Raw genomic sequence first — 115343 nt, forward strand, 5'->3', positions numbered from 1 at the left:
CTGTTATTCGGTGAAGTCGGTATCGATGTTTTTGCCGGTCCCACAGAGTCTGCCATTATTGCCGATCACAGCGCCGATCCTATGACTATCGCGGTCGATCTGGTATCTCAGGCCGAACACGGTTATGACTCGCCGGTATGGTTGTTTACCACCAGCCGCGAAATCGGTGAAAAAGTGGCTGAGCTGATGCCCCTCGTTGCAGCGGATATGCCGAACCAGGAAGTCGTACAATCCGCCTGGGATGACCACGGTGAGATTATCTTCTGCGATAGTCGCGAGGAATGTGCATCCGTAAGTGATGACTATGCTTCAGAGCACCTGCAGGTACTGACGGAAGATACTGACTGGTGGCGCGACAACCTGAAAAACTACGGATCATTATTCCTCGGAGAAGGTGCGACAGTCACCCATGGAGATAAGTGTTCCGGTACCAACCATATTCTGCCAACCAAAAAAGTCGCCCGTTACAGCGGCGGGTTGAATGTGCATAAGTTCCTCAAGATCCTCACTTATCAGGAGATCAGTGAAGAGGCTAACCTGGAATTCAGTGCCGTTGGATCACGTATTTCCCGGGTAGAGGGAATGGAAGGTCACGCCCGTGCCTGTGACTGGCGTCTGCGTAAATACTTCCCGGATACCCAATGGGACTTCCATGTGTATGACCAAACCAGATATGACCAGAAACGTTACGACTGAGGAATGACCCGATGAAGCAATTTACTAAGTCATTCACCCAGCAAGAATCGATTCCGGAAGCCGGTATAAAGGCAGCCAATGATGTGATGCGCACCGGACGTCTGCATCGCTATAACACCCTCCCGGATGAGAAAAGCGAAACAGACCTGTTAGAAATAGAATTTGCTGAATACATGGGCCTGCCTTACGCCCTCGCCTGTTCGTCAGGAGGCTACGCGTTGCACATCGCAATGCGGGCTGCCGGTGTTGAAGCCGGAGATAAAGTACTCTGTAACGCCTTTACTCTGGCGCCGGTTCCCGGCGCTATCCACAACAGTGGTGCGGTGCCGGTCTTAATAGACGTCGCCGATGATTACTGTATCGATCTTGACGATCTGGAGGCAAAGGCTGCAGCCAGTGGCGCGCGCTATTTTATGCTCTCGCATATGCGGGGGCATGTAGCCGATATGGATCGTATTATGGCGATCTGCGAAAAGTATAATCTGTTCCTGATCGAAGATTGTGCCCATACCATGGGCGCCAGCTGGAACGGTATAAAAAGCGGTACCTTTGGTGATATCGCCTGTTTCAGTACTCAAACCTATAAGCATATCAACTCAGGAGAAGGCGGCTTTCTGACCACCCGCCATGCTGAGGTGATGGCCCGGGCCATTATGCACTCCGGCTCATACATGCTGTTTGAACGGCACTTTGCCGCACCACCCAAAGAGGTGTTTGAGCAGATCCGTTTTGAAACCCCTAACTACAGCGGCCGGATGGACAATCTTCGGGCAGCTATCCTGCGGCCCCAGTTAGCCGATCTGGATACCCAGTGCCAGCGCTGGAATACCCGCTACCGGATTCTTGAACAACAATTTAACAACTGCCCGGCGATTCACATTCCTAGCCGGCCTGCAAAAGAGCAATTTGTCGCCAGCTCTATTCAGTTCTCACTACCCGGCTTCAGCACCGAGCAGATTCTGCAGGTTGTTGCACAATGCAATGAACAGGGTGTGGTACTGAAATGGTTTGGTGACAGCGAGCCCAAAGATTACACCAGCCGTTACGATAGCTGGCATTATATCGAGGCGATGCCGCAACTACCTCAGACCGAGAAGATTCTGTCTAAGCTGTTGGATATGCGGATTCCGCTCACCTTCAGCGAAGCAGATTGTCAGTTACTGGGGGAGATCATCTGTAAAGTAACAGAGTCACTTAAGTAACTCTGAATACTCAAAACAGCGACTGGCGCTTTTGCTAGAACTAGCCTCCGGAACTGTTGTTAAAACTAGCCTCAGGCGCTTTAAACCAGTGCAGGAGGTTTTTTTCTGTTAAGCGAATGGCAGCATTTGAACGATCACTTTTACGACTCATCACATACCATGTGAGAGGTAGCGATTTGCGGGTCAGCGGCACGGCACTCACCAATCCCTGATTCAGAGCGCGGCTTAACGCCCAGCGGGATAAAATACTGACACCCAGATTTACCCCGATCATTTCAACAATGGCATCGGTCATTTCTACTAACTGCATATGCCGGGGCCTGACACCTGCGGGCCGGATAAACTGCTCGTATTCAAATCCGGGTAAAGCATCCAGGCTATAGGTCAGATAGTCCTGATCTGCCAGATCGTCAGCTTCAATATAAGCTTTCTTCGCTAGCGGATGTTCCGGATGAGTCACCAACACCAACTCATCCTGAAACAGTTTTTTCCCCTCCAACGCACTGTTAGTTATAAGTCCCGGAGAGATCAGCAGATCCGTTGCGCCTGATAGCAGAGCTGTCTGAGCATCCCGGGTTGCAGCGGCGATAAAATCCAGTTGAAGCTTTTCACGCTGATTGTTAACTGAGCTTAGAAAGCCTGGCACCCAATGGTAAGCGCTATAGGAAGACACACCGATCCTGACCAGATAACTTGCGTTAGCAGCAACTCGTTCAAAATCCTGCTCCGCCCGTTCCAGCTCAGGCAATACTGTTTGAGCCGTTTCTAACAACGCCTGACCCGCTGGCGTTACCCGCAGCCGACGCCCATCCCGCTCAAAGATGGCGCTACCCAGTCTTCGTTCAGCTTCGGCCAGCCGGTGACTCAGCGCTGACTGAGTCACACCTATCACTTCAGCCGCATGACCAAGACTGCCAAACCGGGCAATCGCATCAAGCAGTTGCCAGTGCTTTATATCTAATCTCATACATGAACAACTCTAATCATAAATACGTATTATTCATTAATAATATCATCATAAAGCAACTATTATTCAGCCCACTTCAGAAACAGCTTGGCTATTCACAAACAGCCACGAATATCTGAGTAATTTATTAGTAGTGCCTTAATTTTATTAGCAGTGCCTTAATAGAGAGGTTCAGACAACGATGGGTGGATTGATGGTACTGGGAGCCGCAGTTGGTTTTGGCCTGAGCCCGATGCTGGCACAACTGTTGTTGCAACAGGGTTTTACACCCGAAGTAATCGCATTGTTCCGGTTTGCGATCCCCCTGCTGATCATGCTGCCCTTCCTGCGCAGACTAAACCTGTCTGACGCAGAGTCCCTACGCACCATAGCGATAGGCGCGCTAATGGGTTGCGGTATGCTGATTCATCTCTACAGCTATGACTGGTTACCGGCCGCTCTGGTGATACAGATTTACTATACCTATCCGCTCTTTGCTATGGGCCTGGGTTGGGCGCTGTTCCGACAACCGGCGACCCAGAACCGGCTGATTGCTGCGGGCCTGATCGTTATCGCAGTCTCTATTATGCTGGACCCGTCAGATCTGGGAGAGCAACCGCTGTGGGTCCTGCCTCTCAGTTTTATGGCTCCTGTCTCATATGCCCTGTTACTGAACTACTTTGCCAAGCCAGTACGGGCAATGCCCAGCAGCCAACGAATGGGCGCTTGCGCTGTCGGACATCTGCTAGTGCTTATTCCTATTATCCTCTGGCAGGCCCAGATGCAGATAGCTATAGATACACCTATGCAGATACTGCCAACATCCTCAGAACAGACAACGCTGATTATTGCACTGGGACTACTCGCAGCGACGTTGCCCCAGTATCTGTTTGCCCGGGGTAGCTTATCCACCGGTATCGAACGGCTGACCACTATCGGTTCACTGGAGATTATCTTTGCTCTGTTTTTTGGCGTGGTGTTTCTGAATAATGAGATCGGTCGGCTGGATATAATCGCCGCGGGTTTAATTGTGATGGCCGGACTCATTCGACTGGAAACCCGCCAGATAAGCCCTGTTGCTCCGGCTATTTCTGAGTCTGAAGTCAGTCACTAAAGCAAACACCCGCATGTACCGGGATTTACAGATAGACATACTACAGAATTACATCTATATACATTATTTGCGTATCACTTTAGTATGTTAACTATGATAAAACGACCCCGACATATCGCCTCGGACCGGGTGATGCGTTTTCTACGCTCATCGCTGAGTCCGCTACTTACCCGCCCCTGGTTGGATCGCCTGATTCTGTGGGTGCTTGAACACTGGTTTTTCCCGCTGTCGCGACTCTGGGCTTCTGCCCGTGCAGCCGAAGGCTCGGTAGATACCTTCTGTATCGAAGCGGACTTCGCGCCCTCGCCTAAGCAATGTCAAAAAGCTAAACGGGTATTGGCTAACTTTGAGCATGCCCGGGTTAAAAATCTGATGACCGAGCAGATCTGGCAGGAGTATCTGTTTGGCGATAGCAATGTGACAGAACAACGATTGTTAATTGCAGAAGAGATGCGTCTCGATACCCGCACCGAATACCTGATGATGCGGAAGCAGTTCACCCCGTTTCGCAAGATGATTAAACAATCAATTTCGCTGCGACCTCCAACACCCGAAGCCACGCAGGAACGCTACCCGGACCAGGCCGTCTTTGACGCTGCTTTTGCCCTGCCTGAGCAATTTCCTGTGATTGAAGAGTCACGCTCCATTCCTGTTCCCAGTGGCCGGGATTACTGGATACGCTTCAAATCACCCTCTGCAGACATGGACGATCTGGCCTATGCCCGGGTGCACGAACCGGTCGGGGTAGAAAACCCACCGACACTTATTTTCGGCCATGGTATTTTTGTTGAATTTGATCACTTCCACAATTTGATTGATGAAGTTCACGCCTTAACCAGTATGGGAATCCGTGTGGTTCGTCCGGAAGCTCCATGGCATGGCCGCCGGGTAATTCCCGGACACTTTGGTGGTGAACGATTACTGTCCACCGCACCGGTCGGCATGATCGAATTTTTAGCAGCTCAAACCCAAGAGTGGGCGGTATTAGTGGACTGGTGTCGTTGCACCAGTAGCGGCCCGGTTGCCATTGGCGGCAGTAGCCTGGGAGCACAAACCGCTAAATCAATCGCCGTGAGAGCTAAGGTTTGGCCAAAGCACTTACAACCCGATGCCCTGTTTATGGTAACTCATTGTACTCATATTGCTGAAGCCGCATTGGACGGCGCTCTGTCTGACCTCTGGCACCTTTCTGATGCCCTACGGGATCAGGGATGGAATAAAGAACTGGCGCGGGAATGGTTGAATAAACTGGACCCGGAAGATACGCCGGTCATGCCTCCCGAACAGATTGTCAGTGTGATGGGCTCAGAAGATACCGTCACCCCCTTTGCTTCCGGTCAGGCCCATATGGACAGCTGGCAAGTACCAACCCAGAACCGTTTTGTCTATCAAAGGGGACACTTCACTATACCGCTGGGGCTTATCCGCGATCAGCAGGGGTTATGGCGATTGCGGGCCATTTTCAGTCAGATTGAGCAACAAACCAAGAAGCAACAAGCGAATCAGCCAGTAGATATAAACCTGCTAAGTAACAGGCCAGGGAATCCGCCATGTTCAACGATTCAATAAGCCTGCCCTTCTGGTTATTCCTGTTACTGGCAACCCTGGCAGGGCTGGGGCTGTATCACTATTTTTTATCGCCCTGGTTCAAGCGCTTTTATCGCAGACGCACCCTCAATACATCACACATTCTGGATGACAAACTCAGCCACGGGTTAAGCCCGCAAGCCAGCAATCGTCGTAGTCTCTGGATTGATAAACTGCTCAGCGATCCGGAAGTGATCGCCGCCATTAATGAAGAGATTAATGACCAGACCGATGACGATATAGGTGCAGGTAAAAATGATGCCAGCGCCGTGCATAAAAAAGCTGCCGAATACGCTGAAGAACTGGTGCCATCATTTAATGTGTTGCTGTATTTCCGACTGGGCTATTGGTTAGCACGGGGGTTCCTACGTTTTCTGTACTGGGTCAAAGTGGGTTATAACGCTGAAAAGCAGTATGACAATATCGATCCGAACAGCTGCATCGTGATTGTTTCCAATCATCGTTCTAATTTTGATCCTTTCTTTCTCATCTATCTGGCCTCACGCAGGGCAGCGATCTCTTACTCTGCCGGCGAATGGGCCCGGGGCTTTCCGTTCCAACAACTGCTTCATGCTATCGGTTTTTACATTATCCGTCGCGACAGTGGCAGTACTTTGTACCGTAAAATGCTGGAGCGCTACGTTTCGCTGGCGGTGAGTAACTGTATCCCTCAAGGGTTATTTATCGAAGGCGGATTAAGTCGTGACGGTAAAATGCAGCCGTTAAAGTTGGGTATGCTTAACTATGTAACCAAGGCGATGGGGCGAGGCGACTGCAAAGATATTGTCTTTATCCCCACCGCCCTGAACTACGATAAAATCCCTGAGGACAAAACCCTGCTTGCTCACCAGGAACAGGGCTTCAAGCAGAAGGGTCGGTTCTACTCAATCCTTTCATTCGGCAAATTTCTGTTGCAGCTAGTACCCCACATACTGCCCCACCAGCACAAGCCGTTCGGTTATGCCTGCGTAAACTACGGTGATCCGATCTCTCTGCAGCAATGGCAGCAACAACAAGGCATCGACCTGAACCAGTGCGATAGTGAACAACGTAAACAAGCGATCGGACAGCTAGGCGAAGATATAGCGCAGCAGATAGAGCAACACCTACCAATCTTGCCGGTATCCCTGCTCTCGGCAATTTGTCTCAATAACCTGGATCAGCCGATCTCGGAACTGGATATTAAAGTGCAGGGCAACGAGCTATTTATTAAGTTGCGCCAACAGGGGCGCTACATGCTGATACCTAAAAAGGATGAGGATTATGCCCTTGAACAGGCGCTGTATACCTTGTCTAAACGCGGCATGATTATCGAGATAGAAGAAGGACTTTTCCAGGCTGACAGCCAACATCGGGCGATGTTTGAGTATTATCGAAACTCTTTAGGAGAGCTATAGGCTCTTTAGGTGAGCTATAGGCACTTTAGGTGAGCTATAGGCATTTGAGCTGAGTTATATGTATTTGAGATGAGCTATAGATCTTCACCGGATGAGTTATATAGAGTCACAATATCCTAAGCATAGCCACTCTTAATGTCGGCAAAACCACTGAACCGGAACCACTCCGGAAAGGTTTTCAGCAGCGTTGAAGAACCTTTGATATTCAACTTACCGCTGGACTCAGCTTCAGTCAGCTTAATATCACCCAACCACAACATCACCATGGTTCTCAGGTCACTGTGAAACTTAATATCAGGATCAAAACCCGGATCATCAACACAGAGATCGATCTCACCACCTTCGGCCAGTAGCCACCAGTTGCCATAGGTTTTATCCAGCCCTTTAAAACTAAAATGCATTACCGTTCGTCCGCCGGGTAACGCCTGACAATTAATCGTTCTGCGCATATCCCACATCAGAAGCTCGACACTCAGATCATCATCGGACATCTGGCTGCGCACCCAGCGCGCGCCCCATTCACCCAACCCCATCACTATCGGTTCCAGCTCCCGGCCGGCCTGAGTCAGATGATACTCCCGGCTCTTATTGTCATCCGAATGTTTCAACTCAACTAAACCTCGCTGTTGCAGAACATTCAATCGCTGCGACAACATCGTAGGGGAGATAAGTGGCAAACCCCGTTTAAAGTCGTTATAGCGATGACTGCCACAGAGCAACTCCCGCACCAGTAACAAGGTCCAGCGCTCACCAAGCGCTTCACAGGCTTTAGCTATCGGACAAAACTGACCATAGGATTTCATGCTCGACACTCCCTCTGTAAGCCTGTTACTACAGTTTTCGTAGTTTAAGCTACGTTTTCCGGACTAAAGAAACTATAGACCCTCTGCTTAACTTGAGACATCGCACGAGCAAAAAGAAGGATGTCATCATGAACAATTCCAAAACCTATAACGGCAGCTGCTTTTGCGGGGCCGTAACATTTACCCTTAAACACGACCCCGCGCTGATGGCCTACTGCCATTGCGAATCCTGCCGTCACTGGTCGGCAGGCCCGGTCAACGCTTTCACGCTTTGGCCACCGGAAGCCGTCACTATTACTCAAGGGAGTGATCAGATCGGTAGCTTTAACAAAACGCCCGAGACTATTCGTAAGTGGTGCAAAAGCTGTGGCGGGCACTTGTTTATCGAACACCCGGCGATGGGGCTTATCGATGTACCCGCGTCGGTCATTCCCGAATTTAATTTCCAGCCAGCCCTGCATGTGAACTATCAGGAAACCGTACTACGAATGCGGGATGGCCTGCCAAAGATGAAAGATCTGCCGCAAGAAGCCGGAGGGTCCGGTCTGCAAATCGACGAGTAAAAGTGCACTGTCACGAGGAGATACTGTTATGAACACCAAAATAGCGATTAGTCAAAAGCCACCCGCACTACTGGATCTGGAAACATCGATCAGCCGGGCTGTGGATACTATTCATGAAGTCGCTCAGGCAGGCGCGCAACTTGTCGTGTTTCCGGAAGCGTTCCTGCCGGGCTACCCCACCTGGATCTGGCGTCTAAAACCCGGCGGCGATATGGGGCTGGGTAATACTATCCACAGCCAGTTACGCAACAATGCGGTTGATATCGAGAACGGCGGGCTTGAACCAATCTGTAGTGCCGCAGCAGAGCACAATATTGTGGTCGTCATAGGCATGAATGAGATCGACTCAACGTATAGCGGCTCTACTTTGTTTAATACGGTAGTCGTGATCAGTAACGACGGTACTATTCTGAATCGTCATCGTAAGCTGATGCCTACCAATCCTGAACGTATGGTATGGGGCTTTGGTGATGGCAGCGGTCTGCAGGTAGTCGATACACCGGTGGGTCGGATCGGTTGCCTGATCTGCTGGGAAAGCTATATGCCCCTGGCTCGCTACGCTCTCTTTTCACAAGATATCGATATCTATGTAGCTCCGACGTGGGACAGCGGTGATACCTGGGTGGCATCGATGAACCATATCGCCCGCGAAGGCGGCTGCTGGGTACTCAGCACTGCAACAGCGCTGCAAGGCAAAGATATCCCTGAATCGTTTCCAGAGCGGGATCAATTATTCCAGCCTGATGAGTGGATCAATCCTGGCGGGGCCGTCGTGATAAAACCCTTCGGCGGCGTAACTGCCGGACCACTGAATAATGAAAAAGGGGTTCTCTATGCGGATATCGATATCGCAGCGGTACGCGACGCCCGCAAGGCGCTAGATGTTGCCGGTCATTACAATCGCCCCGATATATTCCATCTGGAGATAGACCGTCGAGTCATGCCGCCGAGCAGGTTTATTGATGATTAAGAACCCAGGACTGTATAAAAACATACAGCAGAATAAGAAATCTACTTTCCCACTACATATCGAATAAATAAGCCTTGCTAACGTTGAACATAACTACAATGTTAGCGAGGCTTTCCTTATACGAAAACTAGCCAATTAAAATAACTCGGCACTTTATGATCAAAAAATACTTCTTTCAATCCTGAAAGCAGACATACTCATAAATTTTGGGTTCGGCAGCTATGTGCCAAATCCGGACTTTTAGTGTTCGCTAATATAGCACCGCACCTGCCAACACAAAGTTCCAATAGCGGACGCTGAATGTTTACCTATCAGAGCTTCAGTTTGCGGCTCCTGTCGACCTAATGCTGATTTCCATCTGGCCTGCCAGGGAAATTGTCGCAACTTCAAGTTCACCTATACTCAGACGCCCGATCAGAGGCTATCTGGGCTTTAGTCTGCGACTGGAGTCGACACATACCAGGCATTAACGAACCTCAACCTTTGGGAGTTGTCTTGGTTGACAGCAGGGTTGGGGGATGACCTAGAAGCCTGTATGTGAATCGAGAGGAGAAGAACAATGGCACAGCTTCAGGCTCAAGTAGTGGGCGTCTGCGGTTAAATCCGTTTCGCATCACAAAAGCAAATTCCTATCCCTATCCCTCGAAAGCGGACTACACTTTCCAGATACGGGCCCTGTTCTTCGGGCAGGGATGATAGGAAGGTTGTTTTGCGACGGTTCGTACAATTGGTGTACCGACAGCCCCCTGAATATCGGTATAGCATGACATTCCGGGCCAGAAGACGCTGTCATGATATGGGGTTGAGCAATGTCTATTTCCGTTCTTCCTGCGCTTGACGCGTCCAAAAAAGCGGTAGGGATATTCGTTGTCGGTCTGATTGCGTTTGTGATCGGTTATTGGGTGAACAGGAACTACTTTTCCGACGCCACGCCGGTCCAGCCCATTGAATTCAGCCACAGGATCCATGCAGGGGAGAATCAGATACCCTGCATGTACTGTCATCTGTACGCGAGGTCATCGAGAGTTGCCGGAGTCCCCAGTGTGCACAAGTGTATAAACTGCCATAAGGTGATCGCCACTGGCCGTGCGGAGATAAATAAGCTATTTAATTACTGGAACGAAAAAAAACCTATTCCCTGGATAAAGGTTCATGACCTTCCTGACTTCGTCTATTTTTCGCACAAGCGACATGTGAGGGGAGGCGTACAGTGCCAGACGTGTCACGGCCCTGTTGAAGAGATGAACAGAGTAACGCGGCTGGCTTCTTTGCAGATGGGATGGTGCCTGGAATGCCATCGTGCAAAAAAGGTCGAAAACGGTCGTGATTGCTGGACCTGCCACAAGTAATACATTCAGTGTTACAGCCGTGTTTTTGATGTGTGTGATTGCCGAATTAGGGTGATGTGATGCTCAATCTGAACCGCAGAGACTTCTTCAAGCTGATCGGCGCCGGCAGTATCGGCACTGGCGCCGGTTTTCTTTTGGGTGAAAGCATGAAAAACCCGGTTGAGCTACTGATCCCCTACCTCATTCCACCTGAAGATATCGTTCCCGGTGTTGCCACTTGGTATAACACGGTCTGCAACCAATGCGGCGCAGGCTGTGGTGTGATGGTCAAGGTCATGGAGGGACGGGCGAAGAAGATTGAAGGCAACCCCGCCCACCCGGTCAATCAGGGCAAGCTCTGCCCTCTGGGTCAGGCGGGCCTGCAGGTGCTCTATAACCCTGATCGCTTGAGGAACCCCTTGAAACGAACCGGTGAGCGGGGGAGCGGGAAGTTTCAGGAGATACCCTGGGAAGAGGCACTCACCACCCTGGCAGACCGTGTGGGTGGCCTCAGCGGCCCGGGTGCGTCGGACAGGGTTCATTTGCTGAGTGGTCGGGCAGGAGGTCACCTGGATGAGCTGTTCTCTCGCTTTATGGATCAGCTGGGCAGTCGCAGTTACCTCCAGTATGAATTTGCTCATCCGCACAATCTCTATCTGGCGAACAAGCTCCTGTTCGATGAGGAGCGACTGCCCTATTACGATATAAAGAACACCCAGTATCTGCTGTCTTTTGGTGCCGACTATCTGACGTCCTGGCTATCGCCGGTACATCATGGCCTGAGCTACGGACACATGCGCCAGGGACGTCCCGGGCGGCGGGGAAAATTTGTTCAAGTCGAGCCCCGTCTCTCCCTGACCGGTGCCAATGCGGATGAATGGGTACCGGCCAAGCCTGGAACCGAAGGGCTTCTAGCCCTGGGCATCGCACACCTGATGGTCAGAAACGGTCATTATGAAGGGGACGATCAGGATAAATGGTCCAGGGCTTTGGACGAATACACGCCGGAGCGGGTATCCCGTCAGACAGGCGTTGATGCCCAGAGGCTTGCCAGCATCGCCGAAGAGTTTGCCCGCAGCCGTCCCAGTCTGGCCATTGGCGGCGGCACCGCCGCCAATCATACCAATGGCGTCTCCAACCTTGTTGCCTTCAATAGCCTGAACTATCTGGCAGGCAATCTGCAAAAGCCAGGCGGCATCCTATTTAATCCGCCCTCTGATTCGCCCAGCCTCCTTTCGGCCTCACCCCACAAGTCGCAAGCACCTTATGCCCGCCTGCTGGCGTTGATGGAGCGTCTATCAAAAACGAAGGACTCGCTCCTGCTGCTCCACCATTGCAACCCGTTGTTCAATTTGCCCGACACTGTCGAGATCAAGGCCGCCTTTCAGAATGCCGGAATGATCGTCAGCCTCACCAATTTCATGGATGAGTCCACGATGATGGCCGACCTGGTATTACCCACCCACAGCTATCTGGAGAGCTGGGGGGACGATGTGCCTGAACCCGGCGTCGGCTTCCCGGTGGCGGCAATATCCCAGCCGGTGGTAGCGCCCCTCTACGACACCCGCGCAGCAGGGGATATCCTGCTGTTGCTGGCTGACAAAATCGGCGGTGATGTCAGGAATGCCCTGCCCTGGAGCAACATGGAAGCGTACCTGAAGAGCGCCTGGAAAAGGATCTATGTCGAAAAAGGAGCGGTCATCGAGAGCAGCACCTTTGAGTCGTTCTGGAAAGCCGTTTTGCAGGCGGGCGTGTGGGGAGAAACCGGGTCGAAGGACGCACCCGGGGTCCGGATTTCCGGTAAGCACCTGCTCTCCCAACTGGCATACGAGGCACCACGATTTGCGGGCGATCAGGAGGCCTATCCCTATATCCTGCATCCCTTTGTGAGCCAGGCCTTCCATGACGGGCGCGGGGCCAATCTGCCCTGGATGCAGGAACTACCGGACCCGACAACCAGCGTGGTTTACGGTTCCTGGGTGGAGCTGAATCCCAGGACGGCGATGCATTTGGGGATAAGGGAAGGCGATCTGCTCTGGGTCGAGTCACCCACCGGCAAGATCAAGGTGCCGGCCTACCTGTATCCGGCGATCATGCCTGGCGTGGTGGCGATGCCTATCGGCCAGGGGCACAGCGCCTACGGCCAGTATGCCAAGGGGCGAGGAGCCAACCCCATCCAGATCCTCGCGCCCCTGACGGATGTAAAATCCGGTGCCCTGGCCTGGGCCGCGACCCGGGTCAGAATCACCAAGACAGGAGAGCGGGTGGAAATCCTTAAGACTGATGGTACCCCCCGAGAGTTGGGGAGAAATATCACCGGCAAGCGGATAACGATGATACCGATCGACGCTTCACCAGGGGAATTAGCAAGCAATCGTGTTACGGGACCCAACAAGGGGTAGACCTGATATGAGTTTTAAGGAGGTTTGGCAATGAGCGATTCCGATTCCATCAAAGAAAAATGGAAGAAATACCGAAACCCAGGATATCAGGATAAGTTCGACTATAGCTGGGGCATGGTGATTGACCTGGACCGATGCACGGGTTGCGAGGCCTGCGTCACGGCTTGCCAGGCCGAGAACAACCTTCCCATCGTTGGCGAAGAGGGTTTTAGATCAGGCCGGGAAATCAAATGGATCAGGATAGAGCGGTATTGGGATGGGGAGTATCCTGATATTAAGCTGCGATTCATTCCCATGCTGTGCCAACACTGTGACAACGCCCCCTGTGAACCGGTTTGCCCCGTCTATGCTACCTACCACAATCAGGATGGTCTCAACGTCCAGGTCTATAATCGTTGTATCGGCACACGTTCCTGCGCCGCTTATTGTCCCTATGACGCCAGGTCTTTCAACTGGTTTAGTTTCACCTGGGATAAGCCGCTGGACGAACAGCTTAACCCGGACGTTACTGTCCGGGAAAAGGGGGTTATGGAAAAATGCACCTTTTGTATCCAGCGAATCAGGCAGGCCAAGGACACGGCCAAAGACCAGAACAGGCGCGTTCGGGATGGTGAGGTCCAGCCGGCCTGTGTCCAGAGCTGTCCCACCCAGGCCCTGGTCTTCGGCGACCGCAACGACCCCGACAGCGCGGTATCCAAATTGGCGCAGAATCCACGGGGGTACCAAGTCCTGAAGGAGTTGAACACCAATCCGTCAATCATTTATCTGAAGAACCTCTAATTAAAAAAAGTGCGGGGAGATGCGTCAATTAAAGAAACCAACCTATGCCCAAGTCAATGACGACATCGTCAGGACTTTGGTGGAAACGGGACCGAGATACTATTTAGCCCTGGGAACAGCCCTGTTGGTGAGTATCGTCTTGTTTTTTTTACCCTGGTACTATCAGTTAAGGACCGGCGTCGGGCTTGCCGGTATGAACCAGCCAAACGTCTGGGGTTCCTATCTGGCCAACTTTGTCTTCTGGATCGGCTTGAGTCATTCCGGCACCCTGCTGTCGGCGGTGCTGCATATCACCCAGAGCCCATGGCGCAAGGCGATCTACCGGAGTGCCGAAGCGATGACGCTGTTTGCTCTGATCATCGCATCGCTCTGTCTTTTTGTGCACCTGGGACGATCCTGGTTTCTCCACTGGGCGCTTCCCTATCCCAACCAGATGGAGCTCTGGCCAAACTTTCGTTCGCCTCTGCTGTTCGATGTGATGGCCATCACCGCCTATCTGACCGGCAGCTCGGTTTTCCTGTATGTCGGGGCGATACCTGATTTTGCCGCGGTCAGGGACCGGGTCTGCGGCTGGCGAAAGAATCTGTATACGCTCCTATCTCTGGGTTGGCGGGGGACCGATATGGAGTGGCATCGTTTGGGCGTCGCCTACACTTTTCTCGCCGTTTTGATCATTCCGTTGGCAGTCTCCGTACATAGCGTGGTCTCCTGGGATTTTGCCATGTCAATCGTGCCAGGACTCCACCACACGGTCTTTGCCCCCTATTTCGTGGTTGGTGCCATCTACTCCGGAACCGCCGGGATCGTCACTATGATGTTCCTGCTGCGCAAATACTTCTCCCTGGAAAGCTATATCACCACAACGCACTTCAATAATCTGGGCAAACTACTGCTGCTGCTTTCGCTGCTCTGGGCCTATATCAACATGCTGGAGATTTTTACCGGCTGGTACAGTGGCAGTTCGGCTCAGATAGAGACGCTTAACTATAAACTCTTCGGCTATTACGCACCGCTGTTCTGGGGCATGGTTCTGTTCTGCGCCATCATCCCCCTGGCGTTGATAGTGAAGAAGGTCAGAACCTCCCTGATAACGATGCTGATCATATCCGTGCTCATCAATATCGGTATGTATATTGAGCGGTTGCTGATTCTGACGACCTCTCTGTCACGCAAGTACCTGCCAGACTACTGGGGCATCTACACGCCGACTCTGGTAGAGATTTCGATTTTTATCGGTTCTGTGGCACTGTTCATTTGTTTTTTCCTGGTGTTTGTCAAAATCGTGCCCAGCGTTTCCATGTATGAAGTCAAGGAAACTCTGGATACACCGGACAGGAGACGTTAGATGGCAGCGGAGCTATTGGGTCTTTTTTCCCATGCAGACCAGGCGCTGAAGGCGGCCGGGGGGCTTAGGGACACCGGTTTCCAGGAGATCAGCCTGATGTCCCCGACCCCTCTTCACGGTGTCGAGCAGGTACTCGGCAGGAAAACCTCGGCTATCAAACGGTTCACCTTTTTCGGCATGCTTACCGGCTTACTGGCTGGTTTTCTGCTTGCCGCGGGCACTGCGACTCTCTATTTGTTGCCCACCGGGGGCAGGCCGATTATCCCCATTCCTCCATATCTGGTGATCAGTTATGAGGTCGGTATTCTTTTCGCTGTGCTGGCCACCCTGTTCGGTTTCCTGGTCAGTGCCAGGCTGCCGGCCTTGAGAGAGAGGCACTATACCCCTGAAACCCATATAGACCGGTTCGGCATTCTGGTCACCTGTAGTTCGGAACAGGACGCCGAACGGGCTCGCACGATTATTTTGGCGGCCGGTGCCGAAGAGATCAGGCAGTTGGAGTACTTAGGAAAAAAATCACATGAGCAATAACCTCGGCCTGAAGTGGCTCTTGATCATGCTGACCGTATTCGGCATTCCGGATACGGGGTGGGGATTGCCCTGGGATAAGGATATGTTTAATCAGCCCTCGATAAAGCCCCAGGAAACCGACGTGAGTGTCCCCCTCTCTTCAGTTCCCGTGGCGGGAGAAGCGTCCTTGCCGGTGCCGCAGACGATAGGGGAACTGGTCGCTGCAAGGATCGCGGCATCAGCGCTGGTTAATCCGGTCGCTGTGACCTCAGGCTCCCTGGCGGAAGGCAAGTTCTTTTACCAAACCTATTGCCAGGTATGCCATGGACAGGGAGGGCGCGGTGACGGGCCGGTCGGGAAAAAGTTTGTTCCGCCGCCCATGGACCTGACCCTGACTTATGTACAGAGCCAGCCGGATGGACAACTGTTTTACACCATCACCCACGGTAGTGTGGTGATGCCTTACTATCGGGATGCCATGAGCGTGGAGGAGCGCTGGCACCTGGTCAACTATCTCAAGGGGGCACTTATCCAACCATGAACGGTACAGAGGACACCGAGTACAGATCGACTGGCGGCGTACACCACCTTGGCGCACTTCATCTTAGAGTAGCGGCCGTGTTGGCTGGTCTTTTCCTGATCGGTTTGGCAGCGTTCGTTTTTGCCCCTGGCAAGGGTTCGGATGGAGCAGGCTGGGGAATATTTACCATTAACCTGCTCTTCCTTATGGGGGTGACGCAGGCCGGCGTTGCGTTCGCGGCTATCATGCGCCTTGCCAAAGCGGAATGGAGCAAGGTGTTCTATCGACTTGCCGAAGCTACGACCCTCGCCTTCCTGCCGTTTGCCATTGCTGGCTTCCTGGCGATCTACGGATTTGGTAGGGAAGACCTTTTTTACTGGCTGTCATCTTCAGCCCCCCATCATCCCTGGCTCAGTGCGCCCTTGCTGCTATCACGCAATCTAGGCGCACTCCTGGTCTTCTATGGTGTCAGCACGCTCTATTTCCTTCTGGCACGGCTGCCCGATCTTCACAATCAAGCCACTGAGATAGATCCATACGGGAACAACTGGCTTTGTCAAAAGCTTCGGTCCTTTCATATCGGCAGGGATCCCATGCGTCTGCAGCGTTATCTTTATGGCCTCTCGCCCGTTGTTCTGATTGCTTTTGTGGTTGCCAATACCTTGATCGCCTGGGACTTCGGCATGATGATCGTACCTCACTGGCACAGCACCGCCTTGCCGATTTTTTACTGGGTTGAAAACCTTTATGCTGGCATGGCTCTGCTCGTTATCCTGGCTGCGCTGCTCTCCTTGAAGATTCAGGGAGGCTTCGTTATCGATAGGTCGGCGATAGTTCCCTCTCTGAAAAGCATGGGTATCATGCTGACCGGATTCACCCTGTTGTGGCTCTATATCTTCTGGTCCCAGTTTTTCGTAATCTGGTTCGGTGACCTACCTCATGAAACCCAGCCCCTTTGGCAGCAAATGTATGGGCATTATTCGCTTTTGTTCTGGATCATGATGTCATGCGCCTTCTTCATTCCCTTCGGGACGCTTATCTTCGCCAGGTTTAAAACCTCTTTACGCGCTATGGTCAGCATCGCGCTAATCATCAATGCAGGTATCTGGCTCAACAAATATTTACTGGTGATGCCTGTGTTATCAACGCGGCACTGGCCTTTCACCTCTTTGGAGGAGTTCGCATTGACAGTGGGTTTGCTATCAGGATTTCTATGTGCTCTGCTGTTTATTTTCAGAGCCTTTCCCATAGTTGCACAAAGGGAACAGGACAAAATTCGCTAAGACCTACACCACATTCAATTGAGTGTACCTGCCGAGCCGAAGTGAGGACCTATCGCGGATAAGTGAAATAAAGGCAGGAAGTCACAAGCAAAATCTCCAATTTCGTATAGGCATCACCGAAGAAGAACTCTTGGAATCGAACCATCCCAACATCCATCGCCAGACGTGGACAGGCAATGAAGAGGGTTTACCTTTAACCGACAGCTGAGTTACGAAACCGACGAAGTTATCAACCTGGAAAAAAGCTGGTTAAGGCCAACTGAACACCTCGCGAGAAGCGGGCATTACTTTTGTTTTGGACAAGAAAGGAGTACCGAACAATCCCCCAAGTGGAACTATTTGTCGGTATAAAACGTCTGCCGAAACTTGACCGACAGTTTCTGATCGGAGCCCTCAGGGCTAACTTGCACTGAGAAATCAAGCATCTCCTGATTTTGTACACTCAGTTCGCCCAGATAATAGATGGCGTTGGATTCCTGCACTTCCCGCATTTTAATTTTACGCACTTGTCCGATCAGATTTCGTACTTCACTGGTCACCACCGCCCGGAGAGGTTGCACAGAGGTCCCCATGATTTTTTTCTGTACAACGATATTCATGAGTGCCCGATGGCGACTGCGCTTGATGCTATAGGTCTCAGTTACTTTTGGATCCAGCATATCGGTCTGGAAGACGTTGTAGTGCACCACATAATCACCAAAATCCTGCTTTCTTTCGGCCTGAACCACAAATGGCACAACGGTCAACAGAATAAGCAGGTATTTCAGAAAGATATGACCCCGGCGCATGAGCTTCTCCTTTCCTTTTCGGTGGTAGCACTCTAAGCATAGTCTTTAGATAATTGGCTTTCAACGCCCAACAAGGTCCTTACAAAACCAGACCCAGGGACTAGCATGTCCCTCGAAATCATCATCCAAGTATCGTCAGCGGTTTATTAATGGGGGGTCATCTACGCCCATCTCCCCCTCTTCTAACCCTACTCAGCAAGCAAGTCCCTAGGAAAGTTTATGACTAAAAAAAAATCCGGGGGTGGATTACCTACGTCTTAATGCTTTTGGAAGGACCCGTTCTCATTATCTGAATACACTTAAGCTTGAGTTTACTGATAATGTCCGCTTTCGGCCAAAGCAGCCTTTCAAGGAGCAATCCAAACTACCGCGACTATATTCACATGAGAGACCGCTTCGTGGCGTTTGCAGTCCTCATGCAACCAATGTTCAGCGTCCGCTTTCAGAAATAAAACGTAGACTTAAAACCCATGACTCTTTCAATTTAACCTTTGTCAGGGTCGCTACTGACTATGCCTCCCTTTCTGCTGCTTCGAGCGTCTGACTGATTAGCGCATTTATCGTCATCGGACCCACGCCTCCGGGCACCGGTGTCAGAGCAGCAACACGATCTTCCAGCCCGGTCTTTTCAATATCACCGATTCCGCCCGGATGATAACCCGCATCGACGACCACAGCATCATCTTTGATCCAGTCCGCTTTAATCAACTCTGGCTGGCCTACGGCACCGACCACTATATCAGCCCGACTAATCTGCTCAGCCAGATCAACGGTACGGGAATGACAGATAGTCACTGTTGCATTGGCATTGAGCAGCATCGCCGCCATTGGCTTACCCAGGATTGGGCTGCGACCAACAACAACCGCGTGTTTGCCTGATAGTTCAATATCGTAGTGTTTCAACAGAGTCATGATGCCTGCCGGTGTCGCCGAACCAAATGCCTGCTCCCCCATCGCCATCAAACCAAAGCCCTGAGTCGTTACTCCATCGACATCTTTTTTAATCGCAATGGCATCAAAACAGGCCCGTTCATTTATCTGTTCCGGTACCGGATGCTGCAACAAAATACCGCACACCTGCGGATCATTATTTAGGTTATCGATAACATCCAGAAGTTCTGCTGTGGTTGTAGACTGAGGCATATCAACTCGTAAGGAGCCCATACCCACACGGCCACAATCATTCACCTTCATCTGCACATAGGTCGCTGATGCCGGATCAGTTCCTACCAGTATTGTTGCTAAGACAGGCTTAATACCACCGCCGGCTAGCAACTTATCCACTGCCATATGCAATTGTCGCTCACGGCTTAGCGCCAAAGCCTTACCATCCAGAATCAGTGCAGACATCGATTGAACCTCGGTATTGTTTAAAATATCCAGCCGGATACCCATTGCGTGGGGGGGCCGGCTGATGCAGAACTTTTTATAGCTGATAAGCGTTTATCTGGGACCTGTATACATGCTGATATCAGTACCTTTCTCAGCACTTAATTTTCTCCATTGCCGGATCGTAGAAAGAACGCAGTGACGGGGTTACTTTATAACGCTCGCACTCCACTTCGATCTCAAATGAGGTGTTATCCAGCCACTCTTTAGTAACACCCGCACTATGCTCAACGTATCCCATCGCAATGGTTGCCCCCATCGTATGAGCAAACATACCGGCAGTGGTACGCCCGACAATTTTGCCATCGGCCCAGATCGGTTCTTCGTGATAGCACAGCGGTTCAGCATCTTCGAACAGGAAAGCGACAAAGCGTTTCTGCAACGGCCCGGCCTCTTTCTGAGCCAATAAAGCCTCTTTACCGATAAAGCCACCCTCTTTATTAAAGTCAGACGCAAAACCAAGCCCGGCTTCCAGTGCGCTATCCGCATCAGTAATATCGTGCCCCCAGTGACGGTAGCACTTCTCCATTCGCAGAGAGTTCATCGTGTGATAGCCGTATGGACGGATACCAAACTCTGCACCGGCTTCGGTGATTGCGTCATAGACACTTGCCGCGTATTCGGTCGGGATATACAGCTCCCAGCCCAGTTCACCCACATAAGTAATACGGGATGCACGCACAATCGCATAGTGCATCTCTATCTCACGGGAGCTGGCAAACGGGAACGCTTCATTAGACAGATCATCGCGGGTCAGCTTGCTCAGCGTGGCACGTGAGTTAGGTCCCATCACCGTAATAACGGCATAAGCCGAGGTCATATCGGTGAAGAACACCATCGCATCATCTGGCTTGTTGCGACGTAACCAGTCCATATCACGGTTCTGACATGCCACACCAGATACCACTAGATAGCGATCCTGAGCCAGACGGGTGACAGTAACATCCGCCTCTATACCACCCCGTTCGTTAAGCCACTGGGTATACACCATCTTACCCACAGGCACTGCAACATTATTAGAACAGATACGGTTCAGGTAACGCTCGGCATCCGGCCCTTCAACCTGATACTTAGAGAAAGAGCTCTGATCGATCACGCCGACAGAGTTACGAACGGCGTCGTGTTCCTCTTTGTTGTTATCGAACCAGTTCTGGCGCCCAAATGAATATTCGTACTCAGGTGCTTGTCCTTCTTTGGCAAACCAATTCGCCCGCTCCCAGCCACTTTCAGTGCCAAATACCGCCCCCTGAGCTTTCAGTTGATCATGCAGTACTGAGCGGCGTACGCCACGGGAAGTTTTAAACTGCTTGAACGGGTAGTGCGTTTCATACAGCAGACCCAGAGTTTCAGTGGTACGTTCCTGCAGATAAGCCTGGGTACCCTGAAATGGCATATTCCGACGAATATCCACATCCCAAAGATCTTGCGGTGCATGACCTTTCTTAATCCACTCCGCCAGCATTTTTCCAGCACCACCGGCGGACTGAATACCTACCGAGTTAAAACCCGCCGCAACAAAATAGTTACGTAGTTCAGGGGCTTCGCCCAGATGATAGCGATCATCCGGGGTAAAGGATTCAGGGCCATTGAAGAATACCTGCAAACCGGTTTCCATCAGTTTTGGCACCCGGTGCATCGCCGCTTCCAGATATGGCTCAAGGTGATCAAAATCATCCGGTAGCTGATCGAAGAAGAAGTCCTCCGGTATACCGTCCATGCCCCATGGCTTAGCACCCGGTTCAAACATACCTACCAGTAACTTTCCGGCATCTTCTTTGTAGTAGCAGTAACCGTCCATATCCCGCAACGTCGGCAGCCCTGACTGCAGGTCCGGCATGTTTTCAGTTACTACATAGAAGTGTTCGGCACCATGCAAAGGCACGTTTACGCCGGCTTTCTTACCAAATTCACGGGCCCACATGCCGGAACAGTTCACAACGTATTCAGCATCGATATCTCCCTGTTCAGTAATCACGCCCGCCGCTTTACCGTCACGAATTTTCATATCAAGCACTTTCACGCCTTCAATGATTTTTGCACCGCCCATCCGGGCACCTTTTGCCAGGGCCTGGGTGACATCAACCGGACTGGCCATACCGTCCATCGGCAGATGAATTGCGCCGCAGATATCATCGATATTGAGCAGCGGCCATAACTCTTTTGCCTGATCAGGTTCAATCACGTTGCAGGGGAAGCCGGCAACCTTCGCCATGGAAGCTCCGCGCTTAATTTCAGACAGACGTTCCTTGTTGGTCGCGATAGTCAACGAGCCGTTTCGGACAAAACCTGTCGCCTGCCCGGTTTCAGCCTCTAGCTGGTCGTACAAGGTGGCACTGTAATTGGCCAGCATCGACATATTGTAAGTAGCGCGCAGCGTCGGCACCAAACCCGCCGCATGCCAGGTAGTACCGCAGGTTAGTTGACGGCGTTCCAACAACACGACATCGGTAAAACCGAGTTTTGTAAGGTGATATGCAACACTGCAACCAATTACGCCGCCACCAACGATAACAACCTGTGCCGAAGCAGGTAGTGTTTTAGTCATTATTATTCTCCTCACCCCCGCAAACGGGCATGTGTTTTTATGCTTATAGCCTGTGACATTTAATTAAAAACAACCGTCTGATTACCATGTACCAGAACCCGGTCTTCCAGGTGAGCCCGAAGACCACGGGCAAGCACTGTTTTCTCGACGTCTTTACCCAGGCGCACCAGGTCTTCTACTTTGTCACTGTGGCTGACCCGGACAACATCCTGATCAATGATAGGCCCTTCATCCAGCTGTTCAGTCACATAGTGACAGGTCGCACCGATCAGTTTTACACCACGACGGGACGCCTGATGGTAAGGTCGGGCACCGATGAAAGATGGTAGGAAACTGTGGTGAATGTTGATCACTTTATGACGCAGTTTTTCACACAGGGCCTGTGGCAGAATTTGCATATAACGGGCCAGCACTACACAGTCAGCCTGATACTCGTCTACCAGTTCTTCTACTTTGGCAAAGCCCGGGGTCTTGTCATCTTTATCGATGACGACATGATGAAAGGGAATACCGTACCACTCCACCAGCCCACGCATATCTTCATGGTTAGAGATAACGCAGGGAATTTCACAATGCAGGTCACCGCTCTTCCAGCGATCCAGCAGATCAGACATACAATGACTACCTTTACTGGCCATCAGTACAACGCGCTTGGGCTGATCGGTATCCTCGATTCGAAGATTCAGATTCAGTTCCTGCTTCAGCTGCGCAAACTTTTGCTCAAGCTCTGCAGGTCCGATAAGTAACGAGTCAGCCTGAACTTCCAGACGTGAAAAGAACCATTTACTCTCCACATCAGAGTGATGCGAAGCTTCACTGATCCAGCCGCCATTCGAGGCGATAATTTCACCCACCCGGGTAACAATGCCCACTTGGTCAGGACAGTCCAGCACAATACGGTAAGTTCGGTTAGTCATCAGAGTCGGTCTCCGGTTGTAGGCTACTCGAAGTATTCTGCAGGCAGCCCGGATAGTTTTATGTCCTTAGCTCAGCTGAGCATCCAGTTCAGGGACAGCATCAAACAGGTCTGCATACAGGCCATAATCAGCAACACCGAAAATTGGCGCTTCTTCATCTTTATTGATGGCAACAATCACCTTGGAATCTTTCATACCAGCCAGGTGCTGGATCGCACCGGAGATGCCAACAGCGATATAGAGGTCCGGCGCGACAATCTTACCTGTCTGTCCTACCTGCATATCATTAGCTACAAAGCCGGCATCAACCGCAGCACGGGAAGCACCAACCGCAGCGCCAATTTTGTCAGCGACCTTTTCCAGCAAGCTAAAGTTATCTCCATTCTGCATCCCCCGTCCGCCGGAAATAATAGTCCGGGCAGCGGTCAGTTCAGGACGATCAGACTGGCTGACCTCTTCACTAATAAAGCGGGACAGACCTGAATCAGTGATCGGCGCCAGTGCTGTAATCGTGGCATCCCCCCCCTCCGTTGCAGCGGCCTCAAACGCAGTACCCCGTACTGTTATCACCTGAACAGAATCACAACTCTGCACCGTCGCAAGTGCATTACCCGCATACACCGGTCGGATGAACGTATGACTATCAACAATTGTCGTTATCTCTGAAATTTGCGCGACATCCAGTAGGGCGGCAACACCAGGCAACAAGTTTTTACCCTGAGTCGTGGCAGGCGCCAGAAGGTGAGTAACGGACTCTTCCTTCACCAAAGCGGCAAGCATCGGTACCAGATTTTCAGGCAACTGATAAGCCAGGGCCTCGCAATCTGCCACCAGAACCTGTGCGATACCCGCTATAGTTGATGCCTGTTCAGCAACGTCACTACAGGCCTGACCGGCCACCAGAATATTAACGGCGGTTCCGGTTTTCTCTGCTAGCTGCAGAGCGGCTGATACCGCATGATGGGTCGCGGCTTTAAGTTGCTGATTATCATGTTCAGCGATTACCAGAATAGTCATGACAGTACTCCCGCTTCAGTTTTCAGTTTTTCTACCAGCTCGGTCACACTTGCAACCATCTGACCAGCAGCGCGGGCTGGCGGACTATTAACTTCCAGGGTACTTAAACGCGGAGCAACATCCACACCCAGCTCTTCCGGGGTGACTTTATCCAGCGGTTTACGTTTAGCCTTCATAATATTCGGCAGAGAAGCATAACGGGGCTCATTCAGACGCAGATCGGTAGTAATAACCGCCGGTAATTTAAGAGCCACTTTTTGCAGGCCACCATCAACTTCACGGGTCACCAGAATTTCATCTGCTTCGATCTGAACCTCAGAGGCAAAAGTACCTTGTGGCATTCCCGCCAGCGCTGCCAACATCTGACCAGTCTGGTTATTGTCGCCATCGATAGACTGTTTACCCATAATTACTAATCCGACCGCCTCCTTAGCCGCAACCGCGTTCAGTAGTTTTGCTACCGCCAATGGCTGGAGATCTTCGTCAGTTACGATCTGAATAGCCCGATCAGCACCTAACGCCAGCGCCGTACGCAGTTGTTCCTGGCAGGCACTATCACCGGCACTGACAACGATTACTTCAGATGCACTACCCGCTTCTTTCAGGCGAATTGCTTCCTCTATTGCAATTTCACAGAACGGATTAATCGCCATCTTTACGTTAGCCAGCTCTATTCCAGAGTGATCTGCTTTAACACGCACCTGCACATTGGCATCAACCACTCGTTTTACCGCAACCAGTATTTTCATAAATAACCCATTAATATTGGAAATAAGCAGACTTACATTCTATTTTTTCACTTTTAATGAAATTCTTTAAGACATTTTCATTTATATGATTAAACCACTTCGCAATTATTGTCAACGATTTAAATTTAATAGAGTTGTTTTCAGATAAAGGAATGATGACGCCGTCGTCAGTACTATCCTTAATACGATCCTTAGCACTACCCGATAGAATCCACGGCAGGACAGACACTGCGGTTGACTAAGTTATGTCTGACCGGAAAACATGACTGCCTATTTAAATGTGCAGCAACACCGACCTGACTTCATTCAGAAGCTTTTTGTCCCGGGCTACTTACCCCGGGACGTCGTTACTCGAAGCTTACTAATACAAGCGCTAGTCTTGCAGGATGACGTAATATTTTTGGCAGGTTTCAATCACCTCCCAATAACCATCAAAACCGTAGGGCAACATAAAAGAATCACCCGTTTTGTAACGCTTCTGCCCCCCTTTAGCGTCACTGATAATCAGGTCACCACTGATGATGTAACAGAACTCTCGTCTTTCGGATACAGCTTTCCACTTACCCGGTTCACTTTGCCACATTCCGGCAATCAGACGTCCCTGCTCCCCTTCCACGTAAGTAGCAATCGCCTGTTCAGGATCACCTTTTAGTAACCGCTCGGGAGGCGTTACAAACTTTTCCATTGGTATCGGTTGCTCATCAAAGCTAACCACCTGATCGATATATACAGCTTTCATTGAATGTCCTCCTGAAGATTAGCGTTTCTCATCGCGGGCAAAATAGTAGTGATACAACGCGCGCTGCCCGATACGTCGAAAGGGAGCAAAAGGGAATTTAGGCAACTGAGTAGACAGTACCGGCAGATCATGGCCTGCGGTAATACCTGCCACCTTTTCCGCCAAACGCATCCCCGCCTGTACAGCAAAAGAAACACCGCTACCGCCATACCCCAGGGCATATAGAACTGAGCCATCATCTTCCGCCTGACTAATATGGGGAATATCATCAAAAGTGACACACACCCAACCGCCCCACTGATAATCGAAACTGAGATTACCAAGCGCACTAAACTTGCTTCGCAAGGCGCGCAACAGGTTTTCATTATGTACAGGGTTACAGGCATCGGCGCCGGTAATGGCACTACGGCCACCGATAAGGATCCGGTTACCCGGCAACTTACGGTAATAAAAACGCAGGGTTCGGGTATCAGTAATCACATCGGAGCTGACAAAGTTTGTCGCTTGTAACTCTTTAGCATTCAGCGGCCGAGTAACAATGACATTTGATAGAACCGGAAAAGTCCGACTTTTCAACTTAGGATGTAAGCCCGGCGCGGTATAACCATTCGTCGCTACTATTACTTTCTTAGCCTTCACTACGCCACCTGGCGTCAACAGAAGATGCCGGTCACCCTCACGCAGCCATTGCTGAACCGGACTTGATGTATGAATTTTCACACCGGCAGCCCGGGCCATACGATGATAGCCATAAGCCAGCTTTAACGGGTGCACACCAAAGCCATGACGAAAACGCATCGCACCATGGGCTTCATCACTATTGAAGTGTTGTTGGCGTAACTCATCAGCACTGAGAATATCCACCTCATAGTCAAAGTTCTGCTTGAGGAAGCGCGCCTCAGATTCAATCACTTGCATCATTCGCGGTCGGTGAGCGACCCAGAGATGGCCATCATCCTGTTGATCACAATCGATATTGTGGTCCTGAATCAATCCACGAACCCGGGCGAGTCCATCATATATCTCATTAAACATGCCCCGGGCAGTTGGCTCACCGTAGCGTTTAATCATTTTTTGGTAGGACAACCGACCGCCCGCCTTCAGGGCAAAGCCGCCATTTCGGCCACTACAGCCCCAGCCGGTAGCATTGGCTTCCAGCACGATGGCTTCAATTCCCTGTTCAGCGGCCAGGTGATAGGCAGCGGACAACCCGGTATACCCGGCACCGATAATTGCTACTTCAACTTCCTGATCCGCACACACCGGGCCATCATCAACCGGCGGTGGCCCCGCTGTATCTGACCAGTAAGAATCGGGGTAAGCCGCGCCGGTACCCGGACCGCTTGAAACTAAAGGATCGTACATCACATCCTCCTTATGAAATGCCGGCGCAGGCCGGTTATAGGGTCTGTTTTTATTATTTTGCTCACACAGCGAAGGGCTGAACTGAACCTGATGCAGGCAAAGATAGTAGATCTTCCTACAAACCACAATGAAATTTTATTATATTTTTTCATTTATATATTAAAATATTAATTTATTTCATTTATTCAGTCATAAAAAAACGCGCTTAATGCGCGTTTTTATAATCTGGCTATTAGCTACTCTTCGTTATCAAAGCCCACTGATTAAGAGGCCTGATCGGATGCTATACGATTACTTTAATAACCACCGGCAATAGTCCACACCACCACCGTATCACTATCGGTCGGGTTACGCGTCCAGTGGGGTTCGTTGCCAGCAAGACTAAAGCTGTCACCCGCCTGCAAAAGAAAACGCTTATCGCCGATACCCAGTTCCAACGTACCAGACTGAACCAGCCCCGCTTCTTCACCTTTCCTTACCCGGGATTCCTGACTCCCGGCTCCGGGAGCAAAAGTAGTCAGAATCATTTGTAAATGGCCGCTGAGTCGGGGGGATAAAAGTTCTTCACGAATACCTGTGCCGGAAAAATTCAGACTGCGCCGTACATGGCTACGGACAATATGATTAAGCTCATCGGAAGGGACATCACTATCAGCATGAAAAAACCAGCTTATCTGAACCCCAAGCACTTCACTTATCGCCTGCAAAACAGGAATTGGCAGAGAGGATACACCTCGTTCAACCTGGCTGACATAACCAACTGAACGTCCAATTTTCTCTGCCATAACGGTCAGAGTCACCCCTTTAGACTTACGCAGATCTCTGATCTGACGCCCTATGCGCAGATTTTCCTGCTCCATAGAATCTTTTTTTTGCTGGCCCATAAGCACTCCACAGCTTTCAATAGCACATATTGATAACACTAAACATCATAATTATGAAGTTAACATATGAAATTTCATATACTTATATTATTTCATCGGTATTATTCGTGACGTTTTTTATCCGTCCCGGCCTAATGGGTTATCACCATTTCAACCGTTTAAATGCTTAGGTTCAGCAGACATACATCGCTCTAAAGGATAATCAGATCACCACTAAAACATTGAAACTCAACTATAGTTTGAATATTCCGAATTCGTTTAAAGCCCCGTTATACATAGGATTCCGGCTGGCTCCAATGGACCGGAAAAGCTGGTCCTAAAAATAAACAGCCCTTGGGCAGAGTATGTATAGCTATTATCACGCTAAAACTCTGCCCCTATCACAAAGGTGATTTGAAACAGATTACACAGAATAACGTGAGTGATGATAGCTCTGGAATAACGGAACAAGTCAGTTAATTGACAACAGAATTCCGGCCCGGAGCAGATCAGATGCGCTCTGATCAGCATGACTCTCCCACCCTGCAGGTTGGGTGGATCAAAAAACTCAGGAGTTACTTATGAAACATAAGAATAAGATCTATAAAGTACTTTCCCTGACCGCTGGCTTAGTTTTTTCCGCCAGCAGTATGGCCGCTAACTGGAATATCGCCGTAGGCGATGGTGGTGGTAGTGCACAGGAAGCGCTGGGGCTTAAGTTTATTGAGCAGCTGGAAGCGAAAACCGATGGCAAGCACTCTGCCAAACTGTTCCTTAATGGTCAGCTAGGTTCTGAGCAGGACACTGTTAACGACGCAGCTATCGGCACACTGGACTTTTCCATCCTGGCTAGTAACAACCTGGCACCGTTCTCCCCTACGCTGGGTATTCTCTCTCTCCCATATATCTTTGAAAACCTGGATCAGGCAGTTCAAACTGTTGAAGGCCCTATCGCAGCTGAACTGGTTGAGAACACCATCCGTGATTCCGGCGTGCGCATTATCGGCTGGACTTACTCCGGTTTCCGTGTACTGAGTAACTCTAAGCGTCCAATCCAGAAACTGGCAGACCTGGACGGTATCGTGGTGCGTGTTCCTAAGAACGAAATCATGATCGACACCTATAAGTCCTGGGGTAACAACCCAACGCCTATGGCCTGGTCTGAAACCTTCACCGCTCTTCAGCAGGGTGTTGTAGACGGTCAGGATACGCCATACACCACTATCTACGCGATGAAGTTCGGTGAAGTACAGAAGTACATCTCCGACCTGCATTACCTGTTCCTGCTTGAGCCTCTGATTGTGTCTGAATCTGTATACCAGGATCAGAATGAAGCAACCCAGAAAGCGATTCTGGAAGCAGGCAATGAAGCGACTGCTTACAGCCTGCAATGGCTGAAAGATCAGGAAGCTGTGATCAAAGAAGAACTGGTCAACAAGTACGGTATGCAGATCGATACACTGCAGGACGAAGCTGAGTGGGCTAAAAAAGCGCAGGAAGCTGTATGGCCTAAGTTCTACGAGTCTGTTGGCGGCAAAGGCAAAGTCAACGAACTGCTGCGCTCCCTCGGTCGTGATGAAGTTTAAGGTTTAACACTACCTGACTTTATCAAGAAACCTGCCCATACACCCTTAAACAGGTGTATGGGCACACACCGGAGACCGAATCATGGGCAGTAAGTTTATCCATTTTATCGATAATATCGAGAGCTACATCTGTCGCACATTGTTGGCGCTGTTCGTCACCCTGCTGTTTGCTCAGATAGTATCCCGTCAGCTGTTTGGCTACTCCTTTTCCTGGAGTGAAGAACTGTCAGTGTACATGTTTGTATGGTTTGTATTCTTCGGCGCAAGTTATGCTGCCAAGTTGGCTGCACATAACCGGGTAACCTTTCAGTACAAGCTGATGCCATCCTGGTTGCCACCCATTCTGGAGTTTCTCTCCGATATGATTTGGGTAGCGTTTAACTCATATTTTGTTTATCTGTCTTACGATTTCGTTTTCAACAAGATGAATCTGTTCTGGAAGTCCCAGACCCTCGGTATCCCGATGAAGTATATCTACCTCATTCTGCCGATTGCATTCACCCTGATGACGATACGAATTCTTCAGGTTAACTACTACAAGCTGATTAAAGGCATCGATATCCGCGACCCAGACTCCCAGGAAATGGATGAGTTGATGGAACACGATATCGACGAGAACGATAAGAAGAACGCCGCATAATCAGGAGCAGGTCATGGCTGAATCATCCATAGTATTAATATTATTCGGGTCCTTCCTGGTCCTGTTGGTAATGGGCGCGCCCGTTACCGTAGCGCTTGGTGTTGCGGCGCTGTCATCATTCCTTTATCTCGATCAGAACCCGATTAAATTCGTTCAGATCGCCTTTACCTCGGTGGGTTCATTTCCACTGATGGCGCTGCCAGCCTTTATTCTGGCCGGGGCACTGATGGAGGCGGCAGGGATATCCAAACGACTGGTAACCCTGGCGGAAAGTTTCGCCGGCCCGGTAACCGGTGGTATCTCTGCAGCAACCGTACTGGCCTGTATGTTCTTCGGTGCGATCTCCGGCTCAGGCCCGGCAACTACTGCAGCAGTGGGCATGTTGATGATCCCGGCGATGGTTAAACGAGGCTACGATAAGGGCTATGCGTCCGCAATTACCGCATCATCCGGTGGCTTAGGTATCGTTATTCCACCGTCGATCCCGATGGTTATATTTGGTATCTCTGCAATTGGTCTGAGTGTACCGCCAGAAGCGATTGCTGAGCATGGCGAGTTCCAGAGCGTATCCATCACTAAGATGTTTATCGCCGGCGTACTACCGGGTCTGGTTATCTCAATCAGCCTGATGACACTGAACTATATCCGCTGTAAGCGTCTGGGTTATGCCGGCACTGCTGAAGGCTGGGATATCAAGCACATCGCTGAATCTTTCCGCACCGGCTTCTGGTCCGTCATGGCGCCACTGGTTATTCTGGGCGGCATCTACTCGGGCTTCTTTACGCCAACAGAGTCCGCTATCGTCGCGATATTCTACACCTTGTTTGTCGGTGTCTTTATCCACAGAGAGCTAAGCTGGAAAGATCTGTTCCGCTCGCTGGAAACCACTACATGGCTATCCGGTCGGGTATTGCTGATCCTGTTTACTGCGACAGTATTCGGACGTCTACTGGTCGAAAATCAGATTCCGGCTATCGTGGCAGAATCAATGCTGAGCCTGACCGATAACATCTACCTGATCTGGTTCCTGATCATTATCTTCCTGCTCTTCGTTGGCATGTTCATGGAGACGCTGGCAGCAATTATGATCCTGACGCCGGTACTGCTTCCGGTCACCTATAACCTGGGTATTGATCCGGTGCATTTCGGTATCGTGATGGTCTGTAGTCTGTCGATTGGTTTTGCCACCCCGCCATTGGGAGAAAACCTGTTCGTCGCCTCCGGTATATCGAACATATCGTTGGAAGAAGTCACCGTTAAAGCACTGCCATTTGCATTTGTTTCCGCAGCCGCAGTGTTTATTATCGCCTTCTTCCCGGAAATTGCTCTGTTCCTGCCGCGCCAGTTTGGTTACTAGCGTAGCTTAACAAGCGAGCCAGCTATCGAAGCGTTCTATCAAACTAAATGCAGGGCCGGTTTCAAACCGGCCCTGACTATCTGATTACAGGAATTTGATTATGCTACCTGAAGTCCGAAAAATTCTTTACAGCACCGATCTTTCCAAAAGCTCTACCGCTGCTTTCGAGCATGCAACATACATTGCCAAAAAAACCGGCGCTGAAATCCATATTCTGCACGTCGTTGAAAAACTCTCTAATGAAGCAAAGATAACCCTGCAAACTTATGTGATGGATCGCAAGAGTCGCCATGATCTGTTGCAGGAACGGGTACATAACGCAGAATCAAAGCTGCATCAGCGGCAGGATAATTTCTGGGATAGCCTGCATCCTGACGAGGCAGCTGTACGCCAGCAGATAAAATCCATCAATGTCGTTGAAGCCTTCCCGGCAGAGACCATCCTGAAGTATTCAAAAGAGCTGGATGTGGACCTGATTGTGATGGGTACCCACGAAAAAGGCATTATGCATACCTTCCTGGGTAGCGTCGCCAAGAATGTTCTGAACCGGTCTCAGGTACCAATGATGATCATCCCTATCGCGACAAAAGAGGGCTAGCTTCACTTTAAACCAGATTATTAACTACAAAAACGCACCATTGGTGCGTTTTTTTTCGGCCATAAAAACCTCCAACCCCATCACGCGATATTACCCTGCAGAAACAGTCTATTCACAGGCGATTTCTGCAGCATAAAGCCATATCGCAACAAAATACGTCATACACATCCAAACAAAAACCTCAATAAAATCAATAAATTGGCACCATACCTAAGCATGAATATCTGGCCCAAGACCTATCGTTTTACTGGCCCTAATAATGATTTCTACGACGGGCACTATGTAATGAAGCGTAACGAAGGTACCTAACAACAAATATAAATACGCTTGGTATTCCGCTACGGCTGAATACTTACCGATTAAAACTCAGGAGTTACTAATGAACCATAAAAATAAGATCACAACAGTACTATCCCTGACCGCTGGCCTGATGTTCTCTGCCAGTACTCTGGCAGCAAACTGGAATATCGCTGTGGGCGATGGCGGCGGCAGTGCTCAGGAAGCACTGGGTCTTAAGTTTATCGAACAGCTGGAAGCAAACACCGGCAACAAACATTCTGCCAAGCTGTTCCTTAACGGTCAGCTGGGTTCTGAGCAAGACACTGTAAACGATGCTGCCATCGGCACTCTGGACTTCTCAATCCTGGCTAGTAACAACCTGGCACCGTTCTCCCCTACACTGGGTATTCTGTCTCTGCCATACATCTTCGAAAACCTGGAGCAGGCAGTTCAAACAGTTGAAGGTCCTATTGCAGCAGAACTGGTTGAAAACACTATCCGTGACTCAGGTGTTCGCATCATCGGCTGGACTTACTCCGGCTTCCGCGTACTGAGTAACTCCAAGCGTCCAATCCAGAAACTGGCGGATCTTGACGGTGTAGTCGTTCGTGTACCTAAGAACGAAATCATGATCGACACCTACAAGTCATGGGGTAATAATCCAACGCCTATGGCCTGGTCTGAAACCTTTACCGCTCTGCAACAGGGTGTAGTCGACGGGCAAGACACTCCATACACTACTATCTACGCAATGAAGTTCGGTGAAGTTCAGAAGTACATCTCCGACCTGCACTACCTGTTCCTGCTTGAGCCTCTGATTGTATCTGAGTCTGTATTCCAGGATCAGAATGAAGCCACACAGAAAGCTATTCTGGCTGCAGGTGAGTCTGCAACCGATTACAGCCTGAGCTGGTTGAAAGAGAAAGAAACAATCATCAAAGAAGAGCTGGTTAGCAAGTACGGCATGCAGATCGATACGCTGCAGGACGAAGCTGAATGGGCTAAAAAAGCACAAGATGCTGTATGGCCTAAGTTCTACGAGTCTGTTGGCGGAAAAGATAAGGTTAACGCACTGCTGACTTCTCTGGGTCGCGACAAGATCTGATACCGATCTCAATAACTTAACGCTGGTGCTTGCACCGGTTACCAATAAAAAAAGCCCCGACTCAATGAGTCGGGGCTTTTTTTTTACTTCTTGCTGGAGGGGAAGAAGACTTTAAATCGGGGTAACGATTTAGCCGGCAATACCGACAAAATCATAATGAGGTTGCTCAACCGTTTTTTCTTCCGGTTTAGCTACTTCACGCATCATCGGCTCTACCTGTTTAATAGTCACGCGAATAGTATTCGCCTGAGTAGATTCTTTAACAGTTACCGAAGGTTGCACAGCAGCTTGAGCCAACATAATCACACCTCATTTAGTGTCTGATGACCCGGATCAGATATCGATCTTATTGGGCCAGTTCATTTAACTTGATGGTGCCAGTATAAATAAACCACATAGCGTGTAAATGAATATTAAATTAGATTATTATAACCAAATAGAATAATAAGCCTAAGATACTGATTCAAATGACCTTTATTTGAACAAAAAACAAACAATTATTTTATTTATCCCTCAATAAAAGAAGGGGAATGGATCTTTTCTTGGCACTAACCACAGTCACTAGCTGGCGCTTGGGCCTTTCGCTCTGTCTTTTTATAGTGGGTTACAATCTATATATAAGTGACCAGATAATGAAAACTGATATCTGTAGCGCTATCGCTCAAAAAACACATCAACAATGGAACCTGCCCAGCTCATTAGTCGGCGGTGGCCATGACGCCCGCAGCAGCACTAACGGCCTGCTGACTATTTTCTACGGCAACCTGGAAAGAGCCGCACAGTTTGGCTGGCTCAATGCCGGCAGAACTCTGGTTGATAAAACCTACCTGAGTATTCTTTGGCAGGCCGCTGAGCTGAATGCCAACGGATATGATTTTACGAAGATGGCATCAAACCTGGATGCTTTTGTTCGTGCCGAACTAGAACCCCGCTGGCTCGAATTTGAGCAGCTGAGCCATGATGAAAAGCATCTGCTGACCATCGACCTGATCGAGCAGGCCGCCGCTGAGATCTTCGGCAGTGGCTACCATGAACAAAGTGCAGCCTGGCTTATATTTTTTCTCTGTCCGCAACTGCCCGTATTTCCGATAACAGCCGATCTACAGCACAAGGTTTCTAAGCGTCTGCATTGCGAACAACCTGCAGAGGATTATGCCGGCTACCACCAACAATGCCGACAGCTATTTTGTCGGATGCTACCCCATATCCATGACTCTACATTGAAGGCCACTTACGGCAGTGAGCGCGACCGAAACAATGTTAATCAGGTGTTGCGTGGCAGTGACTGGTGGCAGCGGTACTGTTTCATAGAACAATTAAAGAAGTAAGCACACACTACTTCTCTACCCCTTAAATAATAACAATATAAAATTCGCTTACGGAGACTACTATGGCCGGATTATTACCTGATATTGATCCCGATGGACTGCTTGAATATTCAGTGGTGTATACCGACCGGTCGCTAAATCACATGTCGCAGTCATTCCAGACAGTGATGAATGATATATCAGCCACCCTGAAACATGTCTATCAGGCCGATGCAGTAGCGGTGGTTCCGGGAAGTGGTACCTTTGCAATGGAAGCGGTTGCCCGACAGTTTGCCCAAAATGCAAAATGTATGGTGTTGCGGAATGGCTGGTTCAGCTATCGCTGGAGCCAGATACTCAACATGGCAGATCTGCCATCTGAAGAACTGGTACTAAAGGCTCGCCGTACATCACAGGAGCCGGAATCACCTTTTGCTCCGGTACCGGTAAACGAAGTCGTCAGTGCGATAAAAGCAACCCGTCCCGACATCGTCTTCGCCCCCCACGTTGAAACCGCATCGGGTATGATTCTACCTGAGGACTATATTCGTCAGGTAGCCGCCGCCGTGCACGAAGTCGGTGGCATCTTTGTGCTGGACTGCATCGCGTCCGGCACCTTGTGGATAGATATGCAGGACTGCGGTGTGGACATTCTTATCAGCGCACCGCAAAAAGGCTGGAGCGGCTCCCCCTGCTGCGGTCTGGTGATGATGAATCAGCATGTTCGTCAGCTCATCGAAGACACCGAAAGTAACAGCTTCGCCTGCGACCTGAAAAAGTGGCTGCATATTATGGAAGCCTACGAACAGGGCGGCCATGCTTACCACGCGACCATGCCTACCGATAGCCTGACTAAGTTTCGCAATGTCATGCTGGAAACGGAGCAACAGGGTTTCTATAAAGTAAAAGCAGCGCAGCTGGAGCTGGGTCGCAAGGTCAGAGAGATCCTCAGCAAACGGGGCATAACCAGCGTTGCCGCCGAAGGTTTTGAAGCACCCGGCGTTGTTGTCAGCTACACCAGAGATGCAGAGTTCCAAAATGGCCGTAAGTTTCTTAATGAAGGAATGCAGATAGCCGCTGGTGTGCCTTTACAATGTGATGAACCGGATGATTTTCAGACCTTCCGTCTGGGCCTGTTTGGCCTGGAAAAACTGAACAATATCGATCGAACTGTTGCCGAACTTGAGCTGGTACTGTCCAAGTTACTCGATTAATCTGCTCACGCACCCGCACAACATATGAAAAACGCGCCTCTGGCGCGTTTTTTGGTACCTTGAACCATTAACTGAATAAATCAAACTAAGACTACAGCTGATGTACCGGATTGGGATTCCAGATCACCTCATAGCCAATTTTAACCGTATCGGATTCAGGCAGTGTCAGCACTATCGCCCGATGATATATCCGATCCTGATTAGCCGGATGCTGTGGATGACTCTCATTAATAGCATAAGGATGAGCATCTTCAGACGAAGTAACTGTTGCCAGAGCAGACTCTGCCGTCATCGGCTCATATCGCCACCGCAAAACAGAAGTTGTCTCAACTAACTGCCAACCTTGCTGAGCATTGTCAGCAGAAGCAATCACACCGCAACCTAATCCCACTACTGCGGCAATTAATAATGAAAACCTTTTCATTGCCATTTCCTCGGGTACTTTTACCGGTTATACGGAAAACATAGGAAATGGATCTGAAATAAACCTGAAAAACTGTTCGTTTTTTAGACAGAAGTAAACTAACTATAGATGGATTTATTACAAAAAAAGGGCGCAAAAATAGCCATTCCAGCCTTCGTAAAACATATTCGATACCTATGGCGCATTGTTATTTGATTTCAGATCAGCCTATAGTAGGGGCTCATGCGTAGCGAATCTTTTCAGATTGTGGCTTGTTGCGTTTTTATAACGTAAGGAGTTTTATATGAACGCTGTACGTATCTGTTATCAAACCGTTGAGTTTGAAGAAGTCGATATTCACATCCGTAGTCTTCGTGACAAACAACAGTTCTCCGACCCTTTTGGCGAAGCTGAAGCGCTGGGCATTTCATCTGCACAGTGGTCTTTATTCGGAGTTCTCTGGGAGTCGAGCAAAGTACTGGCCAAAGAAATGGAACACTTTAACATCGACGACAAACGCATACTTGAAGTGGGCTGTGGAATTGGCCTGACAAGCTTACTGCTTAACTCGAGACAGGCAGATATAACAGCAACCGACTATCATCCCGAAGCCAGTACTTTCCTGACTGAAAATACCCGCCTGAATAGTGACGAAACTATCCCATTTTTAAGAACAGCCTGGCAGGATGAACATGACGGGCTTGGAACATTTGACCTTATTATCGGTGCTGATCTGTTATACGAAGCTGAACATATAACCTTGCTTTCAGAGTTTATAGACCGGCATACAAATCCACACTGTGAGATTATTCTGGTTGATCCCGGCAGAGGAAATCATGCCCAGTTCAGTAAAGCTATGGTCGAGAAAGGCTATATACACCATCAGCATAAACCTGAGGGCAATGAAGAGTTTAAAGGCATGATTCTGAAGTATAAACGCTAATAATCGGCGCTAAATAAAATCGCTGTTTCGCTACCGTTAGCCACTTCAATCCCCTGGCTTTCGAGGCTGGTATTAGCACCCTTTTAACTATCAAAAATAGCTAAGCAATAACGCTAGAGAGGAAACATATCAGATTGAATGAAACGCTCCTTAAATAAAAATCCCTGTATATAATCCAGTGGAAACTGCTGCACCCTGTCGAGTTCTTGTTCCGTTTCGATCCCCTCCAGAATGCTGATACGCCCGGTTGCTCTGGCAAAACCCAGCAAGTTTTGAAACAGCACCTGATAGTTTTGTTGCCTTAATAAAGACACCCAACGTCGATCAAACTTGAGATAGCCCACGGCAACCAGCAGATCGATCGACAGCATCGATTCACTGGCACCAATATCATCAAGGGCACAGGGGATACCCCGATCCCTTAGCATTAGCAATAACGCCATACTCGCCTTAGAATCCAACAGATCAGTATTTTCTATCAGCTCTACAATCAGGTTCTCCCGCTGTTTTATCAACGCCATCATTGGCTCATGCACTTCTTCCGTCATCGCATGTGGATCCAGATTAATAAACAGGCGAGCGTTGTTTGGAGCAAACCTTATCTGATACTTTTTTAACTGCAGCTCACACCTGCCTAATAATTGTGGATTACTGTGCAACGCCTGAAACACAGACAGCGGAGACACACTCTCATTATTCTTGCGGTAAAACCGGGCCAGCGCTTCATATGCATAAACCTGTTGATCATGAAGACCCACAATCGGTTGATATTCGACAGCACACCGATCGACACCCAGCACCGCCAGAAGATTTGACGATCTTCCATCCTGTAGTATTTCACCCTCATTATTAACCACAGAAAGACTACCCATAATCTATTGCCTCAGTTTAAACATAAGAAACGTGCCACTAAGATGATTTTATATGCGAATAATTCTCATTACAATTAAGTTATGCTGTGCTTTGTCTGTCTTACCGAAAATCCACAATAGGTGCCGGGTTAATATTTGACCGTTCTGTGTCAGACTTATAGTCAGAAACAAACTGATAACCAGACTCAGCCACCTAAGTTCTTATCACCAGCCGCGTGTAAATATCCACCTTTTGGAAACTGAACTGCTGATCATGACTACCCGTTAAAACAGCCCAAACAGAATAAGGCCCCCAGATGACTATCAAAAACTCACCAGGAAGTCTGGAATCTCTGGTATTCGATAACCGTTTTATCAGGGAGATGCCGGCTGACTCAGAGACCACTAACTACTGTCGACAAGTAACCGGCGCCTGTTACTCCAGGGTCCAGCCTGCGTCCCTGAATAAACCTGAACTGGTGGCTTGTGCCAGGGAAGTTGCAGAACTACTGGGCCTGGATGAAGCCGCTTGCCATACCGATAGCTTCACCGATGTTTTTTCAGGTAATCAGTTACTCCCCGATATGGACCCCTATGCTCTGTGTTACGGTGGCCATCAGTTTGGTAACTGGGCCGGGCAGCTGGGTGATGGCCGGGCCATTAATCTGGGAGAAGTGATTAATCAAGAAGGCCAGCGCTTTACCCTGCAACTGAAAGGTGCGGGTAAAACGCCTTACTCCCGTTCGGCTGACGGGCTGGCAGTATTACGCTCCTCAGTGCGGGAGTTTCTTTGCAGTGAAGCGATGTATCATCTAGGTGTACCGACAACCCGCGCACTGAGTTTAATCCTGTCCGGTGAACAGGTGATGCGAGACATGTTCTACGATGGCAACGCCAAACCTGAACCCGGCGCGATTGTCTGCCGCGTGGCCCCCTCATTCACCCGCTTTGGCAGCTTTCAGATTTTTGCCGCCCGGGGTGAAAATGAGCTGTTAAAACAACTGGCCGATTACACCATTAAAACCGACTTCCCCCACCTTCTCCCGGATGCTGGCGAACCGGATAAAGCGGTCTATCTGGCCTGGTTTAATGAGATCTGCCGTACCACCGCCGAGATGGTTGTTCACTGGACCCGGGGCGGCTTTGTCCACGGCGTAATGAATACCGACAACATGTCGATCCTGGGCCTGACAATCGACTACGGCCCCTACGGCTGGCTGGAAGACTTTGACCCCGACTGGACCCCAAACACCACCGATGCCCAGGGACGTCGCTATCGCTTTGGCAATCAGGCCAAAGTAGCCCAATGGAACCTGTTTCAACTGGCCAATGCGATCTATTCGCTGGTCGATGAGGCAGAACCTCTGCAACAGGCTTTAAGTGACTACGGCCATACCTATGAACAGCTGAGTCAGCGCATGATGGCCGATAAGTTAGGTCTGAACCAGTACCAGCCAGATACCGACGATGAACTCTGTGCAGAGCTAGAAGCGATACTGCAACTGGTCGAAACGGATATGACTCTCTTCTATCGCCAACTGGCCAGCATTGAGCTGGATAAAAACCAGCCCCCAGAGGATCGTACAGCAGCATTACAGGCGGCCTACTATCAACCGGAGCAACTAACTGAGGATTATCAAAACCGGCTCAACAGCTGGCTGGATAGCTATCAGAAGCGAGTTCAACAGGATGGCACCGCCGACCGCGAACGACGCACTAGGATGAATAAAGTCAATCCAAAATATGTGCTGCGCAACTACCTTGCACAACTGGCAATAGATAAGTCCGAACAGGGTGACCACTCATTAGTGAGTGAGCTGTTAGAGGTGCTGCGCCATCCCTACGATGAACAACCGGATAAACAACAGTTCGCTGAGAAACGCCCGGAATGGGCCCGCTCCCGAGCCGGTTGTTCTATGCTGTCCTGTAGTTCCTGAGTCTCAGTGGTCAGTTGAATCTTCTTGCTGCAACAGATCAACATAAGCTTCATAACTGGCATAAGCGGTAACCGGCAGAACGACCACCAGCAACGGCAGGGCCAGCATCAGGGTGGAAAGCATCAATAACGCCAGCGACAGTGCCCAGCGAAACATCAGTAGTTTATGGCGCCACACGGTCGCAACGCTGGTAAATACTGCGGCGACAAAGGTCATCTTCTGATGCATGATCAGCGGGATAGAAAATGCCCCCACCATAAAGCCCATCTGGGCGATTACAAAGCCCATCAGGCCTGTGAACATTAAGTAAGAAAACAAGCTTTCCCGCAATACCGGGTCGGCCAGCAGTTCGGCATTAATCGGTACCGCTTTAACACCGAAGTACATACCGTAGATAACCATCGCATCGGTCACCCAGATCAGGTAACAGACACAGAGCACAAAGGTTAAAAAGAAGATGCCAGGTGTCGTCTCTCTGACACCTTTTAACAGATCCATAAAGCCCGGCTGTTCACCCTCGTGCAACATACGACCGACACGCTGAAAACCGGTTACCAGTAGTGGCGCGACCACCATAAAGCCCGCAATAAAGGGATAAAGCACCAGCCCCAGATCCAGTTGCAGTAGCTGCCAGTACGCCAATAACGATATCACCAGGAATATCGAGCTGAACATCACACTGATCTTCCAGGTGCGGGTAAAATCCTGCCAGCCACGGCTAAGCCATAGCTTCACACCGGGTTCTATTGCTTGTTTGGTTTGTTCAGTCATGATCCGTCACTCTGCGTTTATAATAACCCATCACATAAGGTAACAACCCTTACCGGTTAATACATTGATCAAAGATCAAATAGTTCCCTGTAAAAGATTCAATTCTGACTATATGCTCAGCACCTTACCACCGACCTTTCCTTTAGACACAGTACATAAAACCAGCTCTGTCTCACTACTCCCTGATGCCACGACAACCTCACCATCAGAACCCCATACCCGGCTTTTTCCACATGATACCCAGCCACCGGTTTCGCCTGAATAGTTTGCCATCAAAACAGGAAAACCATTCTCCAAAGCACGACTCTGCAACAGCTGACTATCGACGGCAAAACCGTTCTCAGAAATCAGCACACTGCAAAGATACGCATCTGCACCTGCCGCTTTTGCTTTTGCTGCGTGATCCCGATCACAGAAATCTGCGCATATTGCCAACGCGATCTGTTGCCCTTTATGGCTGATATCATAGTTTTCGGTTCCGGTAATAAAGTGATCGGACTCACCGGGATGAAGGTGTTGCTTACGATAAAGGTCGGTTTTACCCGAAGGATAGGAGATCAGTGCCCCGATATATGGCCGTGTCTCATCACTTTTCAGAGGGCAGCCACTAATCACAATAACGCCCTTTTTTTTAGCTGCTTCTGAAAGAAGCATTACAGGATCAGCATCAATTTTTATAGCGAGATCACTCGCTAATTCAGGCTCATAGCCGGTCAAAGACAGCTCTGGAAAAACGACAACATCCGCTCCGCTCTCAGCTGCAAGCGCGACATGTTCCAGATGTTTTTTCAAATTATGATCGATGCGACCTTTTACAGCCTGATACTGCACTAAAGCAATAATAACGTCGCTATTGTTCACTCAATGTCCTTAACGGGTTTAATGATTCAGTTGAGATGCAAAAGCCAGGCATAAGACAGGTATTCCTATCGACTTTAATCATTCTGTTTATTTTCCAAGTGTATAAACGTTTTTACCGTTAATCAGAGAATGCTCCAGTTGATGGACCTTCACAACAGCGTTGAACGGTAAAGAAGGAATATTTACTAAGGGCTGCCTCCAGACTTCCTGAGCCGCAGGCTCGGTCCACTCAATGTGCTCCGTAAAACCGGACACATCAATTTCCAGCACTAAAGGCCGTTCTTCTGGTTCGAAATATGCGGCAGCAACAGATTCCACTGCCTCAATAACGTTTAAATGAATACGATCCGCTTTATTATCGTTGCCACAGCGGGGTATTGTTTGAGTTTTTTGGGCTGCGATCCATGCTTCTTCCGTAATGACCCTATAAAGACTACTCATTGCCCCTCCCCTTATCTAAACATTCTCAATCAGAAGAATTGGCCAAGCATTAGCCTCATCAATGATTAATAGTTTGATGGTGCAGGAAAAGCGACAGATAAACAATTGAGAGAAAGTCCTGAATCCAGTCCCTTACGATGGCTCGGATGCAGAAATAAAAGTGAAGATACATAAGAAGGCTTTTATAGTTTTTCCAGCCACTAACGAGTCGGCACTGGCAGACCGCTACCATTGAGTATTCTAGCAAACTGAGCTTGCTCAGTGATCTAGAATCAGCTTGCCAATGCCCCCAAGAAGAGTCTTACGCCTCTTCTTTTACGCTGCGACCTCTTCGCACTTCAGCAGATGGCAACGGGCTTCCAGTTGTTCCTGATCCAGGGAAAACAAGGTATCCAGAATATGCATATGCAGACTACCCGGGCCATTGGCTCGCTGTGCCGCAATTTCAGCGGCAACCGATATAGCCAACAACGCCTGCACAGTGGCATCAAAGGCACGCCGGTTTACCGACAGGAAAGTCGCCACAAAAGCGGTAGCCGCACAGCCCATCGCGGATACGCGGGTTTGCATCAGATGACCATTAGCAATCATCAGTGCCTTGCTACCATCGGTGACAATATCAGCCTCGCCGGTCTGAGCAACCACCGCGCCGGTTTGTTGTGCCAGTAGCCAGGCAGCTTCCGGAGTGTTCTGACCTAACAAAGCTTTAATCTCAGCACTGTTACCCCGAATCACCGTCGGCTTCAGCTCGAGTAATTCACGGGCATAATCACAGCGGGTATCCGATGCATGTACCGAAACAGGATCCAGCACCCAGGGACGCTGATAATCCAGCGCCGTTTCAATAGCTGGCCGGATAGCCGCTTTACGCGCGCTATCCAGGGTACCAATATTGATACTCAGGCTGTCACAACTGGCCACAAACTCACGAATTTCATCAACACCCATGGTCAGTGACGGTCGGGCACCCACCGCAAGTAGCATGTCCGAGGTAAAGTCCATTGCTACCGTATTCGTTATGCACTGTATTCGCGGTTTCTGTTTGGCAATCATCGCCAGCATCGCCGCACAGGACCGGGCATAATCAATATTACTTTGGGATTCGATATCAAATACTTTAAACGTAGCGGACATAAGTCACCTCCGAATCGATATCTCAGGCAGTCACTGGCTGCGGCTGATCAATTTCAACGTTTTTAATAGCTACCACAAGCTGAGTCCGGTTCTCGATCTCCAGCTTGCGCAGGATATTAGACATGTGGGTTTTGATAGTGTGTTCAGTTAGCTCCATCTCAGACGCGATCTGCTTATTCCGCAAACCGGTTCGTACAAAACGAAGCACATTGTTTTCCTGATTAGAAAGTCTTCGCAGCGCATAACCCAGGCGGGTTTCCTGATCCAACCAGGGCTCTACGTTATCCTGTTCATAACGCCAGGAACGACCTTCCAGCACGGTTTTTATCGCCTGCTGCAGCTCTTCAAGGGATGCGGTCTTTGCGACAGCCCCCCGGGCGCCGTTGAACAACATACGCCGCATCAGTGCCAGATCTTTATTATCAGATACCATGAGAATACGATCACTGCGCTCGGCCGCCAGAGACTTCAGTTTCTCTAAGCTATCCAGACCCGGCAGGCAGGCATCAATAATCAGCATTGCTGAATCCTGCCGCGCCATCAATGCCTGCTGCAGGCTGGCAAACTGATTAAAAGACTCAACGACAGTAGTAATACCCATCTGCTTTAACAGTTGCTCTATACCTGAACAGTACAGCGGTGACGAATCGGCAATATAGATTTTCATAGTCACGATTCAGGCAAGTTCGCGCTGTAAGCGCTGACGCTCTTCATCGGTGTACTGCACATAGCCAACCGGAATATGGTCGTTGATCGCATCACGTACAGATTGCGCATCTTCGGCAGAAAAGCCACCGCACATCTCGATCAGCTGAATGCCTTTAGTGATCATCTCCTGCGCAACCATCTGCGCCTGAGCAACATCGGCTACACCGGCAATCGACATATCAAAATTATCACTGTGCAGACGGGCATGGTGTTTGAACATTTCTAGGTCTGCGCTTTTAACGATAAAGCCGTAACGGTTTAAAGCCATCACTTGCCTCCGGATCTGGTTATTTTTATTTCGGTGCTATGACTTATTAAAGACCGGATACTGTAATCTGATTAGAGCCAGAATTTTTAAGACTTTAGGACCAAAGATAAAAACAAGATCGCCATACAGAGCAGGGATTGCCAGACGCGACGACGTGCCAGTTAGCGGTTAGATGGCAAACTAAGTTTACCTTGCCAGATAAAACGGAGATGAAAGTCGAAAACCTGTCAGGCTTTTTGTACTATAAGGTACAGATGCACTTCGGGGCGCTGGTCGTATTCCAGGTGGCGGCATATACAACCGGACGCGGCTATTACTTCCAGTAACTTTGGTACACCTAAAGCGGAATAATAAACTTCAGGGCCCATAAAATCGTCAACCTGATCGCTGGGTTCATCCAGGCCTCCGGCAGAAAAAATACAGACGCCTCCGGGAGCCAGGGCGGCGAAAATCTTTTCTAATACCCTTTCGTGACGATCAAGGGGAACATGCCAGATACTGTCCCAGGCGGTAATAAAATCGTACTGCTTTAGCGGCTGCCAGTCGCAAATATCATCCTGATAAAAAGTCACATCAGGATGCCCTTTTCTGGCCCGGCTAATCATCTCACCTGATATATCGAGGCCTTCAGGTGCAAAGCCTTTTCCTAACAGAAGATCGATAAAACGGCCATTCCAGCCACAGCCCACATCCAGTGCGGCGCCGCGTTTGTCGGTAAACCCAATGGCCCGCTCATGCTGAGCTATACCATTGTTATTATTGAATGTTTGCTTATCCCACAGATCAGCGATCTGATTGTAAGCCTGGCCTATCTGTTCAGGTTTCATTCTTTATTCGCCACCAGCAGACCGACACCAGCACTGGCTAATAAACCCGCGCAACAGCGGTTAAACAGCCTGCGCATATCCGGCCTGGAAAACCAGTTGCGTAAATACACACCGCAACATCCGTAACCTGCAATAGCGACCCATTCAAGCAACAGGAATACCCCACCCAACAGGAAGAACTGAAAACCGATTGGCTGGCCCGGATCAACAAACTGGGGCAGAAAAGCGGTAAAAATCAGGATCGCTTTCGGATTACCAATCGCCAGTAAAAACTCTTGTTTAGCCAAATTCAGGGCTGACATCTCAGCCCCTGAACTGGCAACCTCTTCAGCAGGCGTAGCTCGCCATAGCTGATACGCCAGCCAGAACAGATAACCCGCCCCCAGTACTTTTATAACAAAGAACAACTGCTCAGACGCGTACAGAATACTAGCCAGACCTGAAGCAGCCAATGCGATCATCATAGCAAAGGCTGTCAGCCGGCCAATGCCAGCCAGACAGGCCGTTTTAAGCCCATAACGCTTAGCATTACTCATCGCCAACAGGTTATTTGGACCCGGTGACAGATTCAATGCAAAGCATGCAGGCACAAACAATATAAGCGTGACCAGTTCCATTCCCTATAACCTTCAGGCCTGTTTTTTAAGCTTGTTTTGCATCAGCCACAACAGGGCTTTTGCAATTGGATAGGCGGACAAGGCGTATCACCGTACGAGCAGAACACGCAGCAATCGCCCGGTTTTAGCTTCAGCAACAACTCACATCCCTTGCACTCATAATAAAACTGGCACGAATCCTCGGGCATATGTTCCACTTCTACATGCCCGCACTCCGGACAGGTAATAGTGGAATCAAGTTTTAGCTTCATACTCCTTCACCTTGTTTATCTCACTATCGCGGGTCAAAAGCATAGCGTTGTATAAAGTACCGGCTTCGTACTGTGATCTAGCCTCAGGACCAGGTAAACAATATAACCTACGGCTCCATCATTTAATAATTGAAACACCTGCCACTTCTTCAACGGTTTTTGCGTCTGCCCGTTCGATAACTTTCAATAATGTCGTTTGGATAACTTCATCCTTTCTGGCATCACCTTCACTGGAAAATCGTTGTTCCTGAGCGACTGCGCCTTCTTCTGCAATAAAGCCCATAACGACTTCTGATGCACAACTTTCTGATTCACCAAAATAGGCCAGTGAAATTTTAGGATAACCCTGAAATCCCTTTTTAACTCGCTTTGCTATACGTTTTGTCGATTTATCCAAATTCATAACAGATATCCAGAATGAATATTACACCGCACTCGGCGGTACATGTGTTTGTCAGCAGTATCGGGTTGCAGCGAATACCGCTCTATAGATTAAGTGCACTGCGTAAACGTTGCGTAAGCTGCTTTGGCTGAGCGTTAGTCAGAGACACCGAGTCACAGTTTTGAAAATGACAGAATTTTTTAATGGCGTCTACAAACGCTGCTATAAGCCTGTCTTCATCAAAGCTCTTTTCGTTAAAACGAGCACCATTAATAAAACGCTGCTCAAAATGTAAAAGTTTAATCTCTAAATGACCGGTTTTTCGGTGAGCTTTACAGTCCATCCGTCCTATAAATTCATCACGATAAAGTAGCGGTAGGCAAAAATAACCATACTGACGTTTGGCTTCGGGTACATAGCACTCAATCTGATAGTCATATCTGAATAGCGTTTTGAGCCGATCACGCTGAATCACACTGTTATCGAATGGCGAAAGAATCAACATACGGCTGCTTAATCGGGGAAGTGGACGTTCGAATGCACCGGCTTCCATTATAAACAGTTCTCCACTGCTCATCACCACCTGCTCTAATGCACCCTGAGCTAACCTTTCATTCACCAGGATTTTAACCGCTTTACGAAGTTCAGCATTACGACGCAGGTAGGTTATGCCTTTGAGAGAAGTAACTCCATGGCAGCGTAACTGCTGGTCTAACATGTACGCAGCAAACTCCTCTACTGAAGGCAGGTTTGTATTAACATCAGGTGACAACACCCGCTCAGCAAGGTCGTATGTTTTCTGGAACCCCACCCGGTCACTAACCATCAGGTCGCCTTCCATATACAGTTGCTCGAGCGCCTTTTTAGCCGGTTTCCAATCCCACCAGCCAGCCTTTATTGTAGTGCTAGTCTCTATATCTCTGGATCGTATCGGACCATCGGAACGTACACGGGCTAGCAATTCACCCATAAGCTTCTTATCAGGATTTTTATACCAATGGGTCTGGCCGTTCTTAATAGCGTATTTGTAGGGTAAGGAGAAGCGAAAATCAGCGATTGGCAAAAAAGCGGCGGCATGTGACCAGTACTCAAAGATATCGCCATCGAGCAACATCTGATTAGTCATAACTGGCTTGAAACCCGGCACTCTGGAGTGCAAAACATGATGGTGTGCCCGCTCCACCACTGAAATGGTATCGATCTGCACATAACCTATGTTTTCAATCGCCTTACGTGCTCCCGCCAAACCACGCCCATAGGGCTGCGACTGCAGTAAACCTTGGGCAGTCAAGGCAAGGCGACGTAAGCGCGCAAGCTCTTGAGGACGTTTCAATTCAATCAAAGCTATATCAACCTAAAGTCGTATCTAACCTTCACCAGTTTTGCTTTGCAATGCATCCCGCTCCTCCAGCCCCAGTCGCCGATGCCAGTCCGCTAATGACTCTTGTGGATATTGCTTAAAAAAGTTGTCTTTTGAATCCTCTTGAACGGCTACCCAGCCAGCCTTTGAGTCTAACATCATGTGTGAACGTTCAGGAGGAACAGGCAGATCGGTATCAATCGCCGAGGCAAATGGATGTACCAGCTCCGGCCATCTCGGATCCCATACCCAGAGCGCGCTGCCGCATTTTTGACAAAAATGCCTTCGCGCGGGACTCGCCTTATCCTCTCCGGTTTCAGGGTCTTTAACTGTCGCCTGATAGACACTGATATTGTCTTCGCCATCAATCTTCAGCGTCTTGTAGTCCGCCCCCAGATTAATCGCATAACCGCCACCACCTGCGGTTTTACGGCAGATAGAGCAGTAGCATTGGTTGAATGGATAGGGATGGGGTGAATAAACAGTAAAGTGGACACTACCACAATGACAGGTACCTTCGAGTTGCATAACTTAGCCTCTGATTGCGGTGAATACTGAACATTTTCAATTAAATTTATCTATTTGGAAAGTCTGTTAAACAGCACCTGCCTGACGGATTTCGGCTTTCACATGCACATCGCTGCTGCCTTGTTTCCTCAACCACAAACTCACGGATAAGCGGATTATTTTCTGCCTCAGCTCTGGTCACGCCATAACAATAGCAAACCAGCGCATCATTCGATGCTTCCTTGATTCCGACCCGGGTTCGTAGCTCAGCTTTTTTTATAACCGAATTATCCTGACCAAAGTACACGACCTCACAGCCGGGATCGGAGCAGAAGTAATAACCCTGATCTTTTGATTGCCATAACCAGGGCGTTTTCAAGTGATGCTTAATCGTTGCAGGAGAGACCTGACTAAATTCTTTACCATTCACCGGGCAACTGTGTTTTTTTGGAAAAGAACCGGTTGTAGCAGCACTGGAACAGCAATCAGACATAGTCTTTCCTCGGTTGTACTAATACTCTATTCGAAGGAGTCCAGATCAATTTTATATTGATCAACAACCTGCTGCGCCTGAAGCCGTTTCTGCCCTGCCGCGACAGCCATTACTTTTGCTAAAACTTCAGATACTTCGCCCTTCTTTACGCCAGCTTTTTTAGCCTGGTTAAGGTAGTACTTAGTACAAGGCTGGCAGTTCATGCCCATGGCGGCGGCCAATCCAACTAAGACTTCGGTTTTCTGATCTAAAAATTCATTCGTATGGGTCGACTCATAGAATGCGCCATAAAGTTCTTTATGATGCTTACTCAACATGCCATATCTCCTTAAGTGTTCTGTTCCTGGATAGGGATTCCTACTTATTGAGTATCCGGGTGTTATATTCAGGATCAAATGCACTGATTTTCAATGCATTTTTAACTATGTTGGCCACAGCATCACGATCGCCTTCATCAACATACAGAATACTGCCGTCTACTGACTGAACCTGCAATTTCCGGTTTGGCTTTCCTTTAAGCCACTCAATGAATATCAGCGCAAGATTTTCGATCATCTCTTCAATCTGAGCATCAGTGTTATCAACACTGAGCACTTCAACCGTCACATCGGTAGCAACGACAAACTTACGTGTTACCGGAAGCGTTCGATATTCAATGTCTCGCTGTTCAAGCAACTTAATAAGGCTATTCTCAGGATCAAAAAGCGTTAGTTCAAATAAGGTACTTTTATTCATTCATATGACCCTGCAACAAGATAGTTAAGGCCCTGAATAGTGAGGAGCCTTGGGTATTTAAGCGCATCGGGTAATTCCCAAATATAGCATCAGTCTAACCTAGCTGATTCAAACGGGCAGGGGCAATACCCATGTATATGCTCTCCGCTAGTCGGATGTTCAAAATAAAGGTCACTTGCATGCAGCAGTAAACGATCAGCCATCTGTTCACTACTCTCACTTTTATACAGATCGCAGCCAAGAATAGGATAGCCAAATGTCTGGCTGTGAATTCTCAACTGATGAGTACGCCCCGTATGAGGCGTAAATTGAACCAGACTCCGGCGCGGTTGCTCTAGCCGCTGTAATACCTGGTATTCACTTATCGCCGCTTTGCCTGTGCTATGGCAAATTTTAACCAGTGGGAAACAGTCTTTATCCTTAGCGATGGCTGCGCTTATCTGCCCCTGATCATCGGTCACCCAGCCTTCCAGCATGGCGATATAACGCTTTTTAACTGTACGCGCCTGAAACTGCTTGTTGAGATGTTTCGACGAAGCGGCATTTAACCCCACCACCATAATACCCGAGGTACCAAAATCTAATCGATGGGGTAATTTTGCCTCTGGAAATGCAGGGTTCACCCCCTCCTGGCCATGAACCAGCCTATAATGAACCGAGTCCCGGTTAAGCGGATTTTTACCCGATAAACTAAGCAAGCCACTGGGCTTGTTAATCAACAGGATATCGCTGTCTTGATATAAAATTTCGACTGGATCATTACAGGCCGGCGCAACAAAATCATCAAAGGAGGTCAGTAATGTCGTATCGGTTTCAGGCATTTAAGAGTCTCTGTAATAGATATAAAGAACGCCTGACGAATAGATCAACTGGAGCGCAGTGCAAAAAGCTCCAACCACAAGCGTTCATTGAGTGGCTAATTATCTGTCCGTTTAGATATAGCAGTGAAAATTGAGTTTGTTTCCATCCAGATCTCTGAAATAGCCAACATAAAAGTTTTTACCTTTAAGATACGGACCACCTTCACTTGTAGCACCCAGCTCTAGTGCTTTTGCGTGCAGTTTATCCACACTTGTCTGGCTGGAAGTGGTCAAAGCAACCATTACGCCATTGCCAACCGTTGCTTCAGTTTCATCGAAGGGCTTAGTCACGGTAAACAGAGGCTTTCCTTCACAAAAGCTCCACGCGCTCAATCGATCTGTATCAAATGCTTTTGCTGCCCCCATCTCATGAAAAATAGCATCGTAAAATGAGGTCGCTCTCTCTAAGTTATTTGTACCTATGGTGATATAACCTATCATACCTTTCCTATTCTCTGATGTTTGAATCGCTGCTCTTGCACCTAAAGACTGCTTACACTTTTTAAGTACGTCCCCAAAAGTAATTAACCTTTCATGCCCTTTTTTATAACTTGGATGACACTACGATCATCACTTCCTTTTGCAACTTAAATAGCAAATCCATAAAGAGAAGAAAAAGAGCAAACAACAACCCATTTCCAGTCTTCAGGATTATCTTTAACAGTACGACGAAATTGAACTACTTTTTCTAAACTATCAATGGCGTGACTTTCAGTATCGAATCTTGCCTACCTTTCTGACATCGCTGAACTTACTATACGCATAACACCCCAATAACGGGCAAATAATACTTGGCTAAAATAGTGAACGCAGTGAACAAAAGCCAAGCTGCTATTTGTCCACTTTAATTAGCTTGTTATTCGGTTAATACGCTCTGACTTGGAAATGAAATTTCCATAACCAAACAATCTTCCTCACAAATGAATGGGCCATGAACTTCACCAGGTGGGCGACTAGCAAAGTGTCCAGCTTCTAGCCATTGCTGAAAAGCCACATCATAAAGTCGACCTGAAATAATAAATATTTCCTCAGGGTAGTCGTGAGATTTACCACCAAATGCCTCTGTATCAGCACCGGCTTTAAAGCGAGTAAGACGAGTGTAATCACCTGTCGTTTCATCAAGAGCGAGTGTTAACTGCTCCAGCATTCCTGAGCTACCTTCAATTGGCTCCCAGTTGCTGTTATTTTCTTCCGCAAGGACGTTCCAATATGTTGCTGTACTTTTTGACACTACGACCCCTTTACCACATAACGCCTCAAGAAGAGGCGCGCTTTAGCGCGTCCTTCTTGCTTGATTTGTTAAGTTCTAATTCCATTGGTTGATATTTTAAACCGGATTTTTCATCAGGCTCGCCAGTACAAGCAAAGCCATACTTAAGATAAGCTGACACCGAATTAAGCGATGCACTAACCGTGATGGTTTTAGTCCTGGCATATGCCATCACTTCTGAAATCAGTTCGTTTCCTATGCCTTTATTTTGTGACTCTGGATCTACGAACAGCATAGCTACATGGCGGCCTTCCTTTAACTCAATGACACCTTGTACCGTTCCAGCCTCCTCGAAGACCAGAACTGTATTGTCGCCCTTGATCCGATTTGAAAAGCTATCTGTCGCTGCAATTTCTCGAAACATATCAATTCCTTCATTTGAAAGACCCGGTGCGACAGAATGCATGAAAGCTTTCATACATATAAAGCTGACTCTAGCTAAATCCTGCTGTTCAATCTTTCTTACGAGCACCTATAACTCCAAAGAAACTTAACATCTAACACCGTTCGAGGAACGCAACGACGATCAACTGTTATTACTTGCTTAATCAGATATAGAAACCTACTTCTTTACAGACCTATATCTGAAATCCCTTAAGAAAAATTAATTTTACTCTGATCCTGAATATTCAAGCATAAAAAGGGGTTCTCTTCTGCATGCGCCGCGTTCTGCGACAGTTTTGTAGCACAGCGGTGAAATTTTCCGACAGCAGCGCCTTGTTATAAAATATGTTACGTATCTATCCCTGGCATCATCACCAACAAGTTTATTTTACCGCTGATTAAGTTTCGTTAGCCAGATTTGCTAAACTAGCGTTTCTCTACAACCGTCCTTTACCATCGCCAGGCTTCAGTATGACTGACACATCCCCCCAGAATAGCAGCACCAGCATCGATCAGAGCAGCCACTATATTCTCAATCGTGAATACTTCACTGAGTGCTTCAACGAATCTGCCGATACTACTATCAGCCTCAAAACATACCGTCAGGCGATACTACTGGGCATTTTGGCCTGCGTATTCTTTGCCTTAGAGACCGAAGCCTATATCGCATGGTTTCTACTAGCCCTTGGCGCTGTCGAACTGCTATCAATTCGCTATAAGCGCGGTTGGTGGGTCGCCCGTCAAATGCTCAGCCGAAGAGCTGGTAGCCGGGTTAATGTTCGGGTTGACGAACAAGGTATCTATACCGACAGCTCTCACCACCAGCAAAGCATCCTCTGGGACGATATCTCTGAAATAAAACGCACAGAAAAAGGCTTTATAGTCATCCATAAGGGCGGCACTAACTACCTTTCCAGAAATGGCCTGGATGAATATTTTTTGGCTCTGCTAAACGAAAAATCAAGCGCTATAACCTAAGCAGCTACCTGTATTCTAAAGAAAGAATCATAAGCCCATAGAATGGCGCGACCTGAAATACGGCACTCTGCAGCTAACGGAGAAAGCTAGAAAAGCCAGTAGTGGAACAGCGATATTCATATGAGAGCTTAACGCTGCGAGCACGGAAAGGGGGATCTGTTCCTGTGGCATAACAACTCAGCACACCAATCCCTATCTCACAGGTAAAGCAGAAGCTATTTAAAAGTAGCCACATGAAAACGCGCATCAGATCAATTTCTAATCAGAAAAACACGCATGGGTTTCATCTTTCTAGCAAAAGACTGTTTATCTATTCTGGTAGAGGTCGTTCTTACAACCCGCTGGGTTTACATGAACTGCAGAACTATCTAAGAAGGATTTTATGCTTTTTCTAGCAAGCCGAACTTGTTCGGCGTTCTAGCAAGGGGCGCGTAGCGCCCCGGTCTGCTTTAACTTCGTTAAAGCGTCTGCGATTGAACCACAGTAATGGCAATGACATTAACCACATCGTTGGCTGAACAGCCACGGGACAGGTCATTAGCGGGTTTTTTCAGACCCTGCAGGATCGGCCCTATGGCATCGGCACGGCCGATCCGCTCAGCCAGTTTGTAGCCGATATTGCCCGCTTCCAGGTTTGGAAATACCAGCACATTAGCTTTGCCCTGGGTTTCGGAGTCAGACACTTTACGCTCGGCTATTTCAGAGACTATCGCCGCATCCAGCTGCACATCGCCATCGATAGCCAGATCAGGCATATGCTGTTTTACGATAGCCGTCGCTTCGACTACTTTATCCACCGCCGCATGGTTGGCACTGCCACTGGTTGAGAATGACAGCATCGCGACTTTCGGTTCTTCTTCTAGCAAAGTGCGGGCGCTGTTAGAGGCGGACATGGCGATCTGTGCCAACTGCTCTTTATTGGGATCAATCACCAGACCACAGTCGGAGAAGATCACGCCGCCTTTAAGCTGATGGAAAGGCTCGCATAGCATCATCAGGAAGAAGCTGGAGATCATACTGGCATTTTCAGCCATACCGATAATCTGGATCGCTGCACGCACGGTATCGCCGGTGGTATAAACAGCACCGCATACAGAACCATCGGCATCATTAAGATGCACCATCATCTGGGCAAAATGCAGTGGATCCTGCATCAGCTCAACCGCTTTACCCATAGTCATGCCTTTGTGCTGGCGCAACTGATAAAAGGCATCGGCATAGTGTTCGATCGCTTTAGATTCAGCGGGATCGATTACACTAATGCTTTTCAGATCAAGACCGGCGGCTGCCGCTTCGGTGTTAATCTTATCCACATCGCCTAACAAGGTAATTTCAGCAATACCCCGTTCGGTCGCTGTAACAGCAGCAGTAATAATACGCAGATCTTCACCTTCAGCCAGTACCACCCGTTTAGGATTTTCGGTGGCACGACGGAATATATTATTCAGAGCTTTCATTAGCAGCGGCCTTAGTTGTAATTATTGTTTTGGAAGGTTGAAATCCTCTGAATAAGACACTGCAACTATAACGATCCGGATACCGGTAGGACCGGAGAGATCACACAACTGCTATAGCTGGCGCATCAGTGCCTTAATCACAGGACTCGAATAAACCGGGAATCCCATAATTTCTATCAGGACTCCCGGTATTCAGACAAAGCCTCCGTTGCGGAGGCTTTGTTTTTGGGTTCAGTACCCTTAGCTCAGTACGGAGACTTATACGTAGTCTTTGTACTTTTCCAGGTGACGAACTGGCTTAGACAGTGCGTCGCGGCGGAACGGATCGCCCAGCTCACGAGTACACATGATCTCTATAACAGTTGTCTTGCGGTTTTCCATCTGATCGTTCAGCGCTGCTTTCAGAGCCGGACCAACGTCTTCCAGCTTATCAACAGTTACGCCCTGCGCACCCATAGAGCGTGCGATCTCAGCGAAGCTAGGGTTTTCCAGCTCACCGGCAACGAAACGACGGTTGTAGAAATCTACCTGGTTCTTCTTCTCTGCGCCCCACTGACGGTTGTGGAATACGATAGAAGTAACAGGGATATCTTCACGTACGCAGGTCATGATTTCCATCATAGACATGCCCCATGCGCCGTCACCAGCGTAAGAGATTCCCGGACGCTCTGGCGCCGCAACTTTAGCACCAATCATCGTTGGCAGTGCGTAACCACAGTTACCGAATGCCATCGCTGCGAAGAAAGAACGTGGACGTTCGAAACGCAGGTAGCTGTTAGATACAGAGTTGATGTTACCGATATCGGTAGACACCATTACGTCAGCTGGCATCGCTTTTTCAAGCTCGCGCAGAACCTGACGTGGGTGCAGGTAGCTGCCTTCTTCACCAGTTTGCTCTTCGATCATCTCCATGGAGTAATCGTCGCGCTCGTGGATCCACTCGTCCAGTTCCTTCTCCCATGCAGCTTTTTCGGCAGCAACTTCTGCTTCACGCTCGGCACGGTTATCCAGACACTTGGCAGGCTTGCCTTCCATCAGCTCCATCAGAGCGTTGGCAGCAGCTTTAGCATCGCCACAGATAGCTACGTCTACTTTCTTAACCAGACCCAGCATCTTAGGGTTGCAATCGATCTGGATGATCTTAGCGTTCTTCGGCCAGTAATCCAGACCGTGCTGTGGCAAGGTACCGAATGGTCCCAGACGGGTACCCAGTGCCAGTACAACATCGGCCTTAGCGATCAGCTTCATACCTGCTTTAGAACCCTGGTAGCCCAGAGGACCACACCAGTTAGGGTGAGATGCAGGGAAAGAGTCATTGTGCAGGTAGCTGTTTACAACTGGCAAACCCAGCTGCTCAGAGATAGCGATAGCTTCGTCGTACGCATCGCCCAGTACTACACCACCACCGGAGATCATTACCGGGAACTCAGCGTTAGCCAGAATCTCAGCAGCCTCTTTCAGAGACTCAGCACCACCTGCTGCACGCTCGATACGGATCGGCTCAGGGATTTCACAGTCGATATCGCCGTAGAACAAGTCACGTGGGATGTTCAGCTGAGTCGGGCCGTTTTCCAGCATTGCACGGTCAAAACAACGTGCAGTGTATTCAGCCATACGGCTGTTGTTAGTAACAGTTACCTGGTACTTGGTAATAGTTTCGAAGAATGGCAGCTGCTGTGCTTCCTGGAAGCCACCCAGCCACTGAGTGTTAGTACCGGTTTCCGGCGTGATACATACAACCGGAGAGTGTGCCCAGTAAGCTGCAGCAATTGCAGTTACAAAGTTAGTGATACCAGGACCGTTCTGTGCAATACAAACACCGTGACGACCGGATACACGGGAGTAACCGTCAGCCATGTGGCCCGCACCCTGCTCGTGTACTACCGGGATCAGTCGGATACCTGCTGGAGTAAAGATGTCCATTGCGTCCATGAACGCAGAACCCATGATACCGAAACTGTCGGTTACACCGTTTGCAACGAGGGTTTCTACCATCGCTTCACTAGGAGTCATTCGAGCCATATTTGAATTCCTTATTATTGTAATCGGAGGTGGAAAACCACCGCCAGAACCAGTTAAACGATTAAGGGCTGCAAAATTCAGGAAAATCCTGCAGCAGCGATAACTTCCGTCCCGGTGGCATATGCGTAAAGAGCATTGCTTTAGCGGATAACGTGATTACAGATTAGGAGGCCGGCCGATTTCTCAGTAGAACCAGATTTGAGGTACAGGTTGAGCCAGACTGGCCCAACGGGGATATACGGCAATAAAACCAGAAAAAACAAGGAGTTAAAAAATGGAGCCAGTTTCAGACTGCCGTCAGCGCCAGACGGCAGCCTTGCTTAAGATCAGACCTATCAAGTCATCTCGTGAATCAGTTCAGCCAGTTTGGCAATACCTGGTTCAATTCGATCGGTTGAGATTGATGAGTAACCCAGACGGAAATAGTTCTTGGGCGGCTCATCGTCTAAGAAGTGCACAGCACCGGACTCAATCAGAATAGAGTGCTCTCTAGCCCGACAACGCAATTCATCGGCATCCAGCCCTTCAGGACCTTTAACCCAGAAACAGGAGCCACCAAAGGTTGGCAGGTTATGGGATTCCGGAAGATGCTTAGTCAGCGCTTCATCCATTGCGCGCCAACGGGTCTGATAGTTGCGGGTGATGTTCATAATCAGGGAGTCGTGATAGCCACGCTCTAAGAACAACGCCACTGAACGCTGATTATTGGCCGCCGGGTGGCGTACCATCAACCGACGCAAAGCCCGTGCTTCTTTAATCAGCTCAGCAGGACCGACCAGATAACCCAAGCGTAATCCCGGTGCCAGCGTCTTAGACAAACTGCCGATATAAAGCACCCGATCATTTTTATCCAGACTTTTGAGGGCCGGGATAGGATTGGATTTAAAGTTAGTTTCACTCTCGTAATCGTCTTCGATGATCAGAAAGTCATCTTCATTAGCGCGACGTAGCAATTCATATCGTCGCTCTATCGGCATAGTCACCGTTGTCGGACACTGATGGCTCGGCGTGGTATACACAATATCGCAATCACTTAATCGCTCATCCACCAGCATACCATCCTGATCGACAGGAATCGGCTTAATCTGAGAAGGGTTCAGGCTGGCAATATTGCGAATATCAACATAGCCCGGATCTTCCAGGCCAATAGTGCTCTGCTTATCTAACAGTAACTTAGCAATAGTGTAGAGGGATTGTTGCGCGCCGACGGTGACCAGAATCTGATCGGCCGATGCCCACACGCCCCGACGGGGCAACAGGCGGGTACGGATCTGTTCTACCAGTAGCGGATCATCGTTATCTACCCGATCGGCAGCCCAGTCGCTAATCGCCGGACCACTAACCGCATCCCGACAACATTCACGCCAGTTAACGGTAGGAAACAGCGATGCATCAAACTGACCATAAATAAACGGATAATCGTATTTCTGCCAATCCCGGGGTTTAACTATATTGGTTTGCTGGCTGGGCCGCAGCTTGAATCGCAGGTCCCAGTCAGGTGGACAGTTATCATCCAGTTCACCATCAGCACCGGCAGGGACTTCAGCTTTCACCTGACCATTAAGAATATCAGGATTGACGTAATAGCCGCTTCGTTCACGGGCAATCAGATAGCCATCATCAAGCAGATGTTCATAGGCCAATACCACGGTATTTCGTGCTACGTTCAACTGTTGCGCCAGTTTACGGCTAGAAGGTAGCGGGCTATCCAGGGGGATATTACCGTTCAGTATTGCGCTCGCAATCTGTTCGCGCAGCTGTTGCTGCAGACTACCGCCCTGCCCCGGCGTCAAATGGAAAAGCTGAAACATGGACTTAGCCTTTTATCAGGTGCACATTCCTTAACCAGCTATATACTCAGGTAGTACGGCTCATCCGATCAGCGAGTGCCAGACATCCGATCAGTGATAAATTTCCAGAGCAGCGGGTCTTTGTGCTTTTTATTATAGTTAATCATCACCGTTTGCCAGTGATGCTTTTCCGTATCTTATTGTTTTTATTAAGCAGGCTGTAAATAAGATATTGATACGCCCGTTAACAACAAGGTTTCATATATATAGAAAACTCAGATCTTTAACCAGATATTTAACTGGGGAAGGTGCGAAAAAGTCCATTATATTCTCTGCGGGCTATAAAACGGCCAGATGCGCGAAAGACAGTGCAGCGAAATGTATGGACCTTTTCAAACTGTCTGACAGTGCACATGGCCGTTATAGAGCCCGCCCCTCTCTTTTTTAAAAGAAGGGGCTTTCAGAGAGGGCAAATCCCGGCGTTAACAATTTTCGACGTACCACCAGTATGCCTGTAATTGTTGCCTTGACCTTCACCCTCTCTGTAAGCCAGAGGCGTAAGAGACTAATTCGCACCTTCCCTAACAATATGACAAATAAATCCGGACTGGTCTGACCAGTGCCGGATTTATAAGAACCGGGACTACTACCTTCCCAGTGGAGGAGGAAGGCAATAGTCCCGGAGACGGACAAGGTAAAGCGTTGAAAAAGTCTTAGCTATTCGGTGCAACGTCCGCCAGTGCATTATCCAGAGCATCAACAATCTTATCGATATCCGCACGGGTAGCGATCAGTGCAGGACTCAGACACATAGTGTTGTTGAACTCTTTGAAAGAGCGGTTAGTACGGCCAACAATAACGCCATTAGCCATACAGTGAGCACCGATCTGTACTGATACAGACTCATCAACAGGCTCTTTAGTTACGCGGTCTTTAACCAGCTCAAAGCCGGCAAACAGACCTTTACCACGTACATCACCGATAACGTCATATTTTTCCATCAGCTGATTAAGGCGACCGCGCAGGTATTCACCTTGCTCAACCACGTTATCCAGCAGATTCTCATCTTCAATGATCTGCATGTTAACCAGTGCCGCAGCAGGGCCCGCAGTACAACCACCAAAAGTAGAGATGTCACGGAAATAATCCATGCGCCCATCTTCCGGCTCTTTAAACAGATCGAATACCGCTTCAGTGGTTACTGTACAAGAGATAGCCGCATAACCTGAAGCAACACCTTTAGCCATAGTTACCATATCTGGCTTGATGCCGTAGTGCTGGTAGCCAAACCACTTACCGGTGCGTCCCAGACCACAGACCACTTCATCGATGTGCAGCAGAACGTTGTACTTCTTGCAGATTTCCTGAACACGATCCCAGTAACCCTGAGGCGGCTCAATTACACCACCACCGGCAGTGATCGGCTCCAGACACAAGCAACCAACCGTATCAGGACCTTCAGCCAGAATTACTTTTTCGATCTGATCGGCAGCCCATACACCGTAGTTTTCCAGATCAGCACCTTCCTGCGCGCGGTATTCGCAGCAGTGTGGTACTTCAACGAAACCAGGCGTAAAAGGACCATACTGATTCTTACGCTCAAACTGGCCGGTCGCACTTAGTGCAGTAATCGTAGTACCGTGGTAATCACGCTCACGGAACAAGACTTTATGTTTCTTACCGCCGTAATTCTTCTCAGCGATCTGGCGTACCATTTTGAACACTTTCTCGTTCGCTTCAGAACCTGAGTTAGAGTAGTAAACACGGCTCATACCCGGCATTTTCTCAATCAGCTTTTCAGCAAACTGTGCCGCTGGAACGTTACCTGCAGTCTGTGCAAAGTAGTTCAGGGTTACCAACTGATCACGAACGGCATCAGCTATTTCGGTACGGCCATAGCCAACGTTTACTGTCCATACTGCACCAGATACAGCATCCAGGTATTCGTTGCCTTTGGCATCCCATACCCGCATGCCTTCACCCTTAACGATAACCATAGGATCAGTTTCTTCATATGGTTTGTGCTGCGAAAGGTGATGCCATACGTGTTTACGGTCATTACCTACAACTTCTTTCGCATCGAATTCGTTAGAACTATAAGTCATACAAGCCTCCACTGAGGGTATTGTTATTGTTATCGAGCCTGAAACGCTGTAGCTGAAACACTGCACCAGACTCTTTAATTCAGAGGCGGGAGTCACACTCCCATTCCTATCATTCGGCTATCGGTAAGGCTGAATTGGTTGCGCCCTACTTCGTATCCATGACCTATAAGCTACTTGGCTTCAGCAAAAACCAGTTAGAACCAGATAACTGCCAGATATGATGCCAGCCGTAATTCGGGTCCTGCTCCTCCGACTGGACTCACAAGTTGACAATATCTGGCCCTTAAAGGAGATCTGGATATTTCCCAGTATGAATAGAACAAACAATAAAAAGAGACCTTGTGCAGGTCTGACTATGAGGTTCTATGATGATTCGACTCACCGTTAATGGCGAAAAATTACAGCAGGTCACCGCCCGCAATTTACAAGAATTGATTGAGACGCTGCGCCTGACCGAAAAACGTATCGCTGTTGAAGTTAATCAGGAAATAATTCCCCGTAGCGAACATCAATCAACCCGCCTGAGAGAGGGTGACCGGGTTGAGATAGTTCGTGCAGTTGGCGGCGGTTAAGCGTCCTCTGCTCACCCCATCATATTCAGTCTGTGCAGGAGTATTGTATGACCCAGGATTTACAGCTTAATGATCAACTGATCATTGGTGAACGCAGCTTCAGTTCGCGCCTGATGGTAGGCACCGGTAAATATAAAGATATGCAGGAAACCGGGGCGGCTATCCGCGCCAGTGGCGCCGAAATAGTGACCGTAGCACTGCGTCGAACGAATATCGGCCAGAATCCAGATCAGCCCAACCTGCTGGATGTGGTGTCCCCTGATGAATACTGTATTTTGCCTAATACTGCGTTCTGCTATACCGCAGAAGAAGCGGTACGTACCTGTCGTCTGGCACGGGAGCTACTCAACGGGCATGATCTGGTTAAATTGGAAGTTCTGGGGGACGACAAAACACTCTACCCCAATGTAACTGAAACCCTGGCTGCAGCTGAAACCCTGATTAACGACGGTTTCAAAGTGATGGTTTATACCAGCGATGATCCTCTGATCTGTAAACGACTTGAAGAGATGGGTTGTGTAGCGGTCATGCCGCTGGGCGCACCTATAGGTTCCGGTCTGGGCCTGCAAAACCTCAATAACATCCGGCTAATTCTGGAAAACGCCAATGTCCCTATCATCGTAGATGCCGGTGTTGGCACACCTTCCGATGCTGCGGTTGCAATGGAACTCGGCTGTGAAGGCGTACTGATGAACAGCGCCATTGCCCACGCCCGCAGCCCGGTACTCATGGCCCAGGCGATGCGTAAAGCGGTTGAGTGTGGTCGCGAAGGCTACCTGGCAGGTCGAATGCCAAAGAAAATGTATGCCAGCGCCTCTTCACCGATTGATGGCACTATTAGTTAAAGATTCAAACTAGTTAAAGATTCAAACATGCCGGATTATATTTTACACAGATATAATCCGGCCCTAACCTAAACGACAAAAAACTCTGCTAAAACAACGTGCTACAACCCTGCAGCCAATAACGCGCTGTTTGTTTTAATTGACACTCCTGCCTGCCTACCATTTTGAGTATCTACAGACTATTCTTGTTTGAAAACCCCATGATAGTATCCGCCAAATTTGTTTAATGTATTTACTCATTTCGCGAAGCCATTAAATGCCCCAGCTTGCTGATATCAAACACGACCTTTCTGTACATCAGATTACTCAGACTGATCTGATCTTTTGTGCTGCCCATAATACGGCAGCCGATGCGATACAACTGATGTCAGAACACCGGATAGGCAGCATTATCATCTGTACTGATAACCGACCGGTTGGCATTATTACCCGCGGAGACATGATTGATCTGGTGCAGCAAGGTGGTGATATTCACAGCACCAGGGTCGACCAGTTTATGTCCAGCCCGGTTATTACCGTTGCCAGTGATGAGTCGGTAGACCGGGCATCGGAGCAACTACAGAGCCATAATTTACGGCATCTGGTTGTGGTGAATCAGCACGGCGCTCTGTTTGGTATTTTATCGGAAACCGATGTGGTCAACAGTCAGGGAATTGAACACGACCTGTTCCTCCGTTCAGTCAGCGATATTGCCAATAAAAATCCCCTGCGCCTGCCTTTAAATCTGACGCTTCAGCAAGCTATTCAGGAACTGCAGAATGCGAAGCAAACTGCATTACTGGTTACCCGGGAACAACAGGTTTTCGGTATTCTGACCGCTAAAGATGTTATCGACATGCTGGCTAAAGGCCTGATGAATACCCAACTAGGGGACTGTTGTGCTGACGACCTGATATCAGTCGAACAGGATCAGAGCCTGTACAACGTGCGTAAGATTTTTCGTCAGCATGGTTTTCAGCACCTGGCAGTGAAAGATAGTCAGGGCCAGATTTCCGGCCTTATCTCTTATCACGATATCCTGCAAAGCGCTGAATTGGATTATGTTCATCGACTACGCAGTCTTCTGAATGAGCGGGATCAGGCACTTGAAAAGTCCACCTATAATCTGAAACTGGCAGACCGCGTCATTGATGCTTCAATGGAAGCTATTCTGATTACCGATAATAAGGCGCTTATCCAGCGGGTTAATCCAGCCTTTACAGAAATAACCGGTTATCAGGCAGACGAAGTGGTCGGCAAGAAACCCAGCATTCTGAGTTCCGGCCGGCACCATGCCGACTTTTACACCGAGATGTGGGCCAGTCTCGAGCATAACGACCAATGGCAGGGCGAGATCTGGAATCAGCGAAAAGATGGCACTATTTATCCTGAATGGCTCAGTATTACCGCGATAAAAGATGATAACGGCGTTATCAGCCAATATGCCGCGATCTTTTCTGATCTGACGGAGATTAAAAAATCAGAAGCACGGATTAAACGGCTGGCATACTTTGATGAGCTCACCCGTTTACCCAATAGAAAACTGTTTAATGACCGCCTTCAGCTGGCGCTGGGTTATGCCAAAGAGCATCAGCATCGTGTTGCATCGGTTTATGTCGACCTGGACTTTTTTCAGCGCATTAATGATCTTTACGGCCACGAAGTTGGTGATCTGGTGCTGCAGGAAGCCGGGCGGCGTATCGAGAACCTGCTTGAGGACGGGGATACCGTCGCACGATTCGGTGGTGATGAATTTAATCTTATCCTGACCGATGTTGATGATTACCAAAGTTTAACCGGCTTTCTTAACCAGCTAATCCACGCCATTAATCAACCGATACTGATTCAGAACCATAAGATTGAAACCACCGTTAGCATCGGTGTCAGTTTCTATCCCGATGATGCTGATAATGCAGAAAATCTATTGCGATGTGCCGACGCAGCTGTGCATCAGGCAAAAGATATCGGCCGTAATAGCTTTCGTTTTTTCTCATCGGAGCAGCATCAGCAGATTCACTCACGCTATCAGCTGGGTAACGATCTGCTACAGGCACTCACCGAAGATCAGTTTGAGCTCTATTACCAGCCCAAGGTCTGCGCCCAAACTAAATGTCCCGTTGGTGCAGAGGCTCTGCTGCGCTGGAAACACCCAAGCTTAGGCTTTGTTTCTCCCGATCAGTTTATTCCGCTCGCCGAAGATATTGGCCTGATTGATAAAATTGGTAACTATGTGCTCTGTGAGGCCGCCAAACAAGGCGCCCAATGGGCTAACGAAGGCATTGAAGTCCCTCTGGCTATTAATGTCTCGGCCAAGCAGATGCTGGATCCGAACCTTGCCAAGCGGATCATCAATGAGTTGGAATATGAGAAGCTCCCGCCCCATCTTTTTTCTATAGAACTGACCGAAACCAGTTTCCTGCATTGCCTTGAAGAGACGCAGATTACGATAAAAGAGCTACGTAGCACCGGGATTCAGGTGGCTATCGATGATTTTGGTACCGGCTATTCCAGCCTGAGCTATATCAGGAACATGGCCCTTGATGTATTGAAAATTGATCGCAGCTTCCTGATCAATATTGAGCAATCCGATATCGATCGCACTATTGTCTCCTCGATAATCGATATGAGTCAGGCGATGGGATTAAAAGTGGTCGCTGAGGGAATTGAGACAGACGCCCAGTTTCGGCGCCTGCAACAGCTAAATTGTGATCAGATACAGGGCTACCTGTTTGCCCGTCCCATGCCAGCACTGGAATTTATCGACTGGTATAAGCGCCAGCAAAGCCTCACTTAGGATGTGTGAAAACTACTGCGCTTGCCTGAGCCACGTTAAAAATAGCCTCAAATTGCTCATTTACACATCGAAACTCTACAAGGGGACAGTGACTCCGCTTTTTCGGCTACTTTTGCCTAGCTCAGCCTTCGCTCATAACGTTTTTACACAGCCTAACTTAAGCGGGTACCAGGCGCTTCGCTTTTTTGTTCCGACGCAGACTTCTGCTACGGCGCAGGCTATCCAGGGCAAACAGGATAAAGCCGAACCAAACCAGGCTAAAGGTTATCAACCGATCGCTATCCACCGCCTCTTTAAAGACGAATACAGCCAGTAAGAAATATAGTGTTGGTTCCAGGTATTGTAAGATCGCAATACTAGACAAATTCTTCATCCGTTTTACGCCAAAAGCAAACAAGCCCAGCGGTATTATTGTCACAGGCGCCGTCAGCATCAGTAGTATTCTGATATCCCCTTCATTCGCGTCATAACTGGTGCCACCTGACATGCCAATCAGGTAAAACAGTGCAAAGGGAACCATCAGGATCGCTTCTGCCGTCAGCCCGTTCAGAGTATCAATTTTGACTTGTTTCTTAATCAGACCATAGCTGCCAAATGCCACGGCAATACCTACGGTAAGCCAGGGGAAAGACTCAAGACTGAGGCAGGCATAACCGAAGCCCATCAAACAAAAAACCAGCGCCATAAACTGCAAAGGTGACAGCTTCTCTTTCAGGTAGAAAACACCGATCAGAATACTGACCAGGGGGGTCAGAAAATACGCCAGACTGACCATCAATACCTGTCCATGGGTGACCCCCCAGGTGTTCAGATACCAACTAACTGAAATACAGGCGGTAGAGAGAAACAGCCAGAAAAATGTTTTCGGCTCCATTAATAACTTAAACACCTTCACAGGTGTCACCGTTATCCACAACAGTATGGCCATCAGTGGTACCGACCAGAGTACTCTGAAAGCAAATATCTCCATCGCCTCAACACCTTTAAGGTGTTGATAAAAAAGAGGGACCAGGCCCCAGATGATATAGGCGGATGTAGTCCAGAACAGACCGTTCTGATCATTATCTTGCTGCATACTGAATAAACCGCCACTCATACTAAAGTTTAAAAGAGAACGGCATTATCCGAGTAATTCAGGCAGGGTCAATTCAAGAATTACTTGTTACTCATAAAAGCGGCTTATATCCCTCTATCAGGGTATCAATTAACTGCTTTATACGAGGGCTGTCAGTGCTGTTTTTGCTTTCGGTATTGTGCAGGGCTAATCCCAAACTGTTCTCTGAACATATGGATAAATGGTGACGCAGAACTATAGCCCAGTTCCAGTGCGATAGTAGTAATACTCTGCCCGGTACTAAGTAGCTCAATCGCTTGCATCAGCCGTAATTGCTGACGCCACTGCTTCAAAGACATGCCGGTCTCGCGACGGAAGCGCCGGTCCAGAGTACGGGGTGTAGTGGCCAGTAATTCTGCCAACTGTTCTGTTGTCTGATTATTATCCGGCTGCAAATACAACCGGCTACACATAGCAGCCAACTCTTCTGCCACAGGCCAGGGCAGGTAACGATCACTTTGTTCCAGACGAGCCAGGGACTGTAACAATAACTGCACCAGATCATTCTCATAACCCTGCAGTGAATAATTAATCTCAAAATCTGCAGCGGACAGAATCAACTCTCTGATTAGCGGTGTAATATGCAGGACACAGGCGGTATCTGTACTCAGCCCTTTATATTCCGCTTTAACATACAAGCTTTTAAGGTCGGCACCGTATTCGGTATACACGCTATGCTGACAACCACGGGGCAGCCAGATCACCTGCTCCGGTGGAATAAAATATCTCTCACCTGTCAGATCGACAACCAGCACCCCTGATACTGCATATAAAAGCTGATGCCAGTCATGCTGATGGGGCGGGAAAAAATGACGGGAAGGCATAACTTCCTGACGTACGAACAGCTCTCTTGGGAGACTCGCCATCTCAAGTAAGCTTAATTCGGTAGAAGATAGTCGATTCATAAGAACTCTGCTGGCGGTAATATTAACGACATCATTAACGGCACTAATAACAACCTGTCTTATTCTATATACATTTTGTCATTCTATAGAAAGATAACATAAGCAACATCCACTAACCTGAGACTTCATCTTAAGTGGATAGAATCAATGTCTGAAATCAGTCGAGCGCGCATGCTTCTCATCAGCGTTCTGGGAATTACTGCTACCGTCGGCATCGCAAGATTTGCTTACACGCCAATGATCCCGGAAATGGCCAGTGAAACAGGCCTGACAGAGTCGGTCGCCGGTTATCTGGCTGCTGCGAACTATGCAGGCTACCTGAGCGGGGCACTACTGATCTCGTTTATCCACAGCCTTGCCTTAAAAGCCCGGCTATTCCAGGTAGGCCTTATTACCGCAGTGCTAACCAGTATTGCGATGGGACTGACCACCTCAGAACCGCTATGGTACCTGCTACGTTATCTTTCAGGCCTGAGCAGTGCTGCTGGTATGTTGCTGGGTGGCGGGTTACTGATGCACTGGCTTATAAAACATAATCATAAAGCGGAATTGGGTATATTTTTCTCAGGTCTGGGAATAGGCATAGTTATCACTGCCATTCTTGCCCAGCTGATCAAAGACAGCTTCAGCTGGGATCAGCAATGGATGATCTATGCCGGGGCCACCCTGTTACTCATTATCCCGGTTTGGCGCTGGCTACCCGATTTCAGTCTGGAGCAGTCTCTGCCCAGACGTTGTAAAAGCCACGCAGCCCTGCCACTCAGTTTTATGCCGGTGCTACAACTGGCCTATTTCTGCGCAGGCGCCGGTTATGTCATTTCTGCTACCTTCCTGATCACTATCGCCGAAAGCATTGATACCCTGCAGGGAAGTGGCTGGATCATATGGCTGGTTGCCGGACTCAGCTGCGCACCAGCAAGTGGTTTATGGGACAAAATTTCAGCTAAAACCGGACCATGGCAGGCACTGTTTATCGCCTACCTTCTGAACACCCTGAGTATTCTGATACTCCTCCTAAGCCAACACCTGTTTGCGGTTATTCTTAGTGCACTGATTTATGGCGCAAGCTTTATCGGGATCGTCAGTATGATGCTCGCAATGGTTGGACGACTGTTCCCGGATAATCCATCGAAACCGATGAGTCGACTCACCTTTAGCTATGGCATAGCACAGATGATCGCGCCGGCTATTGTGGGCTTTATGGCGGAATACTACGGTAATTTTAATAACGGCCTGATTCTGACCATACTGGTGATGCTGGCTGGCTGTATCGCACTCGCCTTTGCGCAAAGAATTGAACAGCGATCCGGTTTATCCACAAAGCCCTTAAGCCCTTAAGCCCTTAAGCCCTTAAGCCCTTAAGCCCTTAAGCCCTTAAGCCCTTAAATATGAGACAGCGCCTGAACTTCTGGACGCCTATTGTTCTGAGCGCTATTTTCAAAAAGAAGAGCAACCTATCCACCTTCTTTTACCAGTACTTTGGGTAGCTCGCTGACCGGCTCAGATTGTTGTATAGCAACGCTACCAGCACCAACAACAGGGCACCAGTGAATGTCGGAAAGACCAAATAATCCCAGCCAGGCTGTAACAGGAACACTATCACCGGGTTCGAACCTGCCGGCGGGTGTACCGTACGGCTGGCCATCATTAACATAATCGCGACACAAACAGCCAGTGCAACAGACCACCACACCGGACCGAAAAACATCAGAAAAACTAACCCCGTCAGTGTGCTGATGCAATGCCCGGCAACAACATTTCTCGGCTGTGAAAAAGGCGCATCAGGAAAGCCAAATACCAGCACGCAGGAAGCACCAAAAGAGCCCATGATTAAGACCGTTTCAAGACTGTCCGCCAGACCCGCCAGCACGGCAATCGCAATAAAGCCCCCCAGGCCTGCAAGCAGTATGTTCTTAACCGGGTGCGGAGCAGGTAAAGGCGCCGCATCCCCTCTCATTTTTTGCAACAGATCAGTCATCGATCACCCCGGACATCCAGTATAAATAAGCCAAGGTAGACCAACCTGTCTACCAGACATTACATAGTAGACAGACTGGTCTACTCGTGTCAATATTATTACTTTGAAATCCAGTACAAGAACATGTCAGACAAACGACTTCAGCTTATTACGACAGCCTTCAAACTCTTTTATCTGAAAGGGGTACATGCGGTTGGTATCAATGAGATCCTGGCAGAATCAGGTATCGCTAAAAAAACCTTGTACCATCACTTTTCCGGTAAAGAAGATTTAGTATCTGCGGTGCTGGCATTCCGTGATCAACGCTTTCATGACTGGCTTGAAAGCCGTTTCAATGAATCAAATAACGGAGCCGATAAAGTCTATGCCCTGTTTGATGCTCTGGATGACTGGTTTAATGACCGGGTAGCTGATCTGCTCCCTTTTCATGGCTGCTTCTTCATCAATGTCAGCGCTGAATTTGGCGATCCCGAAAACCCTTTGCATCGACAATGTAGTCGTCATAAAGAGAGTATTCGTAGCCTCATTGCCAAGCAGGTAGATATGCTGGATATCGATTCGAGCGATCAAGAAAATATGACCGATGCCTTGTGTTTGCTTAAAGAAGGAGCCATTACCCTGGCCTATGTACAAGGCGACCGCGATGCTGCAGTTAAAGCAAAAGCCACTGCTGTAATGCTTCTGCGCAGAGAATGCGCTTAAGATATGCTGGAGAAATAAGGAAAAAATACAGATATTACCCTTGGGAACCGCGAAGCTCTGGGTAATATCTGCCAAAAAGAGCGATCAGGATTTTCCGAAAAATCCCTGCTCAGGAGTTACACATAAAATCGATGTAGAACTAAGCCTGCTACCAACCTTCGGTTAAGACTGCTTATCCAGGCCCTTCTTACCTCAGGCTATCTGTCGATCAGCTGCAGCGGTGACCATCCGGGTCAGACTGGAGAGATCGAAAACAGGCATGCCAAATCGTTGCTGCAGTCGGGGAGCAAAATGGGACAGGTCGGTACATTCCAGAACAATCGCGCCAACCTCTGGATTATTGTCTAGCATTGTCTGAATCACCGTGCAGAGCTCACGCTCAAACACAGCCATATCCAGATCGTTGTTGTTACCTTTCAGAATTACATCAAAGAACTGTGGCTGATCCTGCATACCGGCAACGACCATCGGTTCATCGGCAATGCCTACGCCTGTCAGGTGGTCCTGAGTCAGTGCGTCGGAATTTGCCACGACAACGCCTACCTTCTGATCAGACTTCAACATGCGTGATACTAACGGCACCTGGATCAGGCTGGACATAAACACCGGGATATCTACAGCATCAGCCAATGCTTTCTGGTGCAGTGCCAGAAAGCCGCAACTGCCCGTTATCGCTTTCACGCCTTCACGCTCCAGCTCTTGAGCCGCGTCGATAAAGGGCTTCAATAGTTCAGGATCACGTTCACGAATCAGGCGATCAATCGTCGCACCCTTCACTGTTTTATACAGAATCGGAAAATCAAAACTGGCCGGGTGCTTTATATGACCATCAGGTTTAGGAAAATATGATTCCAGAGAGATAACCCCTAATGGAACACCACAAACATTGATACCGCCTTTAATAATCATATTTTTACCTTAACTAAATCGTTCGGGTGCAAACGGCGTCAGATCCACCGATGTTTGTACACCTCTGATACATTCACTAATTAACTGACCGGTTATTGCGCCAAATGTCAGACCCAGATGGCCATGCCCGAATGCCACGCTAATCTGGGGATACTGTTTCAACATACCGATAACCGGCAGAGAATCCGGCGTCGAAGGTCGACTACCCACCCAGGTTGAGCGAATTTCAGGTTCTTGCCCTAACATCACTTTAGCGTGCTGCAGCATCACACTGGCCCGCTCGGGATTCAGCGGCGCATCGGCATAGGCAAATTCCGCGGTACCCGCAAGCCGAACACCATCGGACATCGGCGTCAGAAACACGGCTTTGTCCAACCACCCAACCGGGCGACTGAGTTTTTTGCCATCGGTATCCAGCGTCAGGTGGTAGCCCCGTTCGCTCACCAAGGGAAAATTACAGCCCATTGGCTTTAAGAGCTTTTTAGAGGCTACACCGGCACAGAGCACCAACTTATCAAACTGGCTAACACTGCCACTGCAACGTACCCTCACTCCCGGCCCTTGAGGGCTTATCTCCAGCACTTCATCCAGTACAATATTGCCGCCTTGTGCGACAAAATGTTCAGCATAACGTTGGCTGAGTGCGACCGGGCTCACCGTGAAGCGGGTATTGGGGTAGAACACGCCACCGGCATGAAAAGCTGACAGATCCGGTTCCAGGTCGGCCACTTCGCCGGCACTGAGAAACTCAAGGCTGACACCTTGCTGAATACGTTCGGCCATATCACCAACCCGGGCATCTTCAATGGCCTGTTCAGAATCAAACAGCGCCAGACAACCTTTGGCTTTTATCAGGTCTTCAGATCCGGTTAGCTGCAATAACCTTTGATCTGCTGCAACGGCACAATTCTGCAAAGCGCTTAAAGCGGCGCGACCCTGTTCATATTTCGATGGCAGACAGGACTTCACAAAACCCAGACCATAAGTCACCAGGTTTGGCAGGTAACTACTCTGCATTGAAAGCGGACTGGTGCTATCAAGCAACATACCCGGCATTTTTCGCAGCATGGCAAATTTGGTAAAAGGTAGACGGGCATAGTCGGCAAACAGACCTGCATTTCCGAAAGACGCCCCCATACCCGGGTCTTCACGATCGATCAGAGTTACCTGATAACCGGACTTCTGCAAGCTAAGTGCAGTCGAAAGTCCGACTATTCCTGCTCCGATGATTACAATATTTTCAGTTTCCATAATCGCTTCGTGGCCAGAGCCTACGCCTCAAAAGAGCTTAAGCTTTAGCAGCCACTACCTGAATCTCAACCAGCAACTCAGGCCGGGCAAGACGAGATTCAACACAGGCCCGCACCGGCGGGTTTTCACTATCGACCCAGGCATCCCAAACTTCATTCATCTGAGCAAACTGACGGATATCGGAAACCCAGATATTGGCGCTGATCAACTGGCTTTTAGCACTACCGGCATCGGCTAGCAGAGCATCAATCTGACTCAGTATCTGACGGGTCTGACCGGCCATATCTTCAGATGGATCTTTCGCTACCTGACCCGCTGTCCAGACCAGATTGGCAACACTGACTAACTGACTCATACGCTGATTTGAATGTTGGCGTTGGATCATTTCATACTCACTTTTCATCGGTTACTTCTGTATGAAACCTGACCCCATGACTGGATCAGGAAGCACTCTCTGCCACAAATTTATAGTGACAACAGAACGACAATGAGCCTGAAACAGTTCTCAGACAGCCCGAATATAGAAGAATAGAAAAGCAAATAATCGAAACGCGAATGGCGGGTGCAAGCTTCCAATAATGGTCAGTTGCAATCACAAACGATGCATCAATCGAGGTTCTACTTTTATTGTTATATTCGGCCTGTAGTCTAAATAGGATTCAGGTCAGAGCCTTGATGAAACTATTATTTGCCTCTAAAAACATAATCACAAATCGTATTTTTTTAACAATTCATCAGTTTATTTTATGTTATGAATATTACTGATCAGATGATTAAGTGAGTTAAAAAATAGTGAACTAACCGGCTATCTGCTGATGCGAGGCCGCTTAGTCGTAGCCGTCTAAGGAAATAACACTGTTTTATATAAGGAGAGATAACTAACAAAGTATAAGTATTTAATCGAGCCGCCCCCTATCGGTTAATGTAGAAGCAAAGAACATAAGTAAAACTTATATAATCAAATATTTTTTCGAATTGTATCTATGTTTAGTTGAATTACACTGGATAAAAGTAGCGACCCCTGCCGTCATATTCACAACTATGATTCAGATATGTCTAATCGTTAAAGTTGCACCGAATAGCAACCAACCCGAAGACATGCAGGTCGAATAAAAATAAGAAACATTCAGGTAGTACAATGGATAGAAGAAAAGTTGATGTCGTCTTATCGACAGTAATCATTATTGCCTCGCTGATCATATTAACCTACGACAACTTTGTAGAAGGTGGTGCTGAATCCGATCTGGGCTCCATGACATTACCCCGTGTAGTTGCCGCTTTGATGATCTTCTTCTCCGGTTCTATCGGTATCCAGTCACTCAAAAAACTTTATAACAATGCTGAGATAGAAAGCGCCGAACTTATTATCACCAACGGTTTTAGCGGCATTTTCATCTACATCGGTATTTTTGTCGCTTACTGGCTAGCGGTTCCCTATATAGGCTTTTTAGTAGCCACCCCCTTTGTGATGTTTGCTATCGCAATACTGCTAGGTGGACGCAATTGGCTGCCTATCAGCGCGGTATCAATTCTTGTTCCTGTATTAGTCTTCTTCGGTTCTCGGGAATTCCTGCGGGTTTATCTGCCAACCTGGACCCTTTCCTGAGGAGGACTGAAAAATGATCGATAATATTCTAAGCGGATTTTCAGCAATCCTTGCAGTCGGACCGATCCTTGGCATTATTGCCGGTGTTGTAATCGGTATTATATTCGGCGCTATCCCTGGCATCTCAGCGATTATGGCGATCGCAATTATCCTGCCGATGACCTTCTATGTTGATCCTATTGTAGGCATCACTATGCTACTTGCCGTTTATAAGGCGGGTATCTACGGTGGCTCAATTTCTGCCATCCTGATCAATACTCCGGGGGCCGCTGCCTCGTTCTTAACCGCACTGGACGGTCACGCACTGACTAAAGCAGGTAAGGCAGGTAAGGCCCTGGATATTTCACTGTTTTCCTCCGTTTCCGGCGAGATGCTGGCAACCATGGTGTTGATTCTTGTGGCAGCCCCCATTTCGGCTATTTCCCTGCAGGCCGGACCGATCGAAAAAGTATTCCTGTTGCTGTTTGCCTTTACCGTTATCGGCACCTTAGCTGGCGAATCAATTCCACGGGGCCTGCTCTCTTGCTGCCTGGGTATGTTGTTCGCAATGGTGGGCATGTCCACAATAACCGGCGCTTCCCGCTTTACCTTCGGTTCTACCGAACTGATGGGCGGCTTTACCTTTACGCCAATGCTGATCGGTATTTTGGTCATGCCGGAAGTGCTGAATGTCATACGTCGCCGTAAGGTGCCGCACCACGAGCTGGCGATTACCCGATCACCCAACCCGGCTGATAACCGCATCAGTTTTGCAGAATTCCGCTCGGTATTCCGTACCATTTTAAAATCCAGTGGTATTGGTACCTTTATCGGCGCTCTGCCGGGGCTGGGATCCAGTACTGCAGCTTTTATCGCCTACGGTGAAGGTAAACGCACCAGTAAGAAACCTGAAGAATATGGCAAAGGATCGGTAGAAGGTATTGCTGCCGCTGAATCGGCTAATAACGCGGTCTGTGGCTCTAGTATGATCCCGATGCTGACCCTGAGTATTCCGGGTGATGATGTTGCAGCACTGCTGATGGGTGCCTTCCTGATTCACGGACTAACACCGGGACCGATGATCTTCTTCGAACACACGGAGACTATCTACGCCATCTTTGCTGGCTTTCTGATTACTGACCTGTTCCTGTTAGTTATTGCCAAAGCGGGCTTCAGCTTCTTTGTCAAAATCGCATCATTAAGACGCTATTACATATTCCCCTGTGTCACGGTATTTGCTTTTGCCGGTGCATTTACCGCCGGTCAGAACATAAACGATATTCTGGTATTAATCGCCTTTACGGTGATGGGTTATGGCATGCGTCTTGTTGGCCTGAATCCCGCGGTATTTATCGTCGGCTTTATCCTTACTCCGTTCTTTGAACAGAATCTGGACCAGGCCTTCGCTATTGTGGGTAGCGACTACCACCTGATGTTTGCTTCGCCATTCTCCTGGGTGTTTATCGCACTCTCGGTATTCTTTGTCTTCTCCAGCATAAAGGTGAGAAAAAAATCCGCAGCCAAAGCTAAAGCGGAACAACAGGCAAAACAGGAACCGCTGTGTAACCAAACCAGCTAACTAAGATTCTTTTTTATCGGGTGACGATCCGGTGAAAACGACTAAACGCAATAAAAATAATTCTAGGAATTGCTAATATGAAAACCACTAATAAAACACTGTTAATCGCTGGCGCTCTGACAGCATCTTTAGTCTCTGGTGCAGCGTTGGCTGACTATCCGGAAAGACCGATCAACGTAATCGTACCTTGGGGTGCCGGCGGCGACTCCGACCTGACCACCCGTATCTGGGCCGATGCTGTCGAAAAAGAGTTGGGTGTTCCTGTTGTCGTTATTAACAAGCCTGGCGGTGGTGGTGTTGTAGGTACAGCATTCGTAGCTAACTCTAAAAAAGATGGTTACACCCTGATCAATGCAGGCCTTGGTAATATGCTGGTTACACCAAACTTCAGCAAGGCGCCTTACAGCTTCGACAGCTTTGATCCTGTCATCAAAATGACAGCTGTGCCTCTGGCCGTTGTTGTTGCTAAAGACAGCCCGTACAAGACGTTTGATGATTTTATCGCCGGCGCAAAATCTGAAACGCTGACTCAGGGAGCTTGGGGCGCCTCTTCTTCTGGTACTATTCTGGCCGATATTATCGCCGATCAGGCTGGCTACAAAGTTAAATATGTCCATGCCAAAGGCGCTGCAGCTTCTATGGTTTCCGTTGTCGGTGGTCATATCGATTCAGCCGTATCATTCCCACCAGCATTTGGCCCGCACGTTAAAGCTGACCGCGCCCGCGCACTGGTAATGAACCAGAAGATGGATGCATTCCCGAATGTGCCAACCTTTGCTGATTACGGTATCCAGGGCAGCTTTGAAGGTTGGTCCGGTGTCTTCGCACCTAAAGGCGTACCATCCGAAGTAGTTGAGAAGCTGGCTGCCGCAACCACTAAAATCATGCAGGACCCTGAAGTGATCAAGAAGTACCAGAATATCGGTGCTGTTGTTGACTTCCGCCAGGGACCTGAGTGGATAGCAGACATGAAGGTAACCTACAGCATTATGAAAGATGCTGCGGCTAAAAAAGCTAATCAGTAACCTGATCTATTAATTACAATAACGCCCCGGGTAAGCCATTACTCGGGGCGTTTGTTTTTCTCTTCCTACCTTTTTTTTCAACATCTCTGTTAATATAAACAAAGCATAATTTATACACCCCTTCATCAGATTTATTAATAACCCGGAGCAGAGCAATGAACCTTAAGCAGATGGAAGCTTTTCGGGCAGTCATGCTGACAGGTTCGGTTTCCCAAGCAGCAAAACAACTCTTCCGTACCCAGCCGGCAGTGAGCATGATGATCAGTTCACTGGAAGAACAGATCGGTTTTCAGCTGTTTGAACGGCATAAAAAGCGCCTCTACCCTACCCCTGAAGCAGACTACCTGTACAAAGAAATAGAGGGAATATTCAACCGTATTCAGGATGTCAGTCAGACCGTTCAGGATATTCAGAACAAGCAATACGGATTTCTGCGTATCGGCTGTATGCCCGGTCCTTCGACATTTTTCATGCCCGAGCTATTGGCCGACTTTCTGGAAGAGCATCCGAAGGTGCAGGCGTCTCTGCAGACCCGCACCTCGGATATGGTCGCTGAATGGGTCGCTTCAAAGCAGTATGACCTGGGCCTGGCCGAGATCACTCAACATCAGTCTCAGTTGGCTGATGAGAACCGCTTCACCCTGCCCTGCTATATTGCTATCCACGCCGATAACCCATTGGCGCAACACGAAGTATTGAATACGGCACTGATTGATAACGAACCAATGATCACTCTGCATCCCGATCATATGATCTTCCATGATCTACTGAAGCAGTTTGAAGCATCAGGGCATCGTATGAATGTCCGTCTGCAGACCCGCTTCTATATACCGGCAATGACTTTTGTTGAACGGGGGTTAGGGGTTTGTGTGCTGGATCCAATCACGATTAATAGTTACCAGGGCTACGCCAGCCCCGGTAAAGTGGTATTCCGACGTTTTGATCCTGAAATACTGCTTAAAATTGGTATTTTCTACCCGGACGATACGCCCCGATCAATGATCACTAATGCCTTCAGTGATCAGCTACGGAGCCGCTTAATAGAGATCAGGGATAATCCACAGGCCTGTCTCGACTGGGGTCGCTGATTCAACGGGTTCGATCTAATAAGTTAATCTAAAGGGTCAATTTAATCGTGAACTTGCCGGCTGTCATCCGGGGCCTGATCCCGTGGTGCCATGCCATAGTCACGGCTAACCTCCGCGACTCGCAGTCGGTAATCCTGGAACACACCCCCACGACCTTTTGACTGAGCCTCTCGATGTGCCTCCAGGCTGCGCCATGCATGGACCGCTTGCTCATCACGCCAGAATGAGAGGGACAAGACCTTGCCCTCTTCAGTCAGACTGGCGAACCGCTCGATAGAGATAAAGCCATCAATATCCTGTAGCAGCGGTTTCAGTTCTGCTGCAATGTCCAGATACTCTTCGACCTTACCCTGCGCAGGCCAAACTTCAAAAATTACCGCAATCATCCGCTACTCCTAAATATAGAGATTTTCTTTTGACGACCGGCCTATGCCTTCATTAGTCAGGAATAGCTATAAGGACCGGCAATATAAAAATGATCATAAGACAGGCAAATATCACCTGCATTTTTTTACGCCCTGCCGCTGTACTGATAAAGCGCCCCAGCACCCCGCCGAATAATAACCAACCAAAAGTAACCATCACTGTCGCCACCAAAGAGACCATCTCAAGCACCATCACAGATAGCAGCTTACTGGCGATGGGCGGCATAAACTTGGTGATCAACACCATAAATGTTGCATAAGCTTTGGGGTTGAGAATGTTCATCAGTATTCCGGACCTAAACCCGAAATGAACCTTCGCCTCAGTGCTGTCATCAGCAACAGGCAGACGCAACATTTTCAGTGCCATTATCAGGATAAACAGCCCTCCTGCGAGCTGCATAATCAACCTTGATTCTGGCCACCGTTCCAGTAATGCAAGCATTCCTATACTGGTCAGCAAGCCGGTCAACAGTACACCGGCAATTAATCCGTAGATCAGTGGTAAACCCTTGTGAAGCTTATGATCAGCTCCGGTGGCAGCCAGCGCCATCGCTGCTGGCCCTGGTGCACCGATCAAAAACACAGCAGCCAGGCCTAATGTGATTAGAGATTCCAACATCAACAACAGCCTTAATCCACTGTCATCTGATAAGTCTGCCATGCGGTTTTACTTGCCAGACGATCATATACAGCCCGACCACGGTAGTTATCTTCTGCAGTAATCCAGCGCACAAAGGGCCAGCCCTGAGCCTGAGCTTCCTCATTCAAGCGTTGAAACATCAGATCAACAACCCCATTGCCACGACAGTCAGGGTTAATAAACAGGTCATCCAGAAAGCCAACCTTAGCGCCACGTAATGGCGAAGGCATCTCCCGGTAATGCATTAACCCTACACTAAAGCCCCGCTCCTCTTTTGCAATCAACGCAAAAAAGCGTTCATTGGGGTCAAAGATCCAACCCCATACCCGGTCCAGAATCTGCTGATCCATCGGCATACCGTAAAAATCGGCATAACCCTGATAGAGCTGCTCCCACTGCTCCCGGTCATTTGGGCTCAGTGCACTTACTTTTATAGTCATTATCTAATCCTTGTTAACTAGTCCGGGCTTCAATCCGACTTATCCGCAATCCTGCAAAGCGTTTTTTTGCTGACCATGTCGATCAAAGTTATCCACAGACAACCAGCGCTGATACTTCAGCTTCAACTCTGGCCACTCACCATCCAGCATGGAGAACCAGGCGGTATTCCGGTTACGGCCTTTGTACATAGTGGCTTGACGGAACACGCCTTCGAAAATGAAGCCAAGCCGGAGGGCCGCCTGTTTTGAAGGTCCGTTACAGTTATCGCACTTCCATTCATAACGCCGATAACCCAGCTCATCAAACACCCGCTGCATCATAAGAAACATCGTTTCTGTTGCCAGTGGCGTGCGTTGTATCAGGGGCGAAAAGTGGATATGCCCTACTTCGATCACGCCGGTCTCGGGCTCAATCCTCAAATGACTGGCTAAGCCAACTGCTTGATCTGTATTGTTATCCACCACCGCATAAAACTGAGGATCATCACCACAACCGTTTTCCAGCAACCACTGATTAAACTGCTCAAAAGAGTCGAACGGCCCATAAGGCAGATAAGTCCAGTTGCTGCCATCATCTTTAGCAAATGCCTCAAACAACTGCCCCCCGTGAAGCTCCGGCATTAAAGGCTCTAACCGACAGAAATAACCGGTCATGGTGGTGCGCTGTGGCCGGGCAGATGGCTGCCAGTTTTTCATTGCCGCTCCAACGGGTTGATCATGCTTATTAATGCTCGCATTCTGCATCTGTACTTCCACCCTATTGCTTAGCTTCTTGCCCAGGCATCAGGGCCCCGGTGCAACATCGTTTCCATTAGTGATGTCCTTGCAGCCCCTTCGGCATCGAAGTTACCTTCTTTGAGCCAGGTACTTATCAGCTCCCGCACAGTCGGCCACTCGTTATCCAGAATCGAATACCAGGCGGTATCCCGGTTCTTGCCTTTAAAGATCATATGGTTGAAAAAGATCCCTTCGAACCTGAATCCTAGTCTTTGAGCAGCCGTACGAGAGCCTGAGTTCTGTGAGTTACAGCGCCACTGCATCCGGCGATAGCCCAGCTCATCCATGGCATAGCGAATCATCAGATAAAGTGCTTCAGTTGCAGCTCTGGTTTTTTGCAGTTGCGGCCCAAACCAGATATGACCTATCTCAATCACACCGTTAACCGCATTGATATCCAGGAAACTTGCCTGACCACAAACGTCGCCTGTTTCTTTGCTACGCAGGGCATAAAAAACTGTATCCTGAGAAGCGCTTTGCTGCTTAATGACAGCAGTATAAGATGCCAGATCCGGCCAGGGGCCATACGCCAGATAATCCCAGATTTTCAGACCCTGTTCAGTACTGTGACCAGCCTGATATAGCGCTTCGGCATGTCGGTCTGCCCGCATCGGTTCCAGGATGACATATCGCCCTTCCAGACAAATTCTGGAAGGCACTAGTGCCGGTGGTGGATTATCAACAGCGTGACCACTCAACGGTCTTGGAAACATCTGTTCATTAACAATATCTTTAGTCATAGGTATCTCGCTTTACAACTACAACAGCCGTGACAACAGTTCGACTGTTATCTATCTGATTTAAAGCCAGAATAATCCCAGCAATGGATCTTAAACAGATCCATTAATCAACCAATTATAGGATCCAATTTTTAGATAAATTAATACGTCATAGTTGGTACCAGATAGTACCAACCCCTGGATCTAACCTCTTTTCATTGGTACCAGTAATCTGAGGGGACCGACGAGTAAAAATAAAATGTCTGCGGCCCGCTCTGAAAAGCAGTAAAATCAGGCCGGAAGGAGACCTACAATGCTCAACCACCTGTTTCACCTCTCACCCGATAGCGACGCCAGTCTGCAGCAGCAGATAAGAGAGCAGATAAGTAAAGCGATTATCGATGGCCATATCCCACCAGAGATCCCCTTACCATCAACTCGCAAATTGGCTGAAATGCTGGGCGTCTCCCGTAATACTGTCATCCTGGCTTACGAACATCTGATGGACGATGGTTATCTGGTCTCCCGGGAACGTGCCGGTTTCTATGTAAACGATGAGATTCTGAAAAGCAGCGTAAAAGAACAAGACCAGATTGAAATCGAAGCAGGTAATAAACCTGACTGGGATAGCTGTCTGAAGATGAAACCCGCCAGCCATAAGCTCAATAAACTTCATCGCTGGCAGGATTACCCCTACCCTTTTGTTTACGGTCAGTTGGATCCGAAACTGTTTCCTACCAACCACTGGCGTGACTGCTGTAAAGAATCCGTCTCAGTCCAAGCGATCAGTGAATGGTCTGGTGACCGTTACGACGACGATGATGCACTGCTGATTGAACAAATTCACTCCCGACTGTTACCCCGTCGAGGTGTCTGGGCCGACCCTGAAGAGATACTGATCACCGTTGGTGCTCAGCATGCGCTCTATATGATATTGCGTGTCCTGCTCAATAAAGACACGACGTTTGGTCTTGAAGATCCGGGTTATCCAGATCTGACCCATATGGCTCACTGCACAGACTCAACTATTAAAGGTCTGGCTATTGATAACGATGGGTTGCAGGTTGGTGAACAACTGAGCGATTGCGATCTTATTTTCACCACTCCCAGCCATCAGTTTCCAACTACCGTCACTATGCCGATGACAAGGCGTAAAGCGCTACTGGAGCAAGCATCCCAGGATAACTTCCTGATTATCGAGGATGACTATGAGTGTGAAACAACTTTCGCCGCTAACCCAACACCGGCGCTAAAGAGCCTGGATAAAAACGACCGGGTTATCTATCTGGGCAGTTTGTCGAAGACCCTTTCACCGGGACTACGTCTGGGTTATATGGTTGGCCCTAAAGAGCTGATACGACAGATCCGCGAGTTTCGCCGCATGATGCTGCGCCATCCACCAATGAATAATCAGCGTGCCGTAGGACTGTTTCTCTCCCGCGGTTACCATGATTCATTGGTCCGCAGCCTGGTCCAGGTGTATGAAGAACGCTGGAAAGTAGTCGGTGATGCGCTGCAGGAGTATCTGCCAGAGTCAGCCGAGCCCCCTGTCTTCGGCGGTTCATCCTATTGGGTCAAAGGCCCGGATAATCTTGATTCAAGAGAGCTTAAACGCCTGGCACTGGAGAAAGGTGTGGTGATCGAATCCGGCGACATTTACTTTCATCAGGAAAGCCCCCCGCAGAATTATTTTCGACTGGGTTATTCGTCGATTGCCACCGAGCGGATTCGGCCCGGAATAGACCGGTTGGCGGAGATTATCAAGCAGTTAACTTAAGAATAGTGGTCCGACGAAAAACATCGTTTTTCTTGCTATAAAAGGTAATAAAAAGAGTTTAATGCGCTCTTTTTATGGTCCACTATCAACTGTAGATTCAACATAAAGCTGACATAACACAGCAGCATCCGGGTAAGAACGAATCAGCCCCTTAGCTATTCAATCTTACAGAGCGCTTTCAGCAATTGCTGAGCAGGTTCTCTAACCAAACCTCACCGAACGCATCGAGATTGAACCGGAATCAAAACCTTCGTACGGGAAGCTGATTTCATCATCCTCTGTCGTCGCGCCCAAAGCATAAAGGAGCGGTACATAATGCTCAATTGTTGGGTGAGAGAGCTGCCATAAGGGGTGTTTAGAGCTATCCCGGGCAAGCAGTTGTTCGAAATCCCGCTGTAACAAGGCGTTTTTGATCAACCGATCAAACGCTTCCGCCCAGTCAGGGGTTATCGCTTCAGCAGACCGGTCCAGCCTCCTCAGGTTATGTACAATGTTGCCGCTGCCAAGGATCAACACTCCCTCATTGCGAAGCTGGCCTAAAGCCCCCCCCAGTTCAAGATGTTCCTCAACGGTAAAGTTCCGACTCATCGCTAACTGAATAACCGGGATATTCGCTTTCGGATAGAGGTGATGAAGTACCGTCCAGGCACCGTGGTCCAGACCACGGTGTTCATCCAGTTCACTACTATACCTTTTCAGGTTTCCTGCCAGATGGTTCGCCAGAGCCGGATCTCCCTGGCAGGGGTAATTAACCTCGTAAAGAGCCTCTGGAAAACCGCCAAAATCATACATGGTATCTGGTTCTTCAGTGCTGCTTAGTGCAGGCTTATCGTCAATCCAGTGGGCAGAGACAACCAACACCGCACGGGGCTTTGGCAGTGACTCTCCCAAACGATTCAGGTGCCGGGTGAAGCCGTTATCTCTCAGCACATTCATGGGCGAACCGTGGCCGACAAACAGAACCGGCATCTTCCTGCCAGCAGCCAATGCGGTTCCGGCTATCCCCTTAGCTGCGACAATCGACATAATGGCTTTCAATAAGTCTCTGCGATTCATTTTAAACACCTATTTAACCCTTTGATCTATTTGCTTTTCCTAGCCACTGGCAAGGGGGCGCAGCCCCTCCGCTCAGCAGGTAACGAAGTCAGGTTCCAGCAACTTTTATAAAGGTAGCGATACCCTAACCTCCAGCCCCTCAGACTTAAGGTTCCTGAGCGAAACATCTCCGCCATGGGCATGGGCGACGGTACGGGCGATCGACATTCCCAGGCCGATTCCACCGGTATTACGATTACGGGAACTTTCCAACCGGACAAAAGGATCAAACACCCGTTCCCACTCCGATTCCGGAATACCCGGCCCCTCATCACGCACCTGGATCTGCAGCTCATCAGCGTCCTGTTTCAGGCTAACCCGGGCAGTTCCACCATAATGACAGGCATTCTCAATCAGGTTAGTTAACGCACGCTTTATCGCTCCCGGCCTGCAGTTATAAGGCGTTCTGGCGATCTCATCACAGCTCACTGAGAGCCCAACTTCCTTCAGGTCTTCACACAGGCTATCGATCAGAGCCGCCAGATCGATACTCCGACTGTCTTCGCAGGTGGTATCTTCCTGGGTAAAAGCTAATGTCGCTTCGGTCATCTCCTGCATCTCATCCAGAGTGCCGAGAATCCGGTTACGGGTTTTATCATCCCCTATAAACTCCGCCTGTAACCGTAGCGATGTCATAGGGGTACGCAGATCATGTGAGATCGCTGCCAGCATCTGGGTACGGTTTTTTACGTAACGATCCAGCCGGTCCCGCATCCGGTTAAAGGCCCGGACTGTCCTGCGGACATCTTCCGGTCCCTGCTCAGGTAAGGGCGCTATGGTTTCGCCACGGCCAAACTGCTCACTGGCAACCGCCAGCACATCCATTGGCCGGGTCACACGGCGCACCACGACCACTACGGCAATGACCGTCAGGGTAAACAGGCTCAGGGCAACCAGCACAGCGATCATCCAGCCGGGGAAGGCGCTTTTCGTCATCAGCACACTGTTAAGCCAGCCCTGCTCTCCCCTGCGGATTGAGATAATGACAATGGGGCGGCGGCCATCGTAGCTGTCATCGAAGAACAGTTGCGGCTGCAGCAAGTTGCGAACCCAGCTGTAACACCAGTAATAACGGGGACCAATGGACAGACTGAACTGGTTCGGCGGGGTCACTGATTCACTTAGCAATTGTTGGTAGAGAGGATGTTCCTGTTCGGCAATATTCTCGTCATCAACCGCAGCCACTGGCTGAATTTCAAACTGGAACCGTTCGGTAGATACCGAGCTTAGAATCTCGGAATGCAGTTCAACCGGCATCTCATTCAACAGTCTTTCCAATGAGGTTGTACGGGCTACCAGATCTTCCATATGAGTCCAGCGAATAGCCCGCCCCAGCTCTTCAAAAAAAATGTATACCGTCGCGGCATTAACCAGGCCAAACACCAGGATCAGTACACCGATCATTCGGCCGGGCAGGCTTTTCTGCAGGTAGCGAATCATAATTTCACCACATCAGCTACCAGCATATAACCACCACCCCAGACGGTTTTAATCAGTTCCGGATGGGTCGGATCAAGTTCGATCTTACGGCGCAAACGGCTGACCTGGTTATCGATACTACGATCGAACACTTCCGCCTGCCGGCCCCGTGTCAGGTCCAGCAGCTGATCCCGGCTCAGGACTCTCTTCGGGTGGGCCAGAAAAGTGCTCAGCAGTTTGAATTCAGCGGTACTCAGGGGCACCGCAACGTCATCATCCCCCAGCAATTCGCGCCTGGTTACATCCAGTTTCCAGTTATCAAACTGAACCGTTTCCTGATCCAGACTCTCCCGTTGCGGCGGCATCGCTTCTGTCCGACGTAATACCGCTTTGATACGGGCCAGCAGTTCACGGGGGAAGAAAGGCTTGGTCAGGTAATCATCGGCTCCCATCTCAAGCCCGACCACCCGGTCGGTCTGTTCCACCATCGCAGTAAGCATAATGATCGGAGTCTCGCTCTGTGAGCGCAGGTAACGGCACAGGGTCAGGCCATCATCACCGGGCATCATAATGTCCAGTACCACCAGATCGATAGCGGAGGACTTCAATACTGCCTTCATCTCAACCCCACCATTGGCAACGGAAACCCGATAACCATGCTCTTCCAGATACTGTGCTATCAGATCACGGATATCCTGATGGTCATCAACAACAAGAATATGGGGTGTACTACTCATAAAGAAGCTCGGGTCTTAGGTTTAATCAATTCTAATATAGCCAGAATATCGTTTTTAACGACAACCGCCCAATCGAAATTGTAACAATCTGTGTCAGCCAACTATTCTGAGAACAGTTGCGACAAAACTCCCTGATGCTGAAAAACTTTTGTGACATTTAGACGTTGTAATAGACCCAATCAAAACTATGTCACCTGCCCAGAGGCCTGGTATGGAAAATTTACTCAACAATCCGATGCTGCAGAGCTCGCTTCTGCCACTGCTTATCAGCCTGATTGTAGCGGGTGTTGTTGGCTTCAGTTCAGCTAAAGGTCAGCGCTTTGCTGCCATCGCCGTTGCTATCAGTGCCCTGGCAACGATCATCGTTATTTCCGGCCTGAGCTTTCCACCAAAAGCGACCTCGCAGAAGCTACCCTACCTGATTATGGCCGGCGCAATAATTGGATTGCTGGTCGATGCATTAAATATCAAAGGCTGGAGTTACAAACTGGTCAGTCTGATTATTCCTCTGGGGATGGTTGGCTGGTTGTTTGGTGCCCGGTTTAACTCAATGGATCTGGTCGGCGGTTTCTATCTGATCGTTATTACTCTGCTGGCGATTCTGACCCTGTGGCAGGGTGACAATCAGAGAAACCGTATCGATAGCGGTCTGAAACTACTATTTATCAGCGGCGGTCTCGGCGCAATCTTACTAATCGGTTCTTCTGCTATGCTGGCACAAACCGCGTTCGGTCTAATGGCAGCAATTGGCGGTTTACTGCTTTGGAACTGGCCTAAATTCCGATTCAACATCGGTGCTTCCATACTGTTCCCGATAGTAGCTATTCTTAGCGCAATGGCAGCTCAGGGGCTGTTCTTTACCAAGGCCAGCGGTATTGCTCTGCTACTGTTAATGCCATTACTACTAATCGACCTGATTATGCCCCGCATTCCTTTGCTCAACCGTGCTGCTACACCGATGACCCGTGCCCTTAGCCTTGGTGCTATCGGCGTCATGATATTACCAGTAGCAATCGGAAGCGCATTACTCCTTACAGAAACCAGTGGCTACGGCTACTGATCCTGAACTATCACTTACTCCTGAAAAAAAAGAGAGGAACTGAACATGACATTCAAGAAACTATTCGGCGCATCACTGATCGCAGCAACCCTGGCTACCCCGGTAGTGACTCAGGCAGCACCTGCGGACTATGAGATCGATATGGCTCACACCTTCGTACTATTTGATGTAAACCACCTGGGTTTCTCAAATATGCCCGGCCGCTTCGCCGAGTTCAGTGGCGAACTGAGCTTTGATGATGAGAATATTGAAAACTCTAAAGTATCTATCGCTATCAACACAGCATCTATCGATACCTTCCACGCTAAACGTGACGAGCACCTGCGCTCCCCTGATTTCTTTAATGCTGCCGAATTCCCTGAGATGACATTCACCAGCAACGGTATCAAGAAAACCGGTGAAAACACTGCCAAGCTGTCCGGCGACCTGACCCTACTGGGAGTAACCAAGCCGTTAGAACTGGACCTGACTCTGAACAAGGCCGGTGCTCACCCATTCAATAAGAAAACCATGGCAGGCTTTACCGCTATCGGTACCATCAAGCGTAGCGATTTCGGTATGAAGTACGGTGTACCTAATATCGGTGACGAGATCACCATGCGCCTTGAGCTGGAAGCTATTAAGAAGTAAGAAGCTCCTCTTCACAAGAGTCGCCAGACAGCCACTTTTCTAAGCGTTTCGTCTTGTTAGTGGCTGCAAAAACAAAAAGAGAGCTAAACGCTCTCTTTTTTACACCGTTCCATTTCCTTCACCAGAGCCCGTCATGTATTGAGCAATACTGGCTGATTGCCTGGAAAGCGTACTCTTTATAAAGACCTTAATAGATCGATAGAAGATTAGTGATCGTGATGTTTATCGACCAGTTTCAGAGCCGGTGCCGGAGCTTTCAAATCGTGGGGATCCTGCCCTTCCGCGGGGATTTCGATCCACTGGAGATCTCCCTGCGAACACTCCTGAAACGTTTTCAGATGGATTGTCTGTCCGGGTTGACCTGCCAGCTTAGCGCTGAAAACGAATTCATCGTAGTAATCATCAGGCAGGTTTCCAGCGCTCCAGATAATTTCCCGGACATCTTCGTTGATGGTTTTTCCGTAGTAATCAAAAGGCTTATCTAGCTTTTCCTTGACTGTTTCCAGGGTCCAACCGGCTTTTGGCATAGGCTTGGCACGGAGCACCTCTGGAGGTAGCTGAATTCTAACTGTGTGGGTAGAGCTACCTTCGCAACCATGGCCAATACGCATCACTGCTTTGTAATGGCTTCCAACAGGAGCGGTCTTAGTTTCCAGAGAAGCATGAGCAGAAGCAGTTGCTGAAAAACCTGAGGTGATAGCAGCAACGACCAGGGATGCAGAGATTAAGTATTTCACTAATAATTTCCTTCAAATATCGACTACAAAAATTATCCAACATTCGTCAGCGTTCGATCTAATCTTCCGAACTAAAGTGAGATCCAATGATGATTCATGCTGACGAAATAGTTACCAGATATGTGTGACGACATTCTATCTGAGCTACCTTGAAATAATATGCGGTAAATTGTCACAGCCAGAGAGATTGAGAAGAGCCCTACCTCTTTAATAATCCTCTATATAAATGGCTGTTAGTCTGCACTTTATAAGAAGAGGCCTTTTTATCGAGAAGCGCTGCGCTGCTGCACAAATCAGTTACCACTGCTGGAATTGAATCCCGTTTACCAGACTAACTCTGCTTCTGCGATACCGAAACACCTTACCCTTATTGCAGTAAATCGATAATCTCCGGGTAGCCTTTCTCGCGGGCATTATCCAGTGCCGTTCTTCCGTTGCGATCACGAATTGAACGATCAGCACCCGCAATCATCAACAGCTCGACGATTCGCTGATAGGTGGGGCTACCATCTCCCAGAATGACTGCTTCCAGCAGCGCAGTCCATCCCAGATAGTTGACCTGATTGATATCGATTCCGGTGGTCAGCAGGTATTCCACAACCTCAACATGCCCGTGATGGGCCGCGGGTGTCAGGGCAGTACCACCATAACGGTTGACGCTTCTGAGGTCGGCCCCCGCAGATACTGTCATCTTGAGAATCTCGAGCTTGCCTTCGGCACCGGCATAAAGATAGGGACTGTCCTGAAGATCATCTTTAGCGTTAACATCGGCCCCCGCATTGATCAAAAAACGGGCTGCATCAGTCGCATCATGGTAGGTAGCGATCAATAATGCAGTACGTCCTCTTTCATCACGACTATCTATCAGTATCCCCTGCTCGAAAGCCTGTTGCAGTTGAGGAACATTATTATCCGCCGCTGCATTGAAATAAGCGGTTCGATCACCTGCCTTTGCGATCCCAGGGAAGCAAATGATAGAGCAAGCCCATAGGACCAAACTTAAAACTCCTGTACGCATCAGACTACCTGCAAAGTAAGGGGCGCCCTGCCCGCTCAGCATTTCTGCCATATACCATATGGCTGATTCCAGACCAGGCCGCGGCTGCTTCGCACATCGGGCAGGGTCGCGAGGAGGAATAGAGCACGGCACCACTCAGATGTTCCCGCTTAAGCCGGCGCCCGGCATCCCGGATCGCAGCCATTTCGGCATGCCCGGTCGGATCATGGTCCAACAATACCCTGCTTCCGGACTCTCCAACTATCTGTCCATTCAGAACCACAATTGCGCCGTAGGGCTGATCCCCCTGTTCAATTGCAAGTCGCCGCATTTCAAAGGCCCTGGCAATGAAGCTGCGCTCGGTCTCTACATCGGGCTGAACGATGGCACCATCCCCTCTCACGTTATCAGGCCTAACATAGGTGCCCAATAAGCCTGCGCTACAAAGATACAGAAACCTTCTCCGGGGAATTTTAGACTGTCCCCCATCTATTAATATTTTACCCACGGCTACAACGCTCTCTATTGTGGTTACCCAAGAGGAGGCCAACACCAGCTTTACGTCTCTGACTTTTTAAGTGACATCCAAACAATAAAAACCAAGCAACGAAAACCAAGCATCTGCTTCTCTCCCATTTTAGACCATCAGCGTCTATCAAATTATCCTGATCAGACTTGAAGGATCGCCCGACATCTTTTGATTTTTTGCCTGAAAATCGTAGTTTTCCATCGGACATTCGCTAGCGGAAAAACTGCGCCTGGCCTCTTTTCATCAGCTTACGTCGTACAGAAAACCTCATTCAATCAATTCAAAAGCCACGAAATACGGGCCTTTCAGCCTGGTTCTATATTTCGGTTTAGCGTTGGGTCTATCTGAAATCAAACCTCAAAATCTATATTGAAAGCGTCCAACAAAGTGACGCAGATATCTTCGCCTTCTTTTCTTCTGAATTCCGGAATTTAAGAAGCTAGCTTCTGTATCCCGTAACGGACCCGCTCAAAACAATAACAATTACCGAGGTTACGATGAACTTAACAACCCGCGCCAAATCCATTCTGTCTACTTGCATACTGTCTGCAACACTGGCTGCACCGGCGATTCAAACTGCCCAGGCTGCTGACGAACTAATGCTGGCCCACGCCTACCCTGCAGACCATATATTCCACCTGACTTCCACCACCTTTATGGATGAGCTGAAGAAGAGTGGCGCTGATATCGAAGTCGATTACCATCCTGGTGGCTCACTGGGAGACTGGGCTTCCCTGTTTGAGCAGAGCATGGAAGGTGTAGTACCTATGACGATGAGCTTCGGCGCCTCAGAATACGATCCTCGCCTGGATCTGTCCTGGTTGAGCTACGTGGTTGACGACTGGAAGCAAGCCCGCGAAGTTTATGGCCCTAACGGCAAAATGACCGGTGTTTATAACGAGATCCTGAATGACCTGGACCTGGCTGTGCTGGGTGTTATTCCAACCGGCTTTGGTTCCATCGCTATGCGAAAAGGGATCGAAGATGTACCGACTAACTTCCCAGCCGACGGCCAGGGAATCAAGATGCGCGTACCGGCAATCCCTATCGGTATCGAGCGTTATAAGAGCTTTGGTTTTACACCGGTACCTATGCCATTCTCTGAGCTCTACACCGCACTTCAGTTAGGTACTATCGATGCACGCGGTACTGCGCCTTCGGTTGAAATCTGGCAGATGCGCGACGTTATCGAAAGCTACATCCTGACCAAAGACTATTTCGAGCATGCTTTCTGGGTAGTCAACAAGTCATGGCTGGAAGACTTGCCCGCTGATGAGCGTGCTAAGCTGATCGCCGCATCTGATGCCACCATGGCAAAAATCTGGGATGAGGCACAGGCAATTGACGAAGGTTTCCTGAGCAAGGTACGTGGCGCTGGCGTCAAAGTTGTTGACCTTAGTCCTGAAGAAATGAATAAGGCTAAAGAAATTCTGTACGCCAAAGAATGGCCTTATATGGAAGGCATCGTAGGTCCTGAAATCATGGCTATGATGCGTGATATCGCCGGCCTTAAGTAATCCTGATCGGTCTTAACCTTTCGGTAGTTCCCACTCTCTGCCCCGTCTTTATGGAGCAGAGAGCTGGGATGCTACCTTCCCGACCACTCTTTTCAGGATCAGAATCATGCAACAAGAAAAACACTCTGAACCCCAAAAATCGGTGGGTGAGACCAAGATCTACGATTACGATCCTGATCTCAGTACTCATCCAATCCCCCCCCACCTGCATGCGATTCCAGAACAGCCCGAAACCCGGACAGACAGTTTTCTGATCCGCTTTGAGCGTTTACTGAATTGGGTATTCCGCATAATGATGGTACTGGCAGGCATGGGCCTGGCACTGCTGACGTTCTCGCAAGTAATTATGCGTTATGTACTGGAATCACCTTTCACTGGCATCGAAGAGGCCTCCATTCTGCTGGCCGTATGGGTCTATTTTCTGGGTATGGGCTACGCCACCCGTGAACGTGAACATATCCACGGCGGTATCGTCTCTCTAGTGGTGAAAGACCCATACAAGGTAGGCGTAATCCGTTTCATCGGCTCCGTCACCTGTATGCTCGCTGCTATTCTGTTTGGCTATTTTGCCTGTAAATATGCGCTGAAGGAGATCGACAAAGGGCGTGTCAGCGTCAATCTTCGCTGGCCGCGAGGCATCTGGAGCGCCAGCATGATTGTCGGTTTTGCCATGATGGTGGGCTACTTCATGCTCGAAACTATTAATGAATTCCGAGACCTTTGCAGCCAGTCTCTTAGTCGCAAACAAACGCGTAATAATGAAACGCAAAAACCTAATACTCAGGAGGTGTAAACAATGACATTATTTCTTATTTCAATGCTAATTATCATCGCCCTGATTCTGATCGAAATTCCGGTCGCTTTTGCTTTTGGTATCGGCGCAGTGCTGTTTGCATTCACCACCGGTAATAATATCTCGTTCCTGATCCCACACGGCTTTAAGACCGCCAGTGGTTTTGCCCTGCTCGCCCTGCCCCTGTTTATATTCGCAGGTTTGTTGATGGCCGAAGGTGGAATCTCAGAGCGGCTACTGAACTTCGTTAACTCTATCGTCGGTCGTATAAAAGGCGGGCTGGGCGCAGTAACCGTTCTGACTTGCGCCTTGTTTGGCGCGATCTCCGGCAGCTCTTCTGCAGCAATCGCAGCAGTGGGTCAGATCATGATTCCACGTATGGTGCGTGAGGGTTATCCACCCGGCCACGCGACCGCTCTGGTTGCTTGCTCATCCGTTCTGGCACTACTGATTCCGCCAAGCATACCAATGATTGTGTTCTCCATTACCGGGGGGCTATCGGTGGGTGCAGCATTCCTGTCCACCATTATTCCGGGCATAATGCTGACATTGCTGTATTGCGCGCTGAACATCTGGTTCTTGCGTAACGACACCAATATTAAAGTGGAGCAACCGCTACCCTTTAAACAAGCAGCTAAAGGCGTAGTAAAAAGCGGCTACAACGCAGCCTTCGCCCTGCTAATGCCACTGATCATTCTCGGAGCTATCTACAGTGGTATCGCTACACCAACGGAAGCTGCAGCTATTGCCGTTATCTATGCGATCCCGGTGGGACTGTTTATCTACAAGGGTATGACCCTGCGGAGCCTTAGCGCTGTAACGGTACGCGCCGTCACTATGACCGGTTCGATCATGGCCGTGCTGTTCTTCCTGTTCATCATGAGTCGCGCGATGATTCTTGAACAGGTTCCACGCGACCTGGCACTGGCGCTGCTAGAGATCTCTGATAACAAGTACGTCCTGCTACTGTTGATCAATCTGTTATTGCTGTTAATCGGCATGATCGTTGATGACATCTCTGGCAGCGTACTGGCAGCCATTATCTTCCTGCCGATCATCAACGAGCTGGGTATCGATCCGATCCATTTTGCGGCGGTTGTGGGCGTGAACTTAGGCCTGGGTAATGTATCACCACCTTGTGCCCCGATGCTCTACATGGCCGGTGGAGTGGGAAAGCTGTCACTGGACCGCTATATCACCCCGACATTGAAATTCCTCTGTTTAGGCCACCTGCCAATGGTATTCCTGGTGACCTTTGTACCTGAACTTTCACTCTTTTTGCCGAAACTCCTGATGGGCTACTGAGGCAAGTCGTCGCGAGCACTTTAAATAGGCGACCTTTCAGCCCCTTGAAAACAGGGGCTTTTTTTACACTTTTATAACCACTACTCATCGGCTGATTTTATGGACTGATCAGTGAACTGAGTTGGAACTACAAAATGAAATCCCGTGGATCTACGGCTGTTATCAAGAGTCGATTTATATTGATCATACGCGGAAATAATCTCAACCTCTCCGACAGACAGGACCCAATACATGACTTCCTATATCAAAATAAAAAACCATATCAACGGTCAGTGGCTGGACGAAAACAACGGCCAGTACGAGCCATTGAAGAATCCTTCTACCGGTGCTGTTATCGGTGAAGTACCAATCTCCTCTGAAGCAACTTCACGTCAGGCAACTGCCGCTGCTGCCGAAGCTTATCCGGCCTGGAGCGCGACACCGCTGCCGAAGCGAATGAACTACATCTTCGATATGCAGCAGGCAATGAAAGATAACCTTGAAATGCTGGCCGAAGCGATCGCCATCGATCAGGCTAAGCATATCGCTGAAGCCCGCGGTGAAGTGGGCCGGGTTATTGAGATCCTGCAGATGGCCTGCTCTATTCCTGCCACTATTCAGGGTGAAACCGTGCAGGGTATCGCTAACAACATCAATGGCCGCCTGATCAAAGCACCATTAGGTGTGTTCTGCGGTGTTGCACCATTCAACTTCCCAGCCCTGGTATTCGGCTGGTTTATCCCTTTTGCTATCGGTACCGGCAACACCTTCGTCTACAAACCATCCACTGAATCACCACTGTTTATGCAGAAGATGATGCAGCTGCTGGTTGACATCGGTCTGCCGGATGGCGTCGTTAACATCGTTCACGGTGACCGTGAAACGGTAGAAGCCTGGTACGAGGATGATAACGTTGCCGGCGTTTGTCTGGTCGGTTCTACCCCGACCGCTAAAGCGATCGCAGAAGGATGTGGTCGTGGCGGTAAGAAGACCATGTTGCTGGGTGGCGCTAAGAACTTCCTGGTGGCGATGGAAGATGCGCCGATGGATCTGATGATCGAAAACATCCTGATGTCCGGTTACGGCTCTGCCGGCCAGCGCTGTCTGGCGGTATCTAACATCGCCGTAGTGTCTGAGATCTACGATGAATTTGTTGAGCGACTACTGGAAGCGTCTAAAAACATCACCGTCGGTGATGCGATGAATCCGGATGTCTTTATGGGTCCGGTCATCTCTTCTAAAGCGAAAGAGCGGATCGAGAACTACATCGAAATCGGTCAGAACGAAGGCGCTACTCTGGCGCTGGATGGTCGTAATCCTGAAGTTGCCGATGCCAACAAAGATGGTTACTTCGTTGGCCCGACCGTATTCACCGATGTGACCCCTTGCATGCAGATCGCCCGCGAAGAGATCTTCGGCCCGGTACTGAGCGTCATGAAAGTCGGTTGCATCAATGGTGCCCTGCGCATGATCAAGAATCATGAGATGGGTAACGGTGCAGTCATCTTCACCCAGAACGCTTTCTATACCGAGAAGTTCATCAATGAAGCCGATGTCGGCATGGTCGGTGTTAACGTGGGTATCTGTGCACCGCATCCTTATCTGCCATTTGGTGGCATCAAAGGTTCACTAGTAGGTAATAACAAGGTTCAGGGCAAAGAAGCGGTCGATTTCTTCACCCAGAACAAGGTTGCGACTGTACGTGTCGTTGATCCTAAAGCAGGTGAAGCGGCACCCGCTACTACTGCCGATGCTAGTGTTCGGAGCTGTGTCGCAAGCTAAGCCTCTATGAGCCAGGTCGTCTAACAAGCTCGACCAGATATAAAACGCGCCCTTAGGCGCGTTTTTCAATTACATTACCACCCAAAACGAGGACAAAAAAAGCAAAAGAATCAGGAAACATGCAAAAATTGAAGCCAACTAAAAACTCATTGAAGTTAATAAAATACTCATTTTATTTATAATCAGGCTTTAGCTATGAAATTAAAAGCATCGACTTTACTTACGTTATCTTTATTTGTTACCCATTTATCAGCAGCAACGCCCTATAAAGCTCAATTGATGTTGGCTAATCTTGATCTTGCTTCATTGGGACAACTTCAGGTCTATACCGCATCACGCTTTATAACCAATACAACCGAAACTGCCGCTGTTACCAGCATCATCACCGCTGAAGATATCCAAAATAGAGGTTACCGCAGCCTTTATGAAGTGATGCAACATATTCCCGGCGCTTATTACAACACCACCAGCCACTTCGAAAACCTGACCAGCCGTGGACTTGCTCAGGCCCTTTCTTCATATCTGCTATTGATTGATGGTCACGCAATCAATGATAAAAGTTCATTCGGAATCAGTGCAGAAACCGTATTTCCTACACTAAGTAATGTACAAAGAATAGAGGTCGTACGCGGGGCGGGTTCAGTACTCTGGGGTAGCGAAGCCGGTATCGGTATTATTCACATCATTACTAAATCAGCTCAACAGTTAGACCCTACCGGCGAAGGCGCTTGGCAGATAGCACTGGATTATGAGACAGAGCATAAACGGGATTTAGAGTCTGCAATTTATGCTAAGGACTTAGCTGAAGGAGGATATACAGTTAGCATCAGCCGCTTTGATAGCGATGCACCACAAGCAGATGTATATGGAACAGGGGCAACAGGTGTTGCCTTAATCGACTTACGAAAACGAGCCAATATGAATCTCGAGCCCGGTTATGATATCTACTTCAAAGGCCATTGGCGCGACTATGGTTTAAAGGCCTCATTTAATAATGCCCGAAACAATAATTTTCATTCAGGCTCTGATAATGAAGCTATCTATCAACGCAACTGGATTGAACTCTCTTATAACCCAGAGTTAACTGATCAAACACGGATAGAAAACAAAATTTATTTAAATGATTATAAGGTGGAATACCAGTTTAACGACCATTTTAAGTTTAGTAACACCTATGACCTAACACGGATGCAGGGTTACGGCGTTGAAAGCCTGATATTTCATGAAGCAGACAACTATCATCTAACCTCAGGTATTAAGATCGACAGTCACAGAATGACGCTGAAAGCTCCGTACAATATACCGAATCCAGGGCCCTTCCTCCCTTATGAACAGATTTCTCCTGTCACTGACAAAACTTACGCTCTGTTTTCAGAGCTAAATTACTCTTTGCAACCTGATTTTCACATCACTCTTGGCGCCCGCTATCAGAAAAATGACGGCATTCTAGACACCGACTTTATCACACCCCGATTTGCCACAATCTATAACGTCAATGAAGAGAGTACCCTTAAATATATTTTTAACGGATCAGAAGTGGCACCCAGCCTGAGAACCTGGTTGGGCGGTAGAAAAGGCAGTCTCTATCAAAACGGGAGGTATTCAGGTGGTGCTGAAGAGAGCCAAAAATACCAGGCCCATGAGATCCAGTATCAATTTAATACAGACAATACATTCCTGAGTGCAGGGCTGTTCTATATGCGAATAGACGACCTTATTCATTACTATGGCCAAGGCGTCACTGTTGATGGCGATACAGTAATTAAGACCTGGGGGAACGGCCCCGGAGCATCAACCCGGGGACTGGAACTTGAGTTCAAGCAAGCATTTGATCGCGTTGAACTTTATGGAAATTACACTTACGCAAAAGCAACCTACGATGAGGGAAGCTGGACTCTGGAAGGGAACACCACCGACTTTGTTGATGGGTTCTTTCGTCATGTCATCGATTCAGATCTGAACATCGTTGTGACCCCTGAGCACATGTGGAATCTGGGCGCAGATATTAATTTGACTAACAACATGTTACTTAACATTCACTATAACGGCTATGCCAATGTCGCATACGATCAGTTCAATACCGTCGGTGCACCTGTTGATATAGGCTCTGAACATTTCTTAGATACCACACTGGTTGCACGTGATGCTTTCACACAAGGTCTTGATCTGAGTTTTTATCTCAAGAACCTGTTTAACAATGAGGCAATCGTTCCGGACGATGTCTACGGGGGCTATAGTGAGTCAAACATGGCCCGCCGCTTTGGCGTAAATATGACCTATAGCTTCTGATTAGTCTCTTTAACTCTCGAAGTAAGAGTTAAGCAGCAACAGTTGACCCAAGTATTCATCGCGGTGTCGTTTCTTAATTAGATAAAATAAACGCGCTTAACGTGCGTTTATTTTTTCACAACAGCCGTATAAGAAATACAGTAAAGGGGTTACTAGAACTCTGGTAGATCATTTCTGATCTGATACCAGGGGGCTTTCTGGGATACCCAGATATGATTTTTCTCACAGGCTTGTGAGTCATCATCCAGTGAATCTGCACTACTACTTAAAGCATAGTGCATCAGCCTTGATACTGAGCATCGCTTAAATTAAAAGCGATGTTATCAATCAGGCGTGTGCCATTAAGACTGGCGGCAGCCAGAATAGTGATTTCAACGTCACCGGGCTGTACCGGCAACAAGCTCTGATGCTGACAAATATGAAAATAATCCGGTTTAAAGCCCAGCATTGCCAATCGTTGCACGGCCTCAGCTTCAAGCCGGTCATAATCCTGACAACCCGCTTGTAGCTGCTGCCCTACATCCTTCAGCAGCTGATACAGTGAAGCGGCAATGCTCAGCTCATCCGCACTGAGATAGCTATTCCTTGAGCTTAGCGCCAGGCCAGAGGCTGCTCTTTTTGTTGGAACACCGGTAATCTGTACAGGGATAGAAAGATCATTAATCACTTGTCGGACAATCGTTAGCTGCTGGCGATCTTTTTCGCCGAAATAAGCAATATCCGGTAGCACCATACAAAGCAGTTTTACAACGACGGTCGCCACCCCTTTAAAAAACTGCGGCCGGCTAATACCGCAATGCAGTTGCGACAGTTCAGGCATATCTACAATGGTGGCAATACCCTTACCATCCGGATACATCTCTCGTACAGAAGGTGCAAAGAGTATGTCGCAGCCATTACTTATCAAGAGCGCCTTATCTTCTTCCAGCGTCCGTGGATAAGTATCAAGATCTTCATTAATACCAAACTGCAGAGGATTAACAAAAATGCTGGCGACCACTACATCACATTCTTTACGTGCAGCCTCAACCAGACTGATATGCCCCTCATGGAGATTACCCATGGTCGGTACAAAACCAACCATTAATCCTCCCGCCCGGGCTTTATTTAAGCTATTACGCAGATCATCTGTTGAATGGATTACTTGCATTGGAATACACCTGATAAATCAAAAAAGGTAAGCATATAGTTAAGCCGGGGTAATAAAAGAACCAACAGTTCCGTAATGAAAATACCAGACCATTCAGTTATAAACATATACTGCGTTGTATAAATAATCAGCGTAATCAAAGAATGGAAAACGGATCAATTGGCTATCCAGAATTATGAACAGTCAATTTTTATCTGGCTATTTGATCAAAACCAAGCCATTCTAAAACCGGACCAGAAAGTCATAAAAGTGCCAAATAACTTTCAAAAACAATGTGGTACATAAGGATCATTATCTGAAAGAACACTATAGAAATGCATTAAAAATGCGTTATCTGGGCTTTTCAGGCTGAATCTAGAAAACAGGCAAGCGTTGGGTCTACCGCTTTTTTTTACAGCCTGCCATATATTGAATAACAAGCTTTTCGCAACTTAATGCTGCGCTGGCCACCACAAAAAACAGTGACTACAACAATAAAGAGAGCGTTCACTATGATCATTTCACACTATGATTCAAGCCCCTCCAAATTCCCCCTATTTCAATCTGACTTGATCCGTCATTGACAATAATTCACATATAAAGCATCTATAGAATCCTGAGTTTCAATTGTTTCAGAATTAAGTTTCTGAAGTTGAGTTGCTTGGATTAAGTAATAGGAAGCTCATACTTTTATCCGGACAGATTAAGACTCAGGACAGTTCCAATGTGGAGGTTACGATTCAATGTTATCAGGCAGTGAAAGTAATACCGATGATCAGTACGTCCGTTTTGTAAATGTTAAAAAAAGCTATGACCAGCAAACTCTGGTGGTTAAAGACTTTAATCTTAATGCCCGAAAAGGCGAGTTTGTCACCCTCCTCGGACCTTCAGGTTCAGGAAAAACAACCTGTCTGATGATGCTGGCTGGATTTGAAGATGTCACCAGCGGCAGCATTCTGATCGATGGCCAGCCGGTCACTAATATCGCACCTTACCATCGCAACATCGGCATGGTATTTCAGCACTACGCCCTCTTCCCTCATATGACCATCGGTGAGAACCTGGCTTATCCGCTTAAAGTACGAAAAATACCTGCTGATGAAGTAAAACGACGGGTTAAAGAGTCGTTGGCATTAGTCGAGCTGGCCGACTTTTCAAAACGCTACCCCGGCCAGCTATCCGGTGGACAGAAGCAACGCGTTGCACTGGCTCGCTCACTGATCTTCGAACCCAGCATTGTATTGATGGATGAGCCGCTAGGTGCGCTGGATAAAAACCTGCGCGAACAGATGCAGTTTGAAATTAAACGACTGCATGAAGATCTTGGGTTTACCGCTATTTATGTCACCCATGATCAAACTGAAGCATTAACGATGTCGGACCGTATCGCGGTATTTAACGACGGTATCGTTGAGCAATGCGCCGCACCTGAAACCCTCTATGAACAACCTGCTAATTCTTTCGTGGCTAACTTTATCGGTGAAAACAACTGTATCCCAGGCACAGTCACTAAGGTTGAGAATGGCAAAGCAGAGATTCAACTGGCCGATGGTTCTATGGTGACTACCTCCAACCCAAATTGCCCGCCATCCGGTGATCCCTGCATGATGACTATTCGGCCGGAAAATCTCTTTATAGCCAATGGCCAGTCACTGGCCAACAGTATCGATGCCGATTTTACCACTCGCCTCTATGTCGGCGACTCTATCCGCTACTTCTTTAAGATGCCTTGCGGATCAGAACTGATGGTAAAAACGCTGAATGACAATCAGGCCCCGGTATTACAGCACGGCGCCCGTACTCAACTAACCTGGGATGTCACTGGTGGACTGGCACTGGATCGTCAGGCCTGAGCGTTATAAATAAGGACTTAAAAAGGAATTTAACAACCGTAATACCGTAGTAAAAAATAACGTAAGAGGAAAATAATAATGAAAGCACTCAAGCGATTCGGCGCGGCTCTCGCGCTTTGTACGGCAGCCGTGCCGGTCATGGCCGATCAGTTTACCGCAGTATCCTTCGGTGGCGCCTATGGAGCGGCACAGCAGAAACATATGCTCGATCCTTATATGGAAAAAACCGGGCATAAGATTTTATTTGAAAACTATTCTGGCGGTATCGCCGAAATTAAAGCCCAGGTTGAAAGTGGCAATATCCTCTGGGATGTCGTGGATATTGAAGTTATCGATCTGGAAAGAGCTTGTTCTGAAGGCCTGTTAGAAGTATTCCCACACGATACTCTGCCACCCGGTGATGATGGTGTTCCCGCCAGCGAAGACTTCTCTCCCCAGGCGCTCTCAAATGAGTGTGGCGTCGGCAACATTGTCTGGACTGTATTGTATGCCTATAACAGCGAAACCGTTAAAGGCGGTCAGCCTGGCACCATCAATGATTTCTTTAACACCTCGAAATTCCCTGGCAAGCGCGCACTGCGCAAGCGTCCTCAGGTGAATATGGAGTGGGCTCTGATTGCTGATGGCGTACCTAAAGATGAGGTATATGAGCTATTGGCAACCAATGAAGGCCAGCAGCGTGCTTTTGCCAAGCTGGATAGCATTAAAGATGATCTGGTCTGGTTCGATAGCTGGTCCCAGGCGCCACAGCTACTGAATGATGGTGGTGCGGTAATGGTGCAGTCTGCCAACGGTCGTATTTTTGATGCTATTCAAAGTGATAAGAAACCATTTGAAATGGTATGGGACGCGCATATCTATGATCTGGATGTCTGGGCCATTGTAAAAGGCTCCAAGAAAAAGGCACTGGCTGAAGACTTCATCCGTTTCGCCACCAGCTCTAAGCCAGAAAGTGGTATGCAGGAAGTCGCTTATGGTCCAACCCGTAACTCATCTTATAAATACGTAGACAAAGCGGTTATTCCAAAGCTGCCATCAGCACATCTGGACGAAGGTCTGCAGGCATCCGGTGAATTCTGGGCCGACTACGGTGAATCACTGGGTGAAAAGTTTAACGAATGGCTGCTGAAATAAGTCGCCTGAATTAAACACTCGCACCGGATCTGATACTTCAGCCAGCTATATCGGCTGAAGTATCAGGCCAATTTATTACCAGGCTTCATGCCACGGAATAATCAAAATAAGGGCTGTACTTATGCCTCAAGCCGAGCTTAACGCAGACCAGACTATGAACAACGGTGCTGACAGTACCCGTCATAGCTCTCACTCAGGATTAACGCCTGACGAGAAGATACAAAGCCAGAGGATGCAACGTCGGCGCAAATTTATCGCTTTTGCATTTGTTGCACCGCTGATAATTTTTGTTCTGATCGCTTTTGTTGCACCTATAGGTACGATGCTTTACCGCAGTGTTTATCATCCGACGGTCGCGCAGCTGATTCCGGATACCCTTGAAGCACTGTCTGGCTGGGATGAAACAGGTAGCGAACTCCCTGACCAGACTATATTGAATATTTTCTCGGTTGAACTGCAACATCTGGCCAAGGAGCGTCGCTCAGGCAAGCTGGCAGAAGAGATAAACCGTGCTCTACCGGGCAGTTCCAGTGTTATTAAGTCGAGCGCACGCAAATTGAAAAAGCTCGAACCTGAATTACTTGCCTCTGAAGGTGGCGCCAAACTACTCAGTCTAAAACCCCAGTGGCAAAAAGTTGAAATATGGCGTGAAATGAAAAAATCAGGCGCAATATTTACCGACGGTTTCTATTTAACCGCACTGGATCTGATGCGCAGCCCCGAAGGCAATATTGTCCCCCGGGATACCCAGATCTATATAAAACTGTACCTTAAAAGCCTGAAGATCGCTCTGCTGATCACCCTCCTCACTGCCATTATCAGCTTCCCACTGTCTTACTATCTGGCGACAGCACCGGCTAAAACGGCCAATACGCTAATGGTCTTCGTGTTGCTGCCATTCTGGACCTCACTATTAGTGCGAACCACTTCCTGGATCGCTTTGCTACAGACTAATGGCGTCGTTAACAGTTTCCTTGAATCAATACATCTGATCACCGAACCTATAGAGATGCTCTACACCCAGTTTTCAACGGTCATAGCGATGACACATATTCTCTTACCCTTTATGATCCTGCCCCTGTATAGCGTCATGAAAGGCATAGATCCAAGCTACCTGCGGGCAGCGATGTCTCTGGGGGCAAAACCTATACCCGCTTTCATCCGTATCTATATGCCAATGACCATTCCAGGACTCAGCGCTGGTGCGCTGCTGGTATTCATTATCTCTATCGGTTACTACATCACGCCTGCTTTGGTCGGTGGTACCGAAGGACAGATGGTCAGTAATATTATCGCCTTCCATATGCAGTCATCGAATAACTGGGAGCTGGCAGCAGCATTAGGCTCGCTATTGCTGGGACTAATACTCGCGCTGTACTGGATCTACGACCGCTTAGTCGGCGTTAGCAATATTAAGCTGGGGTAACGCTATGACTTTATCTAAACAGGTTGTTCAGTATCAGCTACGGAATAGTGGAGCTGTACTATGAAATTTCCTAAAAACCACACTTTCTGGCAGAACAGAACCGGCATTGCATCGGCTTCGTTGACCAAAAATGGAGCTGTGCTATGAAATTTCCTAAAAACCACACTTTCTGGCAGAACAGAACCGGCAATGCATCGGCTTCGTTGACCAAAAATGGAGCTGTACTATGAAATTTCCTAAAAACCACACTTTCTGGCAAAACAGAACCGGCAATGCATCGGCTTCGTTGACCAAAAATGGAGCTGCACTATGAAATTTCCTAAAAACCACACTTTCTGGCAAAACAGAACCGGCAATGCATCGGCTTCGTTGAACAAAAATGGAGCTGTACTATGAAATTTCCTAAAAACCACACTTTCTGGCAAAACAGAACCGGCAATGCATCGGCTTCGTTGAACAAAAATGGAGCTGCACTATGAAGTTTCCTAAGTACTATACCTTTTGGCAAAAGGTCGGAATGCATGGGTTACGCTTAACTGCCTGGGGAGTACTGGCATTTCTGATGATTCCGATTCTGGTCATCATTCCTCTGTCGTTTAATGCCGAACCTTACTTTACCTTCACGCCGGGCATGCTGGCATTCGATACCGAAGCCTATTCACTGAAATGGTATGAAGAGATCATTAACGATGATAAATGGATGCTGGCGATTAAAAACAGCTTCTTTATCGGTATCTGCGCCACAATCATAGCAACTGTACTGGGCACTCTGGCAGCGATTGGTTTATCTAATCCGGTCATGCCATTTCAGCGCGCTATCATGGCAATGCTGCTTTCACCGATGATTGTGCCTTTGATTATCACCGCCGCAGGTATGTATTTCTTCTATACCCAACTGGGACTATCCGGTAGTTACCTTGGGGTAATACTGGCCCATGCGGCACTAGGTACGCCTTTTGTGATTATCACAGTGAATGCGGCGCTTTCCGGTTTCGACTTTTCATTGATGCGGGCATCGTTAGGGTTGGGTGCCACTCCCAGCTACACCTTCTTCAAAGTGATTATGCCGTTAATCAGACCCGGCGTTATTTCCGGCGGCCTGTTTGCCTTTGTGACTTCCTTTGATGAAGTGGTTGTCATCCTGTTTCTGGCTGGACCTGAGCAACGTACGATTCCGCGCCAGATGTTCTCTGGACTACGTGAACAGATTAATCCAACCATTCTGGCAGTCGCCGTATTACTGGTGGTGATATCGATGCTGCTATTACTGACGATTGAGTATCTTCGGGCCCGGGGTGAGAAAATTCGTACCGGGGAGATATAAAAACAGAGGTTAGAACAAACACTTAACTTCTTGCTGATCGCTGGAAAAGTAAAAACAAAGGCATAAAAAAAGCGGATCAATTATTGATCCGCTTTTTTATTCTGGCAACCTTAACGTACCGCAAAGAGCCAGATTGCAACTAATGCTGCCAGGAATACTGTCTCACTAACCATCAGTGCGATCGGCTTCCAGCCAAGCTCAGAAAGCTCTTTAAATGATGCCTTCATACCTAGCCCAACCATCGCAATAATCAGGCACCAGCGAGAAAGTTCGGTCATACCATCCAACACAAGCTGAGGAATATAACCGGTACTGTTAATAGTCACGATAATAATGAAAGCAACTAAAAAGCCTGGCAGAGGAAGCTTAGAAGCTCCCTCTTTCTTAGCGCCTCCGTTATTACGGGCTACCAGTAAAGAGATTACAACGACCACAGGCACCAGCGCTGCTACACGTAATAATTTGGTAAAGGTTGCTACATCACCGACATCGTCCGACATCATATAGCCGGCACCGACTACCTGGGCAACATCATGGATAGTAGCTCCCAGAAAGATACCACTCTCTGTTTCAGTCAGATTTAGCCCCGTAACAACCAGCGGATAAGCGATCATTGCGACTGTACTCAGAGCTGTCACACCAATTACTGTAAAAATAAGATTGCGCTCTGAATCTTTATCTTCAGGTAACACTGCGGACACGGCCAGAGCTGCGGACGCACCACAGATACCGACAGAGGCGCCGGATAAAATACTTTGCGATTTACTTAACTTAAGCCACTGACCACACAAATAGCCAAACAGAATAGTTGCCGGCACACCGACAATAACAATCGCGATCGGGGTAAAACCAAGGCCTAACAGCTGTTCAAAAGTAATACGCGCACCTAACAGCGCAATACCGAAACGTAACACCGACTTAGCCGCAAACTGAATACCCGCCATACAACGGCCTTCCTGGGACAGGTAGTTAAGTGACATCCCCATCAACAAGGCATACAAGATAGTCGGCCCACCATAATGTTCCGACACAAACTTAGAGGCCATCCCCACAACCAGACAAAGCATAAAGCCAGGCATTATTACAGATAGCCATTGTTTTGCTGCATCAGTAGAAAGTGGCAGCTGCTTTTGCATACCTGACATAGGTATCTCCTGAACTTTATAAAACCCTTAAGGATTTATTGATATAAGTATCCCAGTATATGGTTTGCAGATAATACCGATAGAGACAGAAACAGCTCACATTTAGATCCAGTCATTTTGATACAGCAAAATATTGCCTGAATCCCCAATAAGAAACTTCATTCTGGTCCTGAGATGCATCCATTTCTGGCACTAATCAGACCCGTAATTCTATCGCTATAGTTGGTCAGCAGATCGACTGATGCGCCCGGCAGATATTAACTAGCCGACATACATCAGTAACAACAAAAAATAATAAGGTGGTCGTTCTATGTCCGTTAACTCTTCAAGTAACAGTGATATTGCCCTGAGTCGTAGCGCACAGGTTGATGAAGCTTCAGTACAGCCATTTCCAAGCTCCCGTAAGGTATATATCGAAGGCACCCGCCCGGATATCCGCGTACCTATGCGTGAAATTAGCCTGGATGATACGCCGACTGATATGGGTGGCGAGAAGAACGATCCTCTCTACGTATACGATACTTCTGGTCCTTATACCGATCCTGAGGCTGTCATTGATGTACGCAAAGGTCTGGCACCATTGCGGGCTGGCTGGATCGAAGAACGTAACGATACCGAACAGTTAGATGGTCTGAGTTCTGAATACGGCCGTGGTCGTGAACAGGACCTGCGCCTGGATCACCTGCGTTTTGAACTGACACGCAAGCCACTGCGTGCTAAAGAAGGCGCTAACGTCACCCAACTGCATTATGCCCGTAAAGGCATCATCACGCCGGAGATGGAATACATCGCCATCCGCGAGAATATGAAACTGGCTAAAGCCAAGGCTGAAGGCAATGTGGTAGCGGAACAGCATCCGGGGCATAGCTTCGGTGCTAAGCTACCCGAAGAGATTACACCGGAGTTTGTACGTCAGGAGATCGCCGAAGGTCGCGCGATTATCCCGGCCAACATCAACCACCCGGAAGTAGAGCCGATGATTATCGGTCGTAACTTTTTGGTCAAGATCAACGGTAATATTGGTAACTCTGCACTGAGTTCCTCCATCGAAGAAGAAGTGGAGAAGATGACCTGGGGTATCCGCTGGGGTTCAGACACCATCATGGATCTGTCCACCGGTAAGAACATTCACGAAACCCGCGAATGGATCATGCGTAACTCGCCGGTACCTATCGGTACAGTACCGATTTATCAGGCGCTGGAAAAAGTCAGCGGTGTAGCAGAAGATCTGACCTGGGAAGTGTTCCGTGACACGCTGATCGAGCAGGCTGAACAGGGGGTGGATTACTTCACGATTCATGCCGGCGTACTGCTGCGCTACGTGCCGATGACGGCGAAGCGGATGACCGGTATCGTATCCCGTGGTGGTTCGATCATGGCGAAATGGTGTCTGGCGCACCACGAAGAGAATTTCCTTTATACCCACTTCGAAGAGATCTGTGAGATCTGTAAAGCCTACGATGTTTCCTTCTCACTGGGTGATGGTCTGCGTCCGGGCTCCGTTTACGATGCTAACGATGAAGCTCAGTTCGCCGAACTGGAAACCTTAGGCGAGCTGACTAAGATCGCCTGGAAGCACGATGTTCAGGTGATGATCGAAGGCCCAGGTCATGTGCCGATGCACATGATTAAAGAGAATATGGATAAGCAACTGACCGAGTGTCATGAAGCACCATTCTATACTCTTGGACCACTGACCACCGATATCGCACCAGGCTATGACCACATCACCTCCGGTATCGGCGCGGCGATGATCGGCTGGTACGGTTGCGCGATGCTTTGCTACGTAACCCCGAAAGAACACCTGGGTCTGCCGAACAAAGATGACGTGAAGACCGGTATTATTACCTACAAGATCGCGGCCCATGCGGCTGACCTAGCGAAAGGTCATCCGGGTGCCCAGATCCGTGACAATGCGATGTCTAAAGCACGTTTTGAGTTCCGCTGGGAAGATCAGTTCAACATCGGTCTGGACCCCGATACTGCCCGTGCGTACCACGATGAAACCCTGCCGAAGGAATCCGCTAAAGTGGCGCACTTCTGCTCTATGTGTGGTCCTAAGTTCTGCTCGATGAAGATTTCACAGGAAGTGCGTAACCTGGATTCGACCGAAGTGGCAGCAATGCAGGCTGCAGCGGAGAAAGGCATGCAGGAGAAATCGGAAGAGTTTAAAGAAACCGGCGCGGAGATCTATCATAAGATCTAAAAAACCGAACACGTTGTTTATACGATGCGGCTCCGCCGCGTCCGAGCACTACGTTTGTCCGAACGTTGCTACGCAACTTGTCCGGAATTGATTAAGTTCAAAGGCGTTTTCACCACAGAGAACACGAAGGACACAGAGGAAGAGCGAAAAGAACTTTATGATTAATCTTTTCTCAGTGCCGTCTGTGGTAAATCGTTTTTTTTCGGACGCGGCGAAGCCGCATCGGACAAACGAAGTGCTCGGACAAGCAAAGCGATCGGACTTCGATGTTTTAACAGATCCACCATGGCGAACAATCTCAGACTATCCCGACCACCATCGTGATAGAGCTGGTAACTGGGTAGCTTACTTAGTTACAGCTATTGTTCGCCTTTAGCCATCCTGGCCACACTATCACGGCACACCGTATAGCTATATATCCCCAGCTAAGAGTCGTGATAGTGATTTTTTCAGAACGATTAAGTTAGAGCTAAATACTTATATAAGTGCTTAGTAGATAGGCTATTTAAGCAATGAGCCTAATGAAGCCGGCGGCAGCTCTTCTAAAGGCATTGCACGAAAACGCTTAAGCTGCTGCTTCTTATCACTAAGATCGCCTTCCAACACACGGCGTTCAACCAGATTAAGATAACGATCCACCATCTTCAGACGCCCTTCTCTGCGTTCCTCGTCGTCACGGGCAGTCTCAAGGAAGAGTTGCGCCAGATTAAGTACCGCTGCATGATTATTAAAATCAAAATCCACTGCCGCACCAAAGGACTTTATCGCCTGACCGACTTTGCCTGACAGATAATGCTTAATACCCATCCGGTTAGCTTTGTCACTCATTTCAGGATTCTGCTGTTTACCATGGACAGCAGCATCTTTCTTAACCGGTTTAGGCTTAGGCTTCTCAAGTACAGGAACCGCATCGCCGGACATAACAAGCAGTTCCCGATCAAGGTCTATTGGGGTTTCTAACTGGCGGTTAACTAATTTAGCCTCCCGTAGGAAGCGCTCTTTATCTTTATTCTCGCCGATATCACCCGCCAACTGACTGCGAATCAAAAAGGCTTTAACCTCCGACTCAGTATCCGCTGGGAAATTCTTACGGGCATTAACTAATAAGCCATCAATCTCACGTTCAATCTGTTCCTGGGTAATTTCATCAACCGCCTTTACTTCCATACGACGAAGATTAGCTAGTTTTAAGTAGGGCTCAGCTGAACGATAGCAACTGTGTTTACCCAGACTGATAGAACGACGAAACGCTCCTTTGGCCAGATCCATCTCCTGAGTCTGAATCGCAACACGCCCTAACTCCATCTGTCGTGGAATTCCCAACGGTGACTTAACTGTGGCCTGCTTCAGGGTTTCTCGCGCTTGTGCCAGATCCCCCATCTGTTCATGTACTATTGCCAGAAGATCATAAGCCGCTATCAGCAATGGGTTGTCCAGAATCAGTTCCTGCAACAGCTGTTCGGCCGCCATCAGATCATCCAGACCAACATAGGCCTCGCTCAGATATAAGCCAGCCTCTTTATCCTTTGATTCCCAATAGATGCCATCAAGCAACTCCCGGGCAGCATCATACTGACCAAGCTGAAGCAGCAATGAACCCCTGACTTTTTGCAGGTGGTCATATTCAGGATGTTTTCGATCTATCAGGGCTTCACAAATTTGCAACGCCTGGTTAAGTGCGCCGGACTCAATCGCCAGATCAACCGGACGCAGAGAGATTTTACGCCGGACTATATGATCAAGACGGTACTTCAGTTCTTCAATAGAGAACGGCTTAGTGATCAGATCATCGGGATTGCTATCGATGGCATGCAGAATGACTTCCTGAGACGAATCACTGGTCATACAGATCCAGGCGGCGCTGGGCTTTATGTAACCACGAAACCTTGCTTCTTCAAGAATCTGAATACCCGTAATACTATCGCTGGAATTATGACCTAACAGAATTACATCGAAATCGTTCTGAATGATCAGCGGAATAACTTTGTCATTGATAGTAATGGCTTTAACGTTACTAATGCCCAGCTCTCGCAGCATATAGTAAATTGTTGCGCGCATATTACCGCTACTATCGATTAACAGGACATTCTTGTCACTGTAATCAATGTGGTCGCCGGTGGTTTTATTGCGTAAAGCGGTCACTAGTTATCCTGATCCTAAAATCCTTTGTCAGATCAAGTATAAAAGGCTGTTGGTCAGGGAGGAAGTAAAAACACCCCAAAACGGGGCCAGTTTATTGCGGGCAAAAAAAAGCACCGGGTGTAGGGTGAAACACACGGTGCTAAATACAGTTCTATGCTGTGGGAACCATAGTATCGGGTTCAGTGATAACAGTTACTGATCCATGTCAACACTCATGACCATTAACCACATATTATCTACAACTTTTGACTAAGCGCTGCCACAGTGGTATTCCAGTACACTACCCCTAAGGGAATTCCCATAAAAATAAAAGAATTCAGATACCTATGACTACAGCATTTATTTCTCACCAGGACTGTGGGCTGCATAATATGGGTCCGGAACATCCGGAAAGCCCTATTCGGCTGTTGGCAATTCAGAAAGTATTACAGAAAACCGGACTGATTGAGCAGCTTAAACAGATGGAATCTGTGCATGTGACCCCGGAACAGATTCAGTTGGCACATGCCAACCTGCATCAGACCCGGCTGGAGATGAAGCAACCCTCTGAAGGCGTGGTATACGCTGATGAAGATACTGCGCTTTGTCCGGACTCACTGCATGCTGCCAGCCTTGCTGCAGGTTCAACTGTGTTGGCAACTAATCAGGTTTTAACTGAGAAAGTCGATAATGCATTCTGCGCTGTACGGCCACCGGGCCATCACGCTGAACATAACGCCGCCATGGGCTTTTGCTTTTTCAACAATGTCGCTATTGGCGCTATGCATGCGTTGTTACAGCCCAATGTAAATCGCGTGGCTATTGTTGATTTTGATGTACACCACTGTAACGGCACCGTCGATATCTTTAAAGATAAGCCTGAAGTTCTGGTTTGCTCTACCTTTCAGCACCCGTACTATCCGGAACGCTACTCCGATATTCAGCGGGATAATATCGTCAATTGTCCGATCGAGGCCCACACCCGGGCATCAGTATTCCGTGAACAGTTAGAAAAACACTGGCTGCCTGCTATCCAGAATCATAAGCCTGACATTCTGTTTATCTCTGCCGGTTTTGACGCCCATCACGAAGACCCGATGGCGGATCTGAATCTGACTGAGGAAGACTACCGCTGGGCAACACAGTTGTTAATGGATGCAGCACGCACTACCTGCGGCGGACGAATCGTCTCCGTGCTGGAAGGCGGTTACAACCCCGTAGCACTGGCATTTAGCGTGCAGGCGCATATAGAAGTGCTTGCCGGTCATTGATTAGCTGGACGTCGCTACGCGACTTGCTAAATCTTCTAGCGAACTCGGTCTAACCAGAAAAACAAAAAACCGCCACTAGGCGGTTTTCTTTTAAGCATCGGAAGGCAACGGCTTTCTAATCACTATCAGGAGACACTACTTTAACATGCGGTGCAGTCACCTCTAGCCAGGAAACCTTGTTTACCAGTCTAAGCTTAAGACACAAAAAAGGCTGCCATAGGCAGCCTTTTTTAAGTATCGAAGCGCTTAGCCAACGAACTTGATCATCACACCTGCAGCAACCGCGGAGCCGATTACACCGGCTACGTTTGGTCCCATCGCATGCATCAGCAAGAAGTTCTGGGAGTTAGCTTCCAGACCCAGCTTGTTAGATACACGTGCCGCCATAGGTACTGCGGATACACCAGCAGAACCAATCAACGGGTTGATGGAGTTACCACCTTGCATCTTGTTCATGATCTTAGCCATGATTACGCCACAAGCAGTACCGATACCGAATGCAACGATACCCAGCAACAGGATGCCCAGTGTTTCTATGTCCAGGAATTTATCTGCAGACAGTTTAGAACCAACAGACAGACCCAGGAAGATAGTTACGATGTTGATCAGAGCGTTCTGAGCAGTATCACTCAGACGGTCAACAACACCACACTCACGCATCAGGTTACCAAAGCAGAACATACCCAACAGAGGTGCTGCATCCGGCAGTAGCATTGCTACCAGCATCAGCAGAACGATCGGGAACATGACCTTTTCAACTTTAGAGATATGACGCAGCTGAACCATAGAGATCTGACGCTCAGCATCAGTAGTCAGTGCACGCATGATTGGCGGCTGGATCATAGGAACCAGAGCCATATATGAGTACGCAGCTACTGCGATTGCACCCAGCAGATCCGGCGCCAGCAATGAAGCTACATAGATCGCTGTAGGACCGTCAGCACCACCAATGATACCGATTGCTGCCGCATCCTGGATAGAGAAGTCCATCAGACCTAAAGTGGTCAGACCGACTGCACCCAGTACCGTAGCAAAGATACCAAATTGCGCTGCAGCACCCAGGAACAGAGTCTTAGGGTTAGCCAGCAGAGGACCGAAATCGGTCATCGCACCAACACCCATGAAGATCAACAGGGGAGCCGCACCGGAAGCGATAGCTATGGTGTAGAAGTTATACAACATACCATTGTTATAGCCTGCATCATTCGCTGCATATACAGCGGCAGTATGAGCCTGGGCAGTGGAAGAGTTATAAGCTTCTTTTATTGCGTATGGATCAGCAGAATCCAGACCCAGCGAAGACGCCAGAGACTGAAGTACTTCAGGGCCACCCAGATGCAGAGCATTTTCTACCGCAGAAAATGCCAGACCCGCTTCAGGGATGTTGGCCATGATGCCGCCGAAACCGATCGGAACCAGCAGCAGCGGCTCGAAGTTCTTGCTGATCGCAAGAAACAACAGCAGCAGGCCGACCGCGATCATCACGATCTGACCAGGACTTACATTGTAAATCCCGGACGCATGCCAAAGGTTAAGTAGGTTTTCCATGAAAGAACCCGCCCTTATGCCAGTGTCAGCAGACTGTCACCAACCTGAACAGTATCGCCTTCTTTAACATCAACAGACACTACAGTACCTGCACGAGCAGCACGTACTTCAGTTTCCATCTTCATCGCTTCCAGGATAACCAGCACATCGCCTTCCTGAATAGCCTGACCCGGAGACACCTGTACTTTCCAGATGTTACCAGCCAGCGGTGCAGGAACAGATTCAGCAGGACCCGCAGCCGGTGCAGCAGCAACAGGTGCAGCCGCTGGAGCAGCAGCGGTGATATCGCCACCTTCAGAAACCTGAACAACGTAGTTCTGACCGTTAACGTTGATAGTGTAAGTCTGTGGACCAGTATTCTTAGGTGCAGCCATTGCTAGGGCGTCCTCTAATGTAGGTGCGGGTTCAAATGCGTCTGGGTTACCGCGATTTTCAAGGAATTTAAGACCAACTTGTGGGAACAGAGCATAAGTCAGAACGTCATCAATTTCGTTCTCACCCGTAGCCAGGCTTGCGCCTTTCTCAGCGGCCAGCTCTTTAAGCTCAACAACCAGCTTATCCATTTCAGGCTCAAGCTGATCAGCAGGACGACAGGTAATTGGCTCACCACCATCCAGTACACGCGCTTGCAGATCGGCGTTATAAGGTGCTGGAGCAGCGCCGTATTCGCCTTTCAGAATGCCCTGAACTTCTTTAGAAATAGTTTTGTAGCGCTCGCCCATCAGAACGTTGATTACCGCCTGGGTACCAACTATCTGAGAAGTAGGTGTTACCAGCGGGATCATACCAAGGTCTTTACGAACCCTTGGGATCTCAGCCAGTACGTCATCAAACTTATCAGAAGCGTTCTGCTCACGTAGCTGGTTTTCCATGTTGGTCAGCATGCCGCCCGGTACCTGTGCAACCAGGATACGGGAGTCAGTACCACGCAGAGAACCTTCGAACTTAGCGTACTTCTTACGTACTTCACGGAAGTAAGCAGCGATCTCTTCCAGTTGCAGCAGATCCAGACCGGTATCACGATCGGTACCCGCCAGTGCAGCAACAACAGATTCAGTCGCTGTATGACCGTAAGTCATGGACATAGAGGAGATTGCAGTATCAACACGGTCAATACCGGCTTCAACAGCTTTCAGGATAGTCATGTCAGACAGACCAGAAGTTGCATGCGCATGCAGCTGAACTTCCAGATCAGTTTGTGCCTTCAGACGAGAAACCAGGTCGAAACCATCGTAAGGCGTCAGGATACCTGACATATCCTTGATTACGATAGAATCAGCGCCCATATCTTCCAGAGTTTTAGCGTACTCTACCCATGTATCATTGGTATGTACTGCACTCTTAGTATAAGAGATGGTGCCCTGAGCATGCTTGCCAGTCGCCTTAACTGCTTTAACAGCAGTTTCCAGGTTACGTGGATCGTTCATCGCATCGAAGATACGGAATACGTCCACACCATTGTGGGCAGCACGTTCTACAAACTTATTAACTACATCATCAGCATAATGACGATAGCCCAGCAGGTTCTGGCCACGTAGCAGCATCTGCTGCTTAGTATTTGGCATAACCTTCTTAAGTTCACGAATACGCTCCCAAGGATCTTCGCCGATGAAACGGATACAGGAGTCAAACGTTGCTCCGCCCCAGCTTTCGAGGGACCAGAAGCCAACTTTATCCAGTTTTTCAGCGATTGGCAGCATGTCATCCAGGCGCATGCGGGTAGCAAACAGAGACTGATGTGCGTCCCGTAGTACTACGTCGGTAATGCCAAGAGGTTTTTTATCGGACATGGGTATAGGCCTTTTGTCGATTATTGCTCTTTAAGTTAAATTCTTTTCTTCGCTACAAATCAGTTCTTGCGGTACTGATGTACTGCCGCAGTCATAACCGCGATCAGCTCATCACCACCAGCTGGAGCTGGTGCAGCTGCAGGTGCTGCTGGTCTAGCAGGCTGAGGGGGTGCCTCAGGAACTACTTTTGCAATAACTTTAGACATAAAGCCTGTTGCAAAAACCAGCAAGGTTAGGAATACGAATACGAATCCCATACCAAAGACCATCAAACTCAGGCCTTCTGACATTAGATTATCCATCTAACGGGTGCTCCTTCTTTGTACGAAACCCATAAGTCTGTTGCCGGCTTGTGGCCGCAGTACATCCCCGACAAGGGAATAACCGGCTGCAACAAACAGATGAACGTTAATAAATGGCCAACAATTAAACCTGAAATCCCCGCTTCAGGCAATAACTTAGGTCAGTATATGGCGCAAAAAGTGCAGAGAACGTCTGTAAATAAACTACAAAAAACGTCGAACATGCAACCATTTACCATATTAACTAACCTGAGTTCTATATCAGTTTTTACACCTCAGGACGGTACACTTTTACGTTCTCAAAGCCCTTATCCTGTAGGTTTTGAGCATGCATCTGACTCATCACTCCTTTATCGCAATACAGGAGATATTCCTTTCCCTGATCCAGTTCTTGGAATTTTGTTTCAAGATTAAAGAAAGGAATTATCAGTACTTCCGCCTTAGGCATATTCAGCGGTTTACGCTCTTGCTCATTGGCAGCACGAATATCAATAATGACCTGATTAGCCCCGACTTTAGTCATCGCTTCGATATCTGCATGTACATTTATATCTTCGACAATTTTGTCGATCGCTATGATCTGCGCGTTCTCCAGGGCTTTATCCAACACCTCGTAATCGAAGTTTGCTTCTTCTTCTTCGATACGCTCAAGCTTGGCATTGGTGGTAGGCCGATCAGAGATAACACCGCAATACTCAGGAATATTCTTCGCCATATCAAAGGCGCCGATCCGTTTAGTGATATCTATAATGTCCTGCTTATCCATAGTCACCAAAGGACGAACAACCAGCTTGCTGGTCGAGGAATCAATAATCTGCAGGTTTGGTAACGTCTGGCTGGATACCTGCGCGATACTTTCACCGGTTACAATAGCCGGGAGCTTCATGCGATCGGCGACTTTTTCACCGGCACGCATCATCATACGTTTCAGTACCACACCCATCTGAGAGTGATGGACATTTTGTAATATTTCTCCAACCACTTCATCAAAGGGTACCGAGATAAATTTAACCCGCGCGGCAGTACCGTATTGCTGCCATATATAATGGGCAATCTGCTTTACACCGATTTCATGAGCGCGACCACCCAGGTTAAAAAACAGGAAATGGGTTTTACAGCCCCGACGCATGGTCATATAACTGGAAACGACCGAATCAAAGCCTCCTGAAATTAGCGACAATACTGCTTCCTGACTGCCTAATGGATAACCGCCCAGACCCGGATGTTTATGAGAGATCATAAACAGATCCTGCTCACGTATTTCCATCTTCACTTTGATATCCGGATTATGCAGATCCACGCCTGCCGTATCGCAATGTTGTAACAGCCCGCCACCGACATAGCGTTCAAGATCACCGGATTTAAACTCATGCTTACCACTGCGCTTTATCCGTACAACAAAGGTTTTACCTTTAATCTTATCTGCATAAGCCGCTTTAGTGATCTGAAATACATTATCAAAGTCGCCCAGCGGATGTTGAACCACCTCCAGAAAATGCAGAATGCCTGGCGTACGACTCATCAGGTCAATGACCTGCTCGCGCAGTTCAGCGTCCTCAGAGGGCACTTCAACTTCAACTTTATCCCACAGACCACGTACTTTGATATCGTTATCCAGACGTTTCAGAGTCACCTGTAGATTTGACTGCAAACGCTGAATAAAGCGTTTACGTACAGGCTTGCTCTTAATGGTAATTTCCGGAAACAGTTTAACGATGAACTTCATGATCAGTATCTACACAGGACTAAAAGGGCGGCCATTATACATTGCCCGACTAAGGGTACAAAATTACTAAGACGGCAGCTTCAACATCTTTATTGAAAAGCTAAACTCTACTGAATTATTTATACTCCGATGCTCA

The 115343-nt window shown here is 48.6% G+C and carries 108 protein-coding genes (1 of these 108 cut by a window edge); 47 read left to right on the plus strand and 61 right to left on the minus strand.

Translation table 11 applies throughout. The features are described from left to right. Both hisD and EHS89_RS10765 read left to right on the plus strand, forming a co-directional pair. Window positions 1–696, plus strand: partial view of a histidinol dehydrogenase gene (gene hisD / locus EHS89_RS10760; RefSeq protein ID WP_124926152.1) — the 3' portion only. It extends 627 nt beyond the left edge of the window; only the last 696 of its 1323 coding nucleotides appear in the window; its start codon lies off the left edge, out of view; its stop codon occupies window positions 694–696. A gap of 11 nt (window positions 697–707) precedes the next feature. Then, on the plus strand, window positions 708–1898 hold the full coding sequence (locus EHS89_RS10765; RefSeq protein WP_124926153.1) for a DegT/DnrJ/EryC1/StrS family aminotransferase: 1191 nt from the start codon (window positions 708–710) through the stop codon (window positions 1896–1898). A 40-nt stretch (window positions 1899–1938) separates the two neighbouring features. On the opposite strand, the gene EHS89_RS10770 is transcribed toward EHS89_RS10765, so the two are convergent. Next, window positions 1939–2865: a LysR family transcriptional regulator gene (locus tag EHS89_RS10770; RefSeq protein WP_124926154.1), complete on the minus strand. Its 927-nt coding sequence runs from the start codon at window positions 2863–2865 to the stop codon at window positions 1939–1941. 181 nt (window positions 2866–3046) lie between these two features. Between EHS89_RS10770 and EHS89_RS10775 the strand changes: the two genes are divergently transcribed. From EHS89_RS10775 to EHS89_RS10785, 3 genes are all read left to right on the plus strand, one after another. Then, entirely contained in the window at window positions 3047–3958 is a 912-nt protein-coding gene (locus EHS89_RS10775; RefSeq protein ID WP_124926155.1) for a DMT family transporter, read from the plus strand. Window positions 3959–4051: 93 nt separating this feature from the next. Continuing rightward, window positions 4052–5527, plus strand: a complete 1476-nt coding sequence (locus EHS89_RS10780) for an alpha/beta hydrolase family protein (RefSeq protein ID WP_124926156.1) — start codon at window positions 4052–4054, stop codon at window positions 5525–5527. After that, complete coding sequence (locus tag EHS89_RS10785) at window positions 5509–6942, plus strand: 1-acyl-sn-glycerol-3-phosphate acyltransferase (RefSeq protein WP_124926157.1); 1434 nt, start codon at window positions 5509–5511, stop codon at window positions 6940–6942. The genes EHS89_RS10780 and EHS89_RS10785 overlap by 19 nt, the downstream gene beginning before the upstream one ends. A gap of 116 nt (window positions 6943–7058) precedes the next feature. On the opposite strand, the gene EHS89_RS10790 is transcribed toward EHS89_RS10785, so the two are convergent. After that, window positions 7059–7745: a winged helix-turn-helix transcriptional regulator gene (locus EHS89_RS10790; protein WP_124926158.1), complete on the minus strand. Its 687-nt coding sequence runs from the start codon at window positions 7743–7745 to the stop codon at window positions 7059–7061. 128 nt (window positions 7746–7873) lie between these two features. Between EHS89_RS10790 and EHS89_RS10795 the strand changes: the two genes are divergently transcribed. The 9 genes from EHS89_RS10795 to EHS89_RS10835 all read left to right on the plus strand — a co-directional run bounded on the left by EHS89_RS10795 (window position 7874) and on the right by EHS89_RS10835 (window position 17446). Continuing rightward, window positions 7874–8308, plus strand: a complete 435-nt coding sequence (locus EHS89_RS10795) for a GFA family protein (RefSeq protein WP_124926159.1) — start codon at window positions 7874–7876, stop codon at window positions 8306–8308. Between the two features lie 28 nt (window positions 8309–8336). Next, complete coding sequence (locus EHS89_RS10800; RefSeq protein WP_124926160.1) at window positions 8337–9278, plus strand: carbon-nitrogen hydrolase family protein; 942 nt, start codon at window positions 8337–8339, stop codon at window positions 9276–9278. Window positions 9279–10270: 992 nt separating this feature from the next. Next, window positions 10271–10627 (plus strand): cytochrome c3 family protein, encoded by a 357-nt coding sequence (locus EHS89_RS21590; protein WP_420808875.1) that lies wholly within the window; start codon window positions 10271–10273, stop codon window positions 10625–10627. Window positions 10628–10686: 59 nt separating this feature from the next. Beyond that, complete coding sequence (locus EHS89_RS10810; protein ID WP_124926162.1) at window positions 10687–13008, plus strand: molybdopterin-containing oxidoreductase family protein; 2322 nt, start codon at window positions 10687–10689, stop codon at window positions 13006–13008. Window positions 13009–13038: 30 nt separating this feature from the next. Continuing rightward, window positions 13039–13788: a 4Fe-4S dicluster domain-containing protein gene (locus EHS89_RS10815; protein WP_124926163.1), complete on the plus strand. Its 750-nt coding sequence runs from the start codon at window positions 13039–13041 to the stop codon at window positions 13786–13788. Window positions 13789–13807: 19 nt separating this feature from the next. Further along, window positions 13808–15133, plus strand: coding sequence for an NrfD/PsrC family molybdoenzyme membrane anchor subunit (gene nrfD / locus EHS89_RS10820; protein ID WP_124926164.1), 1326 nt, complete (start codon window positions 13808–13810; stop codon window positions 15131–15133). Further along, window positions 15134–15664 (plus strand): DUF3341 domain-containing protein, encoded by a 531-nt coding sequence (locus EHS89_RS10825; RefSeq protein ID WP_124926165.1) that lies wholly within the window; start codon window positions 15134–15136, stop codon window positions 15662–15664. Further along, a complete protein-coding gene (locus tag EHS89_RS10830) occupies window positions 15654–16184 on the plus strand; it encodes a c-type cytochrome (RefSeq protein ID WP_124926166.1) in 531 nt (176 codons plus the stop codon). Before EHS89_RS10825 ends, EHS89_RS10830 begins: the two co-directional genes overlap by 11 nt. Continuing rightward, a complete protein-coding gene (locus EHS89_RS10835; protein WP_124926167.1) occupies window positions 16181–17446 on the plus strand; it encodes a hypothetical protein in 1266 nt (421 codons plus the stop codon). Before EHS89_RS10830 ends, EHS89_RS10835 begins: the two co-directional genes overlap by 4 nt. Before the next feature lie 335 nt (window positions 17447–17781). On the opposite strand, the gene EHS89_RS10840 is transcribed toward EHS89_RS10835, so the two are convergent. The 9 genes from EHS89_RS10840 to EHS89_RS10880 all read right to left on the minus strand — a co-directional run bounded on the left by EHS89_RS10840 (window position 17782) and on the right by EHS89_RS10880 (window position 27839). Beyond that, window positions 17782–18234, minus strand: a complete 453-nt coding sequence (locus EHS89_RS10840; protein WP_124926168.1) for a DUF4426 domain-containing protein — start codon at window positions 18232–18234, stop codon at window positions 17782–17784. A 510-nt stretch (window positions 18235–18744) separates the two neighbouring features. Continuing rightward, the gene (locus EHS89_RS10845; protein WP_124926169.1) at window positions 18745–19584 is read right to left on the minus strand and encodes a tetrahydrofolate dehydrogenase/cyclohydrolase catalytic domain-containing protein; all 840 of its coding nucleotides are present in this window, start codon (window positions 19582–19584) and stop codon (window positions 18745–18747) included. A 133-nt stretch (window positions 19585–19717) separates the two neighbouring features. Then, window positions 19718–22168: a GcvT family protein gene (locus EHS89_RS10850; protein ID WP_124926170.1), complete on the minus strand. Its 2451-nt coding sequence runs from the start codon at window positions 22166–22168 to the stop codon at window positions 19718–19720. Between the two features lie 59 nt (window positions 22169–22227). Next, entirely contained in the window at window positions 22228–23085 is an 858-nt protein-coding gene (purU, locus tag EHS89_RS10855; RefSeq protein WP_124926171.1) for a formyltetrahydrofolate deformylase, read from the minus strand. Between the two features lie 66 nt (window positions 23086–23151). Continuing rightward, on the minus strand, window positions 23152–24102 hold the full coding sequence (locus EHS89_RS10860; RefSeq protein WP_124926172.1) for an electron transfer flavoprotein subunit alpha/FixB family protein: 951 nt from the start codon (window positions 24100–24102) through the stop codon (window positions 23152–23154). Continuing rightward, window positions 24099–24851, minus strand: coding sequence for an electron transfer flavoprotein subunit beta/FixA family protein (locus tag EHS89_RS10865; RefSeq protein ID WP_124926173.1), 753 nt, complete (start codon window positions 24849–24851; stop codon window positions 24099–24101). Before EHS89_RS10865 ends, EHS89_RS10860 begins: the two co-directional genes overlap by 4 nt. A gap of 373 nt (window positions 24852–25224) precedes the next feature. Further along, entirely contained in the window at window positions 25225–25590 is a 366-nt protein-coding gene (locus EHS89_RS10870; protein WP_124926174.1) for a cupin domain-containing protein, read from the minus strand. 18 nt (window positions 25591–25608) lie between these two features. Next, window positions 25609–26955: an NAD(P)/FAD-dependent oxidoreductase gene (locus EHS89_RS10875; RefSeq protein WP_124926175.1), complete on the minus strand. Its 1347-nt coding sequence runs from the start codon at window positions 26953–26955 to the stop codon at window positions 25609–25611. Between the two features lie 296 nt (window positions 26956–27251). Next, window positions 27252–27839 (minus strand): helix-turn-helix domain-containing protein, encoded by a 588-nt coding sequence (locus tag EHS89_RS10880; protein WP_124926176.1) that lies wholly within the window; start codon window positions 27837–27839, stop codon window positions 27252–27254. A gap of 560 nt (window positions 27840–28399) precedes the next feature. Between EHS89_RS10880 and EHS89_RS10885 the strand changes: the two genes are divergently transcribed. The 5 genes from EHS89_RS10885 to EHS89_RS10905 all read left to right on the plus strand — a co-directional run bounded on the left by EHS89_RS10885 (window position 28400) and on the right by EHS89_RS10905 (window position 33383). Continuing rightward, window positions 28400–29404, plus strand: coding sequence for a TRAP transporter substrate-binding protein (locus EHS89_RS10885; RefSeq protein WP_124926177.1), 1005 nt, complete (start codon window positions 28400–28402; stop codon window positions 29402–29404). A gap of 82 nt (window positions 29405–29486) precedes the next feature. Further along, window positions 29487–30044 (plus strand): TRAP transporter small permease, encoded by a 558-nt coding sequence (locus EHS89_RS10890; RefSeq protein ID WP_124926178.1) that lies wholly within the window; start codon window positions 29487–29489, stop codon window positions 30042–30044. 13 nt (window positions 30045–30057) lie between these two features. Next, complete coding sequence (locus tag EHS89_RS10895) at window positions 30058–31401, plus strand: TRAP transporter large permease (protein WP_124926179.1); 1344 nt, start codon at window positions 30058–30060, stop codon at window positions 31399–31401. Between the two features lie 100 nt (window positions 31402–31501). Continuing rightward, entirely contained in the window at window positions 31502–31999 is a 498-nt protein-coding gene (locus EHS89_RS10900; RefSeq protein ID WP_124926180.1) for a universal stress protein, read from the plus strand. Between the two features lie 379 nt (window positions 32000–32378). After that, on the plus strand, window positions 32379–33383 hold the full coding sequence (locus EHS89_RS10905) for a TRAP transporter substrate-binding protein (RefSeq protein WP_124926181.1): 1005 nt from the start codon (window positions 32379–32381) through the stop codon (window positions 33381–33383). 129 nt (window positions 33384–33512) lie between these two features. Here the strand turns inward: EHS89_RS10905 and EHS89_RS21115 are convergent, their stop codons facing one another. Further along, a complete protein-coding gene (locus tag EHS89_RS21115; RefSeq protein WP_170167481.1) occupies window positions 33513–33683 on the minus strand; it encodes a hypothetical protein in 171 nt (56 codons plus the stop codon). Window positions 33684–34015: 332 nt separating this feature from the next. Between EHS89_RS21115 and EHS89_RS10910 the strand changes: the two genes are divergently transcribed. Together EHS89_RS10910 and EHS89_RS10915 are read left to right on the plus strand one after the other, a co-directional pair. Further along, window positions 34016–34711, plus strand: coding sequence for a hypothetical protein (locus EHS89_RS10910; protein ID WP_124926182.1), 696 nt, complete (start codon window positions 34016–34018; stop codon window positions 34709–34711). Between the two features lie 62 nt (window positions 34712–34773). Further along, entirely contained in the window at window positions 34774–35904 is a 1131-nt protein-coding gene (locus tag EHS89_RS10915) for an aminotransferase class V-fold PLP-dependent enzyme (protein WP_124926183.1), read from the plus strand. A 91-nt stretch (window positions 35905–35995) separates the two neighbouring features. Here EHS89_RS10915 and EHS89_RS10920 read toward each other — a convergent pair whose 3' ends face one another. Then, window positions 35996–36328 (minus strand): hypothetical protein, encoded by a 333-nt coding sequence (locus EHS89_RS10920; RefSeq protein ID WP_124926184.1) that lies wholly within the window; start codon window positions 36326–36328, stop codon window positions 35996–35998. Between the two features lie 283 nt (window positions 36329–36611). Here EHS89_RS10920 and EHS89_RS10925 point away from each other — a divergent pair, with 283 nt between their 5' ends. Further along, complete coding sequence (locus EHS89_RS10925; protein ID WP_124926185.1) at window positions 36612–37250, plus strand: class I SAM-dependent methyltransferase; 639 nt, start codon at window positions 36612–36614, stop codon at window positions 37248–37250. A 113-nt stretch (window positions 37251–37363) separates the two neighbouring features. On the opposite strand, the gene EHS89_RS10930 is transcribed toward EHS89_RS10925, so the two are convergent. Continuing rightward, window positions 37364–38122 carry an EAL domain-containing protein gene (locus EHS89_RS10930; protein WP_124926186.1) on the minus strand — a complete coding sequence of 253 codons (759 nt, stop codon included), beginning with the start codon at window positions 38120–38122 and terminating at the stop codon, window positions 37364–37366. Window positions 38123–38418: 296 nt separating this feature from the next. Here EHS89_RS10930 and EHS89_RS10935 point away from each other — a divergent pair, with 296 nt between their 5' ends. After that, window positions 38419–40038 (plus strand): protein adenylyltransferase SelO, encoded by a 1620-nt coding sequence (locus EHS89_RS10935; protein ID WP_124926187.1) that lies wholly within the window; start codon window positions 38419–38421, stop codon window positions 40036–40038. Window positions 40039–40041: 3 nt separating this feature from the next. Here EHS89_RS10935 and EHS89_RS10940 read toward each other — a convergent pair whose 3' ends face one another. The 19 genes from EHS89_RS10940 to EHS89_RS11030 form a co-directional block, all read right to left on the minus strand. After that, window positions 40042–40809 carry a DUF2189 domain-containing protein gene (locus EHS89_RS10940; protein ID WP_124926188.1) on the minus strand — a complete coding sequence of 256 codons (768 nt, stop codon included), beginning with the start codon at window positions 40807–40809 and terminating at the stop codon, window positions 40042–40044. Between the two features lie 108 nt (window positions 40810–40917). Then, window positions 40918–41670, minus strand: coding sequence for a carbon-nitrogen hydrolase family protein (locus EHS89_RS10945; RefSeq protein ID WP_124926189.1), 753 nt, complete (start codon window positions 41668–41670; stop codon window positions 40918–40920). An 87-nt stretch (window positions 41671–41757) separates the two neighbouring features. After that, the gene (locus EHS89_RS10950) at window positions 41758–42111 is read right to left on the minus strand and encodes a DUF952 domain-containing protein (RefSeq protein WP_124926190.1); all 354 of its coding nucleotides are present in this window, start codon (window positions 42109–42111) and stop codon (window positions 41758–41760) included. A 315-nt stretch (window positions 42112–42426) separates the two neighbouring features. After that, entirely contained in the window at window positions 42427–43245 is an 819-nt protein-coding gene (gene thiM, locus EHS89_RS10955) for a hydroxyethylthiazole kinase (protein WP_124926191.1), read from the minus strand. A 22-nt stretch (window positions 43246–43267) separates the two neighbouring features. Continuing rightward, a complete protein-coding gene (locus tag EHS89_RS10960; RefSeq protein WP_124926192.1) occupies window positions 43268–43912 on the minus strand; it encodes a LuxR C-terminal-related transcriptional regulator in 645 nt (214 codons plus the stop codon). A 9-nt stretch (window positions 43913–43921) separates the two neighbouring features. Continuing rightward, a complete protein-coding gene (locus tag EHS89_RS10965; RefSeq protein WP_124926193.1) occupies window positions 43922–44221 on the minus strand; it encodes a DUF6506 family protein in 300 nt (99 codons plus the stop codon). Window positions 44222–44448: 227 nt separating this feature from the next. Beyond that, window positions 44449–45048, minus strand: coding sequence for a class I SAM-dependent methyltransferase (locus tag EHS89_RS10970; RefSeq protein ID WP_124926194.1), 600 nt, complete (start codon window positions 45046–45048; stop codon window positions 44449–44451). Beyond that, entirely contained in the window at window positions 45045–45665 is a 621-nt protein-coding gene (locus EHS89_RS10975) for a LysE family translocator (RefSeq protein ID WP_124926195.1), read from the minus strand. The genes EHS89_RS10970 and EHS89_RS10975 overlap by 4 nt, the downstream gene beginning before the upstream one ends. 41 nt (window positions 45666–45706) lie before the next feature. Next, complete coding sequence (locus tag EHS89_RS21500; protein WP_124926196.1) at window positions 45707–45916, minus strand: GDCCVxC domain-containing (seleno)protein; 210 nt, start codon at window positions 45914–45916, stop codon at window positions 45707–45709. 118 nt (window positions 45917–46034) lie between these two features. After that, a complete protein-coding gene (locus EHS89_RS10985) occupies window positions 46035–46319 on the minus strand; it encodes a hypothetical protein (protein ID WP_124926197.1) in 285 nt (94 codons plus the stop codon). An 82-nt stretch (window positions 46320–46401) separates the two neighbouring features. Continuing rightward, window positions 46402–47640: a winged helix-turn-helix domain-containing protein gene (locus tag EHS89_RS10990; RefSeq protein WP_124926198.1), complete on the minus strand. Its 1239-nt coding sequence runs from the start codon at window positions 47638–47640 to the stop codon at window positions 46402–46404. A gap of 24 nt (window positions 47641–47664) precedes the next feature. Next, window positions 47665–48186, minus strand: coding sequence for a GFA family protein (locus EHS89_RS10995; protein ID WP_124926199.1), 522 nt, complete (start codon window positions 48184–48186; stop codon window positions 47665–47667). Window positions 48187–48232: 46 nt separating this feature from the next. Next, window positions 48233–48658, minus strand: a complete 426-nt coding sequence (locus EHS89_RS21505) for a putative iron-sulfur cluster-binding metallochaperone (protein ID WP_124926200.1) — start codon at window positions 48656–48658, stop codon at window positions 48233–48235. 26 nt (window positions 48659–48684) lie between these two features. After that, window positions 48685–48975, minus strand: a complete 291-nt coding sequence (locus EHS89_RS11005; protein ID WP_124926201.1) for a carboxymuconolactone decarboxylase family protein — start codon at window positions 48973–48975, stop codon at window positions 48685–48687. Window positions 48976–49015: 40 nt separating this feature from the next. Beyond that, the gene (locus EHS89_RS11010; RefSeq protein ID WP_124926202.1) at window positions 49016–49393 is read right to left on the minus strand and encodes a hypothetical protein; all 378 of its coding nucleotides are present in this window, start codon (window positions 49391–49393) and stop codon (window positions 49016–49018) included. Window positions 49394–49482: 89 nt separating this feature from the next. After that, window positions 49483–50214 carry an RluA family pseudouridine synthase gene (locus EHS89_RS11015; RefSeq protein WP_124926203.1) on the minus strand — a complete coding sequence of 244 codons (732 nt, stop codon included), beginning with the start codon at window positions 50212–50214 and terminating at the stop codon, window positions 49483–49485. Window positions 50215–50325: 111 nt separating this feature from the next. Then, window positions 50326–50694, minus strand: a complete 369-nt coding sequence (locus tag EHS89_RS11020) for a VOC family protein (RefSeq protein ID WP_124926204.1) — start codon at window positions 50692–50694, stop codon at window positions 50326–50328. Window positions 50695–51109: 415 nt separating this feature from the next. Beyond that, on the minus strand, window positions 51110–51484 hold the full coding sequence (locus tag EHS89_RS11025) for a cupin domain-containing protein (protein ID WP_124926205.1): 375 nt from the start codon (window positions 51482–51484) through the stop codon (window positions 51110–51112). A gap of 25 nt (window positions 51485–51509) precedes the next feature. Then, entirely contained in the window at window positions 51510–51995 is a 486-nt protein-coding gene (locus EHS89_RS11030) for a GNAT family N-acetyltransferase (protein ID WP_211340321.1), read from the minus strand. A gap of 383 nt (window positions 51996–52378) precedes the next feature. On the opposite strand from EHS89_RS11030, the gene EHS89_RS11035 reads away from it, so the two are divergent. Next, entirely contained in the window at window positions 52379–52885 is a 507-nt protein-coding gene (locus EHS89_RS11035; protein WP_124926206.1) for a YcxB family protein, read from the plus strand. 458 nt (window positions 52886–53343) lie between these two features. Here EHS89_RS11035 and pta read toward each other — a convergent pair whose 3' ends face one another. The 4 genes from pta to EHS89_RS11055 all read right to left on the minus strand — a co-directional run bounded on the left by pta (window position 53344) and on the right by EHS89_RS11055 (window position 60259). After that, on the minus strand, window positions 53344–54342 hold the full coding sequence (pta, locus tag EHS89_RS11040; protein ID WP_124926207.1) for a phosphate acetyltransferase: 999 nt from the start codon (window positions 54340–54342) through the stop codon (window positions 53344–53346). A gap of 258 nt (window positions 54343–54600) precedes the next feature. Further along, a complete protein-coding gene (gene xsc / locus EHS89_RS11045) occupies window positions 54601–56364 on the minus strand; it encodes a sulfoacetaldehyde acetyltransferase (RefSeq protein ID WP_124926208.1) in 1764 nt (587 codons plus the stop codon). Between the two features lie 335 nt (window positions 56365–56699). Beyond that, window positions 56700–58175 carry a MocR-like pyridoxine biosynthesis transcription factor PdxR gene (pdxR, locus tag EHS89_RS11050; protein WP_124926209.1) on the minus strand — a complete coding sequence of 492 codons (1476 nt, stop codon included), beginning with the start codon at window positions 58173–58175 and terminating at the stop codon, window positions 56700–56702. 692 nt (window positions 58176–58867) lie between these two features. Beyond that, complete coding sequence (locus EHS89_RS11055) at window positions 58868–60259, minus strand: aminotransferase family protein (RefSeq protein ID WP_124926210.1); 1392 nt, start codon at window positions 60257–60259, stop codon at window positions 58868–58870. A 365-nt stretch (window positions 60260–60624) separates the two neighbouring features. Between EHS89_RS11055 and thiS the strand changes: the two genes are divergently transcribed. The 3 genes from thiS (at window position 60625) to EHS89_RS11070 (ending at window position 64449) form a co-directional block, all read left to right on the plus strand. After that, on the plus strand, window positions 60625–60831 hold the full coding sequence (thiS, locus tag EHS89_RS11060; protein ID WP_124926211.1) for a sulfur carrier protein ThiS: 207 nt from the start codon (window positions 60625–60627) through the stop codon (window positions 60829–60831). A 47-nt stretch (window positions 60832–60878) separates the two neighbouring features. Next, window positions 60879–61676 (plus strand): thiazole synthase, encoded by a 798-nt coding sequence (locus EHS89_RS11065; protein WP_124926212.1) that lies wholly within the window; start codon window positions 60879–60881, stop codon window positions 61674–61676. A gap of 256 nt (window positions 61677–61932) precedes the next feature. Continuing rightward, window positions 61933–64449 (plus strand): EAL domain-containing protein, encoded by a 2517-nt coding sequence (locus EHS89_RS11070; protein ID WP_124926213.1) that lies wholly within the window; start codon window positions 61933–61935, stop codon window positions 64447–64449. Window positions 64450–64606: 157 nt separating this feature from the next. Here EHS89_RS11070 and rarD read toward each other — a convergent pair whose 3' ends face one another. Together rarD and EHS89_RS11080 are read right to left on the minus strand one after the other, a co-directional pair. After that, window positions 64607–65524, minus strand: a complete 918-nt coding sequence (gene rarD, locus EHS89_RS11075) for an EamA family transporter RarD (RefSeq protein ID WP_124926214.1) — start codon at window positions 65522–65524, stop codon at window positions 64607–64609. 152 nt (window positions 65525–65676) lie between these two features. Beyond that, window positions 65677–66468: an AraC family transcriptional regulator gene (locus tag EHS89_RS11080; RefSeq protein ID WP_124926215.1), complete on the minus strand. Its 792-nt coding sequence runs from the start codon at window positions 66466–66468 to the stop codon at window positions 65677–65679. Between the two features lie 147 nt (window positions 66469–66615). Between EHS89_RS11080 and EHS89_RS11085 the strand changes: the two genes are divergently transcribed. Beyond that, the gene (locus EHS89_RS11085; protein WP_124926216.1) at window positions 66616–67806 is read left to right on the plus strand and encodes a YbfB/YjiJ family MFS transporter; all 1191 of its coding nucleotides are present in this window, start codon (window positions 66616–66618) and stop codon (window positions 67804–67806) included. A 130-nt stretch (window positions 67807–67936) separates the two neighbouring features. On the opposite strand, the gene EHS89_RS11090 is transcribed toward EHS89_RS11085, so the two are convergent. Next, window positions 67937–68446 carry an HPP family protein gene (locus tag EHS89_RS11090; RefSeq protein WP_124926217.1) on the minus strand — a complete coding sequence of 170 codons (510 nt, stop codon included), beginning with the start codon at window positions 68444–68446 and terminating at the stop codon, window positions 67937–67939. Window positions 68447–68569: 123 nt separating this feature from the next. Here EHS89_RS11090 and EHS89_RS11095 point away from each other — a divergent pair, with 123 nt between their 5' ends. Beyond that, complete coding sequence (locus EHS89_RS11095; protein ID WP_124926218.1) at window positions 68570–69148, plus strand: TetR/AcrR family transcriptional regulator; 579 nt, start codon at window positions 68570–68572, stop codon at window positions 69146–69148. Window positions 69149–69340: 192 nt separating this feature from the next. Here the strand turns inward: EHS89_RS11095 and EHS89_RS11100 are convergent, their stop codons facing one another. Genes EHS89_RS11100 through EHS89_RS11110 form a run of 3 tightly spaced genes read right to left on the minus strand, consistent with a single transcriptional unit; the run spans window position 69341 to window position 71693 of the window. Next, complete coding sequence (locus tag EHS89_RS11100; RefSeq protein ID WP_124926219.1) at window positions 69341–70057, minus strand: aspartate/glutamate racemase family protein; 717 nt, start codon at window positions 70055–70057, stop codon at window positions 69341–69343. 9 nt (window positions 70058–70066) lie between these two features. After that, entirely contained in the window at window positions 70067–71308 is a 1242-nt protein-coding gene (locus EHS89_RS11105) for an NAD(P)/FAD-dependent oxidoreductase (RefSeq protein WP_124926220.1), read from the minus strand. A 37-nt stretch (window positions 71309–71345) separates the two neighbouring features. Then, window positions 71346–71693 carry a RidA family protein gene (locus EHS89_RS11110; RefSeq protein ID WP_124926264.1) on the minus strand — a complete coding sequence of 116 codons (348 nt, stop codon included), beginning with the start codon at window positions 71691–71693 and terminating at the stop codon, window positions 71346–71348. A gap of 753 nt (window positions 71694–72446) precedes the next feature. On the opposite strand from EHS89_RS11110, the gene EHS89_RS11115 reads away from it, so the two are divergent. From EHS89_RS11115 to EHS89_RS11130, 4 genes are all read left to right on the plus strand, one after another. Beyond that, entirely contained in the window at window positions 72447–72914 is a 468-nt protein-coding gene (locus EHS89_RS11115) for a tripartite tricarboxylate transporter TctB family protein (RefSeq protein ID WP_124926221.1), read from the plus strand. A 13-nt stretch (window positions 72915–72927) separates the two neighbouring features. Then, the gene (locus tag EHS89_RS11120) at window positions 72928–74472 is read left to right on the plus strand and encodes a tripartite tricarboxylate transporter permease (protein WP_124926222.1); all 1545 of its coding nucleotides are present in this window, start codon (window positions 72928–72930) and stop codon (window positions 74470–74472) included. A gap of 77 nt (window positions 74473–74549) precedes the next feature. Beyond that, window positions 74550–75497, plus strand: a complete 948-nt coding sequence (locus tag EHS89_RS11125; protein WP_124926223.1) for a Bug family tripartite tricarboxylate transporter substrate binding protein — start codon at window positions 74550–74552, stop codon at window positions 75495–75497. Window positions 75498–75652: 155 nt separating this feature from the next. Continuing rightward, window positions 75653–76585 (plus strand): LysR family transcriptional regulator, encoded by a 933-nt coding sequence (locus EHS89_RS11130; RefSeq protein WP_124926224.1) that lies wholly within the window; start codon window positions 75653–75655, stop codon window positions 76583–76585. 41 nt (window positions 76586–76626) lie between these two features. On the opposite strand, the gene EHS89_RS11135 is transcribed toward EHS89_RS11130, so the two are convergent. Genes EHS89_RS11135 through EHS89_RS11155 form a run of 5 tightly spaced genes read right to left on the minus strand, consistent with a single transcriptional unit; the run spans window position 76627 to window position 79607 of the window. Beyond that, on the minus strand, window positions 76627–76971 hold the full coding sequence (locus tag EHS89_RS11135) for an antibiotic biosynthesis monooxygenase family protein (RefSeq protein WP_124926225.1): 345 nt from the start codon (window positions 76969–76971) through the stop codon (window positions 76627–76629). A 52-nt stretch (window positions 76972–77023) separates the two neighbouring features. Continuing rightward, window positions 77024–77671, minus strand: coding sequence for a LysE family translocator (locus EHS89_RS11140; protein WP_124926226.1), 648 nt, complete (start codon window positions 77669–77671; stop codon window positions 77024–77026). Further along, window positions 77641–78090, minus strand: coding sequence for a GNAT family N-acetyltransferase (locus EHS89_RS11145; RefSeq protein WP_124926227.1), 450 nt, complete (start codon window positions 78088–78090; stop codon window positions 77641–77643). Before EHS89_RS11145 ends, EHS89_RS11140 begins: the two co-directional genes overlap by 31 nt. Before the next feature lie 39 nt (window positions 78091–78129). Then, complete coding sequence (locus EHS89_RS11150) at window positions 78130–78834, minus strand: GNAT family N-acetyltransferase (protein WP_124926228.1); 705 nt, start codon at window positions 78832–78834, stop codon at window positions 78130–78132. 20 nt (window positions 78835–78854) lie between these two features. Next, on the minus strand, window positions 78855–79607 hold the full coding sequence (locus EHS89_RS11155; RefSeq protein ID WP_211340322.1) for a GNAT family N-acetyltransferase: 753 nt from the start codon (window positions 79605–79607) through the stop codon (window positions 78855–78857). A 292-nt stretch (window positions 79608–79899) separates the two neighbouring features. On the opposite strand from EHS89_RS11155, the gene pdxR (EHS89_RS11160) reads away from it, so the two are divergent. After that, the gene (gene pdxR, locus EHS89_RS11160; protein ID WP_124926229.1) at window positions 79900–81363 is read left to right on the plus strand and encodes a MocR-like pyridoxine biosynthesis transcription factor PdxR; all 1464 of its coding nucleotides are present in this window, start codon (window positions 79900–79902) and stop codon (window positions 81361–81363) included. A gap of 201 nt (window positions 81364–81564) precedes the next feature. Here the strand turns inward: pdxR (EHS89_RS11160) and ygiD are convergent, their stop codons facing one another. The 3 genes from ygiD to EHS89_RS11175 all read right to left on the minus strand — a co-directional run bounded on the left by ygiD (window position 81565) and on the right by EHS89_RS11175 (window position 84614). Next, window positions 81565–82419: a 4,5-DOPA-extradiol-dioxygenase gene (ygiD, locus tag EHS89_RS11165; RefSeq protein ID WP_124926230.1), complete on the minus strand. Its 855-nt coding sequence runs from the start codon at window positions 82417–82419 to the stop codon at window positions 81565–81567. Between the two features lie 105 nt (window positions 82420–82524). Continuing rightward, window positions 82525–83898 carry a sensor histidine kinase gene (locus EHS89_RS11170; protein WP_124926231.1) on the minus strand — a complete coding sequence of 458 codons (1374 nt, stop codon included), beginning with the start codon at window positions 83896–83898 and terminating at the stop codon, window positions 82525–82527. After that, window positions 83895–84614: a response regulator gene (locus EHS89_RS11175; RefSeq protein ID WP_124926232.1), complete on the minus strand. Its 720-nt coding sequence runs from the start codon at window positions 84612–84614 to the stop codon at window positions 83895–83897. Before EHS89_RS11175 ends, EHS89_RS11170 begins: the two co-directional genes overlap by 4 nt. A gap of 211 nt (window positions 84615–84825) precedes the next feature. Between EHS89_RS11175 and EHS89_RS11180 the strand changes: the two genes are divergently transcribed. Together EHS89_RS11180 and EHS89_RS11185 are read left to right on the plus strand one after the other, a co-directional pair. After that, a complete protein-coding gene (locus EHS89_RS11180) occupies window positions 84826–85674 on the plus strand; it encodes a hypothetical protein (protein ID WP_124926233.1) in 849 nt (282 codons plus the stop codon). A 45-nt stretch (window positions 85675–85719) separates the two neighbouring features. Then, the gene (locus tag EHS89_RS11185; RefSeq protein WP_124926234.1) at window positions 85720–86304 is read left to right on the plus strand and encodes a YceI family protein; all 585 of its coding nucleotides are present in this window, start codon (window positions 85720–85722) and stop codon (window positions 86302–86304) included. Window positions 86305–86510: 206 nt separating this feature from the next. On the opposite strand, the gene EHS89_RS11190 is transcribed toward EHS89_RS11185, so the two are convergent. The 3 genes from EHS89_RS11190 to EHS89_RS11200 form a co-directional block, all read right to left on the minus strand. After that, window positions 86511–87041, minus strand: coding sequence for a YcnI family copper-binding membrane protein (locus tag EHS89_RS11190; RefSeq protein ID WP_211340323.1), 531 nt, complete (start codon window positions 87039–87041; stop codon window positions 86511–86513). A 367-nt stretch (window positions 87042–87408) separates the two neighbouring features. Next, window positions 87409–88059: an ankyrin repeat domain-containing protein gene (locus EHS89_RS11195; RefSeq protein ID WP_124926235.1), complete on the minus strand. Its 651-nt coding sequence runs from the start codon at window positions 88057–88059 to the stop codon at window positions 87409–87411. A gap of 4 nt (window positions 88060–88063) precedes the next feature. Continuing rightward, window positions 88064–88468 carry a nucleoside deaminase gene (locus EHS89_RS11200; RefSeq protein WP_124926236.1) on the minus strand — a complete coding sequence of 135 codons (405 nt, stop codon included), beginning with the start codon at window positions 88466–88468 and terminating at the stop codon, window positions 88064–88066. Between the two features lie 596 nt (window positions 88469–89064). Here EHS89_RS11200 and dctP point away from each other — a divergent pair. The 5 genes from dctP (at window position 89065) to EHS89_RS11225 (ending at window position 96232) form a co-directional block, all read left to right on the plus strand. Next, window positions 89065–90084, plus strand: coding sequence for a TRAP transporter substrate-binding protein DctP (gene dctP / locus EHS89_RS11205; protein WP_124926237.1), 1020 nt, complete (start codon window positions 89065–89067; stop codon window positions 90082–90084). 106 nt (window positions 90085–90190) lie between these two features. After that, a complete protein-coding gene (locus tag EHS89_RS11210) occupies window positions 90191–90877 on the plus strand; it encodes a TRAP transporter small permease (protein WP_124926238.1) in 687 nt (228 codons plus the stop codon). 3 nt (window positions 90878–90880) lie between these two features. Further along, on the plus strand, window positions 90881–92182 hold the full coding sequence (locus EHS89_RS11215; RefSeq protein WP_124926239.1) for a TRAP transporter large permease: 1302 nt from the start codon (window positions 90881–90883) through the stop codon (window positions 92180–92182). A gap of 231 nt (window positions 92183–92413) precedes the next feature. Next, a complete protein-coding gene (locus tag EHS89_RS11220; RefSeq protein ID WP_124926240.1) occupies window positions 92414–93943 on the plus strand; it encodes an aldehyde dehydrogenase family protein in 1530 nt (509 codons plus the stop codon). 195 nt (window positions 93944–94138) lie between these two features. Next, complete coding sequence (locus tag EHS89_RS11225) at window positions 94139–96232, plus strand: TonB-dependent receptor plug domain-containing protein (RefSeq protein ID WP_124926241.1); 2094 nt, start codon at window positions 94139–94141, stop codon at window positions 96230–96232. A gap of 280 nt (window positions 96233–96512) precedes the next feature. Here the strand turns inward: EHS89_RS11225 and panC are convergent, their stop codons facing one another. Further along, complete coding sequence (panC, locus tag EHS89_RS11235; protein WP_124926242.1) at window positions 96513–97382, minus strand: pantoate--beta-alanine ligase; 870 nt, start codon at window positions 97380–97382, stop codon at window positions 96513–96515. Between the two features lie 722 nt (window positions 97383–98104). Here panC and EHS89_RS11240 point away from each other — a divergent pair. The 4 genes from EHS89_RS11240 (at window position 98105) to EHS89_RS11255 (ending at window position 103098) form a co-directional block, all read left to right on the plus strand. Beyond that, the gene (locus EHS89_RS11240) at window positions 98105–99214 is read left to right on the plus strand and encodes an ABC transporter ATP-binding protein (RefSeq protein ID WP_124926243.1); all 1110 of its coding nucleotides are present in this window, start codon (window positions 98105–98107) and stop codon (window positions 99212–99214) included. Between the two features lie 78 nt (window positions 99215–99292). Beyond that, the gene (locus tag EHS89_RS11245) at window positions 99293–100348 is read left to right on the plus strand and encodes an ABC transporter substrate-binding protein (RefSeq protein WP_124926244.1); all 1056 of its coding nucleotides are present in this window, start codon (window positions 99293–99295) and stop codon (window positions 100346–100348) included. Window positions 100349–100469: 121 nt separating this feature from the next. Continuing rightward, the gene (locus EHS89_RS11250) at window positions 100470–101774 is read left to right on the plus strand and encodes an ABC transporter permease (protein WP_211340324.1); all 1305 of its coding nucleotides are present in this window, start codon (window positions 100470–100472) and stop codon (window positions 101772–101774) included. A 475-nt stretch (window positions 101775–102249) separates the two neighbouring features. After that, entirely contained in the window at window positions 102250–103098 is an 849-nt protein-coding gene (locus tag EHS89_RS11255; RefSeq protein WP_124926245.1) for an ABC transporter permease, read from the plus strand. A 110-nt stretch (window positions 103099–103208) separates the two neighbouring features. Here EHS89_RS11255 and EHS89_RS11260 read toward each other — a convergent pair whose 3' ends face one another. Further along, window positions 103209–104243 (minus strand): YeiH family protein, encoded by a 1035-nt coding sequence (locus tag EHS89_RS11260; protein WP_211340325.1) that lies wholly within the window; start codon window positions 104241–104243, stop codon window positions 103209–103211. 310 nt (window positions 104244–104553) lie between these two features. Between EHS89_RS11260 and thiC the strand changes: the two genes are divergently transcribed. Next, on the plus strand, window positions 104554–106449 hold the full coding sequence (thiC, locus tag EHS89_RS11265) for a phosphomethylpyrimidine synthase ThiC (RefSeq protein WP_124926246.1): 1896 nt from the start codon (window positions 104554–104556) through the stop codon (window positions 106447–106449). A gap of 501 nt (window positions 106450–106950) precedes the next feature. Here thiC and EHS89_RS11270 read toward each other — a convergent pair. Next, the gene (locus tag EHS89_RS11270; protein ID WP_229753668.1) at window positions 106951–108591 is read right to left on the minus strand and encodes a response regulator; all 1641 of its coding nucleotides are present in this window, start codon (window positions 108589–108591) and stop codon (window positions 106951–106953) included. A 326-nt stretch (window positions 108592–108917) separates the two neighbouring features. Between EHS89_RS11270 and EHS89_RS11275 the strand changes: the two genes are divergently transcribed. Continuing rightward, window positions 108918–109841 (plus strand): histone deacetylase family protein, encoded by a 924-nt coding sequence (locus tag EHS89_RS11275; protein ID WP_124926247.1) that lies wholly within the window; start codon window positions 108918–108920, stop codon window positions 109839–109841. Window positions 109842–110087: 246 nt separating this feature from the next. On the opposite strand, the gene EHS89_RS11280 is transcribed toward EHS89_RS11275, so the two are convergent. The 4 genes from EHS89_RS11280 to thiI form a co-directional block, all read right to left on the minus strand. Further along, a complete protein-coding gene (locus EHS89_RS11280) occupies window positions 110088–111389 on the minus strand; it encodes a sodium ion-translocating decarboxylase subunit beta (protein WP_124926248.1) in 1302 nt (433 codons plus the stop codon). A 14-nt stretch (window positions 111390–111403) separates the two neighbouring features. Then, window positions 111404–113179, minus strand: a complete 1776-nt coding sequence (gene oadA, locus EHS89_RS11285; RefSeq protein WP_124926249.1) for a sodium-extruding oxaloacetate decarboxylase subunit alpha — start codon at window positions 113177–113179, stop codon at window positions 111404–111406. Between the two features lie 59 nt (window positions 113180–113238). Then, window positions 113239–113481, minus strand: coding sequence for an OadG family protein (locus EHS89_RS11290; protein WP_124926250.1), 243 nt, complete (start codon window positions 113479–113481; stop codon window positions 113239–113241). 268 nt (window positions 113482–113749) lie between these two features. Beyond that, window positions 113750–115207, minus strand: coding sequence for a tRNA uracil 4-sulfurtransferase ThiI (gene thiI, locus EHS89_RS11295; RefSeq protein ID WP_124926251.1), 1458 nt, complete (start codon window positions 115205–115207; stop codon window positions 113750–113752). Between the last annotated feature and the right edge of the window lie 136 nt (window positions 115208–115343).

It is taken from the genome of Amphritea balenae (assembly GCF_003858655.1).
GTDB lineage: Bacteria > Pseudomonadota > Gammaproteobacteria > Pseudomonadales > Balneatricaceae > Amphritea > Amphritea balenae.

What these genes read in the sequence shown, in the direction of transcription:
- EHS89_RS10765 (WP_124926153.1), top strand. Translation starts at nt 708, where the DNA reads ATGAAGCAATTTACTAAGTCATTCACCCAGCAAGAATCGATTCCGGAA.
- EHS89_RS10770 (WP_124926154.1), bottom strand. Translation starts at nt 2,865, where the DNA reads ATGAGATTAGATATAAAGCACTGGCAACTGCTTGATGCGATTGCCCGG.
- EHS89_RS10775 (WP_124926155.1), top strand. Translation starts at nt 3,047, where the DNA reads ATGGGTGGATTGATGGTACTGGGAGCCGCAGTTGGTTTTGGCCTGAGC.
- EHS89_RS10780 (WP_124926156.1), top strand. Translation starts at nt 4,052, where the DNA reads ATGATAAAACGACCCCGACATATCGCCTCGGACCGGGTGATGCGTTTT.
- EHS89_RS10785 (WP_124926157.1), top strand. Translation starts at nt 5,509, where the DNA reads ATGTTCAACGATTCAATAAGCCTGCCCTTCTGGTTATTCCTGTTACTG.
- EHS89_RS10790 (WP_124926158.1), bottom strand. Translation starts at nt 7,745, where the DNA reads ATGAAATCCTATGGTCAGTTTTGTCCGATAGCTAAAGCCTGTGAAGCG.
- EHS89_RS10795 (WP_124926159.1), top strand. Translation starts at nt 7,874, where the DNA reads ATGAACAATTCCAAAACCTATAACGGCAGCTGCTTTTGCGGGGCCGTA.
- EHS89_RS10800 (WP_124926160.1), top strand. Translation starts at nt 8,337, where the DNA reads ATGAACACCAAAATAGCGATTAGTCAAAAGCCACCCGCACTACTGGAT.
- EHS89_RS21590 (WP_420808875.1), top strand. Translation starts at nt 10,271, where the DNA reads ATGTACTGTCATCTGTACGCGAGGTCATCGAGAGTTGCCGGAGTCCCC.
- EHS89_RS10810 (WP_124926162.1), top strand. Translation starts at nt 10,687, where the DNA reads ATGCTCAATCTGAACCGCAGAGACTTCTTCAAGCTGATCGGCGCCGGC.
- EHS89_RS10815 (WP_124926163.1), top strand. Translation starts at nt 13,039, where the DNA reads ATGAGCGATTCCGATTCCATCAAAGAAAAATGGAAGAAATACCGAAAC.
- nrfD (WP_124926164.1), top strand. Translation starts at nt 13,808, where the DNA reads ATGCGTCAATTAAAGAAACCAACCTATGCCCAAGTCAATGACGACATC.
- EHS89_RS10825 (WP_124926165.1), top strand. Translation starts at nt 15,134, where the DNA reads ATGGCAGCGGAGCTATTGGGTCTTTTTTCCCATGCAGACCAGGCGCTG.
- EHS89_RS10830 (WP_124926166.1), top strand. Translation starts at nt 15,654, where the DNA reads ATGAGCAATAACCTCGGCCTGAAGTGGCTCTTGATCATGCTGACCGTA.
- EHS89_RS10835 (WP_124926167.1), top strand. Translation starts at nt 16,181, where the DNA reads ATGAACGGTACAGAGGACACCGAGTACAGATCGACTGGCGGCGTACAC.
- EHS89_RS10840 (WP_124926168.1), bottom strand. Translation starts at nt 18,234, where the DNA reads ATGCGCCGGGGTCATATCTTTCTGAAATACCTGCTTATTCTGTTGACC.
- EHS89_RS10845 (WP_124926169.1), bottom strand. Translation starts at nt 19,584, where the DNA reads ATGTCTGCACTGATTCTGGATGGTAAGGCTTTGGCGCTAAGCCGTGAG.
- EHS89_RS10850 (WP_124926170.1), bottom strand. Translation starts at nt 22,168, where the DNA reads ATGACTAAAACACTACCTGCTTCGGCACAGGTTGTTATCGTTGGTGGC.
- purU (WP_124926171.1), bottom strand. Translation starts at nt 23,085, where the DNA reads ATGACTAACCGAACTTACCGTATTGTGCTGGACTGTCCTGACCAAGTG.
- EHS89_RS10860 (WP_124926172.1), bottom strand. Translation starts at nt 24,102, where the DNA reads ATGACTATTCTGGTAATCGCTGAACATGATAATCAGCAACTTAAAGCC.
- EHS89_RS10865 (WP_124926173.1), bottom strand. Translation starts at nt 24,851, where the DNA reads ATGAAAATACTGGTTGCGGTAAAACGAGTGGTTGATGCCAATGTGCAG.
- EHS89_RS10870 (WP_124926174.1), bottom strand. Translation starts at nt 25,590, where the DNA reads ATGAAAGCTGTATATATCGATCAGGTGGTTAGCTTTGATGAGCAACCG.
- EHS89_RS10875 (WP_124926175.1), bottom strand. Translation starts at nt 26,955, where the DNA reads ATGTACGATCCTTTAGTTTCAAGCGGTCCGGGTACCGGCGCGGCTTAC.
- EHS89_RS10880 (WP_124926176.1), bottom strand. Translation starts at nt 27,839, where the DNA reads ATGGGCCAGCAAAAAAAAGATTCTATGGAGCAGGAAAATCTGCGCATA.
- EHS89_RS10885 (WP_124926177.1), top strand. Translation starts at nt 28,400, where the DNA reads ATGAAACATAAGAATAAGATCTATAAAGTACTTTCCCTGACCGCTGGC.
- EHS89_RS10890 (WP_124926178.1), top strand. Translation starts at nt 29,487, where the DNA reads ATGGGCAGTAAGTTTATCCATTTTATCGATAATATCGAGAGCTACATC.
- EHS89_RS10895 (WP_124926179.1), top strand. Translation starts at nt 30,058, where the DNA reads ATGGCTGAATCATCCATAGTATTAATATTATTCGGGTCCTTCCTGGTC.
- EHS89_RS10900 (WP_124926180.1), top strand. Translation starts at nt 31,502, where the DNA reads ATGCTACCTGAAGTCCGAAAAATTCTTTACAGCACCGATCTTTCCAAA.
- EHS89_RS10905 (WP_124926181.1), top strand. Translation starts at nt 32,379, where the DNA reads ATGAACCATAAAAATAAGATCACAACAGTACTATCCCTGACCGCTGGC.
- EHS89_RS21115 (WP_170167481.1), bottom strand. Translation starts at nt 33,683, where the DNA reads ATGTTGGCTCAAGCTGCTGTGCAACCTTCGGTAACTGTTAAAGAATCT.
- EHS89_RS10910 (WP_124926182.1), top strand. Translation starts at nt 34,016, where the DNA reads ATGAAAACTGATATCTGTAGCGCTATCGCTCAAAAAACACATCAACAA.
- EHS89_RS10915 (WP_124926183.1), top strand. Translation starts at nt 34,774, where the DNA reads ATGGCCGGATTATTACCTGATATTGATCCCGATGGACTGCTTGAATAT.
- EHS89_RS10920 (WP_124926184.1), bottom strand. Translation starts at nt 36,328, where the DNA reads ATGAAAAGGTTTTCATTATTAATTGCCGCAGTAGTGGGATTAGGTTGC.
- EHS89_RS10925 (WP_124926185.1), top strand. Translation starts at nt 36,612, where the DNA reads ATGAACGCTGTACGTATCTGTTATCAAACCGTTGAGTTTGAAGAAGTC.
- EHS89_RS10930 (WP_124926186.1), bottom strand. Translation starts at nt 38,122, where the DNA reads ATGGGTAGTCTTTCTGTGGTTAATAATGAGGGTGAAATACTACAGGAT.
- EHS89_RS10935 (WP_124926187.1), top strand. Translation starts at nt 38,419, where the DNA reads ATGACTATCAAAAACTCACCAGGAAGTCTGGAATCTCTGGTATTCGAT.
- EHS89_RS10940 (WP_124926188.1), bottom strand. Translation starts at nt 40,809, where the DNA reads ATGACTGAACAAACCAAACAAGCAATAGAACCCGGTGTGAAGCTATGG.
- EHS89_RS10950 (WP_124926190.1), bottom strand. Translation starts at nt 42,111, where the DNA reads ATGAGTAGTCTTTATAGGGTCATTACGGAAGAAGCATGGATCGCAGCC.
- thiM (WP_124926191.1), bottom strand. Translation starts at nt 43,245, where the DNA reads ATGTCCGCTACGTTTAAAGTATTTGATATCGAATCCCAAAGTAATATT.
- EHS89_RS10960 (WP_124926192.1), bottom strand. Translation starts at nt 43,912, where the DNA reads ATGAAAATCTATATTGCCGATTCGTCACCGCTGTACTGTTCAGGTATA.
- EHS89_RS10965 (WP_124926193.1), bottom strand. Translation starts at nt 44,221, where the DNA reads ATGGCTTTAAACCGTTACGGCTTTATCGTTAAAAGCGCAGACCTAGAA.
- EHS89_RS10970 (WP_124926194.1), bottom strand. Translation starts at nt 45,048, where the DNA reads ATGAAACCTGAACAGATAGGCCAGGCTTACAATCAGATCGCTGATCTG.
- EHS89_RS10975 (WP_124926195.1), bottom strand. Translation starts at nt 45,665, where the DNA reads ATGGAACTGGTCACGCTTATATTGTTTGTGCCTGCATGCTTTGCATTG.
- EHS89_RS21500 (WP_124926196.1), bottom strand. Translation starts at nt 45,916, where the DNA reads ATGAAGCTAAAACTTGATTCCACTATTACCTGTCCGGAGTGCGGGCAT.
- EHS89_RS10985 (WP_124926197.1), bottom strand. Translation starts at nt 46,319, where the DNA reads ATGAATTTGGATAAATCGACAAAACGTATAGCAAAGCGAGTTAAAAAG.
- EHS89_RS10995 (WP_124926199.1), bottom strand. Translation starts at nt 48,186, where the DNA reads ATGCAACTCGAAGGTACCTGTCATTGTGGTAGTGTCCACTTTACTGTT.
- EHS89_RS21505 (WP_124926200.1), bottom strand. Translation starts at nt 48,658, where the DNA reads ATGTCTGATTGCTGTTCCAGTGCTGCTACAACCGGTTCTTTTCCAAAA.
- EHS89_RS11005 (WP_124926201.1), bottom strand. Translation starts at nt 48,975, where the DNA reads ATGTTGAGTAAGCATCATAAAGAACTTTATGGCGCATTCTATGAGTCG.
- EHS89_RS11010 (WP_124926202.1), bottom strand. Translation starts at nt 49,393, where the DNA reads ATGAATAAAAGTACCTTATTTGAACTAACGCTTTTTGATCCTGAGAAT.
- EHS89_RS11015 (WP_124926203.1), bottom strand. Translation starts at nt 50,214, where the DNA reads ATGCCTGAAACCGATACGACATTACTGACCTCCTTTGATGATTTTGTT.
- EHS89_RS11020 (WP_124926204.1), bottom strand. Translation starts at nt 50,694, where the DNA reads ATGATAGGTTATATCACCATAGGTACAAATAACTTAGAGAGAGCGACC.
- EHS89_RS11035 (WP_124926206.1), top strand. Translation starts at nt 52,379, where the DNA reads ATGACTGACACATCCCCCCAGAATAGCAGCACCAGCATCGATCAGAGC.
- pta (WP_124926207.1), bottom strand. Translation starts at nt 54,342, where the DNA reads ATGAAAGCTCTGAATAATATATTCCGTCGTGCCACCGAAAATCCTAAA.
- xsc (WP_124926208.1), bottom strand. Translation starts at nt 56,364, where the DNA reads ATGGCTCGAATGACTCCTAGTGAAGCGATGGTAGAAACCCTCGTTGCA.
- pdxR (WP_124926209.1), bottom strand. Translation starts at nt 58,175, where the DNA reads ATGTTTCAGCTTTTCCATTTGACGCCGGGGCAGGGCGGTAGTCTGCAG.
- EHS89_RS11055 (WP_124926210.1), bottom strand. Translation starts at nt 60,259, where the DNA reads ATGACTTATAGTTCTAACGAATTCGATGCGAAAGAAGTTGTAGGTAAT.
- thiS (WP_124926211.1), top strand. Translation starts at nt 60,625, where the DNA reads ATGATGATTCGACTCACCGTTAATGGCGAAAAATTACAGCAGGTCACC.
- EHS89_RS11065 (WP_124926212.1), top strand. Translation starts at nt 60,879, where the DNA reads ATGACCCAGGATTTACAGCTTAATGATCAACTGATCATTGGTGAACGC.
- EHS89_RS11070 (WP_124926213.1), top strand. Translation starts at nt 61,933, where the DNA reads ATGCCCCAGCTTGCTGATATCAAACACGACCTTTCTGTACATCAGATT.
- rarD (WP_124926214.1), bottom strand. Translation starts at nt 65,524, where the DNA reads ATGCAGCAAGATAATGATCAGAACGGTCTGTTCTGGACTACATCCGCC.
- EHS89_RS11080 (WP_124926215.1), bottom strand. Translation starts at nt 66,468, where the DNA reads ATGAATCGACTATCTTCTACCGAATTAAGCTTACTTGAGATGGCGAGT.
- EHS89_RS11085 (WP_124926216.1), top strand. Translation starts at nt 66,616, where the DNA reads ATGTCTGAAATCAGTCGAGCGCGCATGCTTCTCATCAGCGTTCTGGGA.
- EHS89_RS11090 (WP_124926217.1), bottom strand. Translation starts at nt 68,446, where the DNA reads ATGACTGATCTGTTGCAAAAAATGAGAGGGGATGCGGCGCCTTTACCT.
- EHS89_RS11095 (WP_124926218.1), top strand. Translation starts at nt 68,570, where the DNA reads ATGTCAGACAAACGACTTCAGCTTATTACGACAGCCTTCAAACTCTTT.
- EHS89_RS11100 (WP_124926219.1), bottom strand. Translation starts at nt 70,057, where the DNA reads ATGATTATTAAAGGCGGTATCAATGTTTGTGGTGTTCCATTAGGGGTT.
- EHS89_RS11105 (WP_124926220.1), bottom strand. Translation starts at nt 71,308, where the DNA reads ATGGAAACTGAAAATATTGTAATCATCGGAGCAGGAATAGTCGGACTT.
- EHS89_RS11110 (WP_124926264.1), bottom strand. Translation starts at nt 71,693, where the DNA reads ATGATCCAACGCCAACATTCAAATCAGCGTATGAGTCAGTTAGTCAGT.
- EHS89_RS11115 (WP_124926221.1), top strand. Translation starts at nt 72,447, where the DNA reads ATGGATAGAAGAAAAGTTGATGTCGTCTTATCGACAGTAATCATTATT.
- EHS89_RS11120 (WP_124926222.1), top strand. Translation starts at nt 72,928, where the DNA reads ATGATCGATAATATTCTAAGCGGATTTTCAGCAATCCTTGCAGTCGGA.
- EHS89_RS11125 (WP_124926223.1), top strand. Translation starts at nt 74,550, where the DNA reads ATGAAAACCACTAATAAAACACTGTTAATCGCTGGCGCTCTGACAGCA.
- EHS89_RS11130 (WP_124926224.1), top strand. Translation starts at nt 75,653, where the DNA reads ATGAACCTTAAGCAGATGGAAGCTTTTCGGGCAGTCATGCTGACAGGT.
- EHS89_RS11135 (WP_124926225.1), bottom strand. Translation starts at nt 76,971, where the DNA reads ATGATTGCGGTAATTTTTGAAGTTTGGCCTGCGCAGGGTAAGGTCGAA.
- EHS89_RS11140 (WP_124926226.1), bottom strand. Translation starts at nt 77,671, where the DNA reads ATGGCAGACTTATCAGATGACAGTGGATTAAGGCTGTTGTTGATGTTG.
- EHS89_RS11145 (WP_124926227.1), bottom strand. Translation starts at nt 78,090, where the DNA reads ATGACTATAAAAGTAAGTGCACTGAGCCCAAATGACCGGGAGCAGTGG.
- EHS89_RS11150 (WP_124926228.1), bottom strand. Translation starts at nt 78,834, where the DNA reads ATGCAGAATGCGAGCATTAATAAGCATGATCAACCCGTTGGAGCGGCA.
- EHS89_RS11155 (WP_211340322.1), bottom strand. Translation starts at nt 79,607, where the DNA reads ATGACTAAAGATATTGTTAATGAACAGATGTTTCCAAGACCGTTGAGT.
- pdxR (WP_124926229.1), top strand. Translation starts at nt 79,900, where the DNA reads ATGCTCAACCACCTGTTTCACCTCTCACCCGATAGCGACGCCAGTCTG.
- ygiD (WP_124926230.1), bottom strand. Translation starts at nt 82,419, where the DNA reads ATGAATCGCAGAGACTTATTGAAAGCCATTATGTCGATTGTCGCAGCT.
- EHS89_RS11170 (WP_124926231.1), bottom strand. Translation starts at nt 83,898, where the DNA reads ATGATTCGCTACCTGCAGAAAAGCCTGCCCGGCCGAATGATCGGTGTA.
- EHS89_RS11175 (WP_124926232.1), bottom strand. Translation starts at nt 84,614, where the DNA reads ATGAGTAGTACACCCCATATTCTTGTTGTTGATGACCATCAGGATATC.
- EHS89_RS11180 (WP_124926233.1), top strand. Translation starts at nt 84,826, where the DNA reads ATGGAAAATTTACTCAACAATCCGATGCTGCAGAGCTCGCTTCTGCCA.
- EHS89_RS11185 (WP_124926234.1), top strand. Translation starts at nt 85,720, where the DNA reads ATGACATTCAAGAAACTATTCGGCGCATCACTGATCGCAGCAACCCTG.
- EHS89_RS11195 (WP_124926235.1), bottom strand. Translation starts at nt 88,059, where the DNA reads ATGCGTACAGGAGTTTTAAGTTTGGTCCTATGGGCTTGCTCTATCATT.
- dctP (WP_124926237.1), top strand. Translation starts at nt 89,065, where the DNA reads ATGAACTTAACAACCCGCGCCAAATCCATTCTGTCTACTTGCATACTG.
- EHS89_RS11210 (WP_124926238.1), top strand. Translation starts at nt 90,191, where the DNA reads ATGCAACAAGAAAAACACTCTGAACCCCAAAAATCGGTGGGTGAGACC.
- EHS89_RS11215 (WP_124926239.1), top strand. Translation starts at nt 90,881, where the DNA reads ATGACATTATTTCTTATTTCAATGCTAATTATCATCGCCCTGATTCTG.
- EHS89_RS11220 (WP_124926240.1), top strand. Translation starts at nt 92,414, where the DNA reads ATGACTTCCTATATCAAAATAAAAAACCATATCAACGGTCAGTGGCTG.
- EHS89_RS11225 (WP_124926241.1), top strand. Translation starts at nt 94,139, where the DNA reads ATGAAATTAAAAGCATCGACTTTACTTACGTTATCTTTATTTGTTACC.
- panC (WP_124926242.1), bottom strand. Translation starts at nt 97,382, where the DNA reads ATGCAAGTAATCCATTCAACAGATGATCTGCGTAATAGCTTAAATAAA.
- EHS89_RS11240 (WP_124926243.1), top strand. Translation starts at nt 98,105, where the DNA reads ATGTTATCAGGCAGTGAAAGTAATACCGATGATCAGTACGTCCGTTTT.
- EHS89_RS11245 (WP_124926244.1), top strand. Translation starts at nt 99,293, where the DNA reads ATGAAAGCACTCAAGCGATTCGGCGCGGCTCTCGCGCTTTGTACGGCA.
- EHS89_RS11250 (WP_211340324.1), top strand. Translation starts at nt 100,470, where the DNA reads ATGCCTCAAGCCGAGCTTAACGCAGACCAGACTATGAACAACGGTGCT.
- EHS89_RS11255 (WP_124926245.1), top strand. Translation starts at nt 102,250, where the DNA reads ATGAAGTTTCCTAAGTACTATACCTTTTGGCAAAAGGTCGGAATGCAT.
- EHS89_RS11260 (WP_211340325.1), bottom strand. Translation starts at nt 104,243, where the DNA reads ATGTCAGGTATGCAAAAGCAGCTGCCACTTTCTACTGATGCAGCAAAA.
- thiC (WP_124926246.1), top strand. Translation starts at nt 104,554, where the DNA reads ATGTCCGTTAACTCTTCAAGTAACAGTGATATTGCCCTGAGTCGTAGC.
- EHS89_RS11275 (WP_124926247.1), top strand. Translation starts at nt 108,918, where the DNA reads ATGACTACAGCATTTATTTCTCACCAGGACTGTGGGCTGCATAATATG.
- EHS89_RS11280 (WP_124926248.1), bottom strand. Translation starts at nt 111,389, where the DNA reads ATGGAAAACCTACTTAACCTTTGGCATGCGTCCGGGATTTACAATGTA.
- oadA (WP_124926249.1), bottom strand. Translation starts at nt 113,179, where the DNA reads ATGTCCGATAAAAAACCTCTTGGCATTACCGACGTAGTACTACGGGAC.
- EHS89_RS11290 (WP_124926250.1), bottom strand. Translation starts at nt 113,481, where the DNA reads ATGGATAATCTAATGTCAGAAGGCCTGAGTTTGATGGTCTTTGGTATG.
- thiI (WP_124926251.1), bottom strand. Translation starts at nt 115,207, where the DNA reads ATGAAGTTCATCGTTAAACTGTTTCCGGAAATTACCATTAAGAGCAAG.